This window comes from Streptomyces sp. NPDC050211, from assembly GCF_040656035.1.
In the GTDB taxonomy this organism is placed as follows: Bacteria; Actinomycetota; Actinomycetes; order Streptomycetales; family Streptomycetaceae; genus Streptomyces.
In genome coordinates this window covers 1-111,638 of the sequence record NZ_JBFALC010000028.1, presented here as the reverse complement: position 1 = coordinate 111,638, position 111,638 = coordinate 1, and the positions used below count along the sequence as shown (strand labels likewise).

The 111,638-nt window shown below is 70.6% G+C and carries 103 protein-coding genes, 1 tRNA gene and 2 pseudogenes (1 of these 106 running past the window's edge); 55 read left to right on the top strand and 51 right to left on the bottom strand.

Annotated elements, in window-relative coordinates; translation table 11 throughout:
- The 4 genes from AB0I98_RS26225 to AB0I98_RS26210 form a co-directional block, all read right to left on the bottom strand.
- Positions 1-779, bottom strand: partial view of an FtsW/RodA/SpoVE family cell cycle protein gene (locus AB0I98_RS26225; protein ID WP_362945757.1) — the 5' portion only. 661 nt of this gene lie to the left of the window's left edge; 779 of the gene's 1,440 nt are visible here — the first part of the coding sequence; the start codon lies at positions 777-779; its stop codon lies beyond the left edge, outside the window.
- 27 nt (positions 780-806) lie between these two features.
- Positions 807-2,345 (bottom strand): Stp1/IreP family PP2C-type Ser/Thr phosphatase, encoded by a 1,539-nt coding sequence (locus AB0I98_RS26220; protein WP_362945754.1) that lies wholly within the window; start codon positions 2,343-2,345, stop codon positions 807-809.
- A gap of 120 nt (positions 2,346-2,465) precedes the next feature.
- A complete protein-coding gene (locus AB0I98_RS26215) occupies positions 2,466-2,984 on the bottom strand; it encodes an FHA domain-containing protein (RefSeq protein WP_362945753.1) in 519 nt (172 codons plus the stop codon).
- A 10-nt stretch (positions 2,985-2,994) separates the two neighbouring features.
- A complete protein-coding gene (locus AB0I98_RS26210; RefSeq protein ID WP_362945751.1) occupies positions 2,995-3,774 on the bottom strand; it encodes a DUF3662 and FHA domain-containing protein in 780 nt (259 codons plus the stop codon).
- Positions 3,775-4,247: 473 nt separating this feature from the next.
- Between AB0I98_RS26210 and AB0I98_RS26205 the strand changes: the two genes are divergently transcribed.
- Positions 4,248-4,331 (top strand) — tRNA-Leu (locus AB0I98_RS26205).
- 127 nt (positions 4,332-4,458) lie between these two features.
- Here the strand turns inward: AB0I98_RS26205 and AB0I98_RS26200 are convergent.
- Positions 4,459-5,112, bottom strand: coding sequence for an NAD(P)H-dependent oxidoreductase (locus tag AB0I98_RS26200; RefSeq protein WP_362945749.1), 654 nt, complete (start codon positions 5,110-5,112; stop codon positions 4,459-4,461).
- Positions 5,113-5,234: 122 nt separating this feature from the next.
- On the opposite strand from AB0I98_RS26200, the gene AB0I98_RS26195 reads away from it, so the two are divergent.
- From AB0I98_RS26195 to AB0I98_RS26180, 4 genes are all read left to right on the top strand, one after another.
- Positions 5,235-5,597 carry a helix-turn-helix domain-containing protein gene (locus tag AB0I98_RS26195; RefSeq protein WP_362945746.1) on the top strand — a complete coding sequence of 121 codons (363 nt, stop codon included), beginning with the start codon at positions 5,235-5,237 and terminating at the stop codon, positions 5,595-5,597.
- Positions 5,598-5,743: 146 nt separating this feature from the next.
- The gene (locus AB0I98_RS26190; protein ID WP_362945743.1) at positions 5,744-7,177 is read left to right on the top strand and encodes a DUF2252 domain-containing protein; all 1,434 of its coding nucleotides are present in this window, start codon (positions 5,744-5,746) and stop codon (positions 7,175-7,177) included.
- A gap of 365 nt (positions 7,178-7,542) precedes the next feature.
- Complete coding sequence (locus AB0I98_RS26185) at positions 7,543-8,298, top strand: hypothetical protein (RefSeq protein ID WP_362945773.1); 756 nt, start codon at positions 7,543-7,545, stop codon at positions 8,296-8,298.
- 58 nt (positions 8,299-8,356) lie between these two features.
- The gene (locus tag AB0I98_RS26180; protein ID WP_362945771.1) at positions 8,357-8,686 is read left to right on the top strand and encodes a rhodanese-like domain-containing protein; all 330 of its coding nucleotides are present in this window, start codon (positions 8,357-8,359) and stop codon (positions 8,684-8,686) included.
- A 207-nt stretch (positions 8,687-8,893) separates the two neighbouring features.
- Here AB0I98_RS26180 and AB0I98_RS26175 read toward each other — a convergent pair whose 3' ends face one another.
- The 6 genes from AB0I98_RS26175 to paaA form a co-directional block, all read right to left on the bottom strand.
- Positions 8,894-10,027, bottom strand: a complete 1,134-nt coding sequence (locus AB0I98_RS26175) for an acyl-CoA dehydrogenase family protein (RefSeq protein WP_362945740.1) — start codon at positions 10,025-10,027, stop codon at positions 8,894-8,896.
- Between the two features lie 152 nt (positions 10,028-10,179).
- Entirely contained in the window at positions 10,180-11,238 is a 1,059-nt protein-coding gene (locus AB0I98_RS26170) for a 2Fe-2S iron-sulfur cluster-binding protein (RefSeq protein WP_362945737.1), read from the bottom strand.
- Positions 11,238-11,753 (bottom strand): 1,2-phenylacetyl-CoA epoxidase subunit PaaD, encoded by a 516-nt coding sequence (gene paaD, locus AB0I98_RS26165; protein ID WP_362945734.1) that lies wholly within the window; start codon positions 11,751-11,753, stop codon positions 11,238-11,240. Before paaD ends, AB0I98_RS26170 begins: the two co-directional genes overlap by 1 nt.
- Positions 11,747-12,466, bottom strand: coding sequence for a 1,2-phenylacetyl-CoA epoxidase subunit PaaC (gene paaC, locus AB0I98_RS26160; RefSeq protein WP_362945732.1), 720 nt, complete (start codon positions 12,464-12,466; stop codon positions 11,747-11,749). Before paaC ends, paaD begins: the two co-directional genes overlap by 7 nt.
- On the bottom strand, positions 12,463-12,750 hold the full coding sequence (gene paaB / locus AB0I98_RS26155; protein WP_073944895.1) for a 1,2-phenylacetyl-CoA epoxidase subunit PaaB: 288 nt from the start codon (positions 12,748-12,750) through the stop codon (positions 12,463-12,465). The genes paaC and paaB overlap by 4 nt, the downstream gene beginning before the upstream one ends.
- Positions 12,747-13,775 carry a 1,2-phenylacetyl-CoA epoxidase subunit PaaA gene (paaA, locus tag AB0I98_RS26150; RefSeq protein ID WP_362945730.1) on the bottom strand — a complete coding sequence of 343 codons (1,029 nt, stop codon included), beginning with the start codon at positions 13,773-13,775 and terminating at the stop codon, positions 12,747-12,749. The genes paaB and paaA overlap by 4 nt, the downstream gene beginning before the upstream one ends.
- A 239-nt stretch (positions 13,776-14,014) precedes the next feature.
- On the opposite strand from paaA, the gene AB0I98_RS26145 reads away from it, so the two are divergent.
- From AB0I98_RS26145 to AB0I98_RS26135, 3 genes are read left to right on the top strand one after another with little or no spacing between them, the layout of a single operon-like run.
- The gene (locus AB0I98_RS26145; protein WP_362945728.1) at positions 14,015-14,764 is read left to right on the top strand and encodes a DUF5819 family protein; all 750 of its coding nucleotides are present in this window, start codon (positions 14,015-14,017) and stop codon (positions 14,762-14,764) included.
- On the top strand, positions 14,761-15,996 hold the full coding sequence (locus AB0I98_RS26140) for an HTTM domain-containing protein (RefSeq protein WP_362945726.1): 1,236 nt from the start codon (positions 14,761-14,763) through the stop codon (positions 15,994-15,996). Before AB0I98_RS26145 ends, AB0I98_RS26140 begins: the two co-directional genes overlap by 4 nt.
- Positions 15,993-16,748 carry a TrmH family RNA methyltransferase gene (locus tag AB0I98_RS26135; RefSeq protein ID WP_362945724.1) on the top strand — a complete coding sequence of 252 codons (756 nt, stop codon included), beginning with the start codon at positions 15,993-15,995 and terminating at the stop codon, positions 16,746-16,748. The genes AB0I98_RS26140 and AB0I98_RS26135 overlap by 4 nt, the downstream gene beginning before the upstream one ends.
- Here AB0I98_RS26135 and paaN read toward each other — a convergent pair.
- The gene (gene paaN, locus AB0I98_RS26130) at positions 16,745-18,436 is read right to left on the bottom strand and encodes a phenylacetic acid degradation protein PaaN (RefSeq protein ID WP_362945722.1); all 1,692 of its coding nucleotides are present in this window, start codon (positions 18,434-18,436) and stop codon (positions 16,745-16,747) included. The genes AB0I98_RS26135 and paaN overlap by 4 nt on opposite strands.
- 148 nt (positions 18,437-18,584) lie before the next feature.
- On the opposite strand from paaN, the gene AB0I98_RS26125 reads away from it, so the two are divergent.
- Both AB0I98_RS26125 and AB0I98_RS26120 read left to right on the top strand, forming a co-directional pair.
- Positions 18,585-20,102, top strand: a complete 1,518-nt coding sequence (locus tag AB0I98_RS26125) for a 3-hydroxyacyl-CoA dehydrogenase (RefSeq protein ID WP_362945719.1) — start codon at positions 18,585-18,587, stop codon at positions 20,100-20,102.
- The gene (locus tag AB0I98_RS26120) at positions 20,099-20,689 is read left to right on the top strand and encodes a TetR/AcrR family transcriptional regulator (protein WP_210573340.1); all 591 of its coding nucleotides are present in this window, start codon (positions 20,099-20,101) and stop codon (positions 20,687-20,689) included. Before AB0I98_RS26125 ends, AB0I98_RS26120 begins: the two co-directional genes overlap by 4 nt.
- Positions 20,690-20,702: 13 nt before the next feature.
- Here the strand turns inward: AB0I98_RS26120 and AB0I98_RS26115 are convergent, their stop codons facing one another.
- Positions 20,703-21,185 (bottom strand): Lrp/AsnC family transcriptional regulator, encoded by a 483-nt coding sequence (locus AB0I98_RS26115; RefSeq protein ID WP_301987480.1) that lies wholly within the window; start codon positions 21,183-21,185, stop codon positions 20,703-20,705.
- Positions 21,186-21,375: 190 nt separating this feature from the next.
- On the opposite strand from AB0I98_RS26115, the gene pdhA (AB0I98_RS26110) reads away from it, so the two are divergent.
- The 6 genes from pdhA (AB0I98_RS26110) (at position 21,376) to AB0I98_RS26085 (ending at position 28,709) form a co-directional block, all read left to right on the top strand.
- Positions 21,376-22,512, top strand: coding sequence for a pyruvate dehydrogenase (acetyl-transferring) E1 component subunit alpha (gene pdhA / locus AB0I98_RS26110; protein ID WP_362945716.1), 1,137 nt, complete (start codon positions 21,376-21,378; stop codon positions 22,510-22,512).
- Positions 22,509-23,513, top strand: coding sequence for an alpha-ketoacid dehydrogenase subunit beta (locus AB0I98_RS26105; RefSeq protein WP_362945713.1), 1,005 nt, complete (start codon positions 22,509-22,511; stop codon positions 23,511-23,513). The genes pdhA (AB0I98_RS26110) and AB0I98_RS26105 overlap by 4 nt, the downstream gene beginning before the upstream one ends.
- A complete protein-coding gene (locus AB0I98_RS26100) occupies positions 23,513-25,240 on the top strand; it encodes a dihydrolipoamide acetyltransferase family protein (protein WP_362945710.1) in 1,728 nt (575 codons plus the stop codon). The genes AB0I98_RS26105 and AB0I98_RS26100 overlap by 1 nt, the downstream gene beginning before the upstream one ends.
- Positions 25,241-25,306: 66 nt before the next feature.
- Positions 25,307-26,269 (top strand): NTP transferase domain-containing protein, encoded by a 963-nt coding sequence (locus tag AB0I98_RS26095; RefSeq protein ID WP_362945708.1) that lies wholly within the window; start codon positions 25,307-25,309, stop codon positions 26,267-26,269.
- Complete coding sequence (locus AB0I98_RS26090) at positions 26,266-27,615, top strand: molybdopterin molybdotransferase MoeA (RefSeq protein ID WP_362945705.1); 1,350 nt, start codon at positions 26,266-26,268, stop codon at positions 27,613-27,615. Before AB0I98_RS26095 ends, AB0I98_RS26090 begins: the two co-directional genes overlap by 4 nt.
- Complete coding sequence (locus AB0I98_RS26085) at positions 27,612-28,709, top strand: potassium channel family protein (protein ID WP_362945703.1); 1,098 nt, start codon at positions 27,612-27,614, stop codon at positions 28,707-28,709. Before AB0I98_RS26090 ends, AB0I98_RS26085 begins: the two co-directional genes overlap by 4 nt.
- Before the next feature lie 18 nt (positions 28,710-28,727).
- Here the strand turns inward: AB0I98_RS26085 and AB0I98_RS26080 are convergent, their stop codons facing one another.
- Both AB0I98_RS26080 and AB0I98_RS26075 read right to left on the bottom strand, forming a co-directional pair.
- Positions 28,728-29,576 carry an ABC transporter permease gene (locus AB0I98_RS26080; RefSeq protein ID WP_362945700.1) on the bottom strand — a complete coding sequence of 283 codons (849 nt, stop codon included), beginning with the start codon at positions 29,574-29,576 and terminating at the stop codon, positions 28,728-28,730.
- The gene (locus AB0I98_RS26075) at positions 29,573-30,574 is read right to left on the bottom strand and encodes an ATP-binding cassette domain-containing protein (protein WP_362945697.1); all 1,002 of its coding nucleotides are present in this window, start codon (positions 30,572-30,574) and stop codon (positions 29,573-29,575) included. Before AB0I98_RS26075 ends, AB0I98_RS26080 begins: the two co-directional genes overlap by 4 nt.
- Before the next feature lie 198 nt (positions 30,575-30,772).
- Here AB0I98_RS26075 and AB0I98_RS26070 point away from each other — a divergent pair, with 198 nt between their 5' ends.
- Positions 30,773-31,753, top strand: a complete 981-nt coding sequence (locus AB0I98_RS26070; protein ID WP_362945694.1) for an NAD(P)H-quinone oxidoreductase — start codon at positions 30,773-30,775, stop codon at positions 31,751-31,753.
- 93 nt (positions 31,754-31,846) lie between these two features.
- On the opposite strand, the gene AB0I98_RS26065 is transcribed toward AB0I98_RS26070, so the two are convergent.
- A complete protein-coding gene (locus tag AB0I98_RS26065; protein WP_362945692.1) occupies positions 31,847-32,284 on the bottom strand; it encodes a hypothetical protein in 438 nt (145 codons plus the stop codon).
- A gap of 178 nt (positions 32,285-32,462) precedes the next feature.
- Here AB0I98_RS26065 and AB0I98_RS26060 point away from each other — a divergent pair, with 178 nt between their 5' ends.
- Positions 32,463-33,008 carry a bacterial proteasome activator family protein gene (locus AB0I98_RS26060; protein ID WP_362945689.1) on the top strand — a complete coding sequence of 182 codons (546 nt, stop codon included), beginning with the start codon at positions 32,463-32,465 and terminating at the stop codon, positions 33,006-33,008.
- Positions 33,009-33,084: 76 nt separating this feature from the next.
- Here the strand turns inward: AB0I98_RS26060 and AB0I98_RS26055 are convergent, their stop codons facing one another.
- Positions 33,085-33,525, bottom strand: a complete 441-nt coding sequence (locus AB0I98_RS26055; RefSeq protein ID WP_362945686.1) for a hypothetical protein — start codon at positions 33,523-33,525, stop codon at positions 33,085-33,087.
- A 110-nt stretch (positions 33,526-33,635) separates the two neighbouring features.
- Positions 33,636-35,276 (bottom strand): protein kinase, encoded by a 1,641-nt coding sequence (locus tag AB0I98_RS26050; RefSeq protein ID WP_362945684.1) that lies wholly within the window; start codon positions 35,274-35,276, stop codon positions 33,636-33,638.
- Positions 35,277-35,607: 331 nt separating this feature from the next.
- Between AB0I98_RS26050 and AB0I98_RS26045 the strand changes: the two genes are divergently transcribed.
- The gene (locus tag AB0I98_RS26045; protein WP_362945681.1) at positions 35,608-37,182 is read left to right on the top strand and encodes a protein kinase; all 1,575 of its coding nucleotides are present in this window, start codon (positions 35,608-35,610) and stop codon (positions 37,180-37,182) included.
- Positions 37,183-37,272: 90 nt separating this feature from the next.
- On the opposite strand, the gene AB0I98_RS26040 is transcribed toward AB0I98_RS26045, so the two are convergent.
- Complete coding sequence (locus AB0I98_RS26040) at positions 37,273-38,277, bottom strand: phosphotransferase (protein ID WP_362945679.1); 1,005 nt, start codon at positions 38,275-38,277, stop codon at positions 37,273-37,275.
- A 475-nt stretch (positions 38,278-38,752) separates the two neighbouring features.
- On the opposite strand from AB0I98_RS26040, the gene pdhA (AB0I98_RS26035) reads away from it, so the two are divergent.
- The 3 genes from pdhA (AB0I98_RS26035) to AB0I98_RS26025 are packed head-to-tail and all read left to right on the top strand — an operon-like array spanning position 38,753 to position 42,316.
- On the top strand, positions 38,753-39,901 hold the full coding sequence (gene pdhA / locus AB0I98_RS26035; protein ID WP_362945676.1) for a pyruvate dehydrogenase (acetyl-transferring) E1 component subunit alpha: 1,149 nt from the start codon (positions 38,753-38,755) through the stop codon (positions 39,899-39,901).
- 2 nt (positions 39,902-39,903) lie between these two features.
- The gene (locus tag AB0I98_RS26030) at positions 39,904-40,884 is read left to right on the top strand and encodes an alpha-ketoacid dehydrogenase subunit beta (protein WP_362945673.1); all 981 of its coding nucleotides are present in this window, start codon (positions 39,904-39,906) and stop codon (positions 40,882-40,884) included.
- Between the two features lie 10 nt (positions 40,885-40,894).
- The gene (locus AB0I98_RS26025; RefSeq protein WP_362945671.1) at positions 40,895-42,316 is read left to right on the top strand and encodes a dihydrolipoamide acetyltransferase family protein; all 1,422 of its coding nucleotides are present in this window, start codon (positions 40,895-40,897) and stop codon (positions 42,314-42,316) included.
- Between the two features lie 67 nt (positions 42,317-42,383).
- On the opposite strand, the gene AB0I98_RS26020 is transcribed toward AB0I98_RS26025, so the two are convergent.
- Positions 42,384-43,322: a serine hydrolase gene (locus AB0I98_RS26020; protein WP_362945668.1), complete on the bottom strand. Its 939-nt coding sequence runs from the start codon at positions 43,320-43,322 to the stop codon at positions 42,384-42,386.
- 189 nt (positions 43,323-43,511) lie between these two features.
- Positions 43,512-44,411, bottom strand: a complete 900-nt coding sequence (locus AB0I98_RS26015; RefSeq protein ID WP_362945665.1) for a D-alanyl-D-alanine carboxypeptidase — start codon at positions 44,409-44,411, stop codon at positions 43,512-43,514.
- A 187-nt stretch (positions 44,412-44,598) separates the two neighbouring features.
- On the opposite strand from AB0I98_RS26015, the gene AB0I98_RS26010 reads away from it, so the two are divergent.
- The 3 genes from AB0I98_RS26010 (at position 44,599) to AB0I98_RS26000 (ending at position 47,473) form a co-directional block, all read left to right on the top strand.
- Positions 44,599-45,261 carry a GntR family transcriptional regulator gene (locus tag AB0I98_RS26010; RefSeq protein WP_362945662.1) on the top strand — a complete coding sequence of 221 codons (663 nt, stop codon included), beginning with the start codon at positions 44,599-44,601 and terminating at the stop codon, positions 45,259-45,261.
- On the top strand, positions 45,258-46,553 hold the full coding sequence (locus AB0I98_RS26005; protein ID WP_362945659.1) for an MFS transporter: 1,296 nt from the start codon (positions 45,258-45,260) through the stop codon (positions 46,551-46,553). The genes AB0I98_RS26010 and AB0I98_RS26005 overlap by 4 nt, the downstream gene beginning before the upstream one ends.
- A gap of 152 nt (positions 46,554-46,705) precedes the next feature.
- Positions 46,706-47,473 (top strand): hypothetical protein, encoded by a 768-nt coding sequence (locus tag AB0I98_RS26000; protein WP_362945656.1) that lies wholly within the window; start codon positions 46,706-46,708, stop codon positions 47,471-47,473.
- Between the two features lie 17 nt (positions 47,474-47,490).
- On the opposite strand, the gene AB0I98_RS25995 is transcribed toward AB0I98_RS26000, so the two are convergent.
- Entirely contained in the window at positions 47,491-48,315 is an 825-nt protein-coding gene (locus tag AB0I98_RS25995; protein ID WP_362945654.1) for a maleylpyruvate isomerase family mycothiol-dependent enzyme, read from the bottom strand.
- A gap of 180 nt (positions 48,316-48,495) precedes the next feature.
- On the opposite strand from AB0I98_RS25995, the gene AB0I98_RS25990 reads away from it, so the two are divergent.
- Positions 48,496-49,293: a carbon-nitrogen family hydrolase gene (locus AB0I98_RS25990; RefSeq protein WP_362945651.1), complete on the top strand. Its 798-nt coding sequence runs from the start codon at positions 48,496-48,498 to the stop codon at positions 49,291-49,293.
- A 16-nt stretch (positions 49,294-49,309) separates the two neighbouring features.
- Here the strand turns inward: AB0I98_RS25990 and AB0I98_RS25985 are convergent, their stop codons facing one another.
- From AB0I98_RS25985 to AB0I98_RS25975, 3 genes are all read right to left on the bottom strand, one after another.
- Entirely contained in the window at positions 49,310-51,985 is a 2,676-nt protein-coding gene (locus AB0I98_RS25985; RefSeq protein ID WP_362945646.1) for a SpoIIE family protein phosphatase, read from the bottom strand.
- Between the two features lie 166 nt (positions 51,986-52,151).
- Positions 52,152-52,646 (bottom strand): LURP-one-related family protein, encoded by a 495-nt coding sequence (locus AB0I98_RS25980; RefSeq protein WP_362945644.1) that lies wholly within the window; start codon positions 52,644-52,646, stop codon positions 52,152-52,154.
- Positions 52,643-53,653 carry a helix-turn-helix domain-containing protein gene (locus tag AB0I98_RS25975; RefSeq protein WP_362945641.1) on the bottom strand — a complete coding sequence of 337 codons (1,011 nt, stop codon included), beginning with the start codon at positions 53,651-53,653 and terminating at the stop codon, positions 52,643-52,645. Before AB0I98_RS25975 ends, AB0I98_RS25980 begins: the two co-directional genes overlap by 4 nt.
- 51 nt (positions 53,654-53,704) lie before the next feature.
- On the opposite strand from AB0I98_RS25975, the gene AB0I98_RS25970 reads away from it, so the two are divergent.
- Entirely contained in the window at positions 53,705-54,091 is a 387-nt protein-coding gene (locus AB0I98_RS25970) for a cupin domain-containing protein (protein WP_362945638.1), read from the top strand.
- A gap of 2 nt (positions 54,092-54,093) precedes the next feature.
- On the opposite strand, the gene AB0I98_RS25965 is transcribed toward AB0I98_RS25970, so the two are convergent.
- The 4 genes from AB0I98_RS25965 to AB0I98_RS25950 form a co-directional block, all read right to left on the bottom strand.
- Positions 54,094-54,330, bottom strand: a complete 237-nt coding sequence (locus AB0I98_RS25965) for a DUF6458 family protein (protein ID WP_362945635.1) — start codon at positions 54,328-54,330, stop codon at positions 54,094-54,096.
- Positions 54,331-54,427: 97 nt separating this feature from the next.
- On the bottom strand, positions 54,428-55,726 hold the full coding sequence (locus tag AB0I98_RS25960) for a M18 family aminopeptidase (protein ID WP_362945632.1): 1,299 nt from the start codon (positions 55,724-55,726) through the stop codon (positions 54,428-54,430).
- Between the two features lie 98 nt (positions 55,727-55,824).
- On the bottom strand, positions 55,825-57,651 hold the full coding sequence (locus tag AB0I98_RS25955; RefSeq protein WP_362945630.1) for an acyl-CoA dehydrogenase: 1,827 nt from the start codon (positions 57,649-57,651) through the stop codon (positions 55,825-55,827).
- A 129-nt stretch (positions 57,652-57,780) separates the two neighbouring features.
- Positions 57,781-58,644 (bottom strand): intradiol ring-cleavage dioxygenase, encoded by an 864-nt coding sequence (locus AB0I98_RS25950; RefSeq protein ID WP_362945628.1) that lies wholly within the window; start codon positions 58,642-58,644, stop codon positions 57,781-57,783.
- Between the two features lie 169 nt (positions 58,645-58,813).
- Here AB0I98_RS25950 and AB0I98_RS25945 point away from each other — a divergent pair, with 169 nt between their 5' ends.
- From AB0I98_RS25945 to AB0I98_RS25930, 4 genes are all read left to right on the top strand, one after another.
- Complete coding sequence (locus AB0I98_RS25945) at positions 58,814-59,278, top strand: SseB family protein (protein ID WP_362945626.1); 465 nt, start codon at positions 58,814-58,816, stop codon at positions 59,276-59,278.
- Positions 59,279-59,479: 201 nt separating this feature from the next.
- Positions 59,480-61,417 carry an Ig-like domain repeat protein gene (locus AB0I98_RS25940; RefSeq protein WP_362945624.1) on the top strand — a complete coding sequence of 646 codons (1,938 nt, stop codon included), beginning with the start codon at positions 59,480-59,482 and terminating at the stop codon, positions 61,415-61,417.
- Positions 61,418-61,532: 115 nt separating this feature from the next.
- Positions 61,533-62,510 carry a pirin family protein gene (locus AB0I98_RS25935; RefSeq protein WP_362945622.1) on the top strand — a complete coding sequence of 326 codons (978 nt, stop codon included), beginning with the start codon at positions 61,533-61,535 and terminating at the stop codon, positions 62,508-62,510.
- A gap of 87 nt (positions 62,511-62,597) precedes the next feature.
- On the top strand, positions 62,598-63,644 hold the full coding sequence (locus AB0I98_RS25930; protein ID WP_362945621.1) for an AI-2E family transporter: 1,047 nt from the start codon (positions 62,598-62,600) through the stop codon (positions 63,642-63,644).
- Between the two features lie 9 nt (positions 63,645-63,653).
- Here the strand turns inward: AB0I98_RS25930 and AB0I98_RS25925 are convergent, their stop codons facing one another.
- Positions 63,654-65,768: a SpoIIE family protein phosphatase gene (locus tag AB0I98_RS25925; protein WP_362945619.1), complete on the bottom strand. Its 2,115-nt coding sequence runs from the start codon at positions 65,766-65,768 to the stop codon at positions 63,654-63,656.
- Positions 65,769-65,932: 164 nt separating this feature from the next.
- On the opposite strand from AB0I98_RS25925, the gene aspS reads away from it, so the two are divergent.
- Together aspS and AB0I98_RS25915 are read left to right on the top strand one after the other, a co-directional pair.
- Positions 65,933-67,696, top strand: a complete 1,764-nt coding sequence (aspS, locus tag AB0I98_RS25920; RefSeq protein ID WP_362945617.1) for an aspartate--tRNA ligase — start codon at positions 65,933-65,935, stop codon at positions 67,694-67,696.
- Positions 67,697-67,812: 116 nt separating this feature from the next.
- The gene (locus AB0I98_RS25915; protein WP_362945615.1) at positions 67,813-68,748 is read left to right on the top strand and encodes an intradiol ring-cleavage dioxygenase; all 936 of its coding nucleotides are present in this window, start codon (positions 67,813-67,815) and stop codon (positions 68,746-68,748) included.
- Between the two features lie 68 nt (positions 68,749-68,816).
- Here the strand turns inward: AB0I98_RS25915 and AB0I98_RS25910 are convergent, their stop codons facing one another.
- The 5 genes from AB0I98_RS25910 to AB0I98_RS25890 all read right to left on the bottom strand — a co-directional run bounded on the left by AB0I98_RS25910 (position 68,817) and on the right by AB0I98_RS25890 (position 72,690).
- A complete protein-coding gene (locus AB0I98_RS25910) occupies positions 68,817-70,247 on the bottom strand; it encodes an FG-GAP repeat protein (RefSeq protein WP_362945613.1) in 1,431 nt (476 codons plus the stop codon).
- Positions 70,248-70,366: 119 nt separating this feature from the next.
- Positions 70,367-70,732, bottom strand: coding sequence for a PH domain-containing protein (locus tag AB0I98_RS25905; protein WP_362945611.1), 366 nt, complete (start codon positions 70,730-70,732; stop codon positions 70,367-70,369).
- Positions 70,733-70,832: 100 nt separating this feature from the next.
- Positions 70,833-71,246, bottom strand: a complete 414-nt coding sequence (locus tag AB0I98_RS25900) for a hypothetical protein (RefSeq protein WP_362945609.1) — start codon at positions 71,244-71,246, stop codon at positions 70,833-70,835.
- 3 nt (positions 71,247-71,249) lie between these two features.
- Positions 71,250-72,185 carry a hypothetical protein gene (locus tag AB0I98_RS25895; protein WP_362945607.1) on the bottom strand — a complete coding sequence of 312 codons (936 nt, stop codon included), beginning with the start codon at positions 72,183-72,185 and terminating at the stop codon, positions 71,250-71,252.
- Between the two features lie 79 nt (positions 72,186-72,264).
- A complete protein-coding gene (locus AB0I98_RS25890) occupies positions 72,265-72,690 on the bottom strand; it encodes an ATP-binding protein (RefSeq protein WP_362945605.1) in 426 nt (141 codons plus the stop codon).
- A 237-nt stretch (positions 72,691-72,927) separates the two neighbouring features.
- Between AB0I98_RS25890 and AB0I98_RS25885 the strand changes: the two genes are divergently transcribed.
- Entirely contained in the window at positions 72,928-73,779 is an 852-nt protein-coding gene (locus AB0I98_RS25885) for a helix-turn-helix transcriptional regulator (protein WP_362945603.1), read from the top strand.
- 2 nt (positions 73,780-73,781) lie between these two features.
- Positions 73,782-74,000: a DUF397 domain-containing protein gene (locus tag AB0I98_RS25880; RefSeq protein WP_362945601.1), complete on the top strand. Its 219-nt coding sequence runs from the start codon at positions 73,782-73,784 to the stop codon at positions 73,998-74,000.
- Here AB0I98_RS25880 and AB0I98_RS25875 read toward each other — a convergent pair.
- The 3 genes from AB0I98_RS25875 to AB0I98_RS25865 all read right to left on the bottom strand — a co-directional run bounded on the left by AB0I98_RS25875 (position 73,946) and on the right by AB0I98_RS25865 (position 77,821).
- Entirely contained in the window at positions 73,946-74,410 is a 465-nt protein-coding gene (locus tag AB0I98_RS25875; protein WP_362945599.1) for a hypothetical protein, read from the bottom strand. The two genes, AB0I98_RS25880 and AB0I98_RS25875, sit on opposite strands and share 55 nt — an antisense overlap.
- Before the next feature lie 113 nt (positions 74,411-74,523).
- Positions 74,524-76,233 carry a methionine--tRNA ligase gene (gene metG, locus AB0I98_RS25870; protein WP_362945597.1) on the bottom strand — a complete coding sequence of 570 codons (1,710 nt, stop codon included), beginning with the start codon at positions 76,231-76,233 and terminating at the stop codon, positions 74,524-74,526.
- Positions 76,234-76,387: 154 nt separating this feature from the next.
- Complete coding sequence (locus AB0I98_RS25865; protein ID WP_362945595.1) at positions 76,388-77,821, bottom strand: VWA domain-containing protein; 1,434 nt, start codon at positions 77,819-77,821, stop codon at positions 76,388-76,390.
- 271 nt (positions 77,822-78,092) lie between these two features.
- Between AB0I98_RS25865 and AB0I98_RS25860 the strand changes: the two genes are divergently transcribed.
- Positions 78,093-80,159 (top strand): PhoX family protein, encoded by a 2,067-nt coding sequence (locus tag AB0I98_RS25860; RefSeq protein WP_362945593.1) that lies wholly within the window; start codon positions 78,093-78,095, stop codon positions 80,157-80,159.
- A gap of 73 nt (positions 80,160-80,232) precedes the next feature.
- Here the strand turns inward: AB0I98_RS25860 and AB0I98_RS25855 are convergent, their stop codons facing one another.
- Together AB0I98_RS25855 and AB0I98_RS25850 are read right to left on the bottom strand one after the other, a co-directional pair.
- Positions 80,233-80,451, bottom strand: coding sequence for a hypothetical protein (locus tag AB0I98_RS25855; protein ID WP_362945592.1), 219 nt, complete (start codon positions 80,449-80,451; stop codon positions 80,233-80,235).
- Positions 80,452-80,585: 134 nt separating this feature from the next.
- Complete coding sequence (locus AB0I98_RS25850) at positions 80,586-81,530, bottom strand: LysR family transcriptional regulator (RefSeq protein ID WP_362945590.1); 945 nt, start codon at positions 81,528-81,530, stop codon at positions 80,586-80,588.
- Between the two features lie 173 nt (positions 81,531-81,703).
- On the opposite strand from AB0I98_RS25850, the gene snpA reads away from it, so the two are divergent.
- A complete protein-coding gene (gene snpA / locus AB0I98_RS25845) occupies positions 81,704-82,384 on the top strand; it encodes a snapalysin (protein WP_362945588.1) in 681 nt (226 codons plus the stop codon).
- A 77-nt stretch (positions 82,385-82,461) separates the two neighbouring features.
- On the opposite strand, the gene AB0I98_RS25840 is transcribed toward snpA, so the two are convergent.
- Together AB0I98_RS25840 and AB0I98_RS25835 are read right to left on the bottom strand one after the other, a co-directional pair.
- A complete protein-coding gene (locus AB0I98_RS25840) occupies positions 82,462-84,399 on the bottom strand; it encodes an FUSC family protein (RefSeq protein WP_362945586.1) in 1,938 nt (645 codons plus the stop codon).
- A gap of 28 nt (positions 84,400-84,427) precedes the next feature.
- A complete protein-coding gene (locus AB0I98_RS25835) occupies positions 84,428-85,426 on the bottom strand; it encodes an endonuclease/exonuclease/phosphatase family protein (protein WP_362945584.1) in 999 nt (332 codons plus the stop codon).
- 154 nt (positions 85,427-85,580) lie between these two features.
- On the opposite strand from AB0I98_RS25835, the gene AB0I98_RS25830 reads away from it, so the two are divergent.
- Together AB0I98_RS25830 and AB0I98_RS25825 are read left to right on the top strand one after the other, a co-directional pair.
- On the top strand, positions 85,581-85,778 hold the full coding sequence (locus AB0I98_RS25830; RefSeq protein ID WP_362945582.1) for a hypothetical protein: 198 nt from the start codon (positions 85,581-85,583) through the stop codon (positions 85,776-85,778).
- 31 nt (positions 85,779-85,809) lie between these two features.
- The gene (locus tag AB0I98_RS25825; RefSeq protein WP_362945580.1) at positions 85,810-86,196 is read left to right on the top strand and encodes a hypothetical protein; all 387 of its coding nucleotides are present in this window, start codon (positions 85,810-85,812) and stop codon (positions 86,194-86,196) included.
- A 7-nt stretch (positions 86,197-86,203) separates the two neighbouring features.
- Here the strand turns inward: AB0I98_RS25825 and AB0I98_RS25820 are convergent, their stop codons facing one another.
- Positions 86,204-86,983 (bottom strand): alpha/beta hydrolase, encoded by a 780-nt coding sequence (locus AB0I98_RS25820; protein WP_362945578.1) that lies wholly within the window; start codon positions 86,981-86,983, stop codon positions 86,204-86,206.
- Positions 86,984-87,062: 79 nt separating this feature from the next.
- Between AB0I98_RS25820 and AB0I98_RS25815 the strand changes: the two genes are divergently transcribed.
- Positions 87,063-88,397, top strand: a complete 1,335-nt coding sequence (locus tag AB0I98_RS25815) for a PLP-dependent aminotransferase family protein (protein WP_362945576.1) — start codon at positions 87,063-87,065, stop codon at positions 88,395-88,397.
- On the opposite strand, the pseudogene AB0I98_RS25810 reads toward AB0I98_RS25815, so the two are convergent.
- Positions 88,300-88,683, bottom strand: a pseudogene (locus AB0I98_RS25810) (hypothetical protein); the annotation flags it as partial. The gene AB0I98_RS25815 and the pseudogene AB0I98_RS25810 sit on opposite strands and share 98 nt — an antisense overlap.
- A gap of 189 nt (positions 88,684-88,872) precedes the next feature.
- Here AB0I98_RS25810 and AB0I98_RS25805 point away from each other — a divergent pair.
- Positions 88,873-89,199 (top strand): SH3 domain-containing protein, encoded by a 327-nt coding sequence (locus tag AB0I98_RS25805; RefSeq protein ID WP_362945574.1) that lies wholly within the window; start codon positions 88,873-88,875, stop codon positions 89,197-89,199.
- A 212-nt stretch (positions 89,200-89,411) separates the two neighbouring features.
- On the opposite strand, the gene AB0I98_RS25800 is transcribed toward AB0I98_RS25805, so the two are convergent.
- The gene (locus AB0I98_RS25800; RefSeq protein ID WP_362945572.1) at positions 89,412-89,858 is read right to left on the bottom strand and encodes a hypothetical protein; all 447 of its coding nucleotides are present in this window, start codon (positions 89,856-89,858) and stop codon (positions 89,412-89,414) included.
- A 156-nt stretch (positions 89,859-90,014) separates the two neighbouring features.
- Between AB0I98_RS25800 and AB0I98_RS25795 the strand changes: the two genes are divergently transcribed.
- From AB0I98_RS25795 to AB0I98_RS25770, 6 genes are all read left to right on the top strand, one after another.
- On the top strand, positions 90,015-91,025 hold the full coding sequence (locus AB0I98_RS25795; RefSeq protein ID WP_362945570.1) for a SpoIIE family protein phosphatase: 1,011 nt from the start codon (positions 90,015-90,017) through the stop codon (positions 91,023-91,025).
- Entirely contained in the window at positions 91,022-91,333 is a 312-nt protein-coding gene (locus AB0I98_RS25790) for a SpoIIE family protein phosphatase (RefSeq protein ID WP_362945768.1), read from the top strand. Before AB0I98_RS25795 ends, AB0I98_RS25790 begins: the two co-directional genes overlap by 4 nt.
- 68 nt (positions 91,334-91,401) lie before the next feature.
- Positions 91,402-92,523 (top strand): hypothetical protein, encoded by a 1,122-nt coding sequence (locus AB0I98_RS25785; protein ID WP_362945568.1) that lies wholly within the window; start codon positions 91,402-91,404, stop codon positions 92,521-92,523.
- Between the two features lie 84 nt (positions 92,524-92,607).
- Positions 92,608-92,976, top strand: coding sequence for a hypothetical protein (locus tag AB0I98_RS25780; RefSeq protein ID WP_362945566.1), 369 nt, complete (start codon positions 92,608-92,610; stop codon positions 92,974-92,976).
- Positions 92,977-92,980: 4 nt separating this feature from the next.
- Entirely contained in the window at positions 92,981-95,476 is a 2,496-nt protein-coding gene (locus tag AB0I98_RS25775) for a substrate-binding domain-containing protein (protein ID WP_362945564.1), read from the top strand.
- Positions 95,473-96,828, top strand: coding sequence for an extracellular solute-binding protein (locus tag AB0I98_RS25770; RefSeq protein ID WP_362945562.1), 1,356 nt, complete (start codon positions 95,473-95,475; stop codon positions 96,826-96,828). Before AB0I98_RS25775 ends, AB0I98_RS25770 begins: the two co-directional genes overlap by 4 nt.
- On the opposite strand, the gene AB0I98_RS25765 is transcribed toward AB0I98_RS25770, so the two are convergent.
- The 3 genes from AB0I98_RS25765 to AB0I98_RS25755 form a co-directional block, all read right to left on the bottom strand.
- A complete protein-coding gene (locus tag AB0I98_RS25765) occupies positions 96,829-98,067 on the bottom strand; it encodes an amidohydrolase (protein ID WP_362945560.1) in 1,239 nt (412 codons plus the stop codon).
- A 109-nt stretch (positions 98,068-98,176) separates the two neighbouring features.
- Entirely contained in the window at positions 98,177-98,968 is a 792-nt protein-coding gene (locus tag AB0I98_RS25760; RefSeq protein ID WP_362945558.1) for an NPP1 family protein, read from the bottom strand.
- A 101-nt stretch (positions 98,969-99,069) separates the two neighbouring features.
- Positions 99,070-99,552: an ATP-binding protein gene (locus AB0I98_RS25755; protein WP_362945556.1), complete on the bottom strand. Its 483-nt coding sequence runs from the start codon at positions 99,550-99,552 to the stop codon at positions 99,070-99,072.
- Between the two features lie 85 nt (positions 99,553-99,637).
- Here AB0I98_RS25755 and AB0I98_RS25750 point away from each other — a divergent pair, with 85 nt between their 5' ends.
- Positions 99,638-100,486 (top strand): helix-turn-helix transcriptional regulator, encoded by an 849-nt coding sequence (locus AB0I98_RS25750; protein ID WP_362945554.1) that lies wholly within the window; start codon positions 99,638-99,640, stop codon positions 100,484-100,486.
- The gene (locus AB0I98_RS25745; protein WP_362945552.1) at positions 100,446-100,649 is read left to right on the top strand and encodes a DUF397 domain-containing protein; all 204 of its coding nucleotides are present in this window, start codon (positions 100,446-100,448) and stop codon (positions 100,647-100,649) included. Before AB0I98_RS25750 ends, AB0I98_RS25745 begins: the two co-directional genes overlap by 41 nt.
- A gap of 8 nt (positions 100,650-100,657) precedes the next feature.
- Here the strand turns inward: AB0I98_RS25745 and AB0I98_RS25740 are convergent.
- Positions 100,658-101,271, bottom strand: a pseudogene (locus AB0I98_RS25740) (ribosome-inactivating family protein).
- A gap of 319 nt (positions 101,272-101,590) precedes the next feature.
- On the opposite strand from AB0I98_RS25740, the gene AB0I98_RS25735 reads away from it, so the two are divergent.
- Positions 101,591-105,430 (top strand): hypothetical protein, encoded by a 3,840-nt coding sequence (locus AB0I98_RS25735; RefSeq protein ID WP_362945550.1) that lies wholly within the window; start codon positions 101,591-101,593, stop codon positions 105,428-105,430.
- A 269-nt stretch (positions 105,431-105,699) separates the two neighbouring features.
- Positions 105,700-106,356: a Uma2 family endonuclease gene (locus AB0I98_RS25730; RefSeq protein ID WP_362945548.1), complete on the top strand. Its 657-nt coding sequence runs from the start codon at positions 105,700-105,702 to the stop codon at positions 106,354-106,356.
- Here AB0I98_RS25730 and AB0I98_RS25725 read toward each other — a convergent pair.
- Positions 106,353-106,505 carry a hypothetical protein gene (locus tag AB0I98_RS25725; RefSeq protein WP_362945546.1) on the bottom strand — a complete coding sequence of 51 codons (153 nt, stop codon included), beginning with the start codon at positions 106,503-106,505 and terminating at the stop codon, positions 106,353-106,355. The two genes, AB0I98_RS25730 and AB0I98_RS25725, sit on opposite strands and share 4 nt — an antisense overlap.
- A gap of 127 nt (positions 106,506-106,632) precedes the next feature.
- Here AB0I98_RS25725 and AB0I98_RS25720 point away from each other — a divergent pair, with 127 nt between their 5' ends.
- The 4 genes from AB0I98_RS25720 to AB0I98_RS25705 all read left to right on the top strand — a co-directional run bounded on the left by AB0I98_RS25720 (position 106,633) and on the right by AB0I98_RS25705 (position 110,693).
- A complete protein-coding gene (locus tag AB0I98_RS25720) occupies positions 106,633-107,976 on the top strand; it encodes a helix-turn-helix transcriptional regulator (protein WP_362945544.1) in 1,344 nt (447 codons plus the stop codon).
- A 71-nt stretch (positions 107,977-108,047) separates the two neighbouring features.
- A complete protein-coding gene (locus AB0I98_RS25715; RefSeq protein WP_362945542.1) occupies positions 108,048-109,055 on the top strand; it encodes a permease in 1,008 nt (335 codons plus the stop codon).
- Positions 109,052-109,795, top strand: coding sequence for a TIGR03943 family protein (locus AB0I98_RS25710; protein WP_362945765.1), 744 nt, complete (start codon positions 109,052-109,054; stop codon positions 109,793-109,795). The genes AB0I98_RS25715 and AB0I98_RS25710 overlap by 4 nt, the downstream gene beginning before the upstream one ends.
- A 118-nt stretch (positions 109,796-109,913) precedes the next feature.
- Positions 109,914-110,693 (top strand): GAF and ANTAR domain-containing protein, encoded by a 780-nt coding sequence (locus tag AB0I98_RS25705; protein WP_362945540.1) that lies wholly within the window; start codon positions 109,914-109,916, stop codon positions 110,691-110,693.
- Positions 110,694-110,734: 41 nt separating this feature from the next.
- Here the strand turns inward: AB0I98_RS25705 and AB0I98_RS25700 are convergent, their stop codons facing one another.
- On the bottom strand, positions 110,735-111,514 hold the full coding sequence (locus AB0I98_RS25700; protein ID WP_362945538.1) for a hypothetical protein: 780 nt from the start codon (positions 111,512-111,514) through the stop codon (positions 110,735-110,737).
- Positions 111,515-111,638: the final 124 nt, after the last annotated feature.

Genomic DNA, 111,638 nt, shown 5'->3' with positions numbered 1-111,638 from the left:
CCGAAGAACAGCAGCGATGTACCGAGGTCGGTCTCGAAGACCAGGATGAGGATCGACATCGCCCAGACGACGATGATCGGGCCGAGGTCGCGGCCGCGCGGCAGGTACAGGCCCATGAAGCGGCGGCTGGCGAGGGCGAGCGCGTCGCGCTTGACCATCAGGTAGCCGGCGAAGAAGACCGCCAGCACGATCTTGGCGAACTCACCGGGCTGGATGGTGAAGCTGCCGACCTGGATCCAGATCTTGGCGCCGTAGGTGAGTTCGGCGCCGAGGCCCGGGACGAGCGGCAGGAGCAGCAGGACCAGTGCGCCGACCATGGAGATGTAGGTGTAGCGCTGCAAGACCCGGTGGTCCTTGAGGAAGATCATCACGACGGCGAACAGCGCGATGCCCATGGCCGTGTACAGCAGCTGGTTGGTCGCCTTGCCGCCGGCGATGCCGAGGCCCTTCAGCAGCTCGGACTGGTCCAGCCGCCAGATCGCGACGAGCCCGAGGCCGTTGAGCAGCGTGGCCAGGGGCAGCATCAGCGGGTCCGCGTACGGTGCGAACTTGCGTACGACGAGATGGGCGACGCCGGCCAGGAGGCCGAGGCCCAGGCCGTAGCTCAGCAGGCCGGCCGGGACCTGGTCGTTGATGGCGAGGCCGACGTTGGCGTAGGCGAAGACCGGGATGAGGACGGCGAACACCAGCAGGGCGAGCTCGGTGTTGCGCCGGCTCGGGGTGCCGATCGAGCCGATCGTGGACGTGTGGTGCGTCGACGTGTTGGGAGAACTGCTCATCGTGTGACGGGGCCTCTCACGGCTTGCCTACTGCGTACCGCACTGCGAGACGACCTTCTGCTCTTCCTCCGAGAGAGTCGGGCCGGGCGTGGGGGTCGGTGCGGTCGGGGACGTGGATGGATTCGGAGCGGTCGTCCCCGGCGGATTGGTGGGTGTCGGTGTCGCCTTGGACGTGAAGGAGGAACGGGTGGTTCCCGTGGTGCCTCCGGCCTCGCCCTGGCCGGTCTTGGAGTTGTTCTCGCTCTGGGTCGCCTGCTGCTCGGACCGCTTCTTGCACGCGGACGCCTGCACGGCCAGTTCGTCGATCTTCTTCTGGGCCTGCTTCAGGTCGCCCTCGGCGATCGTGCCCTCGACGAGCTTCTGCTGGTACGGCGGCAGGTACTTGAGTTCGATCTCGGGGTGGTCCTTCTCCACGTCCGACAGCGAGACCCAGGCCAGGTCCTGGCTGATGCCGCGGTACAGGGCGACATGCTCGTCGTTGACGCCGACGTAGTACTGCGTCTGCGTCCAGCGCCAGCCGCCGTAGAGCCCGCCGCCGATGACGGCGAGCGCGAGGACGCCGTAGAGGGATCTTTTCAGCCACCTGCCGCGCCGCCGCGGTTTGATGAAGTCGTCGTCGGTGTAGTCCCCGAAGCTGCCTTCGGGGATGTAGCCGGTGGTGTCGCCGGAGCCGGGCGGGCCGAACTCGCCGCCGCCCTGGCCGGGGACCTGACGGCCGAGCCCTGAGGCGCGTCCGGCCGGGGTCTGCATGATGCCGTTGTCATGCAGCTGGTGCTGGTTCTCGGCGACCGCTCCGACCACGACCGGGGTGTCGGAGAGCTGCCCGGCGAGAGTGTCGCCGGTGTCCAGGTCGAGGACGTCGGCGACGATGACGGTGATGTTGTCGGGGCCGCCGCCGCGCAGCGCGAGCTGGATCAGCTCCTGCACGGTCTCCTGGGGGCCTTGGTAGCTGGCAAGGGTGTCCTCGAGCGTCTGGTGGGAGACGACGCCGGACAGGCCGTCGGAGCAGATCAAGTAGCGGTCGCCGGCGCGGACTTCACGGATGGAGAGGTCGGGCTCCACGTGGTCGCCGCTGCCCAACGCCCGCATCAGCAGGGAGCGTTGGGGGTGAGTGGTGGCTTCCTCTTCGGTGATGCGGCCCTCGTCGACGAGCCGCTGCACCCAGGTGTGGTCCTGCGTGATCTGGGTGAGGACGCCGTCGCGGAGCAGATACGCGCGCGAGTCGCCGACGTGGACGAGACCGAGCCGCTGCCCGGTCCACAGCAGGGCGGTGAGGGTGGTCCCCATGCCCTCCAGCTGCGGGTCTTCTTCGACCATCGCGCGCAGCTGGTCGTTGGCGCGCTGCACGGCCGTACCGAGCGAGGTGAGGATGTCGGAGCCGGGGACGTCGTCGTCGAGGGCGACGATCGTGGAGATCGCCTCGGAGGAGGCGACCTCGCCGGCCGCGGCGCCGCCCATGCCGTCGGCGATGGCGAGCAGGCGGGGCCCGGCGTATCCGGAGTCCTCGTTGCCTTCCCGGATCATGCCTTTGTGCGATCCGGCGGCGAAGCGCAAAGACAGACTCATGCGCACCTCGCCCGTCGGCTCCGGGTACATCCGCACGGTGCCCACCCTCCGGTCGGGAGCGCGCCGGGGTCCGGGGTGTGGACCGCCGCTGCGTGCTCGCTCCGCTCGCTCATTGTCGTACTACTTCCGCAGCTCGATGACGGTCTTGCCGATGCGGATCGGCGCGCCCAGCGGGATCGGTGTGGGGGTCGTCAGCCGGGACCGGTCCAGGTACGTGCCGTTGGTGGAGCCCAGGTCCTCGACGATCCACTGGCCGTCGCGGTCCGGGTAGATCCTGGCATGGCGGCTGGAGGCGTAGTCGTCGTCCAGCACGATCGTGCTGTCGTGCGCCCGGCCCAGGGTGATGGTCTGGCCCTGCAGCGCGACGGTCGTGCCGGTGAGGGTGCCCTCGGACACGACGAGCTTCGTCGGGGCGTTACGGCCCCTGCGACCGCCGGCGGCGGGTTGCTGGCGCTGCTGCGGAGGCGCCGCCTGACGGGCGGCGGCCTGCTGCTGCCGGCCCGCTTCCCGCCGTGAGCCGCGCTGTGTGACGCGCGTTCCGAACAGGTCGCTGCGGATGACCTGCACGGCCACGATCACGAACAGCCACAGTACGGCCAGGAAACCCAGCCGCATGACCGTGAGGGTCAGCTCTGACATTGCCCCCGCTTCACCCTTCGGCTTGCCGGTAAATGATGGTGGTGCTGCCCACGACGATCCGCGAGCCGTCGCGGAGCGTAGCGCGGGTGGTGTGCTGCCCGTCCACCACGATGCCGTTGGTGGACCCGAGATCCTGGATCGTCGAGGGCGTTCCGGTCCGGATCTCGCAGTGCCGGCGGGAGACGCCGGGGTCGTCGATCCGCACGTCGGCCTCGGTGCTGCGGCCCAGCACCAGCGTCGCGCGGGAGATCTGATGGCGGGTGCCGTTGATCTCGATCCAGTAGCGGGTGCGGCCGCCGGCCGCGGGGGCGGCGGGACGCTGGCCGCCCGCGGGCTGCGGGTAGCCGTAACCGCCGCCGGGGCGTCCGGCGGCCGGCGGGGCCGCGGGGGCGCCTGCCGGGGCCTGCTGGTCGGTGGAGGACGCGAGCGTACGGCTGCGCACCCGGTACAGGCCGGTGTCGAGGTCGTCCGCCTTCTCCAGGTTGACCTTGATGGGGCCCATGAAGGTGTAGCGCTGCTGCTTGGCGTAGTCGCGCACCATGCCGGCGAGCTCGTCGCCGAGCTGGCCGGAGTAGGGGCTGAGCCGCTCGAAGTCCGGCGTGCTCAGCTCCACGATGAAGTCATTGGGTACGACGGTGCGGTCGCGGTTCCAGATGGTGGCGTTGTTGTCGCACTCACGCTGGAGCGCGCCCGCGATCTCCACGGGCTGCACCTCGGACTTGAAGACCTTGGCAAAGGTGCCGTTGACCAGACCTTCGAGACGCTGCTCGAACTTCTTCAGGACTCCCATGGGGCACCTCCTCCTAGGCTGTCGTCCTGTGTACTGCTTCTTACCTGGTACTGCTTACTGATCGTATCCACGCGCCGGTGAATCGGCTGGTTCCCCCTGTCGGCCCAGTCGGCGGTTGTCGACGCCTGACGAAGTTCCCTCCTCAGGTCCCCTTCGAACTCCCTCGGGGACACAGTCCTGCCAAGGATCGTAGAGGCGGCCGCAGACAAGTGTCCCGCACCTGACTGTGGACCCCGACCGGCTCCTGGGGAGACGGCCGGTACCGGTACGAGGTTGATACGTGAACCGGTACACGTTGATACGTAGCCCGGGGTTCGGAGGTTTGCCGCCCGGTCCGGCCGACGGAACAGACGTCGCTGGTCGGCGGCTTCCCAGGGATAAGGGATGTGAACCCACCCTGGCCGGCGTGCTAATGTTCTGCGTGTCGGAGGGCGCCAAACCCCATGGGGGAAGGGCCCGAGGACACACCCAATGCGCGGGTGGCGGAATAGGCAGACGCGCTGGATTCAGGTTCCAGTGCCCGCAAGGGCGTGGGGGTTCAACTCCCCCCTCGCGCACCGGACAAAAGCCCCGCAGGTCTCGGACCTGCGGGGCTTTTGCGTTCCCCGGACGGGCGGCACGAGGGGCCGCGGGTGAGAGGACAATCACACCGCGGACTCACCCTGTGGGCGCCCTCGAAGACCGTTACGCGGCGAAGCGCTGCGCCAGCTTCTTGGCCTTGGCGGCGGCGTCGTCGAGGGCGCGTTCGCGGGAGGCCTCGAAGAGGGGGACCAGCTCGGCCATCGCCGGGTTGTGCGGGGCCATGGTGAGCTCCGGGACGATGAAGTCGAGCTCCATGGCGAGGGTCTCGGCGAAGATCGCCGACAGGTAGTTCTGTACATATTCGGAGCCCGCGCGCGGGGTGCCCGGGGCGTAGGAGCCGCCGCGGCTGGCGACCACGGTGACCGGGGTGCCCTTGATCTTCGAGTCCTCGGCGGCCGCGGTGCGGCCCATCAGGATCACGTGGTCCAGCCAGGCCTTCAGGGTGGACGGGATCGCGTAGTTGTACATCGGGGCGCCGATCAGTACGGCGTCCGCCTGCTCCAGCTCCTCGATCAGCTGCTGGCGCTCGGCGAAGGCGGCCGCCTGCTCGGGGCTGTGCGTGGCCGGGTCGGCGAAGGCGGCGGTGTGGGCGTCGGCGGTGATGTGCGGCACGGGGCTCACGGAGAGATCGCGGTAGATCACCGTGCCCTCGGGGTGCTGTTCCTCCCAGGTCGTGCGGAAGGTGTCCGTGACGGCGCGGGACGCGGAGGCGCCGCTGGGGAACACGGACGAGTCGATGTGGAGCAGCGTGGCCATGGGGTCTCCAAGGAGAGCGGTGCCCGCACGGGATCGGCGGGCTAAGTTTTCGTACTCGACTATGGATAACACAGGTACTTACTTTTTTTCATCCCCATACGTCGGGGCAGTACCCTGAACCCATGGCGGGTGAGCGGATTCACGACGAATCGACGTGCAAGCGGGTGGACGGCGGGATCACCCGTGTCTTCACGCTGCTCGGCAAGCGCTGGACCGGTCCGATCGTGTCCGTGCTGGTGGAACAGCCCGCGCACTTCGCCGATCTGCGGCGGGCCGTCCCCGGGATCAGCGAGCGCATGCTCTCCGACCGCCTCACCGAACTCGGCGCCGCAGGACTGCTGGTGCGCGAGGTCGAGGAGGGGCCGCCGCTGCGGGTGTCGTACCGGCTGACGGAGGCGGGAGCGGCGCTGGGGCCCGCCCTCCGGGAGCTCGGGGAGTGGGCGGAGAAGCATCTGCCGGAGGGTGAGCGGGACGGCGGCTGTTAGCCCCGGGCACGGATGACGGGTTTTCCACAGCTGTGGAGTTGTCCACAGGGTCTGACGCGTTCTGGCTGCCGGTTGTACGGTCGGCACGAGTTGATGTTCGTGCGCGTGCGGGGGAGGCGGTCGTTGTGACCCAAGTGGATGCGGGTTTGGCTGAGGCGGTCCAGGGGGCTGCCGTGGAGGCCGGGGCGGTGCGCCGGCTGCCGGGCGTGCGGGGTTTCGCCGAGTGGTCCGCCGCGGGGGCTCAGTCGCCGAAGGAAGAGGGCAAGGCACTGCGCAGGCTGGTTCCGCGGAGCACACACGCCGCGCTCGACCTGGACGGCTCCCGCCCCGACGCGGTGAGCGCGGTCGAGGAGTCCAGCCGCGGCCGGCTGCCCGAACTCACACCGCTGCGGATCGGCCGCATGGCGGCGACCCCCTTCGCCTTCCTGCGCGGCTCCGCGGCCCTGATGGCCTACGACCTGGCCCGCACCCCCATGACCCGGATCCGCGCCCAGATCTGCGGCGACGCCCACGCGGCCAACTTCGGGCTCTACGGCGACGCGAGCGGCCGCCTGGTCATCGATCTGAACGACTTCGACGAAACGGTCCACGGCCCCTGGGAGTGGGACCTCAAGCGGCTCGCCGCCTCGCTGGTCCTGGCGGCCCGGGAGGCGGGCGCCGACGAGGACACCTGCCGCAAGGCGGCGCACGACACGGTGGGCTCCTACCGCCGCACCATGCGGCTGCTGGCCAAGCTCCCGGTCCTGGACGCGTGGAACGCCATCGCGGACGAGGAGCTCGTCTCCCACACCGACGCCCATGACCTGCTCGGCACGCTGGAGCGGGTCGCCGAGAAGGCCCGCGCCAACACCAGCGGGCGCTTCGCGGAGCGGTCGACCGTGCCGACCGAGGACGGCGGGCGGCGCTTCGTCGACGCCCCTCCGGTGCTGCGGCAGGTGCCGGACGCGGAGGCGGCGGCCGTGGCGGTGTCCCTGGAGGAGTATGTGACGACGCTCTCCGAGGACCGCCTTCCCCTGCTGGCCCGGCACACGGTGCACGACGTGGCCTTCCGGGTGGTCGGCACGGGCAGCGTGGGCACGCGGTCGTACGTCGTGCTGCTGCTGGACCACCGAGGCGAGCCGCTGGTGCTGCAGGTGAAGGAGGCCAGGCCCTCGGTGCTGGTTCCGCACCTGGTGACGGCGGGGTTCGAGGCGCCCGAGGTGGACCACGAGGGCCGCCGTGTGGTGCTGGGCCAGAAGCGGATGCAGGTCGTCAGCGACATCCTGCTGGGCTGGACGACGGTCGACGGCCGCCCCTTCCAGGTACGCCAGTTCCGCAACCGCAAGGGCAGCGTCGACCCCGCCGCCCTCTCCACCGACCAGATAGACGACTACGCCCGCATGACCGGCGCCCTCCTGGCCCGCGCCCACTCCCACAGCGCCGACCCCCGCCTCATCTCCGGCTACTGCGGCAAGAACGAGGAACTGGACGAGGCGATGGCGACGTTCGCGGTGGCCTACGCCGACCGCACGGAGGCGGACCACGCGGAGCTGGTGGCGGCGGTGCGGGCGGGGCGGGTTGAAGCGGAGACGGGGGTGTGACCGCGCCCCGCAAGGGGCGCGGGGCTGTGTCAATATGCGGCTCCGCCGCGATGGGGGTCCCCCCGCTCGAGCGAAGCCGAGAGTGGGAGAGCGACCAGCCCCCACCGGCCCGCGGCGAACGAACCGCATATCCAGCGGAGCGCTCAGGCGGTGAGGCCGTCGGGGTCGGTCGAGGCGTGGCCTACGCTGGTCGCGTGACGAGGTCGGAAGCTGAGCAGGGTGGCGTCGCCGGAGAGGCGGGCGTGACGCCGGACGACGGCCTGCCCGGGGCCGAGGACAGTGCGGCCGGGCTCGAAGACGCCGGTGCCGCGTCCGAAGACACTGGTGCCGCGTCCGAAGACGCCGCTCCTCGCCCCGAGGAGCGGCTGGAGCGGGCCGTGCGGGCTGCTGAGCAGGCGCTCATCGAGTATGAGATCGCGGTGGAGACCTTCCGGGTGGAGGTGGAGAACTTCTCGCGGCTGCACCATCAGAGGCTCGGCCCGATGTACGCCCGGCTCGACGAACTGGACGCACAGATCGCCGAGGCCGTGGCCGCCCGCACCGGCGACCCCGAGGATGTGCGCAAGGCGGACGAGGCGCGGGCGCGCGTCATGCCGATGCCGGGCGTCGAGGAGCTGTTCCACGGCTGGATGGACGGGGACGGGCTGTCCCCGGAGGCCTCTGCGATGCTCACCGAGCAGCCGGTACGGCCTCCGCAGCGGGTGCGCCCCAGCGACGAGGCCCGCAAGCTCTACCGCGAGCTGGCCCGCAAGGCCCACCCCGACCTGGCGCAGGAGGAGGGCGAGCGCAAGCGGCGTGAGGAGTTCATCACGCGGGTCAACGCCGCCTACGGCCGTGGCGACGAGGCGCTGCTGCGGGAGCTGGCCGCGGAGTGGGCCGCCGGACCGGTCCCCGAGGAGCGGCACCCGAGCCCGGCCGAGGAGCTTTACGCCCGCCTCGAATGGCTCGCCCAGCGCAAGGAACTGATCGCCGTTGTCGCCCGCGAGCTGGAGGAGAGCGCGATCGGCGCCATGCTTCGGATCGCCCCGGACGACCCCGACCGCCTTCTGGACGAGGTCGCCGAGCAGTTGCTGGCCCAGGTCGCCGAGCGTGAGGCGAAGCTGGCGGAGCTGCTGCGGTAGCCGCGTCGGGCCGTGCGGACGGTCCGGTAGCGTCGGGGGCATGAGTTTCGGAGCTGGTGTGCCCACGGTCGAGGTCTCGGACCTCAAGGACGGCGACTTCCTGCTGGACGTCCGCGAGGACGACGAGTGGCAGGCGGGTCACGCCGAAGGGGCACTGCACGTCCCCATCAGCGAGTTCGTGGCCCGGTACGGCGAGGTGACCGAGGCGGCGCCGCAGGACGGCCGGGTCCATGTGATCTGCCGTTCCGGCGGACGTTCGGCCCAGGTCACGATGTACCTCGTCCAGCAGGGCATCGACGCCGTGAACGTCGACGGCGGCATGGAGATGTGTGCCCACGCGGGCCGACCGGTCGTGACGGACCAGGGACAGCCCGGGTACGTCCTCTAGGGCCGGCCCGCAGGAACGGGCGCTGGGGCTGCGGGTCCTCGGGTTCCTGGCCTTGGGCTCCGGCCCCTCGGGTTCCTGGCCTTGGGCTCCGGGCCCTCGAGTTCTGGGCCCTCGGGCTCCGTGACGTGGGCGCGGCGGTCGTCCTGGTATCGCTGCTCGGTCGGCGGTGGCCAGGGCTTTGCGGCTCGATCGGCGGGTGCTGGCGTGTCAGCCCAGTGGATGCGCCGCCAGCAGATCGCCCAGCGCCTCCTCGTGTGCCGCCGCCGGGCCGAGCGAGAGCTCCAGGTGCTTGGCCCAGGCGTGGTACCGGTGCAGCGGATAGTCGGTGTCGGCACCGAAGCCGCCGTGCAGATGCTGCGCGGTCTGCACGATCCGCCGTACGCCTTCCCCCGCCCAGATCTTCGCGACGGCCACGTCCCCGGCGGCAGGCAGCGCCCCCGGTGCCCTCGACGCGATCCGCCATGCGGCCTGCCACAGCGTGGCCTCCATCGCGCGCAGGTCGATGTAGCGGTCGGCGGCCTGCACGGCGACCGCCTGGAACGTGGCCACCGGGAACCCGAACTGCTCCCGTTTGCCCGTGTATTCGCTGGTCATCCGCAGTACCTGGGAACCGAGTCCGAGGGCCAGCGCGCAGGTCCCGGTGGCCAGCAGATCGCGCAGCCACTCCCAGGCGCCGTCGGCGTCGATGACATCGCGGGCCGCGATCCGCGCGGAGTCCAGGCGCAGTTCGGCCAGCCGCTCCCCGTTCGTGGAGAACTGCTCGGCGAGCACCACCCCCTCGTGCACCCGGGGCACCACCGCGAGGATGGTCCGGTCGGCGTCCGTCCGGGCCGGTACGAGGACGAAGTCCGCGTTGTACGCCCAGGGCACCGCCGTCTGCAGCCCGTCCAGTGTCCAGTGGTCGCCCTCCTGGCGTGCGGTGACGGCGAGTTCGGCCGGGTCGTGCCCGGTACGGCCGGCGGCGGCGACGGTCAGGACCACCTCACCCCGCCCCGCCCGCGCCGGCAGCTCGGACCTCAACTCCTCGCCGCCATAAGCCTGTATGGTCGCGGCGGCCGCGCAGCTCTCCAGCAGCGGCACCCGCGCCAGCACCTTCGCCGACTCCCGCAGGACGAGGCACAGCGCGACGGCGTCGAGGCCCGCCCCGCCGTACTCCGGGGCGAGGAGCAGGCTCAGCAGGTCCGCGTCGGCGAGCCTGGCCCACAGCTCCCGGTCGAAGTCGTCGGCAACGGCGCCCAGGGTGAGCGCCGGGCTGGGCATGGCATCCGGCGCGACCCCGCCGAACACTCCCCGCGCCGCCTCGGCCGCCGCCGCCTGCTCCTCGGTGAAGGTGAAGTCCACAGTCCCTGTCCCTCCGGCGGATCCGCTGATCTGACGGAGCGTCAAGATAGAACAGGTTCTAGGAGAAGGGAACGGGCGGGCGGCCCCGGGTGATGGGTGACGGCCCTGACGAAGGAACGGCCGGGCAGCGCCCGACACAGCCGGCGGAGCGCTCAGCGGTCGAAGTCCAGCTCCACCTTCTCCGTCACCGGATGCGACTGGCACGCCAGCACATACCCCGCCTCCGTCTCCTCCGGCTCCAGCGCGAAGTTGCGGTCCATCCGCACCTCGCCGGAGACCAGGAAGGCCCGGCATGTCCCGCACACCCCTCCCTTGCAGGCGTAGGGCGCGTCGGGCCGGTTGCGCAGGACCGTCTCCAGCAGGGACTCGCCGTCCTGGACGGGCCACGTTCCGCCGCGGCCGTCGAGCCGTGCCGTCACGGCGCTGTGGGCGGGGGCCGGGACCGCAGTCGCGAGGGTGGTCAAGGGGTCCACGTGGAAGATCTCCTCGTGGATACGGGTCCGCGCCACTCCGAGTCCGCGCAGGGCCCGCTCGGCCCCCTGCACCAGCCCGAACGGCCCGCACAGGAACCAGCCCGCCACGTCTTCCACCGGCAGCAGCGCAGGCAGCAGCCCGGTGAGCCGGTCCTGGTCGAGCCGCCCGGACGGCAGACCCGCCTGCTGTTCCTCCCGGGAGAGCACCGTCACCAGCTGCAGCCGCTCGGGGTAGCGGTCCTTCAGGTCGGCGACCTCCTCCAGGAACATCGTCGAGGCGGACGTACGGTCGCTGCGGATCAGGCAGAACCGGGCCGCGGGCTCACGCGCCAGCAGCGTCGAGACGATCGACAGCACCGGGGTGATGCCACTGCCGCCGACGATCGCGGCATACAGACCGGGCGCGGGCTCCAGCGTGAAACGGCCGGCCGGGGTCATCACCTCCAGCTCGTCACCGACGTCGATCTCCTTGAGCGCGTACGTCGAGAAGGCCCCGCCCTCCACCAGCCGCACCCCCACCCGCAGGGTCCGTGGGCCCTCGGGGCCGGGCGTCGGGGAGCAGATCGAGTAGGTGCGCCGTATCTCCGTACCGTCGACCTTGCGGCGCAGCGCGAGATGCTGGCCCGGGGCGTAGCGGTACTCCTCCCGCAGCTCCGGGGGCACGGTGAGGGTGAGGGCCACGGAGTCGTCGGTGAGCCGGTCGACGGCGGCCACCGGGAGCGTGTGGAAGCGGGCCATCACAACTCCTTGAAGTGGTCGAACGGTTCACGGCAGGACAGACACCGCCGCAGCGCCTTGCACGCGGTGGAGGAGAACCGGCTGAGCAGCTCGGTGTCCGCCGATCCGCAGTGCGGGCAGAGAACGGGATCGGTGGTGCGGGTCGGGCCCAGCTCGATCAGCACCGGCTCGGACGCCTCCCGCACCCGCGGTGGTGCGATGCCGAACTCCCGCAGCTTGCGGCGCCCTTCGGCCGAGATGTCGTCCGTCGACCAGGCGGGCGAGAGCACCGTACGGACCGACACCTGCCCTATGCCGTGCTCGTGCAGCGCCCGCTCTATGTCCAGGGACATCGCCTCGATCGCCGGGCAGCCGGTGTACGTCGGGGTCAGCTCGACCTCGACCGAGTCCGTGCCGCGGACGTGCACCGCGCGCAGGACGCCCAGCTCCTGGAGAGTGAGCACGGGCAGCTCGGGATCGGGCACCGCACCGGCGATCTCGAGGAGTTCCGCCTCCAGGGCGGTGAGGGTCACCATGACGCCCCCGGGTGGCTGCGGTGCAGATGCTGCATCTCGGCGAGCATCCGCCCGAAAGGCTCGGTGTGCAGGCCCTGACGGCCCGCCCCGGCGGTCCACGCACCGGACCGCGGCCCTTCCGGGACGGTCAGGGTGGCGCGGTCGAGGATGTTTGACACGGACTTCAGCCAGGCGGCCTGCAACTCGTCCGCGTCCACATCCAGGCCCTCGACCGGCCGGAACATCTCGCCGGTGAACCGCCACAGCGCCTCGCACGCGTGCTGCGTCCGCTCATGGCTGACCTCGGTGCCGTCGCCGAGCCGCAGGGTCCACTGCTCGGCGTGGTCGCGGTGGTAGGCGACCTCCTTGACGGCCTTCGCGGCGAGCGGCGCGAAGGGGCCGCCCGCGGTGGCGAGGCGGGCGTAGAGCAGGTGCTGGTAGGTGGAGAAGTACAGCTGGCGGACGATGGTGTGGGCGAAGTCGCCGTTCGGCTGCTCGACCAGTTGGAGGTTGCGGAAGGCGCGCTCTTCGCGCAGATAGGCCAGCTCGTCCTCGTCGCCGACCATCGACAGCAGCACCCGGGCCTGGCCCAGCAGGTCCAGGGCGATATTGGCGAGGGCGACCTCTTCCTCGAGCACGGGCGCGTGGCCCGCCCACTCGCCCAGGCGGTGGGAGAGCACCAGCGCGTCGTCGCCGAGGGCGAGCGCGGCCGTGGTGGGAACGGCGACGGTCACAGGTGCTTCACCCCTTCCGGGATCTCGTAGAACGTCGGGTGCCGGTACGGCTTGTCGGCGGCCGGCTCGAAGAACGGGTCCTTCTCGTCCGGTGAGGACGCCGTGATCGCGGACGACGGCACGACCCAGATCGAGACGCCCTCGCCGCGCCGGGTGTACAGATCGCGCGCGTTGCGCAGGGCGAGCTCCGCGTCCGGCGCGTGCAGGCTGCCGGCGTGGGTGTGCGAGAGGCCGCGGCGGGAGCGTACGAAGACCTCCCACAGGGGCCAGTCGGTGTTCGTCATGCGTGTGCCGCTCCCGTCTCATGGGTGCGCGGGGCAGGGGCCGTGTGCTTGGCCGCGTACGCCGCGGCAGCCTCCCGGACCCATGCGCCTTCGTCGTGCGCCTGCCTGCGCTGGGTGATGCGCTGTTCGTTGCACGGGCCGTTGCCCTTGAGGACGGCCCAGAACTCCGACCAGTCGATCGGGCCGAAGTCGTGGTGCCCCCGCTCCTCGTTCCACCTCAGGTCCGGGTCGGGGAGCGTCAGGCCCAGGGACTCGGCCTGGGGGACGCAGATGTCGACGAAGCGCTGGCGCAGCTCGTCGTTCGAATGGCGCTTGATCTTCCACGCCATCGACTGCGCAGAGTGCGCGGACTCGTCGTCGGGCGGGCCGAACATCATCAGGGACGGCCACCACCAGCGGTCCACCGCGTCCTGCGCCATCGCGTGCTGCTCCGGCGTGCCGCGGCTGAGGGCGAGGAGCAGCTCGTACCCCTGGCGCTGGTGGAAGGACTCCTCCTTGCAGATGCGGACCATCGCGCGGGCGTACGGGCCGTACGAGCAGCGGCACAGGGGGACCTGGTTGATGATCGCGGCGCCGTCCACCAGCCAGCCGATCGCGCCGACGTCCGCCCAGGTCAGGGTCGGGTAGTTGAAGATCGAGGAGTACTTCTGACGGCCGGTGTGGAGCTTGTCCAGCAGCTCGTCGCGGCCGGTGCCGAGGGTCTCGGCCGCGCTGTAGAGATACAGGCCGTGCCCCGCCTCGTCCTGGACCTTGGCCATCAGGATGGCCTTGCGGCGCAGGGACGGCGCGCGCGTGATCCAGTTCGCCTCGGGCTGCATGCCGATGATCTCGGAGTGCGCATGCTGGGCGATCTGCCGCACCAGCGTCGCGCGATAGGCGTCCGGCATCCAGTCGCGCGGCTCGATGCGCTCGTCGGCGGCCACCGCGGCATCGAAGGCGCGCTCGTACGCCGCCGTGTCGACGGTGTCGTCTCCTGCGCCGTACGCCTGTGTGCCGGCCGTCTGCTGCGCGGCTGCTGTCGCCATGGGGCCCCCTCGACCTTGGGCTCTGCCTGGACCTTGCTCCCGACCGATCGTTCGGTTCGTGCGATTCCATGGTGTGACGGCCGCCGTAAGGTGTCAACCGCTGTGGATAACCTGCCGGGATCGCCTGTGGACAACCGGCGGACGGGCCGATAGGGGTGTGCCGGGCGCGTGGGGCTGAGTACCGTTCCCGTCCAAGCGGCCGGAAGACTGAGCGGAATCGGAATCGGGAACGGGGCGGAATGGACGACGCGTACGACGGTGGCTCGAACGTCCCGGAAGGGGCGGGCGGGGTGGTCGAGCCGGACGGGCGCGAGGCGTCCGATGAACCGGCCGCCGGCCCCCGCACCGCTGTCGCCGCGCTCTCCCTTCGCTACCAGATCGGCGTCGCGCTCGCGCTCGCCTGTGTCGCGGTCGGCGTCTGTGTCCACATCGGCATGGTCTTCCTGCACGTCGCCCCGTCGAACACGGTCACCAAACAGCACGGCCGCGCAATAGATGACTGGATCTATCCCGAGTTCGAGCAGAACTGGAAGCTCTTCGCGCCCAACCCGCTGCAGCAGAACATCGCCGTCCAGGTCCGCGCCCAGATCGGCAGGCCGGACGGCGGCAGGGAAACCACCGGCTGGTACGACCTGTCCGCGCAGGACGGCCGGGCCATCGACGGCAATCTGCTGCCGAGCCACACCCAGCAGAACGAACTGCGTCGTGCGTGGGACTTCTTCCTCGCCACCCACGACGCCGACAACCGCCCGTCGGGCCTGCGCGGCGCCCTCTCGGAGACCTATCTGCGCCGGATCGTGCTGCTGCGCCTCGACCGCGACGACGCGGCCGGGCGGGGCGAGACGATCGAGCGGGTGCAGCTGCGCTCCCGCACCACCAACGTCCGCCCGCCCGAGTGGAGCACGGAGCAGGTCTCCGACCAGCCGGTGTTCCGGGTGCTGCCCTGGTGGTCGGTCTCGGCCGGCGACCTCGCGGGAGGCGCCCGGTGAACCGCTACGCGCAGGCCGTCTCGGGGGGCATCGCCCGTGTCACCGGGGCCGCCCTCGGCCCGTACCAGACCGCCGTGATCCGTATCGGGTTCAGTGCGACCTGGCTGCTCTTCCTGCTGCGGGAGCTGCCCCACCGCCAGGAGCTGTACGGCCCCGACGGCCCCTGGGAATTCGTCCTCGCCGAGCAGCTGATCTCGACGAACGGCGCCTTCACGGCCCTGATGTGGTCGGACGGCCAGCTCTGGTTCGAGGCCGTGTACGCGCTCGCCGTCCTCACGAGCGTCCTGCTCCTGCTGGGCTGGCGCACCCGCACCATGTCCGTGCTCTTCATGGTCGGCGTGCTCTCGCTGCAGAACCGCAGCATCTTCATGGGCGACGGCGGCGACAACGTCCTGCACCTGATGTGCCTGTACCTCGTCTTCACGCGCTGCGGCCAAGTGTGGTCGCTGGACGAGCGCCGGGAACGGCGCGTGCGTGCGGCACGCGCGCGTGGAGAGCGCGTGGTGGACCGGGTGGGGCCCGCCCTGTGGGGGGTGCTCGGGCTGGTGCTGGTCGCGGTGACCGCGGCGGGCAAGCTCGACGGCGACCTGACCGTGCCGGTGATCATCTGGGGGGTGTGGGTGGCCCTGGGGGTGTGGTGGGTCGTCGGGCGCCTGACCAGGAGCGATGAGCCGCGGATCCTGCTCGATGTGGTCGGCAACATCGTCCACAACGGCGCCCTGCTCGTGATCATGGCCGAGGCCTGTCTGATCTACGCGACGGCCGGCTGGTACAAGATCCAGGGCTCCCGCTGGCAGGACGGCACCGCCGTCTACTACCCCCTGCACCTCGACTACTTCTCACCCTGGCCCGTCCTCGCCGATCTGCTGTCGGCCAGCGGCACGGCGGTGATGCTCGTGACCTACGGAACTGTGGCCGTCCAGGTCGCCTTCCCGTTCACGCTGTTCCATCGACGCGTCAAGAACGTCCTGCTCGCCGCGATGATCACCGAGCACGCCGTGATCGCCGTCGTCCTCGGGCTGCCCTTCTTCTCCCTGGCGATGATCGCGGCGGACGCGGTCTTCCTGCCGACCTCGTTCCTGCGCCGGCTGGGCGACTGGGCCGCACGCGCGCGTGCACGCGTGTTCCCGGGCAAGGACGGCCCCAAGGTGCCGGGCCAGCGGACCGGGGACGCGTCAGCCCCGGACAACCCGGAGAACCCCGAGCACACGCACGTAGGCTTCACGGCATGACCGCCGCCGATCCCGTGACGTCCTGGCACCGGCTCGCCGACGCCTCCGTCCTGCTCGACGGCTTCCACGCCCTCAAGCACGCGGTGCGTTTCAAAGCCGCTGTCCCGGTCGCGGTGGCCGTCGACCGGGCAGCCACGCTCGCCCTCGCCGACGAGTTGGCTCCGGACGTACGAGACACCCTGGACGCGCTGCTCACGCAGGTCCCGGAGCCGACGTACAGGTCCCTCGTGCCGCGCCCGCATCCGACCGCGGTGGCGGCCCTGGCCGTACGACCGCCCCGTGCCGCCAACCTCGAGAAGCTGGCGCACTCTCCCCGCATCGCACCCGTCGTCGTCCTCGACAACCCGCGCAACCTCGGCAACGTGGGCGCCGTCATCCGTCTGGCCGCCGGTTTCGGCGCGACCGGAGTGGTCACCACCGGCACCCTCGACCCGTGGCACCCCACGGTCGTACGCGGCGGAGCGGGCCTGCACTTCGCGACCGCCGTGGAGCGGCTGACCGTCGACGAACTCCCGTCCGGGCCGCTGTTCGCCCTGGACCCCGAGGGCGACGACATCCGGGGCGTGAAGCTCCCCGACGACGCCGTCCTCGCCTTCGGCTCGGAGCGCAGCGGCCTGTCGGCCGACCTACGCGCGCGGACCGACCATTTGCTGTCCCTGCCGATGCGCCCGCAGGTATCCAGCTACAACCTGGCGACGAGCGTGGGAATGACGCTGTACCACTGGAGCACGGCCACGGAAGCGCCCCTTTAGGCCTCCCGCCGCACCTCAACAACCCTGAACCGGTTCGCCACGAACGCCCCGTCACACAGTGCAGCGTTCGCCGCCGGGTTGCCCCCCGACCCATGGAAGTCGGAGAACGCGGCCGTCTGGTTCACATACACGCCACCCGTGAGGTTCAGCGACAACTGCGCCGACTCCTCCAGGCAGACCTCGACGATCGCCTGCTCGACCTCCTCGTCGGTGGTGTACGCACCGACGGTCATCGCGCCCTTCTCGCGGATCGTCCGCCGCAGCAACTCCGCCCCGTCCGCGGCCGAGTCGACGGCGACAGCGAAGGAGACGGGCCCGAAGCACTCGCTCATGTACGCGGCCTCGGCGTCCGGCTTGGCTCCGTCCAGCTTCACGATCACCGGCGTCCGGACGACCGCGTCCGGGAACTCCGGGTTGCTGATCTCCCGTGAGGCGAGGGCGACTTCGCCGAGGCCCGCCGCCGCGTCCACGCGAGCCTTCACATCCGGATTGACGATCGCGCCGAGCAGCGCGTTGGCGCGGGCGTCGTCGCCGAGCAGGCCGTCGACCGCGCGGGCGAGGTCGGCGACGACCTCGTCGAAGGTCCGGGGGCCCTCCTCGGTGCGGATGCCGTCGCGCGGGATGAGCAGGTTCTGCGGGGTGGTGCACATCTGGCCGCTGTACAGGGACAGCGAGAAGGCCAGGTTGGACAGCATCCCCTTGTAGTCGCCGGTCGACTCCACGAGCACCGTGTTGACGCCCGCCTTCTCCGTGTAGACCTGCGCCTGGCGGGCGTTGGCCTCCAGCCAGTCACCGAAGGCCGTCGAACCGGTGTAGTCGATGATCCGGATCTCCGGGCGCACTGCCAGGGTCTTGGCGATGCCCTCGTCCGGGCGCTCGGCGGCCAGCGCCACCAGGTTCGGGTCGAAGCCCGCCTCGGCCAGCACCTGGCGGGCGACCTGCACGGTGAGCGCGAGCGGCAGCACCGCGCGCGGGTGGGGCTTGACCAGGACCGCGTTTCCGGTGGCCAGGGAGGCGAACAGGCCCGGATAGCCGTTCCACGTCGGGAAGGTGTTGCAGCCGATCACCAGGGCGATCCCGCGCGGGACCGGCGTGAACTGCTTGGTGAGCGCGAGCGGGTCGCGCTTGCCCTGGGGCTTGGTCCACTCCGCGGTGTCGGGGGTGCGGACCTGCTCCACATACGCGTACGCCACCGCCTCCAGGCCACGGTCCTGCGCATGCGGGCCGCCCGCCTGGAACGCCATCATGAAGGCCTGGCCGGAGGTGTGCATGACCGCGTGTGCGAACTCGTGCGTCCGGTCGCTGATGCGCTTGAGGATCTCCAGGCAGACCACGGCCCGGATCTCCGCGCCGGCGTCCCGCCAGGCGCGCTGACCGGCCTTCATCGCGGGCAGCAGGACGTCGATGTCCGCGTGCGGGTAGGTCACGCCCAGCTCGATGCCGTACGGCGAGACCTCGCCGCCCGTGAAGTCGTCCGTGCCGGGCTGGCCGAGGTCCAGGCGGGTGCCCAGAAGGGCGTCGAAGGCGGCCTTGCCGGCTGCCGCGTCCAGACTGCCCTGCTCGCCGTAGGCCTTGGGGTGCTCGGGGTGCGGAGACCAGTACGCGCGCGTGCGGATCGCTTCCAGCGCCTGGTCGAGGGTGGGCCGGTGAGCGGCGATCAGCTGGTGCGCGGTGAGTTCGGCGGCCATATGGGACCAACTCCTCGTCTCAAGAACTCTTCTTTGAGCTCATGACCTGGGCGGAAACAGCCGGACAGAGTTAGAGTAACCGAACGATCGGTCGGGACAAGGGGGTCCGCCGCATCTGTGGAAAACCCCGTGCGGGAGGATCGCGCACATGACAGCACTCGACCTCAGTAGCCCCGTGGCCGTCGTCGGCACCGGCACCATGGGCCAGGGCATCGCCCAGGTCGCGCTGGTCGCCGGCCATCCCGTGCGGCTGTACGACACCGTCCCCGGACGGGCCCAGGAGGCGTCCGCCGCGATCGGCGCCCGCCTCGACCGGCTCGTCGAGAAGGACCGGCTCACCGCCGCCGACCGCGACGCGGCACGCGCGCGTCTGCTGCCCGCCGAGAGCCTCACCGACCTCGCGGACTGCGCCCTGGTCGTCGAGGCCGTCCTGGAGCGGCTCGACGTCAAGCAGGACCTTTTCCGCGAGCTGGAGGGCATCGTCGGCGAGGACTGTCTGCTCGCCACCAACACCTCGTCCCTGTCGGTGACGGCCATCGGCGGAGCGCTCGGCAACCCCGGCCGTCTCGTCGGCCTGCACTTCTTCAACCCCGCACCACTGCTGCCGCTGGTCGAGGTCGTCTCCGGACACGCCACCGACGTCACGATGGCCACGCGCGCGTACGAGACGGCGCGCGCCTGGGGCAAGACCCCGGTCGCCTGCGCCGACACCCCCGGCTTCATCGTCAACCGCATCGCACGGCCCTTCTACGCCGAGGCCTTCGCGGTCTACGAGGCCCAGGGCGCCGACCCCGCCACCATCGACGCGATCCTGCGCGAGTCCGGCGGCTTCAAGATGGGCGCCTTCGAGCTGACCGACCTCATCGGCCAGGACGTCAACGAGTCGGTCACGCACTCCGTGTGGCAGTCCTTCTTCCAGGACGTGCGCTTCACGCCCTCGCTCGCCCAGCGGCGCCTGGTCGAGTCGGGTCGGCTCGGCCGCAAGACCGGACAGGGCTGGTACGACTACCAGGAGGGCGCCGAGCCCGCCGAGCCGCACACCGCGGAACGCGCCCAGCCACCCGCGTACGTCGTCGCCGAGGGCGACCTGGGCCCCGCCGCCGAACTGCTCGCGCTGATACGCGAGGCGGGCATCGCCGTCCGCGAGGAGGACGAGGACCACGGCACCCGCCTGGTGCTGCCGGGCGGCGGACAGCTGGCGCTCGCCGACGGCCAGACCTCCGTGGAGTTCCGGGACGTCGTCTACTTCGACCTCGCGCTCGACTACCGCAGGGCCACCCGTATCGCCCTGTCCGCCTCCCAGGACACCACCTCGCAGACCCTCACCGAGGCGATCGGCCTCTTCCAGGCGCTCGGCAAGGACGTCAGCGTCATCGGCGACGTACCCGGCATGATCGTCGCCCGCACGGTCGCGCGGATCGTCGACCTGGCGCACGACGCCGTCGCCAAGGGGGTGGCCACCGAGGAGGACATCGACACCGCGATGCGCCTAGGCGTGAACTACCCCCTGGGCCCCTTCGAATGGAGCCGCAGACTCGGCCGCAACTGGGCGTACGCCCTCCTCGACGACCTGCATATGCGCGACCCCTCGGGACGTTACGCGCCCTCGCTCGCGCTCTATCGCCATGCGTACGCCTCCGACAAGCGGGAGGGCAGCACGTCATGACCACCGCGAAGCGGGACACGTACACGCCGGAGTCGCTGCTCACCGTCGCCGTACGGGTCTTCAACGAGCGCGGCTACGACGGCACCTCCATGGAGCACCTCTCCAAGGCGGCCGGCATCTCCAAGTCGTCGATCTACCACCATGTCGCCGGCAAGGAGGAGCTGCTGCGCCGCGCGGTGAGCCGGGCGCTGGACGGGCTCTTCGGGATCCTCGACGAGGAGCACGCGCGCGTGGGGCGTGCCGCCGAGCGCCTGGAGTACGTCGTGCGGCGCATGGTCGAGGTGCTGATCGCCGAACTGCCGTATGTGACGCTGCTGCTGCGCGTGCGTGGCAACACGGACACCGAGCGGTGGGCCCTGGAGCAGCGCCGCGACTTCGACCACCGGGTCGCCGAGCTGTTGAAGGCGGCGGCCGCCGACGGGGATGTGCGCGGTGATGTGGAGGTGCGTCTGGCGACCCGGCTGGTCTTCGGGATGATCAACTCGATCGTCGAGTGGTACCGGCCGGACGGGCGCGGCATGAACGAGCGCGAAGTGGCCGACGCGGTCGCGCAGTTGGTGTTCGGCGGACTGCGCAAGTCCTCCTAGGCGGCGCCCGGGGTCAGGCCTGCGGCTCCAGGTCCTCCTCCTCGAACACCAGCAGTGTGCGGGTGCTGAGCACCTCGGGGATCGCCTGGATGCGGGTCAGTACCAGCTCCCGAAGGGCCCGGTTGTCGGACGTGTGCACCAGCAGCAGCACGTCGAAGTCGCCGCCCACCAGGGCGATATGGGCTGCCCCGGGGAGCTGTTTGAGCTGCTCGCGTACCGTGCGCCAGGTGTTCTGGACGATCTTCAGGGTGATGTACGCCGATGTCCCCTGGCCCGCGCGTTCATGGTCCACGCGGGCCCCGAAGCCGCGGATGACGCCGTCCTCGATGAGGCGGTTGATGCGCGCGTAGGCGTTGGCGCGTGAGACGTGGACACGTTCGGCGACCGACCGTATCGACGCGCGGCCGTCCGCCTGGAGCATCTGCAGGATGTCCTGATCAATGGCGTCCAGCGGCCGCGCGGGCGGCAGTGTGCTGCCCTCGGGGCCTTCGGCCATTTGTTCAGGTGCCATGTCCCCCCGCCTCTCTACCATGGACGTACTGCGTCCATCTCAGGCTGTGGAGAACCGTTTGTCCACAGCCTGAAGGTGCCTGTAGCCAAAATGTGCCGACGACCGAACAATCGGTAGGTGAGGCGCATCACATCCGACGCGCCTCTCCAAGCCACTCCCACGAGGAGGTGCCGTGATGACGGTCATGGAGCAGCGGGGCGCATACCGGCCGACGCCGCCGCCCGCCTGGCAGCCCCGGATGGACCCCGCGCCGCTGCTGCCCGACGCGGAGCCGTACCGCGTGCTCGGCACGGACGCCGCCGCGAAGGCCGACCCGGCCCTGCTGCGCCGGCTCTACGCCCATCTCGTGCGCGGACGCCGGTACAACGCGCAGGCCACCGCCCTCACCAAGCAGGGCCGCCTCGCCGTGTACCCCTCCAGCACCGGCCAGGAGGCCTGCGAGGTGGCCGCCGCGCTCGCCCTCGAGGAGCGCGACTGGCTCTTCCCGAGCTACCGCGACACGCTGGCCGCCGTCGCCCGTGGCGTGGACCCGGTCCAGGCTCTGACGCTTCTGCGCGGTGACTGGCACACCGGCTACGACCCGCACGAGCACCGCGTCGCCCCCCTGTGCACCCCGCTCGCCACCCAGCTCCCGCACGCCGTGGGCCTCGCGCATGCCGCCCGCCTCAAGGGCGACGACGTGGTCGCGCTCGCGCTGGTCGGCGACGGCGGCACCAGCGAGGGCGACTTCCACGAGGCGCTCAACTTCGCCGCCGTATGGCAGGCCCCGGTCGTCTTCCTGGTCCAGAACAACGGCTTCGCGATCTCCGTCCCGCTCGCCAAGCAGACCGCGGCCCCGTCGCTGGCCCACAAGGCCGTCGGCTACGGCATGCCCGGCCGCCTGGTCGACGGCAATGACGCGGCCGCCGTGCACGAGGTCCTCAGCGACGCCGTACGGCACGCGCGCGCGGGCGGCGGGCCGACGCTGGTCGAGGCGGTGACGTACCGCATCGAGGCCCACACGAACGCCGACGACGACAAGCGCTACCGGGCCGACACCGAGGTCGAGACCTGGCGCGCACACGACCCGATCGCCCTCCTGGAGCGGGAGTTGACCGAGCGGGGCCTGATCGACGAGGACGGCATCCGGCACGCGCGCGAGGACGCCGAGCGGCTCGCCGCCGACCTGCGTGAGCACATGAACCAGGACCCAGCGCTCGACCCGATGGACCTGTTCGCCCACGTGTACGCCGAGCCCACACCCCAACTGCGCGAGCAGCGGGAGCAGTTGGCGGCGGAGCTGGAGGCCGAACGGGAAGGGACGCACCGATGACCACCGTCGCCCTCAAACCCGCCACCATGGCGCAGGCCCTCACGCGCGCGCTGCGCGACGCCATGGCCGCCGACCCGGCCGTGCATGTCATGGGCGAGGACGTCGGCACCCTCGGCGGGGTCTTCCGGGTCACCGACGGGCTCGCCAAGGAGTTCGGCGAGGACCGCTGCACGGACACGCCCCTGGCCGAGGCGGGCATCCTCGGCACGGCGGTCGGCATGGCGATGTACGGCCTCAGGCCGGTCGTGGAGATGCAGTTCGACGCCTTCGCCTACCCCGCCTTCGAGCAGCTGATCAGCCATGTGTCCCGGATGCGCAACCGCACGCGCGGTGCGATGCCGCTGCCGATCACCATCCGGGTCCCCTACGGCGGAGGCATCGGCGGCGTCGAGCACCACAGCGACTCCTCCGAGGCGTACTACATGGCGACTCCGGGGCTCCATGTCGTCACGCCCGCCACCGTCGCCGACGCCTACGGCCTGCTGCGCGCCGCCATCGCCTCCGACGACCCGGTCGTCGTCCTCGAACCCAAGCGTCTGTACTGGTCCAAGGATTCCTGGAACCCCGAGGAGCCGACGGCCGTTGAACCGATAGGCCGCGCGGTGGTACGGCGCTCGGGCCGGAGCGCCACGCTCATCACGTACGGGCCGTCCGTACCCGTCTGCCTCGAAGCCGCCGAGGCCGCGCGGGCCGAGGGCTGGGACCTCGAAGTCGTCGACCTGCGCTCCCTGGTGCCGTTCGACGACGAGACGGTCTCCGCTTCGGTGCGGCGGACCGGGCGCGCGGTGGTCGTGCACGAGTCGGGCGGGTTCGGCGGCCCGGGCGGGGAGATCGCGGCCCGTGTCACGGAGCGTTGCTTCCACTACCTGGAAGCGCCGGTGCTGCGTGTGGCCGGGTTCGACATCCCCTACCCGCCGCCGATGCTGGAGCGTCACCACCTGCCCGGCGTGGACCGGATCCTGGACGCCGTGGGGCGTCTGCAATGGGAGGCCGAAAGCTGATGGCACAGGTGCTGGAGTTCAAGCTCCCCGACCTTGGCGAGGGGCTCACCGAGGCGGAGATCGTGCGCTGGCTGGTCCAGGTCGGCGACGTCGTCACCGTCGACCAGCCGGTCGTCGAGGTCGAGACGGCCAAGGCGATGGTCGAGGTGCCCTGTCCGTACGGCGGCGTCGTCACAGCCCGCTTCGGCGAGGAGGGCACGGAACTTCCCGTGGGGGCGCCGCTGTTGACGGTGGCCGTGGGAGCGGCGGCCTCCGGCGATCCGGCCACGGTATCGGACGAGGGCTCGCGTGAGGACGCGCGCGTGGGTTCCGGCGACGGAACGCGCGGCGGCACGAGTCAGGGCGCGGGGCTGGGCTCGGGCGAGCGGGCGCCTGTGGGCTCCGAGGGCTCACGCGGCGGCTCGGCTGCACGCCCCCACGAGGGCTCAGGCAACGTGCTCGTGGGCTACGGCACCGGTGCCGCTCCGGCCCGCCGCCGGAGGGTACGGCCGACGGCTCGGACGACTTCGACGGATCCGTCCGGTCGTACGACTTCGACGGACCCGACCACGCGTACGGGTCCGACGGCTCCGACCGCTGGTACGGGTCCGATGGATCCGACCGCTCGTACGGCTGCGGGCGCGGCTTCGCCGATGCCCGACGCCCCCGACATCGCCCATGCCGCCCCCGACATCGCGCCTGATTCCGGCAACGGCCACCGGGCCGACGGCCCCGTCCCCGTGATCTCGCCCCTGGTGCGGCGGCTCGCCCGGGAGAACGGGCTGGATCTGCGGGAGTTGACGGGCTCGGGACCGGACGGGCTGATCCTGCGGGCCGACGTGGAGTACGCGCTGCGGGCGGCCGCCGCGTCGTCCGCACGGCCGTCGCCGCGTGCCTCCATGCCGTCCGCGACCGCACTGTCCTCGGCCGCCCCGACAGCCGCCGCCCCGTCCGCCCCCACCGACTCCCCGCTCGCCCCCCTCGCTCCCACGCCCGCCGAATCCCTCGTCGCCCGTGTGACGCACGCGCCCGCCGGGGGCCCGGTCACCTCCGCGCCCGGCGGTACTCGCATCCCCCTCAAGGGCATCCGGGGCGCAGTCGCCGACAAGCTGTCGCGCAGTCGGCGGGAGATACCGGACGCGACCTGCTGGGTGGACGCCGACGCGACGGAGCTGATGCGGGCGCGCGAAGCGATGAACGGCGCCGGAAGGACGAAGATCTCCCTCCTCGCCCTGCTGGCACGCATCTGCACGGCCGCCCTCGCCCGGTTCCCCGAGCTCAACTCCACGGTCGACGTCGAGGCCAGGGAGGTCGTCCGGCTCGACCAGGTCCACCTCGGCTTCGCCGCGCAGACCGAGCGTGGGCTCGTCGTGCCCGTCGTACGGGACGCACACGCGCGGGACGCCGAGTCGCTGACCGCGGAGTTCGCCCGGCTGACCGAGGCGGCCCGGACGGGGACGCTGACGCCCGCGGAACTCACGGGCGGGACCTTCACGTTGAACAACTACGGGGTGTTCGGGGTCGACGGCTCCACGCCGATCATCAACCACCCCGAGGCGGCCATGCTCGGCGTCGGCCGTATCGTCCCCAAGCCCTGGGTGCACCAGGGCGAGCTGGCGGTGCGGCAGGTCGTCCAGCTCTCGCTGACCTTCGACCACCGGGTGTGCGACGGCGGCACGGCCGGCGGCTTCCTGCGCCATGTGGCGGACTGCGTGGAACAGCCGGCGGTGCTGCTGCGCACCATGTGAGAAGGGCACGTGGTGAAAGGGCACGTGGCCGTTCCCTCCGATCATGACGGCACGCATACTCGGGGAGTGACCGCGTACGAGCCCTCCAGCGATCCCGGCGCCGCGTACGACGCCGTCGTCCTCGCCGGCGGCGCCGCACGCCGGCTCGGCGGCGTGGACAAACCCGGGGTGCGGGTCGGCGGGCGGGCACTGCTCGACCGGGTGCTGACGGCCTGCGCCGGGGCTCGCAGCACCGTCGTCGTCGCCGATCCCCGGCCCACCGCGCGGCCCGTGACCTGGGCCCGCGAGGACCCGCCCGGCGGCGGACCGCTCGCCGCGCTCGACGCCGGGCTGCGGCACACCACGGCCCCGTACGTCGTCGTACTCTCCGCCGACCTGCCGTTCCTCGACGAGCGGACCGTCGGGCGGCTGCTCGCGACGCTGTGGGACGGTCCCGCCGACGGCGCGGTCCTGACCGACCCCGACGGCCGCGACCAGCCGCTGGTGGCGGCCTACCGGGCGCGGGCGCTGCGTCGCGGGCTGGCCGCCCTCACCCAGGAGCACGGCGGCCTCACCGGTCTGCCCCTGCGCCGGCTGACCGGCGGGCTCGACCTCACCCGCGTCCCCGACCCCGTCGCGTCCTTCGACTGCGACACCTGGGACGACATCGCCACTGCCAGGGCACGCATCAGGGAGCATGGGCACGTGTTGGATGAATGGATTTCCGCAGTCAAGGACGAGCTGGGCCTCGACCTCGACGTCGACACCGGCGTCCTGCTCGACCTCGCGCGCGACGCCGCACACGGAGTGGCCAGGCCCGCGGCGCCGCTGACCACCTTCCTCGTCGGCTACGCGGCCGCGCAGGCCGGGGGAGGCCCCGAAGCCGTCGCGGAGGCCGCCCGCAAGGCCGTCGCGCTGGCGATGAGCTGGGCCGAAGAGGCCGAGCCAGATGCCGCGAAGGACACTGAGAAGGACGCCAAGAAAGACGCCGCCAAGCCCGGCAGCACCCCGAACGCCGCCCAGCCCGACCGCACCCCGGACGCCGGATGACCGCCCGCTCCGTCCGGACCGGCGACGACGCCGAGGACTTCGACGTCGAGGAGGTGCTGGCCCTCGTGAAGGAAGACAGCGACCGGGAGGACCACGCCGTGCCCGCCCCGCAGAGTGCCCCGGCATCCTCGGCAGCCCCTCGCCACCAGGCCACGCCATGGGCTGAGGCACGAGTGATCGCCGAGCGCGCGGGCCGCTCGGGGGCCCGCCGCGCCCCCGTCTCCGTCACCCTCGACGCCGCCCTCGGCCTCACCCTGGCCGCTCCCCTCACCGCCCTCACCGACCTGCCCTCGTTCGACACCTCCGCGATGGACGGCTGGGCGGTCGCCGGACCGGGACCCTGGGACGTACGCGACGAGGGCGTGCTGGCCGGACACGCCGAGCCCGAACCGCTCACCGACGGCGAGGCCGTCCGGATCGCCACCGGTGCCCGCATCCCCCTGGACACCACCGCCGTCATCCGCAGCGAGCACGGCCGCATGGACACCCAGGGCCGCCTCCACGCGACCCGCGAGGTGGGCCACGGCCAGGACATCCGCCCACGCGGCCAGGAATGCCGTACCGGCGACCAACTCCTCCCCGTCGGCACCTTGGTGACCCCGGCCGTGCTCGGCCTCGCCGCGGCGGCCGGATACGACACCGTCACCGCGGTCCCCCGCCCCCGCGCCGAAGTCCTGATCCTCGGCGACGAGTTGCTCACCGAAGGCCTGCCGCACGACGGGCTGATCCGGGACGCGCTCGGCCCGATGCTGCCGCCCTGGCTGCGGGCGCTCGGCGCCGAGGTCATCGCGGTGCGCCGGCTCGGCGACGACGCCAAGGCCCTGCGCAAGGCCATCACCTCCTCCAAAGCCGACCTCATCGTCACCACCGGCGGCACCGCCTCCGGCCCCGTCGACCACGTCCACCCCACCCTGAGCCGTATCGGCGCGGAGCTGCTGGTCAACGGCGTCGAGGTGCGCCCCGGCCACCCCATGCTGCTGGCCCGCATCAAGGACAACCAGCACCTCGTCGGTCTGCCCGGCAACCCCCTCGCCGCCGTCTCCGGCCTGCTCACGCTCGCCGAACCGCTGCTGCGCACCCTCGCCGCCCGTCCGGCCCCCGAACCGCTGGCGTTGCCGCTCCAGGACGCGGCCCACGGGCATCCGTACGACACCCGGCTCATCCCCGTGGCGCTGCGCGTCGACAGTGCCGTTCCGCTGCACTACAACGGCCCGGCGATGCTGCGGGGCATCGCGGCGGCCGACGCGCTGGCCGTCGTACCACCGGGCGGTGCCCGGCCGGGACAGGAGGTCGAACTGCTCGATCTGCCCTGGGCCTTCGCCGGTATCGAGGTGTGTTTCACGTGAAACAACCGGGCCATGACGTGATCGCCCGCGAGGCGGGTGAACATCTGACAACCCATCGGGTGAAACTCCCGCGGAAGGTGGTGACGCACCCCTTCCGGCAGGTCGCCAAGCGGGTGGCGTTGGCCCTGCTGGTCCTCGTGGTGACCGCGCTGCTCGTCTATGCCGACCGCGAGGGCTACAACGACAACTCCGACGGCTCGGTCGACTTCCTCGACGCCTGGTACTACGCGACCGTCACCCTCTCCACCACCGGATACGGCGACATCACCCCGGTCAGCGATGCCGCCCGGCTCACCAATATCTTCGTCGTCACGCCGCTGCGCGTGATGTTCCTGATCATCCTGGTCGGCACCACGCTCGAGGTCCTCACCGAACGGACCCGGGACGAATGGCGCCTGACCCGCTGGAGGTCCGCCTTGCGTGATCACACTGTTGTCGTCGGATTCGGGACGAAGGGGCGCTCGGCGATCCAGACCGTGTGTGCGTCGGGGGTCAAGGCGGAGCAGGTCGTCGTGGTCGACCCCAGTTCCAAGGCGATCGACGCCGCGACGGCCGAGGGGTATGCGGGGATCGTGGGCGATGCGACGCGCAGCGATGTGCTGAAGCGGGCCGAGGTGCACAAGGCGCGGAAGGTCATCATCGCGACGCAGCGCGATGACACGGCCGTCCTTGTCACTTTGACGGCCCGGCAGCTCAACCGTGCTGCCAAGATCGTGGCCGCGGTGCGGGAGGAGGAGAACGCACCGCTGCTGAAGCAGTCCGGCGCCGACGCGGTGATCACCAGCGCCAGCGCGGCCGGCCGGCTGCTCGGCCTGTCCGTGCTCAGCCCCGCCGCCGGCATGGTGATGGAGGACCTCATCCAGCAGGGCAGCGGGCTCGACATCGTCGAACGGCCCGTCATAAAGGCCGAAGTGGGCAGGAGCCCACGGCAGACGGAGGACCTGGTGGTGAGTGTCGTACGCGGGCATCGGGTGCTCGGATACGACGATCCGGCCGTCGGGAAGCTGGAGTTGACGGACCGGCTGATCACCATCGTGCGGGCGACGCCGGGTACGCATGTCGCACCCGACGTCCGCCCGCTGCCGCAGGACTGAAGCGCCCTTCGAAACGGCTCACTTGCGGTTGTACAGCCGCATCGTGATCGGTCCGAAGACCAGCAGGAACAGGCCCGCCCAGCCGAGCGACCAGGCGACCTCGTCGGTCGGCCAGTCGCCCGCCATCAGGCCGCGCACCGCCGACGAAAGGTGGGTGATGGGGCTGTTGTTGACGAAGGCCTGGAGCCAGCCCGGCATGGTGCTCGGGTCGACGAAGACATTGGACAGGAAGGTCAGCGGGAAGATCACCATCATGCTGACGCCCATCACCGACTTCTCGGAACGCAGCATCAGCCCGAACATCGTCCAGATCCACGAGAACGCGAACGAGAAGGCGACCAGCAGGGCGATCCCGGCGATCACACCGCCGACCCCGCCGTCCGGCCGGTAGCCGAGGATGATGCCGACGGTGAGCATCACGATGGACGCGATGGTGTAGCGCAGGGCGTCGCCGAGCAGATAGCCGACCATCGTCGACGGCCGCCAGATGGGCAGTGAGCGGAAGCGGTCGAAGACGCCCTTCTCGATGTCCGTGTTGACCGAGACGCCCGTGTACATCGTGATCATCACGACCGACATCACCAGGATGCCGGGCAGCAGGAACTGGATGTACTCCTTCGGGGACCCGGCCAGGGCGCCCCCGAACAGGTACGTGTACATCAGCACCATCATGATCGGGAACGCGGTGACGTCGAAGAGCTGCTCGGGAACGTGCTTGATCTTGAGGATCGCCCGCCAGCCGAAGGTGAGGGAGGCCGACAGGGCGCTGGGCCTCGGCGGCCGTTCGCCGGCGACGAGCAGCGCGGCCAGCGACTCGGCGCTGACGGGGGCGAGTTCCTTGGTCTCGGGGGTGGTCGCGGTGCTCATGCTGACACCTTGTCCTTCGGCTCGTGGGTGTCGTGTCCGGTGAGGGCGAGGAAGACCTCGTCCAGGCTGGGCTGCCCCAGCGAGAAGTTGTCGACGATGACGCCGCCGCGGGCCAGCTCGGCGAGTGCCCGGGCCGCCTGCTCGGCGGCGCCCTGTCCGTTGGCCGCACCGCCGCCCACGCGCGCGGTCAGCGCCACCGGATCGGGCTCCAGCTGTACGTCCGCGTCCAGAGCCAGCCGCAGCACCTGCTCGGCCTGCGGGCGCTGTGCCGCGTCCCGCAGGCGCAGATGGACGGATCCGGCGCCGACGGACGCCTTCAGCTCGCCCTTGGTGCCCTCCGCGATCACCTTGCCCCTGTCGATCACGGCGATCCGGGACGCCAGCTGGTCGGCCTCGTCCAGATACTGCGTGGTCAGCAGCACGGTCGTGCCCTGGGCGACCACCGCGCGGATGATGTCCCAGACCTGGTTGCGGCTGCGCGGGTCGAGCCCGGTCGTCGGCTCGTCGAGGAACAGCAGCTCGGGCGTGTTCAGGATGGACGCGGCGATGTCGATACGGCGCCGCATGCCGCCCGAGTAGTTCTTGACCTGCTTTCCGGCCGCGTCCGTCAGCCCGAAGGCCTCCAGAAGCTGTGCGGCCCGGTCCCGGGCGGCCTTCTTGTGGTGCCCGAGGAGACGGCCGAGCAGAACCAGGTTCTCGGTGCCGGTGAGGTCCTCGTCCACGGACGCGTACTGACCGGTGAGGCTGACCCGGCCGCGCACCTCGTCGGCCTCGTGCACGACATCGTGCCCGAAGACATGGGCCTGGCCGCCGTCGGGCCGCAGGAGGGTGGCGAGCATCTTCACAGTGGTGGTTTTTCCGGCGCCGTTCGGACCGAGGACGCCGTAGACCGTGCCGGCGGGGACGGCGAGATCGACGCCGTCCACGGCCCTGGTCTCGCCGAACGTCTTCACCAGGCCCGCGGTCTCGATGGCCAGGCCTGAGGTCTGCTGGCTCATGGTGGTTTCCTTCCGCGTTCGTGGGCTACGCAGGGTGAGACCTTTACCGTCGCTCAAACTCATCGGTGCCGCACAGGGATTTCCCGGCGGACCAGTCGAAGGACCGAAGCGGACCCGCCCAGAGACGTAGGCGGACCGGTCCAGGGACGTAGCGGCAGGGGACCGGAGCCCGAGGAAGAGGGGAGTAGCGTCCTGCCCATGTATGCGATCACGATTCCCGAACCTGGTGGGCCCGAGGCGCTGGTGTGGAACGAGGTCCCCGATCCGGTGCCCGGCGAGGGCGAGGTGCTGGTCGACGTGGCGGCCGGCGCGGTCAACCGGGCCGACATCCTGCAACGCCAGGGCTTCTACAACCCGCCGCCCGGCGCCTCCCCCTACCCCGGCCTCGAATGCTCCGGGCGGATCACCGCGGTCGGCCCCGGCGTCTCCGGCTGGGCGGTCGGCGACGAGGTGTGCGCGCTGCTCGCGGGCGGCGGCTACGCCGAGAAGGTCGCCGTCCCGGCCGGCCAGCTGCTGCCCGTGCCGCAGGGCCTCGACCTGGTGCGGGCCGCCGCACTGCCCGAGGTGACGTGCACGGTCTGGTCGAACGTCTTCATGATCGCCCACCTGCGTCCCGGCGAGACCCTCCTCGTGCACGGCGGCTCCAGCGGCATCGGCACCATGGCGATCCAGCTCGCCAAGGCCGTCGGCGCCAAGGTCGCCGTCACCGCGGGCACCGAGGAGAAGCTGCGGCGCTGTGCCGAGCTGGGCGCGGACATCCTGGTCAACTACCGCGAGCAGGACTTCGTCGAGGAGGTCAAGAAGGCCACCGACGGGGCGGGCGCGGACGTCATCCTCGACAACATGGGCGCCAAGTATCTCGACCGCAACGTCCAGGCTCTCGCCGTCAACGGCCGGCTCGCGATCATCGGCATGCAGGGCGGGATCAAGGGCGAGCTGAACATCGGCGCACTGCTGGGCAAGCGCGCCGCGATCAGCGCGACCTCCCTGCGCGCCCGCCCGCTCAGCGAGAAGGCGGCGATCGTCGCGGCCGTACGCGAACACGTCTGGCCCCTGCTCGACGCCGGCCACATCCGCCCGGTCGTCGACCGCGAGCTCCCGATGAGCGACGCTGCCGCCGCCCACCGGGTGGTCGAGGAGAGCGGCCACGTCGGAAAGGTGCTGCTCGTCGTGCGGTAGCCCGGGTGCGCCGGGCAGGCTCAGCCTCGCCGAGCCGGCCACGTCGGAAAGGTGCTGCTCGTGGTGCCGTAGCACCGGTACGCCGTACCGGCTCTACCCCCGCCGCAGCCGCAGCCCGAGGAACGCGAGCCCCAGCCCGAGCCCGATCAGGACCAGCCCGCTGCCCAGCGGCATGATCCGCAGCACGGGTTCGGCGGGGCTCTCGGCCTCGGCGGCCTGCTCCATCGACTGCGGCCGTGCGGAGGGCGGCGCGGTGGACTCCGGGGGTCGCCGAGGCTGCAGGGACGCCCGAGGCGCCTCCTCCACCGGCTCGGCCACACCCTGCCGCCCCGGCCGCTCCCGCCCCTCACCGGCCCGGCTTCCGGCCCGGGACGGCTCATGGGAAGGGGAGGGCGAGGCGGAGGCGCTGACCTGGATGTCGTACGACGAGACAGCCCCGTACGCCAGGACGGCCGCGGACGAGACACCCCCGAACGGCAGCAGAACCAGACCCGCCACCAGCCCCGGAAGCACCCGCCACCACGGAATCACGGAACAAGCCTCACATCGCCGCACTGTTCCGGCACTCCGGGTTCCGCCGACGGGTCGAAAGCGGGCATATCGACAGCCGGTGCACCGGAAGCCGAAGCCGGTGCACCGGAAAACGGTGGATCAGCTGTCACCGGGGGCACCCCAGTGATGAGGTGTACGGGTGCGAGAGAATGGCGGCATGGAGATGCCGAGGAACGAACGGTCGCCGGAGAACCCGCAGATTCTGGTCGTGGGCCAGGACGGTATGGCGCTCGGTGGCGGCAACGGGGACGAGGACTCCCGCGAGATCCCGGTGACCGAGATGGTCGAGCAACCGGCGAAGGTCATGCGGATCGGCAGCATGATCAAGCAGCTGCTGGAGGAGGTGCGCGCCGCGCCTCTCGACGAGGCCAGCCGGGTCCGGCTCAAGGAGATCCACGCGAGCTCGGTGAAGGAGCTGGAGGACGGACTGGCGCCCGAGCTGGTCGAGGAGCTGGAGCGGCTCTCCCTGCCGTTCACGGACGAGGCGACCCCCTCCGACGCGGAACTGCGCATCGCGCAGGCCCAGTTGGTCGGCTGGCTGGAAGGCCTCTTCCACGGGATCCAGACCACGCTCTTCGCCCAGCAGATGGCCGCGCGCGCTCAGCTCGAGCAGATGCGCCGCGCCCTCCCGCCGGGCGTCGGCGGCCATGAGCCGGGCGAGGACGGCCATACGGGCGGCCGTTCGGGGGGTCCGTACCTGTAACCCACCCGCCCACGATCAGCGAAGGGCCCGGCAGCCTGTGCTGCCGGGCCCTCAGCGTGGCGTTTCCGCGCAGGCGTCAGAAGAGGGGGTTGAACTTCCCGCCGGAGTAGCAGTTGGTGGTGAGCCCGGCCTTGTTCACCTCGGTGCTGCCGTCGTAGAGCTGAACCTCGACGCCGGCGTGCTTGATGCCGCGGCTGTCCTCCGCGGAGGTGTGCCACGTCTCGGAGGCGCCGTTCCCGCCGTAGACGTGGTGCCAGGACCAGTGCTTGACGGTGCTGCCCGTGTACGTCACCAGGCGGACGGCGGGGTGGTACCCGTCGGCCTTGGTGTCCTTCACGGTGATCGTGAGCGGGTTGATCTTGGTTCTGCTGACCCAGGTCCAGCTGGCGGACCCGGTTCCCCCGGTGACCGAGCAGGAGGCACTTGCGCCTGCGGCCGCGGCCGGACTTGCCGCGAGCGGGACGAGAACTGCCGCCAGTGCACCTGCGGTGAGGAGCGCTGCCTTACGTGTGCCCATGAATCTCTCCAAGATCGTCTTTATTGGCATGGGCACACTAAGCGTCAAGATCCGCGAGGCGCAAGCAAGTTCGATTCGACGATCGTCCTATGGCGCGGACGTCGCGTGCGTCACTCCGGGTTGCCCGTCGAGACCTCGAACGTGAACGTCGGCGGGTTCTCCGGATCGAAGTCCGTACGGGCCTCGGGCGTCTGCCGCATGATCATGCCCTGGCCGTACGTGTTCTCGTTGATGTCGACCTTCTTGTACTTCCACTCGGCCGCGTCGAGGCACGCGACGACCGACGGCCAGTACTTGAACGTCAGGTCCGGCATCTGCACCTGATCGGGGTCTCGGTACGACTCCCGCGGCTCGGTGCACTCGGTCGTCTCGACGGTCTTGGAGCTGTCGCCCTCCCGGTACCCGGCGGCCTTCGTCACCGACTCCGAGGCCGTCGCGCCGCCGCTGCCGCCCGCGTTGTCGTCGTCGGTGCCGCCGCCGTTCAGCGTCAGGGCCACGATCAGGCCGACCACCGCGGCGACGGACACGACCACCGAGCCGATGATCACCGGCCGGTTGTTCTTGCCGCCACCCGACGTGGTCTGCGGCTGGGGCGACATGGTGTACGGCGGCGGGGTCGAGTGGCCCGGCTGCGGGGAGTACGCCGCCTGCTGCGGTGTCGGGTAGCCGGGCTGCTGCGGATAGCCGTACGCCGGCGAAGGCATCGACGGCGGCGGGGTGCTGTACGGGTTCGAGGTCTGGGGCTGCTGGTACGGCGTCTGGACGGGGGCCGACGGCGGGGGCGCCTGGCCGACCGGCGGGAACACCGAGGCGCCGACGCCCTGGCCGCTCTGCGTCTGCGCGCCCGGCACGATGCTCGGCGGGGCCGGCTGGAAGGACGCGGCCACCCGCAGGCACTCGTCGCGCATGGACTCGGCGCTGGGGAAGCGCTCGTTCGGGTTCTTCTTCAGCGCGCGGGCGACCAGCGCGTCCACGGCCGGAGGCAGCGCGCGGTTGATCGAGGACGGAGCCACCGGCTCCTCCTGCACATGCGCGTACGCGATGGCCAGCGGCGAGTCCGCGTCGAACGGGAGCCGCCCGGTGACCAGTTGGAACAGCATGATGCCGACCGAGTACAGATCGGAGCGGGCGTCCACGGACCGGCCCAGCGCCTGTTCCGGCGAGAGGTACTGCGGGGTGCCGACGACCATGCCGGTCTGTGTCATCGACGTCACGCCGGACTGCATGGCGCGCGCGATGCCGAAGTCCATGACCTTGACGACACCGCGCTTGTTCATCATCACGTTGCCCGGCTTGATGTCGCGGTGGACCAGCCCCATCTCATGGCTGATCTCCAGCGCCGCCAGCACATCCGCGGTGATCTTCAGCGCCTTGTCGGCGGGTACCGCGCCGAACTGCCGCACGTCCTCGTCGAACACCGAGCTGAGCGGGCGGCCCTCGATGTACTCCATGACGATGTACGGCGTCGTCATGCCGTCGACATCGTCCTCGCCGGTGTCGAAGACCGAGACGATATTGGTGTGCGTGAGCTTCGCCACGGCCTGGGCCTCGCGGCGGAAGCGCTCCCGGAACGCCTGCTCGCGGCCCAGCTCTGTGTGGAGCGTCTTGACCGCGACCTGCCGGTCGAGCACGGAGTCGTACGCGAGGTGCACCGACGCCATGCCGCCCGTGCCGAGCAAGTCGCGCAGCTGATAGCGGCCACCGGCCAGCGCCCGCCCCGCGTACCGGCCCTGTGCGCCGTCCTGGCTCATGTTCTGCGTCCCCCATCGGCGCCGACGGCCGGAAGTCGGTGATCCAGTGTCCTGTTCCCGGCCCAAGTCTGCCCCGCGGCACTGACAGGTCAAGCGCGGTGCCCGTTCCGTGACCGTACGCGAAAGAAGCGTCGCGGAAGCGTTACAGCGGCCGTACTGCCGGTACACGGAATTTGCACGACACCGTGGAGTACGGGTTTGATGGCCGGTCCGTCTCGTTCCGGTCCGGGCGCCCGTACCGGACCGGAGGCTTGCGCGGAGGCTGTAGCGTGGCCGACGGAGACCGTAACAACACCGCGCGCACCGCGGGCAGAAACGACGGCGAGGACTGATGGCACAGCAGCAGCGCGCTCAGGGCCCGTCCGACCCCGAGGCGACTGGCGGCGGTATGTCAGATGCGCCGGAGATGTGGGGTAATGGCGGGCTGGTCGGCGATGGCCGGTATCGGCTCACCCACAGACTCGGCCGGGGCGGTATGGCCGAGGTGTTCGCGGCCGAGGACGTGCGCCTGGGCCGCACGGTGGCGGTGAAGCTGCTCCGCTCCGATCTCGCCGAGGACCCGGTCTCCAAGGCCCGCTTCACACGCGAGGCCCAGTCGGTGGCCGGGCTCAACCACCACGCGATCGTCGCCGTGTACGACTCCGGCGAGGACTTCGTGGGCGGCCAGTCGGTGCCGTACATCGTGATGGAGATCGTCGAGGGCCGCACCATCCGCGACCTCCTGATCAACGCCGAGGCGCCCGGGCCCGAGCAGGCACTGATCATCGTCTCCGGCGTCCTGGAGGCGCTCGCCTACTCGCACCAGCACGGCATCGTCCACCGCGACATCAAGCCCGCGAACGTCATCATCACGCACAGCGGCGCCGTGAAGGTGATGGACTTCGGCATCGCCCGCGCGCTGCACGGCGCGTCCACGACGATGACGCAGACCGGCATGGTCATGGGCACACCGCAGTACCTCTCCCCGGAGCAGGCGCTCGGCAAGGCCGTCGACCACCGCTCCGACCTGTACGCGGTGGGCTGCCTGCTCTACGAACTCCTCGCGCTGCGGCCCCCGTTCACCGGCGAGACGCCGCTGTCAGTCGTCTACCAGCACGTCCAGGACATCCCGACGCCGCCGTCCGAGGCCTCCGACGCCTGCCCGCCGGAGCTCGACGGCCTTGTCATGCGCTCGCTGGCCAAGGAGCCGGACGACCGGTTCCAGACGGCCGAGGAGATGCGCGGGCTCGTCCAGTACGGCCTGCAGATGCTGTACGACCAGGGCGGCCACACCGGCACCTGGAACACCGGCCCGGTCACCGCGCACGACGGCCGGCAGACCCCGGCCGCCGGCTTCGCCGGCACCACCGTGATGCAGCACCACAGTGACGGCTCCAGCACCTCGCAGATCCCGCAGCAGATCCTGCCGTCCGGATACGGCGGCGGGGACGACGGCGGCTTCGAGGGGAACGGCAACAAGGGCAGCGGTCGCGGCAAGCTGTGGATCCTCGCCGTCCTCGCGGTGATCGCCATCGCCGCGGGCGTCGCGCTGGCGCTCAACGGCGGTGACGGGAACGGTGGCGGCGGTGGTGGTGGCAAAGTGTCGCCGACCACCTCGCAGACCACCGAGGACCAGAAGGCCAGCGAGACGCCCAGCGACGAGGCGAGCAACGAGCCGACCGACACGGAGACGGACAGCGACTCGGACACGAGCGGCGGTTCGAACTACACGCCGTCGTACGAGCCTTCCTACACGCCGTCGCAGACGACCTCTTCGGAGCCGTCCTTCACGCCGTCCGACGAGCCGACCTCGTCGGAGGAGCCGACGCCGTCCTTCACGCCGTCCGACGAGCCGACGGACCCGGAGACGCAGCCGACGGACACCGGTGACGGCGGCGTCAGCGCGGGCGGCGGGACCGAGAACTGACCGGCACGCCGGAAGACAGCGTTCACGCGCGCGTACGGCCCGGAAACGGGCTGCACGCGCGCGTGCTGCTTTGCGGCGGAGGCCAGGACGTCAGCCGCCGAATGCCTCGCACACCGCGTCGTACTCCCGTGTCCACCACACGGCGAGGGCCGAGGCGGCCGGGAACTGGGGATCCGCGCGCGTATCGCCCCGCTCGTAGTGCCAGCGCAGCATCCAGAAGTCGTTGAGACGCTCCCACCACACGCGGTGCACAGCCGCCGCGAGCTGGGAGGGCGTGGCGCCGGCCGTGCGCCGGTAGGCGCGCGCGTACGCCCGCACCTTGGGCAGGTCGAGGGTGCCGACGGGACGGACGAAGAAGATCGCGGCGGCTCGTACGGCCTCTTCCGCGCGGGGCTGTACGCCGAGCCTGTCCCAGTCGACGATCGCGGCGGGCGCGTCCCCCTGGTAGAGCAGGTTGAACGGGTGGAAATCGCCGTGCACCCAGCCGACGGAACCTCCGCGCCGCGGGCGCCGGTCCGCATGCCGCTCCAGGAGCACGCGCCGCTCCCGCAGTCGGTGCCGGGCCAGCTCGTCGAAGGAGTCGGCGGGGCGGTGGCGGCGTACGCGGGCGAGCAGGTCGTCGATGAGGGCGAAGGTGTCGGTGGGGTCGGCGCTGCGAAGAGGCTCCGCACGTCCCCGCCGCTGCGCCGGCATCACACGCTCCAAGCTGGCGTGCACCACCCCTAACAGCGCCCCCAGCCGTCCGCACTGCTCCGCGCTGAGCTGGCCGCCGTGCCGGTGCCGTCCCTCGATCCACGGGTGCAGGGCGTACGCGTGGCCGCCGACCACCGCCACCGTCCGCCCGTCGCGCGCGGCGACGGGCGGTGCCACCGGGACGCCGAGGTCGGCGAGGCGCTGGGTGGCGCGGTGCCGGCGTTCGATCGCGGTCGGGTCGGCGGTCTCGGGGTCGAAATGGTGCTTGAGGAAGTACCGGCCGCGGGTCGTGCGCAGCCGGTAACCGCGGTTGAGGAGCCCCTCGTCGACGGGTTCACAGGCGACGGCGGAACCGGCGGCGTACTGGCGGAGCAGGCCGCCCAGCGGGGGCGCGTGGGGCACGAGAGGTGGTACACAGGGGCGCGGCACGCGCCAGATGCTAGGGCACCCGCCGAGCCTGCGAGCTGGGCGTTGTCACAGCACGTCGTCAGCGGTCGCTTTTGGTCACAGGACGTCCTCGAAGCGGCGTTCCGGGCTCCGCCTGCGTCCGCGCCACATACACGGCGGAACACAAACCCTTCCAGTGACCTGGGTCGGCGGGATAACGTGCCGTTGCTCCGGCCTCCTGCAAGGCTGTGACCAGTACCCCTTCGGGCTCTTCCCGATTTACTTGGAAATCCAAGCAAAATCGCAGGTCAAAGGGGGTTTCACAGAAATGTGGAGCACTGGGTAACGTGATGGTTGCAGGGCGCTCGCCGGGGCACCTGTCACGCCTGTTCCGGCCGAGTGGCACCCACCCCGTGCACGGGTGTCGGACCAGGTGAGCCGCACTGGTCAACCCGGCAACCCCGGGGGCCGGACCGACGGAGGAGCACACGTGACCGTGGAGAGCACTGCCGCGCGCAAGCCGCGACGCAGCGCCGGGACCAAGAAGTCCCCGAGCAGCAAGCCCGAGCAGGTTCAACTGCTGACGCCCGAGGGCAAGCGCGTCAAGAACGCCGAATACGACCCGTACGTCGCCGATGTCACCCCCGAAGAGCTGCGCGGCCTGTACCGCGACATGGTGCTCACCCGCCGCTTCGACGCCGAGGCCACTTCCCTGCAGCGCCAGGGCGAGCTGGGCCTGTGGGCCTCGCTCCTCGGCCAGGAGGCCGCCCAGATCGGCTCCGGCCGGGCCACCCGCGAGGACGACTACGTCTTCCCGACCTACCGCGAGCACGGCGTCGCCTGGTGCCGCGGCGTCGACCCGGCCAACCTCCTCGGCATGTTCCGCGGCGTGAACAACGGCGGCTGGGACCCCAACAGCAACAACTTCCAGCTCTACACGATCGTCATCGGCTCGCAGACGCTGCACGCGACCGGCTACGCGATGGGCGTGGCCAAGGACGGCGCGGACAGCGCGGTCATCGCCTACTTCGGCGACGGCGCCAGCAGCCAGGGCGACGTGGCCGAGTCCTTCACCTTCTCCGCGGTCTACAACGCGCCGGTGGTCTTCTTCTGCCAGAACAACCAGTGGGCGATCTCCGAGCCGACCGAGAAGCAGACCCGCGTGCCGCTCTACCAGCGCGCACAGGGCTACGGCTTCCCGGGCGTCCGCGTCGACGGCAACGACGTACTGGCCTGTCTGGCCGTGACGAAATGGGCGCTGGAGCGGGCCCGCAGCGGCGAGGGCCCGACGCTCATCGAGGCGTACACGTACCGCATGGGCGCCCACACCACCTCCGACGACCCGACCCGCTACCGGGGCGACGAGGAGCGGCTGTCCTGGGAGGCGAAGGACCCGATCGCCCGACTCCGCGCCTATCTCGAGGCCTCAAACCACGCGGACGAGGGATTCTTCGCGGAACTTGAAGCGGAGAGCGAAGCGTTGGGCAGGCGAGTGCGTGAGGCGGTCCGTGCCATGCCGGACCCGGACCACTTCGCCATCTTCGAGAACGTGTACGCGGACGGGCATGCGCTCGTCGACGAGGAGCGAGCCCAGTTCGCCGCCTACCAGGCGTCGTTCACGGACGGAGAGGGGGCCTGATCATGGCAGCGGAAAAGTTGGCTCTGGCCAAGGCGATCAACGAGTCGCTGCGGCGCGCTCTGGAGTCCGACCCCAAGGTCCTGATCATGGGCGAGGACGTCGGCAAGCTCGGCGGAGTCTTCCGGGTGACGGACGGCCTGCAGAAGGACTTCGGCGAGAGCCGGGTCATCGACACCCCGCTCGCCGAGTCCGGCATCGTCGGCACGGCGATCGGCTTGGCCCTGCGCGGCTACCGTCCGGTCGTGGAGATCCAGTTCGACGGCTTCGTCTTCCCGGCGTACGACCAGATCGTCACCCAGCTCGCCAAGATGCACGCGCGCGCGTTGGGCAAGGTCAAGCTCCCGGTCGTCGTCCGCATCCCGTACGGCGGCGGGATCGGCGCGGTGGAACACCACTCGGAGTCCCCCGAGGCCCTGTTCGCCCATGTGGCGGGCCTGAAGATCGTCAGCCCGTCGAACGCCTCGGACGCGTTCTGGATGATGCAGCAGGCCATCCAGAGCGACGACCCGGTGATCTTCTTCGAGCCCAAGCGGCGGTACTGGGACAAGAGCGAGGTCAACACCGAAGCGATCCCCGGCCCGCTGCACAAGGCGCGCGTGGTGCGCGAGGGCACGGATCTGACGCTTGCCGCGTACGGCCCGATGGTGAAGCTCTGCCAGGAGGTCGCCGATGCGGCGGCCGAGGAGGGCAAGAATCTCGAGATCCTCGACCTGCGCTCGGTGTCTCCGCTGGACTTCGACTCCATCCAGACGTCGGTCGAGAAGACCCGCCGCCTGGTCGTCGTCCACGAGGCGCCGGTGTTCTTCGGCTCGGGCGCCGAGATCGCCGCCCGGATCACGGAGCGCTGCTTCTACCACCTGGAAGCCCCGGTGCTCAGGGTCGGCGGCTACCACGCCCCGTATCCGCCGGCCCGCCTGGAGGAGGAGTACCTGCCGGGCCTGGACCGGGTGCTCGACGCCGTCGACCGCGCCCTGGCGTACTGAGGAGAGGGTCGTGACGACGATGACTGAAGCGTCCGTACGCGAGTTCAAAATGCCCGACGTGGGCGAGGGGCTCACCGAGGCCGAGATCCTCAAGTGGTACGTGCGGCCCGGCGACACGGTGACGGACGGCCAGGTGGTCTGCGAGGTCGAGACGGCCAAGGCCGCGGTCGAGCTCCCCATCCCGTACGACGGCGTGGTCCGCGAACTCCACTTCCCCGAGGGCACCACGGTGGACGTGGGCACGTCGATCATCGCGGTGGACGTGGCGGGCGGGGCAGCACCGTCGGAGGCGGCGCCGGTCGCGCCACCCCCCGCGGAGGAACCCAAGCCGCAGGGCTCGGGCCGCACGCCGGTGCTGGTGGGCTACGGAGTCGCCACGTCCTCGACCAAGCGCCGCCCCCGCAAGGGCCCGGAGGTCCCGGTCCAGGCGGCGTCGGCGGCGATCCAGACAGAGCTGAACGGACACGGGACACCCGCCCCGCCGCCTGCGGCTCCGGCCCCTACGGCTCCTTCATCCGCAACTCCTCAGGACCGTCCACTGGCGAAGCCGCCGGTGCGCAAGCTGGCGAAGGACCTGGGCGTGGACCTGGCCACGGTCACCCCCTCCGGCCCGGACGGCATCATCACGCGCGAGGACGTCCACGCGGCGGTGGCCCAGCCGAAGGCTCCGGAGGAGGCGCCCTCGCCCGCTCCGGTGATCACCCCTCCCCTCACGCCGACATACGACACGTCCCGCGAGACCCGTATCCCCGTCAAGGGCGTCCGCAAGGCGACGGCGGCGGCGATGGTCGCCTCGGCGTTCACGGCGCCGCATGTCACGGAGTTCGTCACGGTCGACGTGACCCGCACGATCAAGCTCGTCGAGGAGCTCAAGCAGGACAAGGAGATGGAGGGCCTGCGGGTCAACCCGCTCCTCCTGATCGCCAAGGCCCTGCTGGTCGCGATCAAGCGTCACCCGGAAGTGAACGCGTCCTGGGACGAGGCGGCCCAGGAGATCGTCCAGAAGCACTACGTCAACCTGGGCATCGCCGCGGCCACCCCCCGCGGCCTGATCGTCCCGAACATCAAGGACGCACAGGACAAGACGCTTCCCCAACTGGCCGAGGCACTGGGCGAGTTGGTATCGACGGCGAGGGAAGGCAAGACCTCCCCCGCCGCGATGCAGGGCGGCACAGTGACCATCACCAACGTCGGCGTCTTCGGCGTCGACACCGGCACGCCGATCCTCAACCCCGGCGAGTCCGCGATCCTCGCCGTCGGCGCGATCAAACTCCAGCCGTGGGTCCACAAGGGCAAGGTCAAGCCACGCCAGGTGACGACGCTTGCGCTCAGCTTCGATCACCGGTTGGTGGACGGTGAGTTGGGCTCGAAGGTGCTGGCCGATGTGGCGGCGATCCTTGAGCAGCCCAAGAGGCTGATTACTTGGGCGTGACAGGGTGACAGGGTGACAGCAAAGGCCCACCGCTCATTCGCGGTGGGCCTCTGTTGTGCCGGGCGGGTCAGTCCTGCTGTGCGCCCGAGGGAAGCGTGCGCAGCTGCATCGTGCTCGCCGTGCTGGTGCCGAAGGCGTAGTCCATCAGCTTGGCTGCGTCCGTGAAGCGGTAGGCGTCGTTGAGAAGTACGCCGACGACCGTCTTGCCGTCGCGGGTGCCGGCGAAGACCAGGCAGGGGCCGGCCGGGGTGTTGGTGCCGGTCTTCACGCCGGTCGCGCCGCTGTAGGAGCCCAGCAGCTTGTTGGTGTTGTACCAGGTGTACGTGCGGGTGCCGCCGGTGCTCGTCGTGGCGTACTGCACGGTCTTCGTCTTCTTCACGATGCCGGAGAACGTCGAGAAGGTCATCGCGCTGCGCGTGAGCCTGGCCAGGTCACGCGGCGACGTGTAGTTCGTGTTCTGCGTGGAGTTGCCGTCGAACGTGTCGAAGTGCGTGTTGGTGAGGTTGAGGGCCTCGGCCTTCTTGTTCATCTTGGCGATGAAGTTCTTGGTGCGGGCCGAGACCGTGGTGCCGGTGCCGAAGGTGTCCGCGAGGGCCATCGCGGCGTCGCAGCCGGACGGCAGCATCATCGCGTGCAGCAACTGGCGGATGGTGACCTTGTCGCCGGTCTTCAGGTCCGCGGTGCTCGCGCCCTTGGCGGTGACGTAGTCGCGGTAGGACTGCTTGATGGTGATCTTGCGGTCGAGGTTGAGGTCGGCGGTGCTCAGCACGACCCGGGCCGTCATGATCTTCGTCGTGCTCGCCATGGGCCGCTTGGTGTCGGCGTACTTGCTGTAGAGCGTGGAGCCCGTCGCGCTGTTGAGCATGAACGCGCCCTTGGCGCTGACCGTGGGCGCGGTCGCCGCCTGTGCGGGCGCAGTCAGGGCGCCGCCCGCCAGCAACGCGCCGGTGGTGACGACGACGGCTGCGGCTCTGCGGACTCGTGCACCCTTGATGCCGGTTATCACTATGAACGCTCCGAATGTGCGAAATGCCGGGTGGGCATCTGCCAAGTCGTGGGGGAGGCGCTCAGGAGACTCGCAAGGTGCGTCAAGGGATGCACGAGGGGCGCGAGTTGTGGGATAAGTCACTGGGCGGACACAGAAAGGGGGCGGCCGCTGTCGAGCGGCCGCCCCCTTCTCCGAAGGTGCCCGGCGTCAGCTGATGCGTGCGTAGCCGTAGTTGATGAGCTTCTTCACGTCCGTCGTGCGGTTGGCCTCCGAGGAGGCGGTGAGGACGGCGCCGACGACCGTCTCGCCGTTCTTCGTCGCGGAGAAGACGAGGCAGTACTTGGCCTCGGTGCCGGAGCCGGTCTTGATACCGAGCGTGCCGTTCCAGCCGAGCAGGGTGTTCGTGTTCTTCCAGGCTGCCATCGTGCGGGTGGAGCCGGTCTTGGTGATGGTTTTCGCCGTGTACGACTTGGACTTCACGACGCCCCGGAACATGGACGTCTTCATCGCGCTGCGGGCGAGCTTCGTCAGGTCCTTCGGCGTCGAGTAGTTCGAGCCGCGGCTTATGCCGTCGAACGAGTCGAAGTGCGTGTTCGCCATGCCCAGGGTCCTGGCCATGGTGTTCATCTTGCCGATGAAGTTCTTGGTGCGGGCCGAGACCGTCGAGCCCGAACCGAACTTGTCGGCGAGAGCCATCGCGGCGTCGCAGCCGGACGGCAGCATCATCCCGAACAGCAGCTGACGGACCGTGACCTTGTCACCGACGATCAGCCGGGCCGACGAGGCGCCGTTGGAGACGATGTAGTCGCTGTACGCCTTCTTGATCGTGACCTTGGCGTTCAGGTCCAGATTCGACTGCGAGAGCACGACCTTCGCGGTCATGATCTTCGTGGTCGAGGCGGTGAGCCGCTTGGTGTCGGGCGACTTGGAGAAGAGCGTCGCGCCGGTGGCGCCGTTCATCAGGAATCCGCCCTTGGCGGTGATGGTGGGCGTCGTCGCGGCCTGCGCCGGTGCCGCGGTGAAGGCTCCGGTGGCGAGCATCGCGCCCGCCGTGACGGCGACGGCAGCGGCTCTGCGGACACGGATGCCCTTGGTGGCAGTTATCAACTGATATACCCCGAATACGTCGAATGCCCCTGAGGAGCGGCCGAGTTGAATGGCGAAGCACGCAGGCCGCGTACGTGTGACATGTAACTAGCACAGAAGGTTGTGCGGTGTGCGGGGCGGGATCTCGGCGCGTCCGCATGCTGGAATGAGCGGCCGCATGCGTACGTGTTGTATCTAAGCTGTGGGCATGCCCTCAGCCCCGCCCGCACCCGTCAAGCAGCCACCTGCCGCCGAGCGCGTCTACGCCCACGTCAAGCAGGGCGTCCTGGAACGGCGTTACGAGGGCGGCATCCTCCTCACCGAGGGTGAACTCGCCGAGGCTGTAGGGGTTTCCCGCACTCCGGTGCGCGAGGCGCTGCTCCGCCTGGAGGTCGAGGGGCTGATCAAGCTCTACCCGAAGAAGGGTGCGCTGGTCCTGCCCGTCTCCGCGCAGGAGATCGCGGACGTGGTGGAGACCCGGTTGCTGGTCGAGGAGCACGCCGCGCGGAAGGCCGTACCGGCGAGTCCGCGGTTGATCACCCGGCTGGAGGAACTGCTCGCCGAGCAGAAGGCGCACGCCGCCGCCGGCGACCTCGCCGCGGCGGCCGTCACCGACCGCTGCTTCCACGCCGAGATCGTCCGCAGCGGCGGCAACGCGATCCTCTCCCGGCTCTACGACCAACTCCGCGACCGGCAACTGCGCATGGGCGTCGCCGTGATGCACTCCCACCCCGACCGGATCGCCAAGACCCTCGCCGAGCATGAGGAGATCCTTGAGGCGCTGCGCGCCGGGGACGCGCAGGCGGCCGTCGATGTCGTCCACCGGCACGTCGGCTGGTTCTCGCACCTCGCGCGGGGTGAGGTCCGATGAGCGCCGTCGCCCTCCCCGGCGACCCGCCCGGCGGCCGCAAGGCCATCGCCGTCTGGGGCATCGGCGTCTCCGTCTACTTCGTCGCCGTCATCTTCCGTACGTCGCTGGGGGTCGCCGGCCTCGACGCGGTCGAGCGGTTCGACGTGGGCGCCTCCGCGCTGTCCACCTTCTCGATCCTCCAGCTCCTGGTGTACGCGGGCATGCAGATACCCGTGGGCCTGCTGGTCGACCGGCTCGGCACGAAGAAGGTGCTGACCATCGGCGTGGTCCTCTTCACGGTCGGCCAACTCGGCTTCGCGTTCTCACCGTCGTACGGCATGGCCCTCGCCTCCCGGGCGCTGCTCGGCTGCGGTGACGCGATGACGTTCATCAGCGTGCTGCGGCTCGGGAGCCGCTGGTTCCCGGCGCGGCGCGGGCCGATGGTGGCACAGCTCGCCGGGCTGGCCGGCATGGCGGGCAACCTCGTCTCGACGCTGGTGCTCGCGCGGCTGCTGCACGGCGTGGGCTGGACCACGGCCTTCGCGGGAACCGCGCTAGCAGGCGTGGTCGTGCTGGTGCTGCTCCTGCTGTTCCTGAAGGACCACCCCGAGGGGCACGAGCCCGAGCCCTTCCCGCATCAGGGAGCCGCGTACGTACGACGGCAGATCGCCGCCTCGTGGCGCGAGCCGGGGACACGGCTGGGGCTGTGGGTGCACTTCACCACCCAGTTCCCGGCGATGGTGTTCCTGCTGCTGTGGGGGCTGCCGTTCCTGGTCGAGGCGCAGGGGCTGTCGCGGGCGACCGCCGGGGAACTGCTGACGCTCGTCGTGCTGTCGAACATGCTCGTGGGTCTGGTGTACGGCCAGGTCGTCGCCCGGCATCACGCGGCGCGGCTGCCGCTCGCGCTGGGGACCGTCGGTGCGACCGCGCTGATGTGGGCGGCCGTGCTGGCGTATCCCGGGGAGCACGCGCCGATGTGGCTGCTGCTGACGCTGTGCGCGGTGCTCGGAGCGTGCGGCCCCGCCTCGATGCTCGGGTTCGACTTCGCCCGGCCGGCGAATCCGCCGGAGCGGCAGGGCACGGCGTCCGGGATCACCAACATGGGCGGCTTCGTCGCCTCGATGACCACGCTGTTCGCGGTCGGGGTGCTGCTCGATGCGACCGGGGACGACTACACGGTGGCGTTCTCGTCGGTGTTCGTGCTCCAGGCGCTGGGCGTGAGCCAGATTCTGCGGTTGCGGAAGCGGGCGGCCCGGCGGGAGAGGGAGCGGCTGGTGGCGAGCCGAGTGGAGACGGTGCATGTGCCGGCGTGACGGTTCACCACAGCTGACCTTTGCGGCTGAGGTGTTGCTCTGTCATAGGGGTGTGACAACGGTGTCGTGAGGCGGGGACGGGCGTGACCTGAGGGGCTGTCGGGCCCTCATAGTCATCGAACGAACTCCGCGCCTCCGAAGGGAATTCCGTGATGAACCGCCACCTGCGCCACGCCGTCGTCGTCACCGCCGCGCTCGCCGCCGGGCTCACGATGACCGCTTGTCAGAACGGCTCCGGTAGCGACGGTTCCTCGAGCACCGGCAGCTCCCAGCACAAGTCGTCGTCCAAGAAATCCGGGACGTCCAAGGACTCGACGTCGGCCGGCGCGTCCGCGCAGAACGCGGCGGGCTCCTCCCAGCGCGGCGTGAGCGGCACGTTCAGCGGCGGCACCGTCAGCTACCTCGCCCCGGGCAAGTACACCGTCCACGTGGCCGGGAAGACCGACCAGGCGTTCTTCGTCGCCGACGACACCGCGGTCCACGGCGCGGGCGCGATCTGCGGGAGCCCGCGGTCCGAGGCCCGCCCCAGCTGCACGCTCGACCAGCTGGAGACGGCCACCAAGAAGGCGGCCGTCACCGCGGACGTGACACTCAAGAACGGCGTCGCCACCGTCGTACGCGAGCGCCACGACGTCGAGAACGGCACCGGCAAGACGGGCGTCAACGGCACCTGGTTCGGCAACGTCGGCTACCTCGCGCCGGGCAAGTTCACCGTCTCCGACATGAAGGGCGTCGAGCAGGCGTTCTTCGTCTCCGACAGCACGCGGGTGTACGGCGCCGGCACCATCTGTGGCACCCCGGGCTCCGAGGAGACGCCGCAGTGCACCCTGACCCAGCTGGAGAGCGCCGCCAAGAAGGGCGTCTCCGCCAAGGTCGAGATCAAGGACGGCATCGCCACGACGGTCACGGAGGACAGCTGAGCCGACGACCGCCCCGGCTACCGCGTGACCGTGAAGTTCCGCAGAATCGCCGCCGTCAGGTCCACATCGCCCTCGGCCTTGATCCGGTCGGCGACCGACTCCAGCGTCACGCGCCCGAAGGCCAGCCGGATGTAGGTCTCCCAGTCGAGGGTGAGGGTGGCGGCGGGGCCGAGGGCAGGGGCTGTTTCGAGGGTGCCGCGGCCCTGGATGTCGACGCGGATGGTGCGCAGGAACTCGATGGGACCGTGGACGTCGAAGACGACCGCCGAACTGCGGGGCGCGTTCGCCTTGTTCGCGACGATGTCGGGGAGAGCCTCGAGCAGGACGTCACGGGCCACGTGCGCGCCGGGCGAGTCGAGGTTGCCGGGGCGGCCGAGGGCGACGCGGAGATCCTGTTCGTGGGCCCAGACGTCGAACGCGTGATTGCGCATGGACTCTTCGAGCGTGATCTCGGTACTGAGCGCGCCGCGCACCTTCGTGCCCGGATCGCGGGACTCGTTCCGCAGCTGGCGGTTGCGGCGGATCGTGACGAGCTCCAGCTCGGAGGTCATCTCGGGCCCCGTGTGGTGGCGGCGTACGTCGACCTGCATCTCCATGTAGCGCTGGTGGTCGTTCGTGACATGAAACAGGTCGCGCGGGAGCGTGTGGATGGGGCGCGGGTCGCCGAGCATCTCGCAGTCCAGGCCGATGACATGGGAGACGACGTCACGGACCGACCAGCCGGGGCACGGTGTCCGCCGGTTCCACTCGCCCTCCACAAGGGGCTGCACCAGCTCGGATATCGCTTCGATGGAGTGGGTCCAGGCGTCGGCGTAGGGCTGGAGAGTGGGATGCAGACTCACGGAACGGGACCCCTCGGCGGTCGGTACAGGCTTGGTTGTGGCGGCGTTGCCAGTGGGAGGTGGCTGCTGTCGGCGGGTGTCTTGGAACGCTAAGTTACGCTGCTGTGAGGCACCCCGGCAGTGCTTTCGTGTGACGATCGTAGGCCGTGTGTACGGCTCGAATGCCAGGACGGTGGTAGCGTGCGCGCCTCATTGCTCCAGATCGCAGTAAACGAGGGCGAATCGATCGAATCTCGCCGACGGCGCATCGCTTCGCTGGTACGGGAGCAGGCGGGCGCCGCGGATCTCGTCGTACTGCCGGAGCTGTGGACGACGGGGGCCTTCGCGTACGAGGAGTTCGGCACCGAGGCCGAGCCGCTCGAAGGGCCGACGTACGAGGTGATGGCGAAGGCCGCGAGCGACGCCGGCGTGTGGCTGCACGCGGGCTCGATTCCGGAGCGGGACCCTGACGGGCCGCTCTACAACACGTCTCTTGTCTTCTCTCCCTCCGGTGACCTGGCCGCCTCCTACCGCAAGATCCACCGCTTCGGGTTCGACAAGGGCGAGGCGGTGCTGATGGGCGCGGGCGAGGAACTGGTGACGGTTCGCCTGCCGGAGACGACCATCGGCGTGGGCACCTGCTACGACCTCCGTTTCCCCGAACTCTTCCGCGGTCTCGTCGACGCCGGTGCCGAGACCTTCGTCGTCCCGGCGGGCTGGCCGGAGCGGCGCCGGGCGCACTGGACGCTGCTGGCTCAGGCGCGGGCGGTGGAGAACCAGGCGTTCGTGCTCGCCTGTGGAACGGCCGGGACCCACGCCGGGGTTCCGCAGGCCGGTCACTCGATCGTGGTCGATCCGTGGGGGGAGGTCCTCGCGGAGGCGGGTGCCGGGGAGCAGGTCCTCACGGTGGAGTTCGATCCCGGGAAGGTCTCGGTGACGCGGGACCAGTTCCCGGCGCTCAAGGATCGCGTACTGGGGCTGGCGCCGCCGCGCAGGTGAAGCCGTAGACCTGCCGTCACTGCTCCAGCAGCTGTTCCGTCCAGATCACCTTCCCGCCCCCCGAATACCGCGTCCCCCACCGCTCCGCGAACTGCGCCACCAGGAACAGCCCCCTTCCGCCCTCGTCCGTGGTGGCCGCGCGGCGCAGATGTGGGGCGGTGCTGCTGGCGTCGGAGACCTCGCAGATCAGGGTGCGGTCGCGAATGAGGCGGACGTGGATGGGGGCGGTGGCGTGACGGAGGGCGTTGGTGACGAGTTCGCTGAGGATCAGTTCGGTGGTGAAGGCCTCGTCCGACAGGCCCCAGGCTTCAAGGGTCCGGGTGGCCGCCGCCCGGACCCTGCCCACCGCTGAGGGGTCGGGCGGTACGTCCCAGGACGCCGTGCGGTCGGCGGCGAGTCTGTGGGTGCGGGCGACGACCAGGGCGATGTCGTCGCGCTGCCGGTCGGGCCGCAGGGCGTCGAGGGTGGCGTCGCAGGTCTCCTCCGGGGTGCGGCCGGGGCCGGTGAGGGCGCGGCGGAGCAGTTCCAGGCCCTCGTCGATGTCGCGGCGCTGGTCCTCCACCAGGCCGTCGGTGTAGAGCACGAGGCCGCTGCCCTCGGGCAGCTGCAGCGTCGTCACCTCGAACGGGAGCCCGCCGCCCAGGCCCAGCGGAGGGCCGCCGGGGACGGTGACGAACTCCGCCTCGCCACTCGGGCGGACGAGCGCCGGTTCGAGGTGGCCCGCGCGGGAGATGGTGCAGGCGCCGGACGCGGGGTCGTAGACGGCGTACAGGCAGGTCGCCCCGGTGACCGGTGCGCTCTCGTCCTCGCCGCCGTTGCCGTCCCCTTCCTCGTCCTGGTCGATGCGTGCCACCAACTCGTCCATGTGCCATAGGAGTTCGTCGGGCGGGAGGTCCAGGGTCGAGAAGTTGTGGACGGCGGTCCGCAGCCGGCCCATCGTGGCCGCCGCGTGCAGGCCGTGCCCCACCACGTCGCCCACGACCAGCGCCACCCGCGCGCCCGGCAGCGGGATGACGTCGAACCAGTCGCCGCCGACCCCGCCCTGCGCGGCCTGCGCGGGCAGATAGCGGTAGGCCACGTCCAGGGCGCTCTGGTCGGGCAGGGCCCGCGGCAGCAGGCTGCGCTGCAGGGTGACGGCCATGTCGTGCTCGCGGGTGTAGCGGCGGGCGTTGTCGATGCTGACGGCGGCGCGGGCGACGAGTTCCTCGGCGAGGGAGATGTCGTCCCGCTCGAAGGGTTCCTGCTGGTCGCCGCGCCAGAAGGTGGCCACGCCCATGATGACGCCGCGGGCCCGCAGTGGCACCGCGAGCATGGAGTGGATGCCGAACGCGACGATTGCCCGGGCCCGTTCGGGGTCCTGCACCTGCCAGCCGGAGAACGTGGTCAGGTCCTCCTCGAGCACCGGCTCACCGGCGAGGAACCCGGCGGCCTGCGGGCTGGTCGCCGCGAAGTGGATCAGTTTGCCGGGCACGTAGAGCGGGCTGCCCTCCTTCACGCCCTGGAACGCGACGCGCCGCATGTCGGTGATGCCCGCCTTCGGCTCCCCGCCCCGCAGCACGGGATCGGCGACGTCGACGGTGACGTAGTCGGCGAACCGAGGGACCGCGAAGTCGGCCAGCTCCTGCGAGGTGCGGGTCACGTCGAGGCTGGTGCCGATCTCCAGTCCGGCGTCGTACAGCAGCCGCAGCCGCTGCTGCGCCACCTCCGCCCGGCCGGTGAGGGCCTGCAGCTCGGTGGTGTCGCGCAGGGTGGCGACGCTGCCGGGCGGGCCGCCGTCCCGCGCGGTGGACCGCCGGCTGACCGCCAGCAGCCGGCCCCCCGACAGATGGACCTCGTCGGTGGCGTCCCGGCCGGAGGCCAGCAGCCGGGCCAGGTCGCGGTCGATGCCCAGGTCCTGGATGAGCCGGCCCTCCGCGTCCGGCCCCAGCCCGAGCAGCCGCCGCGCCTCGTCGTTGGCCAGCGCCAGCCGCCCGTCCTCGTCCATGATCAGCACGCCTTCCCGTACGGAGTGCAGGACCGCGTCGTGATGCTCGTACATCCGGGTCATCTCGGTGGGTCCAAGGCCGTGCGTCTGGTGCCGCAGCCGCCTGCTGACCAGGGCGGTCCCGCCGGTGGCGACGGCGAGGGCGACCGCGGCCGAGGCGAACAGCACGGGCAGCTGGTGCTCGACCACCCCGCCCACGCTGGCCAGCGTCACACCGGCGGCGACCAGGCCGACGACCTTGCCGTCGGCGTCCTCCACGGGGACGACGGCACGGACGGAGGGGCCCAGCGTGCCGGTGTAGGTCTCCCGTACGACTCCGCCCGCCGCGGCCGGGGCGATGTGGCCGATGTAGTGCTTGCCGATCTGCTCGGGGTTGGGGTGGGTGTAGCGGATCCCCTCCGGGGTCATCACCACGATGAAGTCCACGTCGGACGCCTTGCGTGCCGCCTCCGCCCGCGGCTGGAGCACCGCGGACGGGTCCGGCGCCTCCAGGGCCGCCACGATCCCGGGCGCGTTCGCGAACGTCTCGGCCACGGCGAGGGAACGGTTGCGGGCCTCGCGCTCGCTGTCGCCGCGCACCTGCAGCACGACGGCGATCACGGCGGCGACCACGAGCAGCACGACGATCGCCGCCTGCAGGACGAAGACCTGCCGGGCGACGGTACGGACGCCCAGCGCCCGGCGCACGCGACCGATAAATTCGGCCATGCCTCTTTTGTCTCACACTGCGCGCCGACAGGGACACCGAAGCGCTCCGCGGGGGTGCCGAGGCTGGCCGTCGAGCGTCTGCGGGTCCGTCGTGGCTGGTCGCGCCCACGCGGCGGAGCCGCAAATCGATACAGCCCCGCGCCCCTTTGGAGCACTGCAGGGCCGTTCAGTCTGCCTCCCGCTCCTTCTCCGCCAGATGGATCACGCACACCGTCACCGCGATCAGCAGCGCCGGATCCGCGTCGCCGCGTACGACGTCGACGCCGTAGGTGTCCCGGATGTGCAGCCACCGCCGGGAGATCACGGCGAGGAGCTCACCGTCGTACTCGACGGCGAACTCACGGTCGAGGATCTTGCCGCTGACGTCGAGCTCGGTGCCGTCGACGAGGGACACCCGGTAGTGGTTGCGCAGCAGGGACATGCGCTTGCGCTTGATGCGGGCCAGGGGGTCGCCGTCGCGCTCGATCACCATCGTGTCCCGCAGGGCGAGCATCTTCTGGTGGATGTCGATGAGGACGCGCCCCTGGGTGTCCTTCAGCTCGAAGGTGTCCCGCAGCCGCATCGCCTTGCCGTCGACGAGGTACACCTTGTTGCCGCTGTCGTCCTCGATCCAGTAGTCGTCACCGAAGCCGAGGAGCCTGTCGCGTACGAGGAATCTCATGACATCAGGACTTCCACGCCACCGGCCCCGAAACGCCGTCGGTAGGCCGACGGGCTGAGCCCGGTCTCGCGCCGCAGCCGCGCCCGCAGATTGGCGGCGGTGCCCAGGCCGCTGCGCGCGGCGACCACGTCGAGCCGTTCCTCCCCGCGCTCGATCATCCGGCAGGCCAGCGCGACCCGCTCCCCGGTCAGCCAGGCCAGCGGGGTCGTCCCCAGCTGGGCTCGGAAGCGGCGGTGCAGGGTGGCCGGGCTGACCGCCGCCCGCGCCGCGAGGTCCGCCACCGTCAGCGGCTCGCCCAGCCGCGCCTGCGCCCATGCCAGCAGGGGCCCCAGCGACTCGTCGGGCACGTCCGGCAGCGGCCGCTCCACGAACTGCTTCTGCCCGCCGTCCCGGTGCGCGGCGAACACCAGCCGCCGGGACACGGCATTGGCGATGTCGGCGCCATGGTCACGCCGTACGACATGCAGGCACAGGTCGAGCGCGGCGGCGCTGCCCGCGGCGGTGAGGATGTCGCCGTCGTCGACGAAGAGCACGTCCGGCTCCAGCAGCACCCGCGGGTGCAGCTCCCGGAAGGTGTCGGCCCAGCGCCAGTGGGTGGTGGCCCGGCGTCCGTCGAGCAGTCCGGCCTCGGCGAGCGCGAAGCTTCCGGTGCACAGGCTCATGATCCTGGCCCCGCGCGCGTGGGTGCGGCGGATGGCGTCGAGGACGGCGGTGCCGCGCGGTACGACGTTGTCGGGGCGGCCGGGGACGACGAGGGTGCCGGCCGTGTCGACGGCCTCGATGCCGGGGACGCCGGTGAGGGTGAAGAAGCCGTGGTTCATCCGGACTTCAGGGGTGGGCGTGCACAATGTGACATGGTACAGAGCCCCAGGAAGGCCCAGCTCGGGCCGTGGCAGCCCGAACAGCTCGGTGGCGACGCCGACTTCGAAGGGGTTGGTGCCCTCGTCGACGATCACGGCGACGCGATGCGGTTGCCGTCTCGGGGGCTGAGAGGATCCTTGCGCCATGTGCGATTCCTAGCACTCGCACGCGCTCCCGGCCACCCGCACGATGGGCGCATGGAACCCATCTCGCTGGAAAAGGCCCTCTCCTCCTTCACGGAAACGTGGAGCCCCCGCATCGTGACGGCCGTCAACGACTACGACGTCCGCGTGGCCAAGGTCGACGGCGACCACGTCTGGCACGTCCACGACCACACCGACGAGTTCTTCCTGGTCCTGGACGGCGAGCTGCACATCTCGCTGCGGGAGGCACCGGGCGAACGCACGGTCGTCCTGCCCAAGGGCTCCGTCTTCACGGTCCCCCGCGGCACGGAACACAAGCCGTACGCCCCCGCCCCCGCCGCCATCCTGGTCTTCGAACCCACCGGCACCCTCACCGTGGGCGACCGCCACGACGAGGTGCCGGACCATGTGGACGCCACGACGGGGCATGCCCTGACCTGACGTCAGCGGCCGTATCCGTCGTGGTAGTGGTGCCGTTCCTCTTCGATGACCGGCGTCGAGGAGCGCACCTCGACCCGCCGGCGCCGCGCGATGCTGCTGAACGTCGTCACTCCGATCAGCCCGACGATCATCAGGATGACGCCGACCAGGTCGAGGTTGACCCCCTCCATGTGCCAGTCGGTCGCGAAGGTGAGGATGGCTCCCGCGGCGATGAGGATGATGCATCCGCCGAGGCCCATGAGCTGTCGCCTCCCTGTCCGGTCCGGTCGTTCCGGTCTTCCGGTCGGAGGCGGGTACCCGCCGGTGCGTCAGTTACCCCTTAAGGAACGACACCAACTACCCCTCGAGGAACGCCACCAACGCGTTCGTCAGCAGATGCGGATCGTCCACCCCGCACAACTCCCGCGCACTGTGCATCGACAGGATCGCCACGCCGATGTCGACGGTCTTGATGCCGTGCCGGGCCGCGGTGATCGGGCCGATGGTCGTGCCGCAGGGCATGGAGTTGTTGGAGACGAAGGCCTGGAAGGGCACGTTCGCCTTCTCGCAGGCGGCAGCCCACACCGCGCGGCCCGAACCGTCCGTCGCATAGCGGTTGTTGACGTTCACCTTCAGGATCGGCCCGCCGTTGATGCGCGGGTGGTGCGTCGGGTCGTGCCGCTCCGCGTAGTTGGGGTGGACGGCGTGGCCCGTGTCGGAGGAGAGACAGATGGTGCCCGCGAAGGCGCGCGCCTTGTCCTCGTACGATCCACCGCGCGCGAACACCGAACGCTCCAGCACGCTGCCGAGCAGCGGCCCGTCCGCGCCCGTGTCGCTCTGCGAGCCGTTCTCCTCGTGGTCGAAGGCGGCCAGCACCGGGATGTACGGCAGCCCCGCACCGCTGGTCGCCACCGCGGCCAGCGCCGCCGTGGCCGCGTGCACGGAGAGCAGGTTGTCCATGCGGGGGCCCGCGACCAGCTCCTTGTCGCGGCCCAGGTAGGCGGGTGGTTCCACGGAGTGGACCATCAGGTCCCAGCCGGTGACCTCGCCCGCGGCCAGGTTGTTCTCCGACTCCAGGAACGCGATCAGGTCGCCGTCCCGCACGGTGTCGCCCAGGCCCCAGACCGGCTGGAGATGGCGCTGCTTGTCGAGCTTGAGCCCCTCGGAGGAGACCGAGCGGTCGAGGTGGATCGCGAGCTGGGGGACGCGCAGGAGCGGGCGGTCGACGTTCACCAGGCGCGTCGAGCCGTCCCTGAGCGTCAGCCGGCCCGCCAGCCCCAGGTCGCGGTCCAGCCAGGAGTTCATCAGCGGGCCGCCGTAGATCTCGACCGCCACCTGCCGCCAGCCGTGCGCCCCGGCGTCCGGCAGCGGCTTGACCCGCAGGTTCGGCGAGTCGGTGTGCGCGCCGACGATCCGGTACGGCGTGTGCGCCACGGCGCTCTCGGGGACGTACCAGGCGATGATCGCGCCACCGCGCAGCACGTACTTGCCGCCGCTCGACCCGTCCCAGGCGTCCGTCTCCGCGACCTGCTTGAAGCCGGCCTTCTCCAGCCGCTCGGCGGTGTTCGCCACGGCGTGGTACGGCGTCGGGCTCGCCGCCAGGAAGGTCATGAGGTCGTCGGTGTGGCCGCGGTCGAAGCGGTGGGGTGCGCTCATGGGGTTCACCTTAACGACGTACGAGGGTTCCTTGACGGCGTACGAGGGCCCGTTCCCCAGCAGGGGGAACGGGCCCTCGCACAAGCGGGTCAGAGCCTTCAGAAAGCGGCCTCGTCCAGCTCCATCAGGTCCAGGTCGACGCCCTCGGCGAGCTTGCGCGCACCGGTGACGCCGGGCAGGACGTTGGCCGCGAAGAACTTCGCCGCCGCGATCTTGCCGGTGTAGAAGGCCTTGTCCTTGGCGGACGCGTTCGGCAGCTTCTCGGCGGCGATCGCGGCGCCCTTGAGGAGCAGGTAGCCGACGACGACGTCACCGGAGGCCATCAGCAGGCGGGTGGTGTTCAGGCCCACCTTGTAGATGTTCTTGACGTCCTTCTCGGTGGCCGCGAGGTCGGTCAGCATGAGGCCGACGATGGCCTCCAGCTCGACGGCGGCCTTGGCCAGGTGCTCGCGGGCGCCCGCCAGCTCCTCGCCGCCGGTGCCGACGGCCAGGAACTTCTTGATGTCCTCGGCGAGGGAGTTCAGCGCGGCGCCCTGGTTGCGGACGATCTTCCGGAAGAAGAAGTCCTGGCCCTGGATCGCGGTCGTGCCCTCGTACAGGGTGTCGATCTTGGCGTCGCGGATGTACTGCTCGATCGGGTACTCCTGCAGGAAGCCGGAGCCGCCGAAGGTCTGCAGCGACTGGGCGAGCTGCTCGTAGCCCTTCTCGGAGCCGTAGCCCTTGACGATCGGCAGGAGCAGGTCGTTCAGCGCGTGCTCGGTCTTCGCGTCCTCGCCGGCGGCCTCCTTGACGGCGATCGCGTCCTGGATCGAGGCCGTGTAGAGGACGAGGGCGCGCATGCCCTCCGCGTACGCCTTCTGCGTCATCAGCGAGCGGCGCACATCGGGGTGGTGGGTGACGGTGACCTTGGGCGCCGTCTTGTCCATGAAGTTCGCCAGGTCCGGGCCCTGGACGCGCTCCTTGGCGTACTCGAGGGCGTTCAGGTAGCCGGTCGACAGCGTGGAGATCGCCTTCGTGCCGACCATCATGCGGGCGAACTCGATGATCCGGAACATCTGGCGGATGCCGTCGTGCTTGTCGCCGATCAGCCAGCCCTTGGCGGGGTGCTGGTCACCGAAGGTCATCTCGCAGGTGTTGGAGGCCTTCAGGCCCATCTTGTGCTCGACGTTGGTGGCGTAGACGCCGTTGCGCTCGCCCAGCTCGCCGGTCTCGAAGTCGAAGAGGTACTTCGGGACGAGGAAGAGGGACAGGCCCTTGGTGCCGGGACCGGCACCCTCGGGACGCGCCAGCACGTAGTGAAGGATGTTCTCCTCCATGTCGTGCTCACCGGAGGTGATGAAGCGCTTCACGCCCTCGATGTGCCAGGAGCCGTCCTCCTGCTGGATCGCCTTGGTACGCCCGGCGCCGACGTCCGAACCCGCGTCGGGCTCGGTCAGCACCATGGTGGAGCCCCAGGTCCGCTCGACCGCGATCTGAGCGATCTTCTTCTGGACGTCGTTGCCCTCGTCGAAGAGGATCCCGGCGAAGGCCGGACCGGAGGAGTACATCCACACGGCCGGGTTGGCGCCCAGGATCAGCTCCGCGTACGACCAGATCAGCGACGGGGGAGCAGTGGTGCCGCCGATCTCCTCGGGCAGGCCGAGCCGCCAGTACTCGGAGTCCATGAACGCCTTGTAGCTCTTCTTGAAGGACGCGGGGACCGGCGCGGTGTGGGTCTCCGGGTCGAAGACCGGGGGGTTGCGGTCGGCGTCCGCGAAGGACTCCGCCAGGTCGTTCTCCGCGAGGCGGGTCATCTCGTCGAGGATGGATTTCGCGGTCTCGGCGTCCATCTCCTCGAACGGGCCCGTGCCGTACAGCTTGTCGCGCCCGAGTACTTCGAAGAGGTTGAACTCGATGTCGCGCAGATTCGACTTGTAGTGCCCCATGGCGACTGGCTCCGTTGAGAGATCGGCGAGGCACTGGATCCTCGCGCCCGTTCACATACCAACAAGTAGCTACGATGATGCTACCCGTCGGTAATAAGACGCAACCCCGATCCGGTCATCTGTGACAGGTCACACCGGAACCGTCAGAGTCGCCGTGTATCCCTCCGCCACGCTGCCCTCGACCGCCGCCATCTGCTGGTCGTAGCCGTCGCTGAAGATGTTGTCCGACTCCAGGGAGATCTGGCTGAGCTCCTGCACACTCTGGCTGTAACCGTCCGTCGCGTACACCGTGTCGCAGACGTCCTTCGGGAACGCGAGCTGCGAGGTGTTCGTGATGGAGGTGGCGGCCGTGGCGTCCTCCAGGCTGCCGTAGACCTCGAAGTGGATGTGCGGCCAGCGGCCCGTGTAGCAGCCCGGGAAGATGCTCTTGAAGGTGACCTGGCCCTTGTCGTCGGTCTCCTGGACGCCGCGCAGATAGTTCTCCTCGGTGACGCCGTCCGAGTACAGGGAGTACCTGCCCTCCCGGTCGCAGTGCCAGAGGTAGACGGCGACGCCCTCCTTCGGCGTCCCGCAGCCGGAGGCCGCGTCCACCACGGTGAGCGTGATGGTCAGGGGCACGCCCTCGGCGGTGCCGCCCGCCGAGTCGCCGAAGCTCTTGGTGATGTCGCTGCGGACGACGCCGCTCTCCTTGAGGACGTTCACGCCGTTGGAGCCGTCGCCGGGGTAGGGGCCGGCGGTCTCGCTCGGGATGGTCGCGCACTCGGACGCCTCGCCGGTGGAGCCGGAAGCGGCGGACGAGGACGAGGACGAAGAGGGGGGCGAGGACGAGGACGAGGAGGCCGCGGAGGTGTCGTCCTCGGTGGAGCACCCCACCAGCGGTATCAGGCTCGCCCCCGCCATCAGCCGGATCATGCGGCGGCGGGCGAGGACGGGAAGGTCGTAGGAGAGCCCTCTGTCGTGCTCGTGGACCTCGTCGTCGTGGTGTCGGTGCATGGCTGTCCCCTCGCTGATGTCGTGCCGTTTTCCAGTGCTCCCCACGGCACGACCGACGCTATGAGCGCAGGCTGTCGGAAACCAATTCGGTGGCTGTCAAGTCGCTGTCGGTTTGCCAGGGCACCCGTACCGGCCCGCCCGCCCCGCCGCTCTCGGTACGCTTGCGCCCATGTACGGCTACGACCAGAACGCCGGTGCCCAGCAGGGCTACGTCCCGCCGCAGCAGCCCATGCCCGGCGGGTACGGCCAGCAGCCGCCGCTGTACCCCGAGCCGTCCCCGCCCTCGCTCGCGGACGCGGTGCGTGCCTTCACCACCGGGCAGATGTCCGCGGAGGACTTCCAGCAGGTCTTCGCGACGTCGAAGGTCTACTGCCCGCGCGGTGACAACCCCGGCTTCCTCGCCCTGCACAACACCCAGCAGCCGGTGATCCCCATGTTCACCTCGCTCAAGGAGCTGCGCCGGTACGCGGGCAAGGAGTCCAAGTACTTCGTGATCACCGGCGCCGAGGTGATCGACCTGCTGCCGACCGGCTACGGCTTCGTCCTGGACATGGAGGGCGAGCACCGGATGGTGTTCGACGCGAAGGCGGTCGAGCAGATGGTGGAGTTCGCGATGCGGCGGATGTACGGCTAGGACAGGCCCTGGACGCCGCCCGTCGGCCGGAAACCCCCGTCGCGAAATCTCCACTCGATTGTCACAGCCATGCCATAGAGTGATCCCCGGCAGCCGCGCCCCGCACGTCACCGCTTCCGGCGGTTCGCGTCCGGGTGCCGCGCGGCGCTCTCAGCTCCCGGCGACCCCGGGATTCCTTGTGGGGGTTTCATCACTGTGCGCATGCGCAGCACCTCGGCCGCGACGGCGTTCGCGGTCCTCTTCAGCTCGGTGGCGCTGAGCGTCGCCGCGGCGGGTTCCGCCTCGGCCGCGTCGGCCGTCCTCACCCAGCCCGTCGGCCTGGTCGCGGACGGCGCGCTGCAGCGCGTCTTCGTCGCGGACCAGGACAACGGACGGATCCTGGCCACCGACTACAGCGGCACCCTGGTCGACGTGAACGTCGGCTTCGGCCGCCCCAGCGATCTCGCGCTCTCGGACGACGGTCTCACCCTGTACGCGGCCCTGCCGACAACGCACGAGATCGTGGCCGTCGACGCGGCCACCCTGGAGGTCAGGACCCGCTACGACCTCGGCGCAGGCGTCGACCCGCGTGAGACCGCCTTCGCGGGCGGGCGGCTGTGGTTCTCGTACCGGACGACGGACGAGAGCGGCTTCCACGGCAACCTGGGCGTCATCGACCCCGCCGCCGACCCGGCCGCCGCGGTGGCCCTCGGACAGCTCCCGGAGGGTGTCGCCCCGTACTACAACGCGGCCGTCCTCGACGCGGACCCGTCCTCGCCCGGTCTGCTCTCCTTCCACGACAGCGGCGACCGCTCGGGCGCGATCAACCTCCTCGACGTCTCCGGCACCACCCCGCAGGTGGTCGCCAAGACGGACAGCGACCGCTGGACCCTGGACATCGACCTCGTGCCCGGCACCTCCCAGGTGCTGTGGAACGGTTCCCGGAAGCTGAACTACGCCGACGGCACCTTCACGGAGGTCGCGGGCCTCACCGAGACCGGCTGGCACGGCGACGTCTCGCCGGGCGGCCTGATCGCCCAGGCCTACGACCGCCATGTGAACGTCTACAAGGCGGGCTCCGCCACGCCGGTGCGCCGCTTCGACGCCGGGACCTCCAGCATGGGCGAGGTGGCCTGGGCGCCCGACTCCTCCCGGGTGTTCGCCCTGGCCGGCAACTCGGACAACACCTACACCCTGAAAGCGTTCACGGGCCCGGCGCTCAGCGTGCCGACCCTCACGGTCAACGCGCCCGCGTCCGCGACCCGCGCCAAGCAGCTCACAGTCACCGGCAAGCTCACGGCGAACGTGCCGTTCACGGTGGGCACGAAGCTCGCGGTCACGCGCACCGACCTGGAGAGCCCCAACGGCAAGGCGCTGCCGACCGTCACGGTGAAGGCGGACGGCACGTACTCCTTCACGAACTCGCCCCCGGTCGGCGGCAAGGTCACGTACAAGGTCTCCTACGCGGGCGACGCCACGCACACCGCGGTCAGCGCCTCCGACACGGTCGACGTCTCCCGCGCCTCGACCGCGCTGAGCCTGAACAACAACGGCAAGACGTACAACTACGGCACCGACGTCAAGTTCACCGCGCACCTCGGTACGACGTACAAGAACCGCTCGGTCGAGATCTGGGCCAACCCGTTCGGCGGCGACCGGCCCGACAAGCGGATCAAGGTCGGGCAGGTCGACTCCCGGGGCAACATCTCCGCCTGGGTGGACATGACCCGGGACACCACCGTCAGGGCGGTCTTCAAGGGCGACGCCCGCTACAAGCCGAAGACGGTGAAGGTCACGGCGTGGGCCCGCGTCAAGGTCTCCACCGCCGTCTCCAAGCACTACAAGACGGCGAAGATCGGCTCGACGTCGTACTCCTGGTTCCACAAGAACACCGACCCGCTGCTCACCACCACGATGAGCTACTACCCGGGCCGTCAGCAGCGCTTCGACCTCCAGGTGTACTACCAGGGCTCGTGGTACTCGGCGGAGTCGCAGTACTTCCCGATCGGTACGAACGGGAAGTCGGCCATCACGCTCGAGGCACCCGGTGAGTCGGGCATCCGGGCGCGGATGCGGTCGGTGTACGTCAACGGCTCGTCCGGCGACACCGTGAACTCGACGACGTACGGGGCCTGGAAGTACCTGTACTTCAGCAACTGACGCGGGCTGCGACCCGCACGGCGAAGCCCGGAGGGAATGTCCTCCGGGCTTTCGGCGTTCCGGGTGGCAGGAAGTTCAATACTCAACTAAACTGGCCGCACAAGGAGGTACCGACATGCCTGCAGTGACCGTCGAGAACCCGCTGACCCTGCCCCGCGTGGCCGCCCCGGCCGACGCCGTGGCACGTCCCGTGCTCACTGTCACGACCGCGCCGAGCGGTTTCGAGGGCGAGGGCTTCCCGGTGCGCCGGGCGTTCGCCGGGATCAACTACCGCCACCTCGACCCGTTCATCATGATGGACCAGATGGGCGAGGTGGATTACGCGCCGGGCGAGCCCAAGGGCACCCCCTGGCACCCCCACCGCGGCTTCGAAACCGTCACCTACATCATCGACGGGATCTTCGACCACCACGACTCCAACGGCGGTGGCGGCACCATCACCAACGGCGACACCCAGTGGATGACCGCGGGCGCGGGCCTGCTGCACATCGAGGCCCCGCCGGAGCACCTGGTGATGTCCGGCGGTCTCTTCCACGGCCTCCAGCTGTGGGTGAACCTCCCGGCCAAGGACAAGATGATGCCCCCGCGCTACCAGGACATCCGCGGCGGCAACGTCCAGCTGCTCACCACCCCCGACGGCGGCGCGCTGCTCCGCGTCATCGCCGGTGAGCTGGACGGCCACGCCGGTCCCGGCATCACGCACACGCCGATCACGATGATCCACGCGACGCTGGCGCCGGGTGCGGAGATCACCCTGCCCTGGCGCGAGGACTTCAATGGGCTGGCGTACGTGCTGGCGGGCAAGGGCGCGGTGGGCGCCGAGCGCCGCCCGGTCCAGCTGGGCCAGACCGCCGTCTTCGGCGCCGGCGGTTCGCTGACCGTCCGCGCGGACGAGAAGCAGGACTCCCACACGCCGGACCTGGAGGTCGTCCTCCTGGGCGGGCAGCCGATCCGTGAGCCCATGGCCCACTACGGCCCCTTCGTGATGAACACCCGCGAAGAACTCCAGCAGGCGTTCGAGGACTTCCAGAAGGGCCGGCTCGGGACCATCCCGGCCGTGCACGGCATGAGCGCAGAGGGCCCTGACGTCTGACCGAACAGGCCCCGGCGCCTGACGCTCCGTCACCCGGGCGGGCTGTCCGCACAGGACAGTCCGCCCGGTGCGTGATCCGCTGGACGCGTGCAGTTGCTCCCCGACCCCGTGCGCCGGCTCGCGGCCTGGTGTGCCGTGGTGCTGCTGGTCGCCGGGGTGGTCTATGTCGGGATCAGGCTGGCCGTGGAGTTCCGCACGGCCGTCGTGCCGGTGCTGCTCGCTCTGCTCGGGACCGCGCTGCTCGGGCCGATGCACCGGCGGCTGGTGAAGGCGCGGGTCAACCGGTCCATCGCCGCCGCGGTGACCTGCGTGGCGGTCGTGGCCGTCGTCGGCGGGGCCGTGTACATCGTGGTCGCCGCGCTCATCGACACCGGGGACCAGATCGTCGCCTCGCTGAAGCAGGCGGCCGAGTCGCTCGCCGAGCACTTCGGGGCGGCCGGGACCTCGCTGGACGACCTCGCGTCCAACGCGCGGGAACTGCTCACCAAGTTCGGCGGGACCGCCGCGTCCGGGGTGATCAGCGGGGTCAGCGTCGTGGGCGAGGCGATCGCCATGGCCGTATTGGCGCTGCTGCTCGTCTTCTTCTTCCTGCGGGACTCCGACAAGGCCGCCGGCACGCTGCGCGCCATCGTGCCCCGCGATGCCGCCGACACCACCGAGGCCATGGCGCGGCGGGCCTTCGAGGCGGTCGAGGGGTTCATGCGCGGGACGACCTTCATCGCGCTGATCGACGCCCTGTGCATCACGGTCGGACTGCTGGTCCTGGACGTGCCGGGGGCGGTAGGGCTGGGCGCGCTCGTCTTCGTCGGCGCCTACATTCCCTACCTCGGCGCCTTCCTCTCCGGTGCCGTCGCTGTGCTGGTCGCGCTGGCCGACCGCGGGTTCGTGATCGCGCTGTGGGCGCTGGGTGTGGTCCTCGCCGTGCAGGTGCTGGAGGGGCATGTCCTCCAGCCGGTGATCCAGAGCCGGACCGTGCAGATGCATCCGGCGCTGGTGATGGTGATGATCACCGCGGGAGCGTCCGTGGCCGGCGTCCTCGGGATGCTGCTGGCGGTGCCGCTGACCGCGGCGGCCTTCGGGGTCGTACAGGAACTGCGGACGCGGTACGGGAGTGCCGAGCCGTCGGATGCGTAGGGGCCGGTGCTACTCCGCCGCGCCCTGCTCCTCGTACAGCTCGAACCAGATGCTCTTGCCCTCGCCGCGCGGGTCCACGCCCCACGCGTTCGCCAGCAGCTCGATGAGCATCAACCCGCGTCCGGAGGAAGCCAGTTCGCCGGGGCGGCGTTTGTGGGGGAGGTCGTCGCTGGTGTCGGTGACCTCGACATGGAGGCGGCGGATGCCGGCCTCGCCGGTGATCTGGGCGAGGAGGAGGGCGTCGGCGTCGGTGTGGACGAGGACGTTGGTGAGCATCTCGGACAGCAGCAGGACGGCCGAGTCGACCTGGTCGGGGGAGGCCCAGTCGTGGAGGAGTTCGCGGAGTTGCTGGCGGGCGGTGGCGACCCGCTCGGGCTCCGCCTGGGCCACCGAGAGCATCGTGCGCCGTACCGCGGGACGTTCGACGACCGCCGAGTCCTCGCAGCCGCAGCCCTCCCCCTGACGGCACAGCAGCAGCACCGCTATGTCGTCCTCGCGGCGGTCGGCCAGCGGGCCCGTGGTGTGGTGGGAGGAAGGGCCGTGCACCGCCTGGACCAGGGAGTCGGCGAGTTCCTCCAGGTCGCCCTTGTGCTCTTCCAGGATGGCGCGGATCCGCAGCCAGCCGGTCTCCAGGTCGTGCCCGCCGGTCTCGATCAGACCGTCCGTGCAGATCATCATGGTCTCGCCGGGTTCCAGGGTGAACCGGGTCGTCGGGTAGTCGGCGTCCGGGTCGATGCCGAGCGGCAGGCCGCCCGCCGTGGGCCGCGCCATGACCGTGCCGTCCGACATCCGGATCGCCGGGTCGGGATGCCCGGCGCGGGCGATGTCCAGGGTCCCGGTCACGGGGTCGGCCTCGGCGTACAGGCAGGTCGCGAAGCGCAGGTCGTCGCCGTCCGAGGTGATGCCGTGCAGAAAGCGGGAGGCGCGGGAGAGCACCGCGTCCGGGCGGTGGCCCTCGGAGGCGTACGCCCTGAGCGCTATCCGGAGCTGCCCCATCAGGCCCGCGGCCCGCACGTCATGGCCCTGGACGTCGCCGATGACGAACGCGAACCGGCCGGAGGGCAGCGGGATCATGTCGTACCAGTCGCCGCCCACCTGGAGGCCGCCGCCGGTCGGCACATAGCGTGCGGCGACGCTCATGCCCGGTATCTCGGGGCCGAGGGTCGGCAGCATCGAGCGCTGGAGGCCGTCCGTCAGCTCACGCTCCGACTCGGCGAGCCCGGCCCGGGACAGGGCTTGCGCGAGCATGCGGGCCACCGTCGTCAGCACGGACCGCTCGTCCGGTGTGAACGCGACGGGGTAGGCGAAGGCCGCCATCCAGGCGCCCATCGTCCGCCCGGCCACGGTCAGCGGCAGGAACGCCCACGACTGACGGCCGAAGTTCTGGGCCAGCGGCCAGGTGACCGGGTAGCGGGACTTGTACTCCTCGGGCGTGGACAGATAGACGGCCCGGCCGGTGCGGACCACCTCCGCCGCCGGATAGTCGGTGTCCAGCGCCATGTGCGAGAAGGGGTTCTCGTCGCCCGGCTGGTGACCGTGGTGGCCGATGATCGTCAGCCGGTCCCCCTCCACGCCGAACACGGCGAGGCCGTCCGGTGAGAACCCCGGCATCGACAGCCCGGCCGCGACCCGCAGCACCTCCGCCGTCGACCGCGCCTCGGCCAGCGCCCGGCCCGCGTCCAGCAGGAACGCCTCCCGGGAGCGCCGCCAGTCCCCGGTCACCGCACGCCCCGCGGTGGTGCCCGGCGAGGGGTCGGTGACCTCCTGGAGGGAGCCGGTCACCTCGTACGAACGCTTCTCGCGGTCGAAGGAGGCGTGGAAGCGGCTGCGGCCGACGCGGATGATCTGGCCCCGCTCGTCCATGATCCGCACCCGCACCTCACCGAGCGTGCCCTCGGAGACGGCGAGCTGGATCACTCCGCTGATCTCGTTCCAGTCCACCGGGTGCAGGCGGGCACGCACCTGGGCCTGGCTGAGGGTGCACCGCTCAGCGGGCAGCCCGAGCAGCCGTGCCGTCTCCGCGTCGACTGTGACCAGCCTTGTGGCGGTGTTCCAGTGCCACAGTCCCGTCGCGAGGGCGGCGAGAACCTCCCCCACGGCCGGCAGGGGCTCACCAGTGCGCATTGCCCCACTGTAGGGAGAGATGATCGGTGACGGCCACCGAAGCTGTTCATCGTTGAATGGATGGGAGGCGATTAATGGGTGGGAGGCGATCTTGGGGTGCCCGGTACGCTTGGTGGAGTTTCACGTGAAACAGCCCCCGATCCGCGAAGACTGGATGAACGACGATGCATCGGTACAGGTCCCACACCTGCGGCGAGCTCCGCGCCTCTGACGTCGGCACCGACGTCCGGCTGAGCGGCTGGCTGCACAATCGGCGCGACCTGGGCGGCATCCTCTTCATCGATCTGCGGGATCACTACGGCATCACCCAGCTGGTCGCCCGGCCGGGCACGTCCGCGTACGAGGCCCTGGACAAGCTCTCCAAGGAGTCCACCGTCCGCGTCGACGGCCAGGTCGTCTCCCGCGGCACCGAGAACATCAACCCCGATCTGCCGACCGGCGAGATCGAGGTCGAGGTCTCCGAGGTCGAGCTGCTCGGCGCGGCCGCCCCGCTGCCCTTCACGATCAACACCGAGGACGGGGTCAACGAGGAGCGGCGCCTTGAGTACCGCTTCCTGGACCTGCGCCGCGAGCGCATGCACCGCAACATCCTGCTGCGTACGGCGGTCATCTCGGCGATCCGGCACAAGATGACGGCGCTGGGCTTCAACGAGATGGCGACGCCGATCCTGTCGGCCACCTCCCCCGAGGGCGCCCGCGACTTCGTCGTGCCGTCCCGTCTGCACCCGGGCAAGTTCTACGCCCTCCCCCAGGCGCCGCAGCAGTTCAAGCAGCTGCTGATGATCTCCGGCTTCGACCGCTACTTCCAGATCGCGCCCTGCTTCCGTGACGAGGACGCGCGTGCGGACCGCTCGCCGGGCGAGTTCTACCAGCTCGACGTCGAGATGTCCTTCGTCGAGCAGGAGGACGTCTTCCAGCCCGTCGAGAAGCTGATGACGGAGCTGTTCGAGGAGTTCGGCAACGGCCGCCACGTCACCTCGCCGTTCCCGCGGATCCCGTTCCGCGAGGCGATGCTGAAGTACGGCTCCGACAAGCCGGACCTGCGCGCCCAGCTGGAGCTCGTCGACATCACCGACATCTTCGAGGGCTCGGAGTTCAAGGCCTTCGCGGGCAAGCACGTACGGGCCCTGCCGGTGCCGGACGTCTCCGCACAGCCCCGCAAGTTCTTCGACCAGCTCGGTGACTTCGCGGTCTCGCAGGGCGCGAAGGGCCTGGCGTGGGTGCGGGTCGCCGAGGACGGTTCGCTGTCCGGCCCGATCGCCAAGTTCCTGACGGAGGAGAACGTCGCGGAGCTGACGAAGCGCCTGTCGCTGTCGGCCGGTCACGCGGTCTTCTTCGGCGCGGGCGAGTTCGACGAGGTCTCGAAGATCATGGGCGCGGTACGGGTGGAAGCCGCTCGTCGCGCCGGGCACTTCGAGGAGGGCGTCTTCCGCTTCTGCTGGATCGTCGACTTCCCGATGTACGAGAAGGACGAGGAGACCGGCGCGATCGACTTCTCGCACAACCCGTTCTCGATGCCGCAGGGCGGTCTGGAGGCCCTGGAGACCCAGGACCCGCTGGACATCCTGGGCTGGCAGTACGACATCGTCTGCAACGGCGTCGAGCTGTCCTCCGGCGCGATCCGGAACCACGAGCCGGAGATCATGCTGAAGGCCTTCGAGATCGCGGGCTACGACCGCGAGACCGTCGAGGAGAAGTTCGCCGGCATGCTGCGCGCCTTCCGCTTCGGCGCCCCGCCGCACGGCGGCATCGCACCGGGCGTCGACCGCATCGTGATGCTGCTGGCCGACGAGCCGAACATCCGCGAGACGATCGCCTTCCCGCTCAACGGCAACGCCCAGGACCTGATGATGGGCGCGCCGACGGAGCTGGAGGAGGCCCGGCTGAAGGAACTGCACCTGTCGGTGCGGAAGCCGCAGCCGAAGTAGGCGTCTGCCCTGAAGGGGCCCGGAACCGTTGACCGGTTCCGGGCCCCTTCAGCATTCACAGGCAGCCACAGCCCGCTCCCATGCCCCTTACAGTCCTCTTACCTAGCGTCCTGGGCATGACGGGAAACGACATCAACAAACCGGCCCACAAACGTGATCTGACCCGGCGCAAGGTCGTCGTCGCAGGTGGAGCGGTCGTGGCCGCGGTGGGCGTCGGCGGCACGCTGGCCGCGACCGCGAACGCCGGCCAGAGCGGAAAGGGCGCCGCGGCGAGCGCCTCCGCGAGCACCACCTCGGCGGAGACCTGCTACAAGCTCACCTCCGAAACCACCGAGGGCCCCTACTACATCGACGCGGACAAGCTCCGTACGGACATCACCGAGGACAAGGAGGGCATTCCGCTGACCCTCCGCATCAAGGTGATCGACGCGGAGACCTGCAAGCCGCTGAAGAACGTGGCCGTCGACATCTGGCACTGCGACGCGCTGGGCATCTACTCCGGCTACGAGAGCCTGTCGACCGGCGGTGGCGGCGGCGCCCCGACCGACGCGCCCTCGGGCACGCCGACCGGCACCCCGACCGGTGAGCCGCCGTCGGGCGCTCCCTCGGGCGGTACCGGCGGTGGTGGTGTGCATGAGGAGCCGACCGACGACGAGCGCTACCTGCGCGGCACCTGGAAGACCGACCGGCAGGGCTTCGTCACCTTCCGGACGATCTTCCCCGGCTGGTACCGGGGCCGCTGCGTCCACATCCACACCAAGGTCCACGTGGACGGCGAGTGGACCGACGCCGGCTACGAGGGCGGCACCACCTGCCACACCGGCCAGTTCTTCGACGAGGAGTCCGTCCTCGCCTCCGCCGAGGTCGAGCCGTACTCCACGTCCACGACCGAGCGCACCACGCTCGCCGAGGACACCATCTACGACCAGTCCGGCACGACCGGCGGTCTCCTCAAGCTGAAGTACGACAAGAACAATATCGCCAAGGGCGTCCAGGGCTCCATCACGGTGGGCGTGGACCCGGAGGCGACGAACGAAGGCACGTCGCTGTAGCTCCGCACATGCGGACACGAGAGCGCCCGGGATGTGAAGTCCGGGGCGCTCCCGTCGCCGCGCTGCTCTCAGATCAGCCAGAGCAGCCCATCGCCGCCCAGCAGCGTGCCGGACTGCTGCTTCAGGCCGACGGCGGGCCCCGTGATGACGCGGCTGCCGGTGCCCGTCGGGTGGGTGGAGCCGCCGGGGAGCATGAAGACCGCGCCGGTGGAGTCGTTCTCGCCCGAGGCACCGACGAACAGCTCCGGCCTGCCGTCCTTGTTCACGTCGCCCGCCGAGACCGTGGTCCCGAAGAAGTCATCGGTCTCGGAGGCGCTGGGCACGCCGGAGGTGTCCTGGGTGAAGGAGTACGAGCCGCTGCCGAGGGCGCCCGAGGCGCGGCCGGGGATCACCGTGACCGCACCGGCCCGCTTCGTGCTGCCGACGTTCTCGTACGGCGCGCCCACGACGATGTCCGCCAGCTTGTCCCGGTTGACGTCGGCCACGGCCAAGGCGCCGCCGAAGGCGTCACCCTTCTCGCTCCCGCCGGGCACGCCCGAGGTGTTCTGCGTGATCTGCGTCGGCTTCGCATCGCTCGCGACACCGCTCGCCGAGCCGTACCACACCAGAACCCGCCCGCCCAGCATGCCATCGGCGCCCGCGACTTCGGGCTCGTCCGGGTCCCCGACCACGAGGTCCGCGTAGCTGTCGCCGTTGAGGTCACCGGTGGCGGAGATGAGCCCGTTGCCGTGCTGGAAGGCATTCCCGTACGCGGGGTTCGTATAGATCTCGCCGCCGCTCAGCCCATGTCCCCGACCGGTGACAAGGACCCGGTCCGGCGTGGTGTCGCCGTTGAGGTCGCCGAGCGCGACGGAGCCCAGGGACGGGGTGTCCTGGTTGAGCGTGGCGGAGCCGTAGGTGCCGGAGCGGCTGAACGATCCCGTGAACAGAACGGACCCGTCGTATCCGCCGACCAGCACTCGCGTCCTGGCCCCCGATCCACCGCTCAGCGCGGCGACATCGAGTCCGAAGTACGTGGGGTCGCTTGACGGAGTAGGAAGGTCGGTGCCGCTGGTCAGCCCGCTCCTGGAGCCCCACACGACCGTCACGGAACCCGAGTTGGCGCCCTGGCCCGTGTCCTCGTACGGCGCGGAGATGACGAGGTCGGCGTACCCGTCCCGGTTCAGGTCCTCCGTGGCGGTGGCGGCGCCGAACCTGTCGTACGCCTCGGCTGTCCCGGGAATCCCGGTCGTGTTCTGCGTGAGGGTCTTGCGCCGGTCGGTCGCCAGACCCGACGACGACCCGTACAGCACGACCACGGCACCAGCCGCCTCCTTGCCCGCCACGTTCGCGCCGGGCGCGGGCAGGACGGCGTCGCGGTAGCCGTCCCCATTGAAGTCACCCGGAACACCGCCGTGCACGGCGGCAGCCGGACCGACGGGGAGCACCAGGCTCCCGACGAGAGCCGCCGCGATCACGGCGGCGGCTCTCCAGCCCCCCTTGGACGCACTGCTTCCCATCCCAGCCCCTCCACCCCCGGGCGCACCGTCCGTGCACCCGCATCCCGCGGGAATTGTAAAGCCGCCCGGGACGGTGAAGTCCCGGGCACCTCACTGCACTTGAGCTCGATTCGTTCCGACTACTTCGCCACGAACTGGGTGAGGATCGCCTGGACCTCATAGATGTCGACGCCCTTGGTGAAGGTCTTCTCGATCGGCGTCGCAGAACCGGAGATCCAGATCTTCAGCTCGGCGTCGAGGTCGAAGGTGCCGGCGGTCTCCACCGCGAAGTGGGTGATGCTGCGGTATGGGACGGAGTGGTACTCCACCTTCCTACCCGTCATGCCCTGCTTGTCGACCAGGATCAGGCGACGGTCGGTGAACAGGATGGTGTCGCGGATCAGCATGTACGCCGCGTGCACCTGCTCGCTCTGGCCCAGCAGACGTGCGTAGTCCTGCTGCGCCTTGCCCGGGTCTACGGTGTGCGCGTTGCCGAACAGTGCCATGGATGGAACCCCCACTCGGTTGGCTGTGTCGCCCGGTGTGTGGACGCACAGGGAGGAGTGGGGGGTTGCGCCGATGGAGGCCGGTACCGCGTCGTGTGACCTAGGCCTCGGCCGCGAACAGGTCCTCGGCGTGGGTGACTGTGACGGAGCGGTCGAGGAAGTGAGTGAGCGCATCCGCGTCGGGGCACGCATACAGGCCGCGCCAGATCTCCTTGCCGACGGGTACGTCGCGTGTCTCCAGGATCCGTAGGGTCGCCGCGCACCAGGCCGACAGGTATCCCGCCACGAAGCCCTCGGTCCACTCCGTGGGGTCTTCCCGAACCTTCCCTTGCGTCTTTGCGCGTGCGACGGCCATCTCGTCGAGCGTGATCTTCCCCTGCTGTCTGAGTTCCTCCAGCCCGTCCCGGAAATCTCCCGCCGCCTTGTCCCACGAGATGCCCAGTTGGAGACACAGCACCGTGAACCGACAGAGCTCGTCCAAGTAGTTCGTCTGTTCGTCGTCCTTGCCGTCCAACGGTCATGCCTGTTCAGGAGCGTTCCGGGGAACCTCCGGGTCTTCGGCGAACAGTTCCTCGGCCGTGGTCGCCGTCAGGGAGCGGTCGAACCAGAGGGTGAGGGTGTCGAGGTCGGTGCAGGACGTGATGCGTTCGCGGGCGTCCTCGGGGACAGGGATGCCGCGCTTGTCCAGCGCACGCAGGATGAGCGCGGCGCCTTCCTGGACTTTGCCCTCGGCCATGCCCTTGGCCCTGCCCTCGGCCCGCATTTCCTCGAAGAGGGTCTGTCGGCCCGGGTTCTCAGCCATGACTGTCATGAGTACCTTTCTCCAGATCTCTTTGGCCTGAGTGTTCTCCAGGCCGGTTTCCATCGTCTCGCACCACAGCACGAGTTTCTTGTTGTCGTACGACTGCCACCCGTGGGCCACCTTTGTCAGTATGGCCGCGCTCTTCTTGCTGTCGCTGTGCACGATCGCCGAAACCACGGCCTGTGCTGGCTGCTGGGCGGCCATCGCCTCGTCGGTGATCTCCGGGACGGTCTCGGGCCCCAGTACGAACGGCCGTGTGACCTGGGTAGTCCATGTACCCAGGCCGCACTCGAAGGGGCCGGCCGCCCACTTCGCGGTGGACCGGTGCTTGCAGACCACCACGAGGAGGACCGGCATGTCGTACTTCGCACGGAGGAACGCCACGTAGTAGGCCCAGCTCGACGCCTTGTTCGGGTCCGGCTTGGTCTGGAACTCGATCGCGAGCACGTAGTGCTCCCCCTCGGGCGGCTCGACCTTCAGCACCGTGTCCGCGCGGCGCTCCAGCGGTCGGATCTCCGTGGTGTCGGGGGTGACTTCCCTGACGTCCTCCTTGGTGGGCGGCGGGACACCGAGTGCCTCGTAGACGGGGGCGAGAGCCTCCGGATGCTCCGCGAAGATCCGGTGTGAGGCCTCGTGGGTTGATGTGACCATGGGCGCAACCTTGTAGATCAAGAAGTGGGTTTGCCGGGGGATCGGGATGCGTTCACTCTTTCGAGCGGCGGGGAAACGTTCACGCCGCTGAGGTCAGCGTGAGTGAGGCCCACACGTACTTGCCCTGGCTACCGTTCCTGGTCAGCGGCTGCCAGCCCCAGAGGTCGGCGCAGGTTCGGACGAGGGCGAGACCGCGGCCCTCTTCGGCGTAGGTGATACAGGTCAAGTCGCCCGGCGGCTCCGGGGGTTCGGGGTCCGCGTCCCACGCGCCGATCTGCAGAACGCCGGCCGACCAGCGCACGCGGAGGATGGCGGGGCCCTTGGTGTGGCGTACGGCGTTGCCGACCAGCTCCGCTGTGAGGAGCTCGGCGGTGTCGGCGAGGGTGATCAGGCCGTGCAGGGTGAGGATCAGGCGGAGGGTGCGGCGGGAGACGGTGACGGCTCGGGGGTCGTTGGGGATGGTGAGGGTGTACTCCCAGGAGCCCTCGGATTCGGTTTCGGGCATGCGTCAACTCCCGGTTGGGTGGAGGGGGTTGCGGATTGGCGGGCGGTGGCAGTGCCGCGGCCGTCATGGCAGGGCGGAGCGGTGCGCTTCCGGGGTCCCGGGGTTCCGCAGGGTGTGCGTCGCGTCACTGACGGTAGAGGAGAAATTTCTCCTCGCGCAAGCCGCTCGAGTAACCTGACACCCGCACGAGGGGTCCAACAGGGCTTGTGAGCAGTGCCGTTGAGGAGATGAGCCGCCATGGCACCGAGGAGTCAACCCACCGCCCGACAGGTGCGACTGGGCGCCGAGCTGCGCAAACTGCGCGACGTGGCAGGAATGTCGGCCCGTGAGGTGGCGGGGCGCCTCTCGTCGACTTCGGCACAGATGAGTCAGGTCGAGGCCGGGCTGTCAGGTGTCAGCGAAGAGCGTGTACGCAAGCTGGCTGCTCTCTACGCATGCAGGGACGAGCCGTTGATCGACGCTCTTGTCGCGATGGCGGCGGACCGGACGCGCGGCTGGTGGGAGGGGTACCGGGGTGTGCTTCCGCCGACGTTCCTGGACTTGGCGGAACTGGAACATCACGCCCGGTTCATTCAGGTGATCGGCACGGCTCATGTGCCGGGGCTGTTGCAGACCGAGGACTATGCGCGGGCGGTGTTCTCGTACTGGGTTCCGGAGTTCGTGGCGGGTGAGGTGGAGCCAAGGGTCGAGCACCGTATGCGGCGCAAGGAGGTCATCACCCGCGAGGGAGCAGTGGCGTACGAGGCGATCGTGCACGAATCCGTGCTGCGCACTCGCGTGGCCGACAGAGAGGTGGCGCGGGCTCAACTGGACGAGATCCTCAAGCAGTCGGAGCGCCCCAACGTCACCGTGCGTGTGGTCCCGTTCGATGCCGACGGCTTCGCCGGTGCGAGCGCGGCGTTGTTCTACCTGGGCGGGCCCGTAACCGCACTGGACACGGTGCAGCGCGACACCCCGTACGGCACCGCCTTCCTCGACGACGCCGCTCAGCTCCTCGCCATGCGAACGCTCTTTCGTAAGGTGGAGTCCGTATCACTCGACCTCATGAAGTCCCGGGACTTCATTCACCGCCTGGTGAAGGAGCTGTAGACATGGCCCAGTGGCAGAAGTCCTCGTTCTCGGGCGGCGCCAATGGCAACGAGTGCGTCGAACTCGCCCACGGCGAAGCCACATTGCTCCTCCGTGAAAGCGACGACCCCGCCCGAATAATCACCGTCACCCCCACCGCCCTCGCCGCCCTCCTCCAGCAGCGCGCTCACGTGTCGTACAGGCCGTCCCACGGTGGGGCGAAGCCCAGGTGGTCCGGGTAGAGCTCGGCCCAGGGTTCGCCCTCGTCCTCTCCCGTCACCAGGCCGAACAGGACGCCTTCCACGGTGAGTTGGAAGGGGCGGATCGCGATGTCCGTGTAGGTGCGGCGGGGCAGCGCCCTGAGCAGGGTCGCCAGGTGGGCCCGGGCCCGGGGCAGGACTGCGGGGGTGCGTTGCTGTTCGGCCCAGGTGCCCGCGCACAGGATCTGCGAGTCGCGGTAGATGCCCTTGGCGTCGAACGTGTGCAGTGCCGCGTAGAGCCGCTTGTGCTCTTCCCAGCCCGCGTCAAGGCGGAAGCCCTTGGGGAAGGCCCAGGTGACCGACCCCAAGAACTGTCCGTCCGCGTAGCGACCGATGGCCTCCGTACGGCCGTGTGGCTCGTAGGCGATCGGGATGACCTCAGGTACTGCCATGGCGGAGACCATACGGTCGTTACGTGTGCGCCGTGCGGGCAGGGCATACAGAGGATCGACCGCTCGGGCAACTTTCTCGTTTCGTCCGCGAGTTGATCACCCCTTTCTCACCCCTACTCGCCGCCGAAGCGCTCCTTGTACGTCTCCAGGTCCTCGTCCGTGAGCTTGGCGAAGAGGACCGGGGGGACCGTGAAGGGGGTGCCGGCGGGGACCGAGTTCAGTGCCTTCGCCTCGTCGGTGCTCACCCAGGTCGCCGTGTCCTCCGTCAGGGAGAACGCCTGGCGCATGGCGGCCGAGGTCGTCGGGATGAAGGGCTCCGAGACCACCGCGTAGAGGTGGATCAGGTTCATCGCCGTGCGGAGGGTGAGGGCGGCGCCCTCCTTGTCGGTCTTGATCTCCAGCCAGGGGGCCTTTTCCTCGAGGTAGGAGTTGCCGGCCGACCACAGGGCGCGGAGGGCGGCCGCCGCCTTGCGGAACTGGATGGCCTCCATCTGCTCCTCGTACTCGGTGAGCAGGCGGGCGATCTCCTCGCCGAGCTTCGCCTCCGCCTCGCCGGGCTCCGTGCCCGCCGGGACCTCGTCGCCGAAGCGCTTCTTCGAGAAGGAGAGGACGCGGTTGACGAAGTTGCCGAGGGTGTCCGCCAGGTCCTTGTTCACCGTGGCCGTGAAGTGCTCCCAGGTGAAGGACGAGTCGTCCGATTCCGGGGCGTTGGCCATCATGAAGTAGCGCCAGTAGTCGGCGGGGAGGATCTCCAGGGCGTCGTGGGTGAAGACGCCTCGTCGCTGCGAGGTGGAGAACTTGCCGCCGTAGTAGTTCAGCCAGTTGAAGGCCTTGATCACGTCGACCTTCTTCCACGGCGCGCGGGTGCCCAGCAGGGTCGCCGGGAACATCACGCTGTGGAAGGGGACGTTGTCCTTGCCCATGAACTGCGTGTACTGGACGTCCGTGTCCGACTTCCACCACCAGGAGCGCCAGTCGCGGTTCTCCGGGTCCTGGTCCGCCCACTCCTTCGTCGAGCCGATGTACTCGATCGGGGCGTCGAACCAGACGTAGAAGACCTTGCCGTCGGCGGCCAGGTCGGGCCAGGTGTCCGCCGGGACCGGGACGCCCCAGTCGAGGTCGCGGGTGATCGCGCGGTCGTGCAGGCCCTCCGTGAGCCACTTGCGGGCGATGGAGGACGCCAGGATCGGCCAGTTGTCGGCGCGCTCGTCGACCCATGCCTCGACCTCGCCGGCCAGGGCCGACTGGAGGAGGAACAGGTGCTTGGTCTCGCGGATCTCCAGGTCGCTGCTGCCGCTGATCGCGGAGCGCGGGTCGATCAGGTCGGTGGGGTCCAGGACGCGGGTGCAGTTCTCGCACTGGTCGCCGCGGGCCTTGTCGTAGCCGCAGTGCGGGCAGGTGCCGATGATGTAGCGGTCCGGGAGGAAACGGCCGTCCGTGATCGAGTACACCTGGCGGATGGCGCGTTCCTCGATGAAGCCGTTCGCCTTGAGCTCGCGGGCGATCTCCTGGGTGATGTCGCGGTTCTGGGGGGAGGAGCTGCGGCCGAAGTAGTCGAAGGCCAGCTGGAAGCCGTCGTAGATCGCCTTCTGCTGGTCGTGCGCCCGGGCGCAGAACTCGTCGACCGGGAGGCCCTCCTCCTTCGCGGCCAGCTCGGCGGGGGTGCCGTGTTCGTCCGTCGCGCAGATGTAGAGGACGTCGTGGCCGCGCTGGCGGAGGTAGCGGGAGTAGACGTCCGCCGGGAGCATGGACCCCACCATGTTGCCCAGGTGCTTGATCCCGTTGATGTACGGAAGGGCGCTGGTGATGAGGTGTCGAGCCATTGCGGGCTGCTCCCAAGTCGCTACATGGAGTGACGGTTTCGGTGTGTTTGGACCGTCTACGAACCTTGAAATCGTAGCTGACGGGTATGGGGCGCCCGCCTCCCGTTTTACGGGGTGACGGGCACCCCATGGGATGCCGGGGGCGGTGGCGCCGTTACGGGCGCCAGTTCGCCAGTACGCCCTCGTAGAACTCGGTGTCCGTGAGTTCCTTCGGGGTGGGGCCCGCGTGGAAGAAGGCCGTGTTCTCGGTCTTCAGTTTGCGGAGGTAGTCGAAGGCCTTGTTGTCGTGCTCGCCGAAGGCGACGAAGGAGAAGAAGAGGGCGGGGTGCGTCTTCGCGGCTTCGGTGAGGGACTGGGTGGCCGGGGTTTTCGCGTCCGGGGCGCCGTCGGTCTGGAAGATGACGAGGGCGGGGAGGGTGGTGCCGGACTTGGTGTAGTGGGTGGTGATTTCTTCCACCGCGGCGTGGTAGCTCGTACGGCCCATGCGGCCGAGCCCTGCGTGCAGGTCGTCGATCTTGTTCTCGTGGTCGGTGAGGGTGAGTTCGCCCGTGCCGTCGAGTTCCGTGGAGAAGAAGACGACGTGGACCTTGGCCTCGGGGTCGAGGTGGGCGGCGAGGGCGAGGGCCTGCTCGCCGAGGGCCTGGGCGGAGCCGTCCTTGTAGTACGGGCGCATGGACGCGGAGCGGTCCAGGACGAGGTAGACCTTGGCGGTCGGGCCGGTGAGGTTGTGGGCGGCGAGGGCTTCGCGGGCGGCGTTGTAGGCCGTCCGTAGGGTTGTGGGCACGGTGGCCTGCGGCTTGGGCTGCGGCGCGGCCTCGGCTTCGCCTTCGGCCGTGTCCTTCCCACCCGCACCACCCGTGCTGCTTTCGTCGTCGGCCGCGGGTGGCCCCTGTGGGGCGTCCTCGCCGTCGGCGGCGAGCGGTTCGTCCACCGCGGCAGCCACCGGCTCGGGCTCCTCTGCAGCCACGGGCTCCGGCGCCTCGGCGACCGGCTCGGCCACGGTGGGCTCGGGGGCCTTCTCCTCGGCGGCCGGCTCTTCGGCCACCGCCTCTTCGACCACCGGCTCATCAGCGACCGCGACCGGTTCCTCAGCCGCGGGCTCCTCGACAACCGGCGGCTGCTCCACCACCGCTTCGTCGGCCGCCGGGGTCTCTGCCACCGGCGTCTCGGTCACCGGCTCCTCGATAACCGGCTTCTCGGCCGCCGACGTCTCGACCGTCGGCGTCTCGGTCACCGGCTCGTCGGCAACCGGCGTTTCGGCCACCGGCTCCTCGGTCACCGGCTCGTCGGCAATCGACGTCTCGGCCCCCGCCGTCTCAGCCCCCGGCTCCTCCACCCCCGTCTCCCCCATAGGCCCCGCCGGTCTCGGCACCGTCACGTTGTCGAACGCGGCCGAGACCAGGTCGTGTTCGTCGTCGTCCGGGGTGGAGGGGCGGGGCTCCGGGATGGAAGCCGTGGGGGTCGGTTCGGGGGAGGGAGAGGGGACCGTGGGTTCCGGTGTCTGCGAAGGTGTCGCACCCTCTGCTTCGGCTGTGCGGGCCTTTCGGCTGCGGCCGAACGCGTTCCGCAGGAGAGTGAGAATGCCCATGTACGCAACCCTTCGCGTGAGTTGATGCCCGCTAATCCCTGGCCAGGACGGACACGTAAGGTTAGCCGCCCCGGATGGTGATCTTAGGGAGGGGCAGGGTCGGCGGGATGTCCTGAGTCAAGGGCCGGACCGGTCAAACATCCGCAGCGACCGTAACGAACGTACAGGCACCTCCAGTTCACCTTTAGTTCACCGTGTCGCCCCGCTCCCGCACAAACATGCGCCTACCGTCCGTCACGCTGGTTTCAAGGGGAAGCAAGGGGAAAACAAAGTGCGCATTCCGCTGCCGCTCGTCAGAACGCCGTCCGATTCGCATCCCGGTGGCCGGTCGGCCATGACCTGTTTGTACCGGTGTGGGAACGCCTGCTTCCACGAGGTGCCCAACACCACCACCAACGAATACGTCGGCGACGTCATCCAGGGCGCCCTCAGTCGCCGTTCGGTGATGCAGGCCGCCGCCGTCGTCACGGTGGCCGCCGCCGCGGGCACCGCCGTCACCGGCGCCGTCGCTCCGGAGGCCGCCGCCACCCAGGCGACGCGGCACGGCTCCTTCTCCAAGGGCGCGCGCGGGCTTCGTTTCACCGCTGTCGCCCCCAACACCAACGACGTGGTGACCGTTCCCGACGGCTACGCCCAGAACGTCGTCATCCGCTGGGGCGAGCCCATCCTGCGCGGTGCCCCCGCCTTCGACCCGGACAACCAGACCGCCGCGGCGCAGGCGGGCCAGTTCGGGTACAACAACGACTTCCTCGCGCTGCTGCCCCTCCCGGGCGAGTGGAACCGGCAGATCCTCGTCGCCAACCATGAGTACACCGACGAGGTGCTCATGTTCCGTGGCTACGACGCCGCCAACCCGACCAGGGAGCAGGTCGAGATCGCCTGGGCCGCGCACGGGCTCTCCGTCGTCGTCGTCGAGGGCGACCGGAAGACCGGCAAGCTCAAGCCCGTGCCCCGGCACCCGCTGAACCGTCGCGTCACCGCCACCACCGAGTTCAAGATCACCGGGCCGGCCGCCGGTTCGGACCTGCTGAAGACCTCCGCCGACCCGACCGGCACCAAGGCGCTCGGCACCCTCAACAACTGCGCCGGCGGCACCACCCCGTGGGGCACCACGCTGCACGGCGAGGAGAACTTCAACCAGTACTTCGCCAACTCCAGCCGCGCCACCGACAAGCGGTACGGCATCGGCACCACCGCCTCCGAGCGCAAGTGGGAGCTCTTCGACAAGCGCTTCGACGTCGCGCAGGAGCCCAACGAGGTGCACCGCTTCGGCTACGTCGTCGAGCTCGACCCGTACGACCCCACCTCCAAGCCGCGCAAGCACACCGCGCTGGGCCGCTTCAAGCACGAGGGCGCGACCGTGCGGCTGACCGAGGACGGCCGCCCCGTCGTCTACTCCGGTGACGACGAGCGCTTCGACTACTTCTACAAGTTCGTCGGCAGCAAGCGGATGAAGAAGGGGTCGAGCAGGGCGGTGCGCGAGCACAACCTCTCGCTGCTCGACGAGGGCACGCTGTACGTCGCCAAGCTCAGCGGCGACTCGCCCGCCATCGAGATCGACGGCACCGGCAAGCTCCCCAGCGACGGCGAGTTCGACGGCAGCGGTACGTGGATCCCGCTGGCCACCGCCACGGCGAAGGGTGCCGAGAGCCACGTCGAGGGCATGACCGCCGACGAAGTCTTCGTCTTCACGCGGCTCGCCGGTGACAAGGTCGGCGCCACCAAGATGGACCGCCCCGAGGACATCGAGCCCAACCCGCACACCGGCAAGGTGTACGTGGCGCTCACCAACAACTCCAACCGCGGTACCGGCACGAACGCCAAGGCGGACGAGGCCAACCCGCGCAACGCCAACAAGCACGGCCACGTCCTGGAGCTGACCGAGCGCTGGAACCGCGCCGACAGCACCAAGTTCGCCTGGTCGCTGTTCCTGGTCGCGGGCGACCCGAACGACCCGGCCACCTACTTCGCCGGGTTCCCGAAGAACAAGGTCAGCCCGATCTCCTGCCCGGACAACGTGGCCTTCGACCGGTACGGCAACCTGTGGATCTCCACCGACGGCGCCCAGCTCGGCTACCACGACGGTCTCTTCGGCGTAGCTACGCGCGGTGACCGGCGCGGTGAGCTGAAGCAGTTCGCGACGATGCCGATCGGCGCGGAGACCTGCGGCCCGGTCATCCAGGACCGGCGCGTTCTGGTCGCCGTACAGCACCCGGGCGAGAAGGACGGCGCCTCCGTGGAGAAGCCGGCCAGCACCTGGCCCGACGGACCCGGCAAGCTCGTCCGCCCGGCGGTCGTGGCGGTGTGGCGCAAGGACGGCTGCGACATCGGCGTCTGATCGCACCCCGTACGCAAACGGATGCGGGCCGCTCTCTTCAGGAGAGCGGCCCGCATCCGTCTGTCCGTGCGGCTCAGGGAGCCGTCACGCAGTTCACGGCCGGAAGCTCGGCCGGGGCCGCGAGGCCGGTGGGGTCGAGCAGGGCGGCCGGGTCGACGAGTCCGGTGACGGCACCCGGGGCCTCGGCGAGGCAGGTGACGGCGGCCGACGGGTCCGGCACGGCGGTGGCGGCCGGGGCCGCGGCTCCGGCGAGGGCCAGGGTGCCGAGGAGGACGGAGGCGGTGCGACGCATGGAAAATCCCCTTATCGGGAGGGCGGTTGAACAGGATTGATCATTACCTGTACGCGCCCCTGAACTCGCCCTGCGTCACTCGCACGAGAACGACGTAACGATTCACCGCCTGCGCGGAGTTGACCCGGCCGCAGTCACGGCAGCGCCGGGACCGGTGGCCGTCCCGCGCCGTCACGTTCCAGCCACTCCCGGTACGTCGGTGCCTCCCGCGCCGCCTCCCGGTACGCCTGCTCCAGCGCGGGATACACGCCGTCGAGGTCCGTCTCGGTGCGGGCCGCGAGCATCAGCCGTACGCCGAGCGGGTCGCCGTACAGCCGTCGTACCGCCATCCCGGGGCGGGGCAGACAGGTCGGCTGGCAGACCGTGACGACCTCGCCGGTCGCGACCAGGGCGGCGGCCGTGTGGTAATCGCCGTGCAGGACACGTGGGTTGACCCCGGCCGCGCGGAACATGCGCCGGACGGCGTCCCATTCGCCGTCGACGGTGGGGTCGATCATCCAGCGGTCCCCGGACAGGTCGGTCAGCCGGACGACCGGGTGCGCGGTCGCCGGGTGGCCGGCGGGCAGGGACACGAACTGCGGCTCGCGGGGGATCAGGACGCGCAGGCGCAGTTGCTCGGGGATGCGCAGCGGGCAGCCCTCGACCTCGTGGACGAAGGCGACGTCCAGCTGGCCGTCGGCGACCATGCGCAGCAGGGCGTTCGGGGAGACGTCCATGTGGAGGGTCGGTTCCTGGCCATGGGCCCGCAGCCGGCGCAGCCAGCCCGCCAGGGCCGCGCTGGCGGTGGAGCCCACGCGCAGCTGCGGTCCGCCGGTGGCGGCGGCGCGCGCCTCCGCGACCAGGGAGCGCATATCGGCCACGACCGGGCGGGCGCGGCTGAGCACCAGCCGGCCCAGCGGGGTGGGCCGGCAGCCGCTGCGTTCCCGGGTGAACAGCGTGCCGCCCAGCTCCTGCTCGATGCGGCGCAGCTGGGTGCTGAGCGACGGCTGGGCGACGCCGAGTTGGCGGGCGGCCCGGTGCAGACTGCCGGTGTCGGCGATGGCGCACAGCGCGCGTAGATGTCTCACCTCGAGCTCCATGCCCTGGGAGACTAAGGCGGGAACACGGGTTCCACCAGACGCACAAATGGCCGCGGAAATGCGCGAATTGGGCGGGCGATAGGACGGGGCTATCGCCGGTTGCCATCATCACAGCCGCGCCACCGGAGCCGAGACTCACCGATGACGACTCACCCCCCACCAAGGAGTCATCGATGCGTATCCGTACGTCTGTCATGGCCGCGGCAGCTTTCGGCCTCAGTGTCGCAACGGTCGGTCTCGGCACGGCGGTTGCGGCCGCCGCGGCCCCGGCCACCACCACGGCCCCCGCCCACGCCGGCTACAGCGCGGCGTCCGCCGACGCCGACGCGAGCCGGGCCTTCTTCGAGGCTGTGCTCAAGTCGGTCGCCGAGAAGCGCGCCGCGCAGCCGAACGCCGCCGCGGCCGTCACCGTCACCTACGACGCCTCCGCCGCGCCGACGTTCAGCTCCCAGATAGCCCGTAGCACGGAGATCTGGAACGGCGCGGTGTCCAACGTTCAGCTGCAGGAGGGCTCGAACGCGGACTTCACCTACCGGGAGGGCAACGATCCGAGGGGCTCGTACGCCTCGACCGACGGGCACGGCGGCGGCTTCATCTTCCTCGACTACGCGCAGAACGAGGAGTACGACTCGACTCGCGTCACCGCCCACGAGACAGGGCATGTCCTTGGCCTGCCCGACCACTACGAGGGTCCGTGCAGTGAGCTGATGTCGGGCGGCGGTCCCGGGCCGTCCTGCACGAATGCCAACCCGGACGCCAATGAGCGTGCCCGCGTGGAGCAGTTGTGGGCGAACGGGCTTGCTGCGGCGCTGGAGACGGCGATGAGTGACAAGTCCTTGAGCAAGTCGCGATAGGACCCGACCAAGTTCCCACCCCCCACATGGGTGCGGGGCCGTCCTCCTGCACAGGGCGGTCCCGCACCCACCCTGGGTCAGTGCGGTGAGGCGATCGCCCTGGCTGCTGCCACCTCCTGGCGGAGTGGCTCCAGGACGCTTCCCGAGGGGCCGGTCAGGTCGGTGCGGACCTCGTACAGGACGTCGGCCTCCCGTAGTCCTTCCGCCAACTCGCGGAGCTGCAGGGTCACTTGATCGACCTCCGCGGCCGACGGAGGAGCCGCTCCGTGTTTCACCCGCACCCGTGCCGCCGTCGTCACGTCGACGATGCGTTCCACGGCGACGACCAGGGGCCACCAGGCGGCAGCGCGGCGGCCGGTGGGTGGGGGTTCGGTCAGGGCGCGCTGGAACTCCGTGCGGATGACGGAGAGGTCGCGGTAGAGGCGGCGGCGCATACGGGCGCGGGCGGCGGGGTCCTCGCCCTTCCCGAAGGCCGCCTCCACATAGGTCGCCGTGTCCGCCACCGCATCCGCGAGACGGTCGCCCACACGTACGTGCCAGCTCTCCGGCCAGAGCAGATAGCCCGCGACCAGCGCGATCGCGCAGCCCATGAGGGAGTCGACGAGGCGGGGCAGCAGCAGGCCCGTTCCCTGGCGGTTGAGGACGTCGGAGAGGAGGAGGATCACCGGGGTGATGGCGGCGGTCTGGTAGCCGTAGCCCCGTGGGGTGAGGGCGGGGATCAGCGGGGCGAGCAGCAGCATCACCGGTACGTCCCACCAGCCCCGCGGCACCTGGGAGAGCACCGCCGCCGCGACGACGAGGCCGGCGACCGTGCCGAGGGCCCGCAGCAGCGCCCGTGAGAAGACCGATCCGAAGTCGGGCTTGAGGACGAAGGTGATGGTGAGCGCGACCCAGTAGGAGCGCGGGACCGTGATGATCGACACCAGGACCTGGGCCAGGCCGATGCACAGGGCCAGGCGCAGGCCGTAGCGCCAGGACGTGGCGGACAGGATCACGTTCCGTCCGGCCTGGGCGGCGCGGATGCGGAGGGCGGCCGGGCGGCCGAGGCGGTCGTCGATGCCGTGCGGGTCGATGTCCGGGGCGGTGACGACGGAGGCCGCGTGGCGCACGGCGTGGTTCATGGCGCGGTTCGTCTCGCTGACGGCCACCGGCAGGTCGAGTCCTATCGGGCCGGTGTAGCCGGTGTCGATGGCCTCCGCGACATGACGGACCGCCGACGGGACCTCCGGCGGAAGCGGCTTTCCGGCCAGATGGGCGGCGGGGGCGGCCTCCACGACGGGCGTGATCGCGTTCAACTGGGCGAGCAACCGGGTGAGTTCGGGGCTGCGGCCGTGGTGGCGGGTGCGCCGGGCGAGGACGAGGTCGTACGACTGGTTCAGCGACTGGGTGACGGCGTGGCGGGCGTCGTCGTACGCGTCGGGATCACCGGTCGCCGCCAGCAGCTCGGCCACCGTCCGGTACGTGTCCGCGACCGCTGTCCGTTCCGGCACGCCGCCCCGCAGCGGCCAGGCCAGCAGCGCGAGCAGCAGCACGAGGAGTCCGCCGCCGCTCACCAGCGCCGGCGCGAGCCACCACTCGCCCGGCATCGGCAGGCCCGCGCCCACCACCGAGTTGAGGAGCAGCAGGAGTCCCGATACGGAGGCGACCGCGCCGATCGTCGAGATCATCCCGGAGACGAGCGCGACGCCGGTGACGGCGGCGACCGCGAGCCAGCCGTGCCCGTACACCAGCGAGCCGAGGGTGATGCCGACGGCGCCGAAGAGCTGCGGGACGGCGATGTTGAGGATCCGCATCCGGTAGGCGTCGGCGGTGTCGCCGATGACTCCCGACAGCGCGCCCATGGAGGCGAGGGCGCCGTAGGCGGGCCGGTCGACGGCGAGGCCGATGGCGAGGGGCAGGGCCATGGCGAGGGCGGCGCGGGCGACGGCGGCCCAGTTGACGGGCGCCGGTTCGGACCGGAGGTTCCGGACCAGCCAGTCGGGGGGCGTCAGGCCGATGGGGAACTCTCGGGACATGGCCCCATTATGTTCGCCGCCGGCATCGTCATCCCCGCTGGTGGAGCGTGATGTCGACCAGCAGCGACCGGTGGTCGGTGTCGCCGAGGTCCAGGAAGCGGGCCGTGCGCGCGGAGAAGTCCGGGGACAGCAGCACATGGTCGATCTGTGCGCCGAACGTCGGTGTCGTCCGGGTCGGCCAGCTGGGCGTGCGGTCGTCGCCGGTGAGCCGGGCCGCGTCGCGCAGGCCGGCGTCCAGGATGCGGCGGAAGGCGGCGTGGTCCTGGGAGGCGTTGAAGTCACCGGCCAGGATGGTGGGGGTCTGCTCGTCGGCGCTCACATAGTCGCGCAGGGCGCCCAGCTCCCGGCGCCATACGTCCGTCTGCCCGGGCAGCGGCGGCATCGGGTGCGCGAGCTGGAGCCGTACGTCGTGCCCGCGCACGTCAGCGACGGCGCCGGGCATCGCCAACGTGCCGGGGATGCCGTCCGTGCCCTGGAGCGGGAAGCGGCTGAGGATGACCGACCCCTCGGAGCCGCCGGCGATCGCGGCCTCGCGGTGCGGATAGTCGGTGCCGAGATCGCGCTTGAGCACCGCGTCGCAGGCGAAGTCGCACTCCTCCACGAACACGATGTCCGGCTTGTCGCGTCGTACGGTCTCGACGAGGGCGCCGGTGGCCTGCCCGAACTCGACGTTCGAGGTGAGCACACGGAACGAGGCGAGGACGGGCCCGGTCGGCTGGGCGCTCTTGCCGTACGGCTCGATGAACCACGCCAGCAGACCCAGCAGGACGACGCCCCAGACGGCGCCGACCCACCACCGCGCGAGCACGGTGAGAAGCAGCCCGAGGCCGGTGGGCACGAGCAGCCAGGGCAGGAAGGCGAGGACCTGCGGGACGGGCGTGATGCCGTCGGTGTCGGCGAGCCGGCAGCCCACGACGACGCTGACTCCGGCGAAGAGCAGCACGGCGAACGGGACGCCGGGACGCCGCGAAGTCCGTCGCTCGCGTCCGTCACCGGCAGCGGTCCACTCCGCAACCTCAGTGTCCAATGCCCGGCCTTCCGCTCGCGGGTGGGGTGGCCGAATCCTCCCTCAAAGACGGGAGCTGTGCGCGGAAGGTTGCGCCGAGCGGGAGGGGTCCCGGGGGTGCGCGCGCATGATGTGGCGCCGGTCATGGAGTGGAAGTGGGAGAGGGAGATCCGAGATGACACCCGTACAGGTCGACTGGTTGACCCTGCTGCTTGCGCCTTTCGCCCTCGTCGGGCTGTTGGTCGCCTTCCCGGCCATACGTTCGGCGATCAAGAACGGTGAGCCGGCGCCCGGCTGGGCGAAGGCCGTCCAGGGGGTGGCGATCACCTGCGCGCTGCTCATCGCGCTCCTGAACGTCACGAGGAGTTCGTGACGCCCGGGAGGAGTCCGGAGGTCGCGCAGTCATGATCACTCGAAGTGGGCTCGTCCGTTTCTGGATCGGCGCGGTGTTGATCCCGATCTGCACGACGGCGTCGCTGTGGGTGGCCCAGACGCAGCTCGGCCGCTACCCGACCTGGCAGGTGGCCGTCGGCTTCGGCGTCGGCTCGTTCGTCCTGTGCCTGATCCTGCTGGCGAACAGGTACCGAGGCCAACGACAACTCATGGCGGGTGTCTGGCACTCGATATCCCTCATCGACGTCACCGTCTTGCTCGCCCTACTCGCCAACTGGTTTTTCGTCGTGTTCCAACTGACCGAGGACCACGACCGGGCCTGGCACGCTGTACCGATCGGCCTGTACTTCCTTGGCATCACGTTCATCTACATGCTGGGCGACTATCCGCCCGCCTGAGCATCCATCAGCCGTCCACCGACACCAGGAACTGCCGCAGAACCTCGTTGAATTCTGCCGGGCGTTCCAGGTTCGGCATGTGGGCCGCCCTCTCGATGACCCTGAGCGTCGAGTCGGGCAGTGCCGCGTGCATGGCCTCCGCGTCTGCGACCGGTGTGTATGTGTCGTCGGCGCCGACGACGACCAGTGCGGGGACGGTGACGCGGGTCAGCAGGGTGCGGTAGTCGGGGCGTTCGGCGCGGCCGCGTAGGGCTGCTGCGGCGCCCTGAGGGGGCGTGGCCGTCATCATGTGGTGGACGTGGGTCTTGACCTGCGGTGAGGCGTACGGGGCGACCATTTTCTCCAGTACTTCGTCGGCGTATCCGCGCATGCCCTCGGCCAGCAGCCGGTCGGCCATCTCGTTGCGGACGGCCTTGCCCGCGGCCGTCTCCGCCGCCGGGAAGGTGTCCGCGAGGACGAGACCCCGGATGCGCTCGCCGAAGAGGCGGTAGCACTCCATCGCGATCTGGCCGCCCATCGAGAGGCCGGCCAGGACGAACTCCCGCACCTTCAGCTCGTCCAGCAGCGCCTCGATGTCGCGGGCGAAGTCGGAGAGCGGGGTGAGGCCGGGGACGACCGGGGAGGCGCCGTAGCCGCGCAGGTCGGGGGCGATGACGCGGCGGGAGGCGGAGAACGCCTCGATCTGCGGGGTCCACATCGTGCGGTCGAAGGGGTGGCCGTGGATGAGGACGAGAGGGAGCAGGGAGGTATCCGCTCCTTTGTCCTCGTATGCGAGGAGGGGTGCCATGTGGATGACCCTAGATCCGGTCAACTCCTCGGTGCAATAAGATCTTTGCCCTCGGTGCAATCCTGGGAGGGGGAGGCTGATGGACGACTACCGGCTTCTCGCCGACCGCATCGCCGACGACATCGCCGCCGGCCGGCTCCGTCCCGGCGAACGGCTCCCTCCGCAGCGTGTGTTCGCGCGCCGCCGCGGGATCGCCGGGTCCACGGCCGGGCGGGTGTACGGCGAGCTTGTGCGCCGGGGGCTGGTCGTCGGGGAGGTCGGGCGGGGTACGTTCGTCCGGGCGACGCCCGTCATGTCGTACGGCCGTCAGCTCGTGGAAGCGGCGACTGCCGCGCCCGTGAATCTGGAGCTCAACTACCCTTCCGCGCCCGGCCAGTCGGAGCTGCTCGCCCCCGCACTCGCCCCGCTCCTGCGCCCCGATGTTCTGACGGAGGCACTGCGTCCGGCGGCGGCCACCGGTACGGCTCCGGGGCGGGAGGCGGCGGTCGGCCTGCTCGCCACCCCGGGTTGGCGGCCTGCCCCTGCTCAGTTGCTCTTTACGGGCAACGCCCGCCAAGCCATCGCCGCCGCTCTTGCCTCGCTGGTCCGGCCCGGGGGTCGGGTCGGTGTCGAGCCGTTGACGTATCCGCTGGTCAAGGAGATCGCGGCGCGGCTCGGCGTCACGCTGGTGCCGCTCGCCGCCGACGAACGCGGTCCGCTCCCCCAGTCGATCGCCGCCGCCCATCGCACGGCCCGCCTGTCCGCGCTCTATCTGCAGCCGACGCTGCACAATCCGACGTCGGTGACGATGGATGAGGCGCGCAGGCGCGAACTCGGCGGTGTGGTTGCCGACTTGGGGATTCCTGTTGTGGAGGACCGCATCTGGTCCTTCCTCGCCGATTCCGAGCCCTTCGCCGTGCATGCCCCCGAGTTGACTTACGTCGTCGACGGGCTGTCCAAACGGGTCGCGCCCGGGCTCACCGTGGGTTTTCTCGTCGTACCGCAGGATCGGGTGGAGGCCGTGGCCGCCGCGATCCGGTCCGGGGGGTGGAGTGCGGGGCGGTTCGCGCTGGAGGCGGCCGTGCGGTGGTGTGGGGACGGGACGGTGGCGCGGCTGGTCGAGGGGAAGCGGGAGGACGCCGCGCGTCGGCAGCGGCTTGTCGCCCGGCACCTCGACGGGTTCGGCATACGGTCCGATCCTCGCGCCTATTACGCCTGGTGGGAGTTGCCCGCGCCCTGGCGTGCGGATACGTTCACGGCCGCCGCGGCCGAGCACGGGATCGCGGTCACTCCTGGGCCCGCGTTCGCCGTGGACCCGGCGCGGACGCCGGACGCGGTCAGGCTCGGGCTCGCGTCCGTTCCTGAGCCGGATCTGGAGCGGGCGTTGCGGACGCTCGCCGACGTCGTACGAGGTGGCATGCGAGGGCCACGGTGAGGCCTAGGGCGACCAGGAGCCAGGAGACGGTGCGCAGGGTGGTGGTGAGGGCGTCGTAGACGGTGCTCGTGGCTGGGTGGTGGGCGTCCTCGGGGAGGTCGGCGAGGGTGAGGCGGCGGCCGATCTCGACGGCGAGGGCGAGGAACGCGCCGCCGAGTGCCGTGCCGAGGGCGGTCGCGGTGAGTGCGCGGCGGCGGCAGGCGGCGACTGCGATGCCGGTGATGGCGGACACGGTGGCCGCCAGGGGGAGCCAGAAGGCTGCGACTTGGAGCACGTGGAACACCTCGTCTGCGGGTTCGTCGTGGCTGGTCGCGCAGTTCCCCGCGCCCCTTTGGGGCGCTGGTGTGGGCGTACGTCTTCAGGCAACGGCCTGCTGGTCCCTTGCGCCACCGGGGTGACTGCATACGAGGGGGCTCTCCGGTGGAGGGTTCACCCGATCGGGTGTCTCATGGTTCTGGGGAGAAGGAGGCCGATCATGCGCACCACCCCGGCCCTGCGGACCCTGGCCGTAGCCCTGCTGACCGGTGGAAGCCTCGCCGTCTCGACGGTGGGCGGCACGGCTCACGCCGGCAGCGGAGGATCCTCCGGTCCGTTCTGGGGCACTGTCGTCTCCGCGACGAAGCTTGACGTGAGGCAGTCGCCGACCGTCCACTCGCACGTCGTCGCCCGGCTGGCACCGGGCAGTCAGGTCCGTATCGACTGCCGGGTCGTCGGACAGAGCGTCAACGGAAACCCGTACTGGTACCGGCTCGTCGGCGTCCAGGCGTGGGCGAGCGCCGCCTTCATCGACACCAACCGGTGACCGGGGGAAGGGAAACAGGGGAGCGCGTGGGCTCCGGCCGGCGGTGCCGGGGCCCACGCGTGCGCAGGTCGCGTCTAAGCGGATCCGTTGAAGTCCGGCTCAGCGCCCGAAGGGGCGCGGGGCTGTATCAATATGCGGCTCCGCCGCGTGGGCGCGACCAGCCACGACGGACCCGCGGCCGACACACCGTCACCGGACTTCCAGCGGAGCGCTTAGCGGGGGAGGCGGTTTCCCTCGGCGTCCTCGTGTGTGTAGTAGCGGTAGAAGAAGACCGTGAAGATGGCGGCCGTGATCAGCAGGCTCATCACCGTGGAGCGCAGCACGCTCGCCCCCGACTGGCTGTAGAGGAACCCGAATGCCGCACCGGCGAAGGCGGACTTCGTCAGTGAGTGCAGTTCCCGCTTCAGCCGCGGGGCCAGGGTCGCCACGGCGATGCAGAGCACGATGAACGCGAGCGCGGTGGTGAAGCCGAACAGGATGTTCCAGCCGGTGATCTCGCCGCCGGAGCGCCGGTTGGCTGCGGCCCAGTAGCCGTAGACGAGCCCGAGGACCACGGGAATCGCATACCTCGCGATCTTGTGGGTGCGCTCGCTGAAGACGTCGGGTGTGGGGAGCCGCGTGGCCGGTCGTCCCCTGGGCGTGGGTGCCGCATGAGCCATGGGAGGACTCCTCTCTTGTCGCCCGCCCCTGTCATCCAGAGCACACCTGGGCGGGTGCTCTGGCAAGTCGGTGGGAAACCCCGGTCGGCTCGGTGAGATACCCGCTTGGCCCCGGTCCGGATGCGGCCCGCTCCCGGCCGTGCTTCGCTGGGCGTCATGAGCGGGCGCGGACTGAGGCCGGTGGGCGGTCGGCGCCCGCTCGTACGACTGCCGGACGCCGTGCCCCGGGATGTGCTGCAACACCACCAGATGCTGCGGGTCCGGGACCGGAGCGTCGCCTGGGTGCCGCCGCTGCTGGTGCTCGTCGGCATCCTGGTCATCGACTGGAACACCACCCGGGACTTCCGGATCATCACCTGGATCGTGCTGGTGCCGGGTATCGCCGCCGCGATCTGCGGGGTGTGGGGCACGGCCGCGTACGCGGTGCTCGCGACCGTCGTCTATCCCATCGCGGACAGTGCCTGGCCGAACGAGTACCAGGCCGGACCGGCCGACTTCTACCTCGTCGCCGTCGGCAGTGTGCTGGCCGTGCTGGCCTGCGCGGTGAGAGTGCGCGGCGAGCGCCGCATGCTGCACATGCGGGACGTCACCGAGACCATCCGCCGTACCGTGCTGCGTCCGCTGCCGCCCGGCTGGGGCGGCCTGGAGCACGCGGCGGTGTATCTGACCGCCGATGTCGAGGCCCGCATCGGAGGCGACTTCTACGACATCCAGCCCGGCCCGCACGGCACGCGCGTCCTCATCGGCGATGTGCAGGGCAAGGGCCTGGGCGCGGTCGAGGCGGCGGCCGCGCTGCTGGGCACGTTCCGCGAGGCCGGCTACCACGAACCGGAACTGGCGACGGTCGCCGACCGCCTGGAGGTGCGGATGCAGCGGCACGGCGGGCATGTCACGGCGCTCGGCCGCGACGACGGGGACCGCTTCGCCACGGCGGTGCTGGTGGGGTTCCCCGAGTGGAGCGCTGGGCGGTTCGGCCGCGGGTCCGTTGTGGCTGGTCGCGCCCACGCGGCGGAGCCGCATATGTCACAGCCCCGCGCCCCTGTGGGGCGCGTTTCGGAGCCCGGCGTCGTCGAGGTCGTTGTTTTCGCCCACGAGCCCCCGCTCCTCGTCGGCCCCGACGGCGTACGCTCCCCGCCGACCGGCGGCGACACCCTCCCCTCGGCCTGAGCACCCTCGCCCCCGCCCAGGACCCGCCGCCCGTCCAGCAGGTCACCCTCGCGCCCGGCGAGACGCTGCTGCTGACCACGGACGGGGTCACCGAGGCCCGCGACACCGACGGCGTCTTCTACCCGCTCGCCACGGAGGTCGCCCGCGCCGTCGCCGCCGACCCGCGCACCGTCGAACCCCGCCGCCTCGTCGCCTTCGTACGGGAGGGTGTGCTGCGGCACTGCGAGGGACGGCTGGCCGACGACACGACGGTGTTCGCCGTACGGCGGCTTATGCCCGCTGATGCGCAGCCCGGTTTGCGGTCCTGATACCCACCTTTGCAGCCGCAGCGGTTACGGTGCTGCGGTAAGTGATCCACGGGGGATTGGGAGGGACGATGCCCGGAACCGTGCTGCTGCTGGCGGCCTCGCCGCTCGGCAAGGGGCGAATGGTGGACGCCGCGTCCGTGCTTCCCGTCCTCGCGGCCGTCCCGCCCGCCGTCCTGTCCGGCACGGACACCGCCAACGTCGTCGAACTCGCCGACCCCCTCGAGCCGCAGGCCGTCCTCACCCGGCTGCGCGCCGCCGCGGGCACCCCCGGCCCGCTCACCGTCTTCGTCACCGGCCAGCTGCAGATCGACCGCCGGCAGTTCCTGCCGCACCTGGCGCTGGCCCGGACGACGCCGTCGACGGTGCGGTACACGGCGTTCCCGTGGCACTGGGTGCGGGAGGAACTGCGGCTGCGGGCGGCGGGGACCACGACCCTCGTCCTCGATCTGCACGCCGACGCGGAGACCTGGGACCATCTGCGGACCCGGCCCTTCGACTCGGGCGGCAACAACGCCGTCTACGGCCGTATCGCGCCGCCGCCTCCCCGGCGGACCGTGGCGGTGCCGTCGTACATGAAGGCCGTGGCGACGATTCTGCGCAGTGGGCACCGGCCGCCGCTGGAGCAGTTGCATCAGCAGGCGTTGAGCCGGATCGCCAACGAGGGTTCGTACGGCGACCTGGTGCTGACGCCGTCGGCGGTGCCGATGCCCGTACCGGTCCCGCGCCCGCAGCATCCGCCGGAGGTCGCCGATCCGCACTCCGCGATCAGCGCCGCCGTACAGGCCGAGCGGCACGACGACGCCGACGCGCTCGCCGCGCATCAGGAGCAGGGCGCGCTCAGGGCGTACGGTCCCGGTTCCGAACAGGCCCTGCACTGGGCCGAAGTCCGCGCGGATCTGGCCATGTTCGCCGGGGACCCCGTCCGCAGCTGCCGTACCTGGCTGGGCGTCGCCTCCGCGCGGCTGGCGGCCGGGCAGGCGCCGTCCGACCCGGCCGTCGAGGCCGCTGTCGACCGGGCGCACCACCAGTGGGGCCGGATCGCCGAACCGGCGCGGGCCCGCGAACTCGGGCCCACGCTCGCCGAGTTGAGGGCTCGGGTGCCGGGGCGTCGGGAGGGCGCGCTGGATCACATCCAGCGGCATCTGAACCAGCTCCGGACACAGAGTCAGTCCGCGCAAACAGCGCACTGAGTTCCGTTTGTGACGCATCCGTACTTCAGTGCCCCGGTGACGAACCCTGGAGTGCCCGCAACCTCCCTGCCATGATGGTGAGTCATGGCTGAGGGGGATGGAGTGGCCGACCGGGACGAGCGAGCGATCCGCGTCCGGCTGGACGAGACCGCGAGCGAGGGCGACCTCGACGCGCTGCGCAAGTGGCTCGAGCGGGAACAGCCGCTCGACGAGATGGTGCGCGAAGGCAGACTGCGGATCCACGAACGGGCCCGCACGGACGAGACCGGTGCCCCGATGGGCGTCGGCATGGAGATCGTCATCCAGCTGATCGGAGCCGCCGGGGGCGCCGTCTTCCTTCAGCTGCTCAACCAGGTCGGACGGTCCGTCGATGCCTGGCGTGCCAACCGCCGTCAGGTGGAGGACGGCGAGCCGCCCGCGGGAACCGTCGACCCGTTGGATGGCGACGGGTAGGCCGGTGAGCCCCAGCAAGAACCGGGCGCTGCTGGTCGGAGTGTCCACGTACGAGGACAAGAACCCGCCGCGTGGGGTGCCCGGAGACCTTCCAGCCGTCGATCACAATCTGACGATGCTCAGACGGGCGCTGCTGCGGGGCGGTGTGTTCGACGAGGACTCGATCACTGTCTGCCGATCGCCCTCGCAGGACGAGTTCAACGAGGCGCTGCACTCCGCCGCCGCGGAGACCGACGGGCTGCTCCTGCTGTACTTCGCCGGGCACGGCGCGACGCCCAGCTCCGGCGACCCGCTGTTCCTGCAGATGCGCAATGCGCGCGTGATCAGGGGCGGACACAGCGTCTTCCACGGTGCGGCGAAGTACGACGACGTGCAGACCGTGCTGCTCAGCAGCCGGGCCGAGCGGATCGTGGTCGTCCTCGACTGCTGCTTCGCCGGCAACGCGGGCGTCGCCTGGGAGCGGGAGCACGAGGTCCACAACAAGCGGCGGGTGCTGCTGCTGATGAGCGTGCAGGCCAACCACCGCATCGACGCGGGCGACGCCGCCACACCGACGCCGTTCACCGCCCAGCTCGTACAACTCCTGGAGAAGCCCGGCGAGTTGTCGTTCCGCTGGCTCTCCGGCCAGTTGCGTGAGGAGATGGCCGGGCAGAAGACCACGCGTGGTGAGTCATGGGTGCCGCAGAGCCGGGCCGAGCCCGGCGAGGACGTGCTGCTGTCCCGGAGGCCTCAGACCGGTGTCGTGCGGCCGCCGCGGAGCGGGCCACCTGCCGTGTCGCCCAGACCATCGCCCCTCCTGAAGCACCTGCGCCACCGCGCCGCCGCCCTCGGCACGCTCGTCCTCACCGTCACCGCCTTCGCCTTCGGCTCCTACGGCCTGTACGCCCTCGTCGGCTCCTCCCCCGCCTGCGCGCCGCCCCTCGAACTGCGCGTCCTGGCCGACCCCGACCTGGAACCGACGGTCACGGCGGCGGCGGACGAGTATCTGACGTCGGAGGAGAACACGGACGGGGATGGGTGCCGGGTCAGTGGGATCACTGTGTACAGCGCCCGTTCCGCCGATGTGGTGACCGCGCTGCGCGAGGAGTCCGAGCCCTGGCAGGAACCCCGTGCGGAGGAGACCAACCCGCAGCGGGACATCGGGCCGCAGGCCGACATCTGGATCCCGGGCTCGCCCGCCGCCGCCCAACGGGCCGAACACGAGCGGGACACCAATCCCAAGGCCTGGCTGGAGGTGGAGCAGCAGCCCCTCGCGTACTCCCCGATCGTCCTCGCCGTACCGTCCGCCGTCCCCGCCGCCGACCAGCGCACCGGCCGCAAGCTCAGCGAGCTGATCGCCGACCTGCGGGGCCGCGCGGACCAGGCCGAAGTGCGCCGTACCGACCCGGAGTTCGCCGACTCGGCGCTGTTCGCCACGATCGGCCTGTACGACGGCGCCGACCGTGCGCTCGACGTGGAGAAACGGCTCGACCAGCCGGGGCCGCCGTCCGACACGGCCGCGCAGCTGCTGTGCGAACTGCCCCGGAACGACGCGGTGGACGACCGCACGGCCGTCCTCGTCCCCGAATTCCTGCTGAAGTCCGGGGTCGGCTGCGACAGCCAGCGGCGCAGCCCCCGGATCGCCGAGTACCCGAGGAACGTGCCCGGCCTGGAGCCCACGTTCGTGCGGGTGCGCTGGCAGGACGGCGACCTGGACCGGGCCGCGCGGGATGCCGCCGTGGCGGACTTCCGCTCCTGGCTCACCGACGGGCAGGGGCGGGACGCGTTCGCGCGCGCCGGTTTCCGCGAGCCCACCGGCCGCCGTCTGCTGCTGGACGGGAGCGGGCCCGCACCCGGGGTGCTGCCCGATCCCAGTCCGTTGAAGGAGGCCGCCGGACGGGACGAGACGGAGACGGCGTTACAGGCCTACCGCGCCGCCCACGGTCCCGGCCGGGTCCTCTTCCTGCTCGACAGCTCCGGCTCGATGGCCTCCCTGTGGGACGGGCCCAGCGGCGGCCCCGGTCTGCTGAAGCAGTCCCTCGGCGGCCTCGGCGGCCAGGACGAGTACGGCGTGCGGAGGGTCGCGGACACCCCCGAAGGCGACCGGTACGAGACCCTGCTCCCCCTCACCACCCACGACCGCGAGGACGCCGTACGCAGGATCGACCAGGCCGAGGTCCGGTCCGGCGCCGACTCCGATCCGCACGCCGCGCTGCTCGGCGCGCTCGACGACATGGCGGGCCTCGGCGCCGACGACCGCCCCCAGCTGATCGTCTACATCACCGACAGCGGGGACCACGACCGGATGACCGGCGGGAAACTCGACGAGGTGCTGACCCGGGCGGATTCGGCGGGCGTACCGGTGGCGATGGTGTCGCTGCGCGGCGGAGCCTGCGGAGCGGGCAAGCCGGACGCCCGGATCGCCGCGGCGAGCGGCGGCCGCTGCCTGGACGCCGACGACGACATCGGCAAGGGCCTGTCCGCCGAGGTCGAACGGACGGGACTCGGGGAGGACCAGTGATCCGACGGACGGCGGCGCTGCTCGCCCTGCTGCTGGTGGCCGCCTGCACCGGCGGCGGGGACGGCACGTCCGCCGAGCCCTCCGACGACGTGGTCGGCGACATCGTGATCGCCAGCGGCCTGGACGTCACCGGCAAGAGCGGCATCCGCCAGCAGCTCATCGACGCCTGGAACGACCGGCAGGCCAAGGCGGGCACCGGATTCAAGGCCACCCTGGTCGAACTCACCGGCAGCGCCGACGAACAGCGCAGTCAGCTCCTCGGCGCCCTCCAGTCGGGCAGCGCCACCTACGACGTGGTCAACCTGGACGTCACCTGGATACCGGAGTTCGCCGAGTCCGGTCTCGTACGACAACTGCCCGACGACCTGCTCGACGACGACGTCATCGACTCCGTGGCCGACACCGCCCGCTGGGACGGCAAGGTGTACGCGGCGCCGTTCAACAGCGACGTCGGGCTGCTCTACTACCGGCGCGACCACTTGAAGGCCGCGGGCCTGGAGCAGACCGAGCTGACGGGCGACCTCACCTGGAAGAGGCTGCTCGGCGTGATCGACTCCCTCGGCGGCGACGTGCCCGGGGCCTACGAGAAGGGCTGGACCACGCAGCTCGGCCCCTACGAGGGCCGCACCGTGGGCGCCGTCGAGGCGTTCGCGTCGGCGGTGCCGGACCTGGAGCTGACCGACGAGCGGGGCGAATACACCGGCGACGCCGAGACGCTGGAGAGGGGAATCCGGGAGCTGCGCGAGCGCACCCGGACGCCGTACATCCTCCGGGACGCCTTCGACTCGAACGAGGCCACGTCGATGGCGGACTTCGCCGCGGGCCGCACGACGTTCCTGCGGCACTGGCCGTATGCCTACGGCACCCTGCACCAGACCCTCGACGAGAGCCGGCTCGGCGTGGTCCCGCTGCCCGGCAAGGCGGTGCTCGGCGGGCAGAACCTGGCGGTGACGCGGGCCTCGCCGCGGGCGGGGAAGGCCATGGAGCTGATCAAGTTCCTCACCGGCGAGGAGAGCGAACGCTGTCTGCTGGACGCGGGGTTCGCGGCGACCCGGGAGTCGGCGTACACCGACGACACGGTCGACTGCACGGCGGCGGCCACGCCCGCGCCGTCCGCGACGGGCGAGCGCGCCGACGACATGCCCCGCGAGGCAGGCCGCCCGGCCTACGCCCGCGCCACGCTCCTCCCCGCACTGCAGCAAGCCGTCCAACGCCCGCGCACCGCGCTGTACGGCGCCTTCACCCAGACCGTCATCGCCCAGCTGGGCCTCCTGTTCACCGATGACCCGCCGCCGGAGGAGGAGCTGGCCGAGAAACTGCATGCCGCCCTGAAGAAAGCCCTGCCCGGCTGATCACCCCACCAGATACGCCAGCGCCCCCGCCACCAGCGTCCGCACCCCCGGCGCGACCACCGTCAGGTCGGGCGCGAAGAGCGGGCTGTGGTTGCTGGGGACCGCGTCGATTCTCGCCATGAGGTCCTCGCCCTCCGCCGTGTCCCAGACCGCATCCGGGGTGCTCGTCACGAACCAGAAGGAGTACGGCAGCCCGCCCTCGGCGAGCTGCGCGAAGTCCTCGCTGCCCATCGCCGAACCGGGGTCGAAGACGGCGGCGGAACCGAAGACCTCGCGGTGCACCGCGGCGATACGGTCATGGGTCGCGGGGTCGTTCACCGTCGCCGGGAAGTCGCTGCCCAGCGTCACCTCGGGCTCGCGCGGGCAGCCGGCGGCCAGGCACTCGCCCTGGGCGATACGCCGGATCGCCTCGACCATGCGGTCCCGTACCGCCGCCGACTGTGTGCGCAGGTTGAGGGAGATCCGGGCGGTGGCGGGGATGATGTTCGCCGCCGTGCCCGCCTCGATACGGCCGACGGTCAGGACGGCCGACTCGCGCGGGGCGACCTCGCGGCTGACGACGGTCTGCAGCCGGGTCACCAGATAGGCGGCGGTCACCACCGGGTCGACGGTCGTCTCGGGACGCGAGCCGTGTCCGCCGCGCCCGTGCACCACGATGTCGACGTCCGTGGTGGCGGAGAGGATCAGCCCGGGGTGGTGGCCGAACAGGCCCACGGGACCCGGCGCCACATGCTGGCCGAGCAGGACGTCAGGGCGCGGTACACGGTCGTAGAGCCCGTCCGTGACCATCGCCGAGGCGCCCTGGCCGGACTCCTCGGCGGGCTGGCCGACCACGATCAGCGTCCCGGACCAGGCTTCCCGTCCGGCGGCCAGCGCCTGCGCCGCGCCCGTCAGCCAGGTCACGTGCATGTCATGCCCGCACGCGTGCATCACCCCGGGGGCCTGCGAGGCGTACGGCAGCCCGGTCTGCTCCTCGACCGGCAGCGCGTCCATGTCGGCGCGCAGCAGCACGGTCGGGCCGTCGCCGTTGCGCAGCAGGCCGGTGACGCCGGTGCCGCCGATGCCCTCGGCCGTGTCGAATCCGGCCGCGGTGAGGCTCTTGGCGAGCCCGGCCGCCGTGCGGTGCTCGCGGAAGGCCAGTTCCGGGTGGCGGTGCAGATCGCGGTAGAGGTCCTCGAGGGCGGGGAGGGGGAGGTCGGCGGTGAGGTCCAGCGCGGTGCGTGCGGCAGCAGACGTCATGGCGTCAGGGTAGGGCGATCACCTGTCGGGTCCGCGTATGCGGAAGGCCGCCGGCGGGACGAGGGGGAGTGTGTCCCGCCGGCGGCGGTTCATGGGGTCGGTCCGTGCGTCAGAACGCGGGGACCGCGGAGGGGCGGGCCTTGTTGATGTTGCCGACGAGGTTGTTGGTCAGCGGGAAGTTGGCGCTGCCCCACTTTTCGTGGTCCTTGATGTTGGAGCTCCACAGCGCGTCGCGCGGCGTCTTGGCCATGTACTCCATGGTGACCAGGGCCGGCGTGTCCCAGCCGCCGTCGCTGTGGGCCTCCGGAACCTCGCTCCACTTGGCGAAGCGGAAGGCGTGCGTGCCGGCGCCGTCCTTGTGGTAGACGATCTTGACGTGGTTGCCGTCCATGGGCACCTCGTTGATCGGGTGGGTGCTGTAGCCCTTGTGGCGTGAGGCGGCCAGGTAGCGGGGCCGCTCCTCGCCCTGCTTCTGGAAGACCACGACGGTCTCCCAGTCGTGACGGTGGCCGAAGGCGTCGGCGCCGTTCAGCGTCTGGTCCTTCTCGAAGTAGAGCGTGTAGACGTACGCGCACCAGCCGTTCTTGCACATCGACTGGGAGTACGTGTTGGCCTTGCCGAGGTGGCCGTTGCGGCAGCCGCCGGTGATCGTCCCGGTGTTGTCGAGGCCGCCGTTGAGCCGTCCGCTCGAGTCCACCGCCGCCGCGGGGAAGCAGCTGTTCCCGTCGTAGTCGAAGCGCGGCATGTACTTGTTCTGGAAGGTGGTCGCGTTCCAACCCTGGGGTTGCATGATCGAGGCGTTGGCGCTCCCCGCCAGGCCCGCGGTCAGCGCGGTGGCGGCGACGGCCACCAGCGCGGCCTTCCCGAAGCGGGACGTTCTCTTGCTGATGCTCTTGGTCATGCGGGTGCTCCAGTGGTGGTTCGTTCGGCCGGGATTCCGGCGGGACGAGACCGAGACTGGAGCGCGGGGAGTTGATCGGCGGCATGCTCTGATCAGGGCGATCAATCGTCCTCGGCGTTTCGGGGGGATGTTCCTCGTGGCGTCACCTCCTGTTCCCCCGCGGCCTTGGCGTCGCACTCGAACCGGACGGTCTTGCCGGGCCGGTCGGTCGCGGGAACCCACCCCCACCGATCCGTGACGGCCTCGACGATCACCACTCCGCGCCCGCCCTCGGCGAGTTCGTCCACAGCTGTGGACAACGGCGGGCACGGGCTCGTGTCGGTGACCTCGACGCGCACTCCCCGCTCCCGCGGCAGCCGCAGGATCAGCACCGTGGCACGCCGGCCGGGACAGTGGCGTACGACGTTGGCGATCAGCTCGGTGAGCGCGAGGGACGCCGAGTCGTACAGGTCGTCCATCTCCCAGGCCGTGAGGTACAGGCGGAGGATGCGGCGCAGGTGCCGGGCGGAGTGCTCACCGAGGGTGAAGGCGGTGCCGTACCGGGCGCCAAGTCCTTCCTCGTGGGAGGCAGTTACGCGATTCATGTCATCAACGTGGAGTCATGTGATTACGCTCGGCTACAGACCGAAACGAACGCCGCGCCGCGTTCCGATCTGGGGGTGACCGCCCATGCCCAACGTCCGCAAACTCGACCCCACCGCCTCGCCGCTGGACTACTTCGGCTCCGAGCTCCGCCGGTTCCGGGAGTCCGCGGGGATGTCCCAGCAGGAGCTGGGTGACTGCATCTTCTGCACCGGCTCCCTGGTGGGCCAGATCGAGACCGCCCACAAGGTGCCGACCAGGGAGTTCGCGGAGCGGGCGGATGCGGCGCTGCTGACGGACGGGTGTTTCTCGCGGTTGGTCGGACTGGTGCTGCGGAGCCAACTGCCGACGTGGTTTCAGCCGTTCGCCGACATGGAAGCGAAGGCGACGTACATCTCCACGTATCAGTGCCAGCTGGTGTACGGGCTGCTGCAGACGGAGGAGTACGCGCGGGCCGTGCTGGCAACGGGGCGGCCGGACAGGCTCGACGATCTGGTCGCGGCCCGCATGGAACGCCAGCGGATCCTCAGGCGGGAGCATCCGCCCCTGACGTTGGTGGTGCTCGACGAGGCGGTGCTGCACCGGCCGATCGGTGGCCCGGAGGTCATGCGGAAGCAACTCCAGCACCTGTTGAGTCTCCAGGACGAGCGCTGGGTCCAGCTCCAGGTGCTGCCCTTCGGGGTGGGCGAACACGCAAGCCTGGATGGCACGTTCACTCTGCTTCGCTTCGACGGCGACCCGGACGTCATCTACACCGAGGACCTGATCTCGGGCCACATGACGGCCAACCCGGACACCATCCGCGACGCTGCCCTTCGTTACGCTGGCTTGCAGGGAGCCGCCCTCTCCGTGGAGGATTCGGCGGAACTGATCAAGGGCGTACTGGAGGAGCGTTATGGGCAGCACAACGGATCTGGCCAACGTCCCCTGGCGTAAGTCCAGTTACAGCGGAAGCACGGGCGGCGAATGCGTCGAGGTCGCCGACCTCACTCCGCACATCGCCGTCCGCGACTCCAAGAACCCCGAGGCCGGCACCCTCACGCTCTCCCCGGAGGCGTACGTCGCCTTCGTGGGTCACGTCGGGTGCGTCGGCGCGTAGCCTGCGCCTCAGCCCCTGTACTTGCCGAGGGCGATCAGCAGGCAGTACGCGGCGAACGTCTTCGGGTCGTTCAGGTAGATCTTGACCCACTCGCCCTTCGACTTGACGAACGACCAGATCCACAGGGCGGTCGAGCTCGGCTCGCTCTGCTGGTCGCGCATCATCCGGTTGAAGCGCTCGCTCAACGTGCCCCAGTTGTTCTCCATGTCCACGTACTGCGACGGCAGGCGGGACTCCTGCACGTTCGGGGCGGAGGCGAGGTGGAAGAAGTCGGCGATCGGGCGGAAGCGTGACCCCTCCGCGAGGGCCTGGGCCAACATCAGGAACGCTCGGTCCCGGCTTTCTGCTCCAGGTCCATGTAGTTCTCCTTGAAGCCCGCCCACACGCTGTTACTGGTCGAGGACTGGCCTTGGTCGGCGTAGTGATACCGGCCGTCGTTCGCCCACCAGCCCATCAGGTACAGGTCCGAGGCGCGCATCCGCACGCGTACGTAGGTGTCGCTGTACGCGTCCTCGACGTCGATGTCGACGTACGTCTGACTCGCGGCCGTGTCCGTGTGCATGACCTGGTAGCCGGCGCCCGGCACCGCGGCCTGGTTGCCGCTGTCGACCGCGTTGCGAATCGCCCTGACGACCTGGACGTAGCTCGTCGGGCTGTTCGGGTCGCTGTCCCCGATCTTCCACGTGATGTGGCCGTCGGCGGCGCGGGATCCGGCCTTGCCCCACTGACGCTCGCAACCGGAACGTTGATTGCCACGTCCCTTTTGTCAGGTCAATCAATCCCGTGGGCGGAAGGGGATTGATGGACATCACATGCCGCATCGCCTGGATGTCACCCGTGGGCCACCTGGCCGTCACCGGGCGGCTTGTACGTTCGTCGCGCTCGATGTCGCTTTCGCCAGCTATTTCGCCACGTATCGGGCCACGTACAGGGAGGTGCGCATGGGGCGCCCGGAAAGACCGCTGGACCCGACGGCCGGTCCCGTGCCGCGCCTCGCGCACGAGCTGAGGAAGCTGCGCGGCAACGCGGGGAGTCCCTCGTACCGGGCGATGGCCGAAACCGCGGGCTTCTCCGCGACAACGCTGTCGCAGGCAGCGGCGGGCGAACGGCTGCCGTCCCTCGCCGTCGTCCAGGGCTATGTACGGGCCTGCGGCGGCGACCCGGACGAGTGGGAGTCGCGGTGGAAGGACGCCGAGGCGGAGGTGGCGGGGGAGGTCCGGGAGGACGAGGAGGACGCGGCGCCGCCGCCGTATCGGGGTCTCGCCCGGTTCGAGCCTTCCGATCAGGGGTTGTTCTTCGGCCGGGACCGGCTGACGGAGGACCTGCTCCAGCTGGTGTGCGGGCACCGGTTCGCCGCCGTGTTCGGGGCGTCCGGCAGCGGGAAGTCCTCGCTGCTGCGGGCCGGACTGATACCCCGGCTGCAGAAGGAGATCGCGGAGCGGGGGCGTCCGGCGGTGCTGCGGGTGCTGACGCCCGGCGCCCGGCCCGCCGCCACGTACGCCCATCTGCTGGCCCCGGCGGCGGACGAGCCGGAGAGCTGGGTGGTGGTGGACCAGTTCGAGGAGGTCTTCACCCTGTGCCGGGACCGGGCGGAGCGGGCCCGGTTCATCGACCTGCTGCTCGCCGCCCGGGACCCCGGCAGCCGGCTGCGGGTGCTCATCGCCGTACGGGCCGACTTCTACCCCCGCTGCGGCGAGCACCGCGGCCTGGCGGACACGCTGTGCGGCGCCGGACTGCTGGTCGGCCCGATGACCGCGGACGAGTTGCGCGAGGCGGTCGTCAAGCCGGCGCAGGAGGCCGGGCTCCTGGTAGAGCGGGAGCTGACCGCGCGGATCGTGGAGGAGGTCCTCGACGAGCCCGGCGGGCTGCCGATGCTCTCGCACGCCCTGCTGGAGACCTGGCGTCGGCGCAAGGGCCGGGTGCTCACCCTGGCCGCGTACCAGGCGGCCGGCGGGGTGCGCGGTGCCATCGCGGCGAGCGCCGAGGAGGCGTACGGGCAGCTGACCGCACTCCAGGCCGACGCCGCCCGGCGGCTGCTGCTGCGGATGGTCGAGCCCGGTCAGGGCACACCCGACACCCGGCGGCCGCTCACCCGGGCCGAGCGGGAGGAGTGGGCGTGTCCCGACGTGCCGGTGGTGGTGGAGCGGCTGGCCCGCGCCCGCCTGCTGACCGTCGACGAGGATGCCGTCCAGCTCGCCCACGAGGCGTTGATCACCAGCTGGCCGCGGCTGCGCGGCTGGATCGAGGAGGACCGCGAGCGGCTGCGCCACCACCGTCGGCTGACCGAGGCCGCCCGGGTCTGGCTTGAGCACGACCGCGACTCCGGTGCCCTGTACCGGGGCACGCGTCTTGACCGGGTGGCGGAGCTGTTCCCCGACCACGAGGACGACCGCTCCCTGACCGTGCCGGAACGCGAGTTCCTCACCGCCGCGCTGGCCGCCCGCGAGGCGGAGCGCCGGGCCGCCGCCCGCTCCACGCGTCGGACTCGGGCCGGGGTGGGCGTACTGGCGGCGGTCCTCGCGGTGGCGCTGGTCGCTTCTCTCGCCGCCTGGACGCAGAGCCGGGACAACGAGCGCCGCCGGGTCGACGACGCGGCCCGCCGCGTCGCCGCCCTCGCCGACTCCCTGCGCACGACCGATCCCCGCACCGCGCAGCTGCTGGGTGTCGCCGCCTGGCGCGTGGCCGAGCTGCCGGAGTCCCGGCGGGCGCTGCTGGGCTCGCTCGGCCAGCAGGAACTGGACACCTTCAGTGACCGGGCACCCGGGGACGGCCCCTTCCGCCGGCTGACGGACTCCGGTCGCACGCTGCTCAGCGTCGAGGGGCGTACCTGGCGGACCTGGGACGTGGCACGGCACCGGCGGATCGCCGAAGGGCGGCTGCCGGAGGACGGCACCGCGGTCGGGGTGAGCCCGGACGGGCGGCTGCTGGCGATCCAGGGGGGTGACGGGGACGACGGCACCGCGGTCGCGGTGAGCCCGGACGGGCGGCCGATGGCAGTCCAGGGGGATCGCCGGGACGACGGGGTACGGCTGTGGGACACGACCGCCGGACGATGGTTCGGTGACCGGCTGCCGGCCTCGACCTTCGTGGAGTTCGCCGAGCGCACGTACGTCGTGCACGGCGTGGACGACGCCAGGGCGTGGGTGCACTCGGCCGCGGACGGAAAGCCGCTGTTCGAGACCGAGTCGATGAGCATGGCCACGGCGGCCCCGAGCGCCGACGGACGGCTCCTCGCGGTCTGCCCCGCCGGGGACGGCCCACTCCAGGTGCGGGATCTGACGGACCGGAGGACGGTGCACGGGCGCTGGGAACGCGCGGCCGACATCTGCGGCCAGGAGTACGCGCATCTGGTGCTCGGCGGTGGACACAGGCTCGCCGCGGTGATCCCGAGCGGCGTGCGGGTCTGGGACGTCCGGTCGGGGGAGCAGCTGGCCGACCTGCCCGAGACGGGAGTGAGGTACGCCGCCTTCAGCAAGGACGGGACCTTCCTGGCGACCGCCGACGGGGAGGAGATCAGGGTGTGGCGGATGGGCGTCGACGCCCCGGTGTTCCGGCACCCCCTCAACAACCAGCATCTGCACGGCGGTCTCGCCTGGGACCCCGAGCGCCCGGTGCTGCGCTACCTGGAGGGCGGCACCGCCCACTCCCTGGACGTCGCGAACGCCGTGACCTCCGTCTGGCAGGACGAGCCGCTGGGCAAGGTGCTGATCAGCCCGGACGGCCGCACCCTGGCCACCGCCCGCCGCATCGGCGAAACCGGCGACAGCTACCGCTTCGAGCTGCGCGACACCCGCGACAACCGGCTCCTGAGGACACTGCCGGCCATGCCGCTCCCCGTCTCCCGCGACCCCTCCATGCCGGTGCACGCGGAGGCCACCCTCCCGCTCCTGGCCTTCTCCCCCGACGGCAAGGCACTCGCGTACGCCGTCTCGGCGCCCGGGTACACGGCGTCCCCGCAGCGCCTCACGGTCTGGGACGTCGCCCAGGGCCGGACCCGCACCACGCTCGACCTCGCCACGAGGACATCGGCCGGGGCGGTGATCACGATCGCCCTCGGCCCGGACGCCCGCACGCTCCAACTCACCCGCACCCCGGGCGTCGGCGAGCTGAGCAATGAGACCTGGGACCTCGCCGGCCACCGCCGGACGGCGCTCCTCACCGGCCTGTCCAGCAGCCACCTGGCCGTTCGCCCCGACGGCGGGCTCCTGGCCGGCGACAACCGCACGGCGGCCCTGCCCGGCGGCAGCTCCACCCCACGCGACCTGGCCAAGGGCGACGAGATCAGTGCCCTCGCCTTCGCCCCGGACGGTTCGCGGCTCATGGCGGGGGACCAGACGGGCCGGGTCGCGCTGTGGGACGGAGAAGTCCGGCAGCGGGAGGGGACCCTGCCCAACGCCTTCCCCGCGCTTCCGGAGGGCGTGGCCGACGCGATCATCGACGACACCTCCGAGGCCGTCAGCGCCCTCGCCGTCAGCCCCGACGGCCGCACGCTCGCGGTGGGCGGCGAGGCGGGAAGTCTGCAGCTGTGGGACATCGCCAGCCACCAGCCGCTCGGCGGACCGCTGACCACACCTGGCGACGGGATCGACACGGTGGCGTTCGGCGCGGACAGCGGCACGCTGTACGCGGGAAGCGCGCACGTGCCTCTCCAGCGCTACACGATCGACCCGTCGAAGGCGGTCGCGTCGGTGTGCGCCCGGACGGGAGGGGACGGGCTGACGCGGACGGAGTGGCGGACGTACGTGACCGACGTGCCGTATCGCAAGGTGTGCGGGGACTGACCCGTCCGGCATTGGTTCGCCTGGTCAGAGGCGATTGATTGACGTGATCGAGAGGCTGGCCGATCAACTCCCGGGTCGTGACGATCGAGCTGTCGCTGCCCCGGTCCGAATCCCCCCTCGGCCGGGGCAGTGGCCCGACCGACCAACGGGCAAGGGTGCTGATTTAGGGGAAACGTAACAGCACACTCGTTCGAGTGAACGGCTCCGCATTCGCTGTGCAGGCTCCGCGTCTACCCTGGGAGGGTCGCGTCGAGCGAAGGAGGTCTGTCATGGCGACGGCGGAGCCGATCATCATGCCGGGGTATCAGGGCGAGGCCATTCACGGGCCGTACGACGACCCTGACGGCGACAGCGACGCGGACGGCGGCGTGTCCGACAACTCGGACTCGAGCGTAGCGACAGCCTTCGAGCGCATCAGCGCGGCGGCCCCCAGGGGCTGGCGCGTGGAGCTGATCGAAGGGGAGATCTACGTGACGCCACCGGCCAACGGGGAGCACGAGGAGTTTGTGTCGGAGCTCGTTGACCAGGTCACTGACCGACGTCCCGATCGATCGCTGCGCAACTACACGGGCATCGGCCTCAACGTCCCCGGCGCCTCCGATACCGGTCACGTCGTCCCGGACCTGGCCGTCGCCCCCAAGGGCAGCTTCGACAGTGCGGAGGAGTGGCACGACCCCTCCGCCGTCCTCCTCGTCGCCGAGGTCACCTCCGACAGCACCGCCGTCCGGGACCGCGAGAAGAAGATCCACGGCTATGCCCGCGCGGGCATCCCCGTCTACCTGCTGATCGACCGGGAGGAGGCGGAGGTGACGGTCTACTCCGAGCCCTCGGGCGACGACTATGCCCAGGGCGCGAAGCACAAGCTCGGCCTCGCCGTGCCGCTCCCCGAGCCGCTCGGGTTCGAGTTGGACACCGGGGAGTTCTAGGACTGCTGCTGGACCTGCTGCTGTGGTGGTTCCGGCTCCGCCGCCCTCGCCGGGCCCGCGTTCGCGGCCAGCAGGAGGGTCGCTACGGCGATGACGGCGGCGGCGATGCCTCGGGCGTAGCGCTGGGTGGGGCTGGTGCGATCGAGCACGGCGACCTCACAGCGGCGGTGTGTTGAGGAGTGTGATTAAGCGGGTCTCCTACGCGCGTTTAATCCGCCGTTTAACCTAGAGGCTGTGCTTGCCGAACGGCAAGAGGGGCCAGGGGAGTTGGGCGGAATGCCGGAGCGGGACGACCCGGAGATCATCGGGCGCCGGGTGCAGCGACTGCGGGTCGAGCGCGGGCTGACGCAGCGGCAGTTGGCCGAGCCTGCTTACACGCCTGCCTATGTCTCCACCCTGGAGGCGGGGCGCGTCCGGCCCTCCGACGACGCGCTGCGGCATCTCGCCGAGCGGCTCGGCGTCGGCTTCGACGAGCTGGCCAAGGGGCGGCCCGCCCGGCTCGTCACCGAGCTTCGGCTCAAGCTCACCGGCGCTCAGCGCACCCTCGCCACCGGCGAGACCGAGGCCGCCGCCCATGCGTTCAGGGCCGTGCTGGACGAGGCCGAGCCGCACGGGCTGGCGGAGGAACAGGCCGCCGCGCTGCTGGGGCTGGGCGAATGCGGGACGCAGACCGGCGAGCTGGTCGAGGCGCGCAAGTGTTTCGAGCGGGCCGAGGAGACCCTGGCCGACGCACCGCTGCCCGCCCGTGTCCCGGCGATCCGCGGCCGGGCCGTCGCGCACTACCTCGCCGGTGAACTGCGCTACGCCGTCTACCTGTTGGAGTCCACCCTCGACGAGCTGAACCGGAGCGGCCTGCACGACCCGGACGCCCTGCTGCTGCTCTACGCCTCCGCCATCGGGCCGTACATGGACATGGGCGCCCACGCCCGTGCCGCCCAGGCCGCCGAGTTCGCCCTCGCGCTCGCCCCGCGCGCGGGCGACCCGGCGCTGGTGGCCCGTATGCACCGGTCGGTCGCCCGCACCCTGCTCGCCGAAGGGCGGCTCGCCGAGGCCGACGCCTCGCTGGCCAAGGCGGCCGAGCTGTACCGGCAGCTGCAGATCCGCACCGAACTCGCCAACTGCCACTGGATGCGCGGGTACGTGTGCGCGCAGAACGGCGAACTGGAGCGCGCTGAGGACGAGTTGAGGGCCGCCCTCGACATGCTCTCCGCCAAGCGCGCCGCCCTCTACAGCAGCCAGGTCGCCGTCGAGCTGGCCGACGTACTCCACCGGAGGGGCAAGTCCGAGGAGGCGGCGGCCCTCCTGAACGGAGTCCTCGGTGACCTGTCCTCCGAGCGCGGCGCCGTCCACGCCGCCGCCGCGCACCGACTGCTCGGGATCATCGCCGAGGACACCGGGGACACGGACGACGCCGAGGAGCACTACGTCCGCGCGCTCAGCCTGCTGGAGCGCGCCGGTGCCGCCGGTGATCTCGCCGACCTGTGCCGGCTGCTCGGCGATCTGCTGCGCCGGACCGGGCGCGTGGAGGCGGCCCTGGACGCGTACCGGACGGGGCTGGGACACCGTACGGCCCCCGGCACCACCACCCTCGGACCCGCACCCGCACAGCCCCCTCTGTGAGAAGGACGGGCCTTCCCACAGGGGTTGCGGTTAGCCTGCGCGGGGAACGAGGGACGATCAGGGCGAGGCGCGTGGAGAACCAACGGACTGTGGCCGACGGCCTGCGGCTCGCCGTACGCACTCTCGTGTACGCCGTGCTCGGCGGCGCCGCGCTCATCGCCATCGCCACCGTCGTCTCCGTGCTCGGGCCGATGGTGGCCCTCGACCTCTACACACCGCCCGTCGCCGCCTGGTGGACCGTCTTCACCGCCGTCGCCGTCCAGGGCGTGCCCTTCCTGCTCCTCGGGACGGTGGTCTCGGCGGCGATCGGGGCCTTCGTACCGGAGAAGGTCTTCAGCCGCCTGCTGCCGAAGAACCAGGCCCTCGCCGTGCCGGTGGCCGGTGCGGCAGGCGTTGTGCTGCCGGGGTGCGAGTGCGCGTCCGTGCCGGTGGCGGGCAGCCTGATGAGGCGAGGGGTCGCCCCGGCCGCCGCGCTCGCCTTCCTGCTCTCCGCGCCCGCGATCAACCCCGTCGTCCTCGTCGCGACCTCCATCGCCTTCCCGGGGCAGCCGATGATGGTCCTCGGGCGGCTCGTCGCCTCCCTCGCGACCGCCGTCGTCATGGGCTGGCTGTGGGTGCGCTTCGGCAAGGAGGAGTGGCTGCGGCTGCCGAAGGGCCGTACGACGCCGAACGCCACGACCGGGCTGCGCGGCTTCGCCTCCGGGCTCCAGCACGACTTCCTGCACGCGGGCGGCTTCCTCGTCCTCGGCGCGGCTGCCGCGGCGACCTTCAACATCGCCGTCCCGCGCTCCGTCCTGGACGTCTTCACCGGTTCCGCCTGGCTGTCGGTGCTGCTGCTGGCCGTCCTCGCGGTCGTGCTGTGCGTGTGCAGCGAGGCAGACGCCTTCGTCGCGGCCTCGCTGACCGGGTTCTCGCCGACCGCGCGGCTGGCGTTCATGGTGGTGGGCCCGATGGTCGACCTGAAGCTGATGGCATTGCAGGCGGGGACCTTCGGGCGGGGCTTCGCGCTGCGGTTCTCGTCCGTGACCTGGGTGGTGGCCGTGGCGAGCAGCGTGCTGGTGGGGTGGTGGCTGCTGTGAGGCGCTACGGCTCGGCGATCCTGCTCCTTCTGACCGGCGCCGCGATCCTGCGGATCTCGCTGTTCAGCGAGCTGTACCTGCGGTATGTGCAGTCGGGGCTACGGCCGTATCTGGTCGTGTCCGGGGCGGTGCTGGTGCTGCTGGGGACGGCGGCAGGGGTCGTACGGTGGCGGGGGCGGCACACGGATGAAGCGGATGAAGGGGAAGAGCACGAGGAAGGTCATGGGCATGCGCATCCCGGGCCCCGGCTGGCCTGGCTGCTCGCCCTTCCCGCCCTCGCCCTGCTCCTCTTCCCTCCCCCGGCGCTCGGGTCCTACAGCGCCGGGCGTGAGGCGGCGCAGCGGGCGGCTCAAGGGGTCGGGACCTTCCCCGCGCTGCCCGCCGGGGACCCGGTGCGCCTGACGCTCGCCGAGTTCAGCTCCCGGGCGATCTACGACAGCGGACGCTCACTGAAGGGCCGTACCGTCCGCATGACCGGCTTCGTCACCCAGGACGACGACGGCACCTGGTACGTCACCCGCCTCTATGTCACCTGCTGCGCCGCCGACGCCACCGCCAGCAAGGTCGAGATCCGGGGCACTGACTCTTCTGGGCATCCGCCCACCGACGCGTGGGTCACCGTCACCGGCACCTGGCATCCGAAGGGCGAGCTGGGCAGCGACGCGGCCTGGCCGCCGGTGCTGGACGCCGGGTCCGTGGTGCGGGTGAAGCAGCCTTCGGATCCGTACGAGAAGCGGTAGGCGGGCGTTTCGGGCCAGGTCCCTCGGGTAGTCGGGCGGCGTCCGGGACGGACGGTCCCCTGGACCGCCCCGGACGCAGAGACCATGCAGGCCGCACCGTATGGAGGAGATGGTGACCGTGCGGCCCAGGGACGAGCGGCACGGCCGTTCCGCCGGCGGTGAGGGTCCCCGGCAACGAGATCCCACCGCCCGTGTGATCGGCGAGGAGGTACGGGGCGCCCGGCCCGCGGAGATACCGGAGCGGCTGTGCTCGGTCGCGGTCCGGCTGGTGGACGTGACCGGGGCGACCGTTTCGCTGCACGGCGGCGGGATGCCCGTACAACTGTGTGCGAGTGACGAGCTGGCGGAGCGGCTCACGGAGATCCAGGCGACGCTGGGCGAGGGGCCCTGTCTGTCCGCCGCGCAGGACGGGGTGGCGGTATTCGCCGAGGATCTGGCGGGCGAGGAGGGGGCGCGGCGCTGGCCGGTGTTCGCGATGGAGGCCACGGCGGTGGGGATACGGGCCGCGTACGCGGTGCCGCTGGGCGGTGAGGACGGCGGCGCCGGGCCGGACGGGCTGGAGTGTCTGGGCACGCTGGACCTGTATCGCCGGGAGCCCGGCGCGCTCGGCGCGCGTGACCTGCGGACCGCGCGGCTCGTCGCCGGGGTCATGACGGTGGCGTTGATGGCCCTGCCCCGTGAGGAGGAGGGTGTGCTCGACCCGGGCCGGTGGCTCAGCGGGCTCGCGACCGAGCACGACGAGATCTATCAGGCCACCGGGATGATCATGGCTCAGCTGGGGGTCGGGGCGGACGAGGCGATGGCGCGGTTGCGGGGGCGGGCGTTCGCGGAGGAGCGGACCGCGGTGGATGTGGCGCGGGATGTGGTGGCGCAGCGGGCGAGGTTCGACCGGGACTGAAGGGGACTAAAGGTGGCTAAAGGGCTGCCGCCTTTTCGTCCTCACACCTCCGCGCGGCCCCGCTTGCGGACCTCGGCGAGGCGTGCGGCGCCCAGTTCCGCGACGCCCTGGGTGACCTCGGCCGATACCTCGCCGACGCCGCCGTTGGTGAGCGCGAGCGCGTCGGCGCCCACGCGGACGGCGGCGACGTCGAGGGTGAGCGTGAACTCGCCCTCCGCCGATTCTCCGCTGAGCGTGAGCCGGACCGCCTCGCGGGCGTCGCCGACGTCGGGCAGTTCCAGACCGCTGACCTGGCCTTCGCGTACGTCGCCCTGTGCGGTCGTCGCTGCGAACGTGGCGCACGTCCTCGGCAGCGACCTCAGCCAGGCGAGCGTGCTCTCCACCTCCGCCGGGCGCTGGGTGACGACCTGATAGCGCAGCTGCGCTCCGTCCCAGGCGTCGTCCAGGGCTACGACGGCTCGCGTTCCCGTGGCCGTGCCGAAGAGTTCGTCCGTGTAGACGGTGTCCAGCAGCCGCTGACACTCCGCCGGCCGTGCGGCCGCCTTGAGCAGCCCGTCGCGCCAGGTGGCGGCCCCTTCCGTGGGCATCCAGGGGTCGCCGAGGTCGGTTTCGGTGATGAGTGCGGCTTCTGTCTGGGCCTTGGTGAGGGAGGGGGCGGCTGCGGGTGAGGGGGAGAGTGACGGTGACTGTGCGGGGGTGGGGGTATGGGTGTTGGGCCGATCGGCTGCGGAGGGCGTTTCCGGCCAGTCGACCGAGCATGCGGTCGCCGCGGTCAGGAGGGCGGAGGCGAGGACGAGGGGGACGGCCGGAGTGCGGGGCATCGAGGGGGCTCCTGGGGGTGCCGGGGCAGGGGCGTGTCTCCTACGGCACCACCGGGACCGGGGGCTCACCAGCGCGCCGGGCCGTCCGGGTGAGCGGTGCCCGGCGTGGGGGCTGGGCGGGGGT

What these genes read in the sequence shown, in the direction of transcription:
- AB0I98_RS26220 (WP_362945754.1), bottom strand. Translation starts at nt 2,345, where the DNA reads ATGAGTCTGTCTTTGCGCTTCGCCGCCGGATCGCACAAAGGCATGATC.
- AB0I98_RS26215 (WP_362945753.1), bottom strand. Translation starts at nt 2,984, where the DNA reads ATGTCAGAGCTGACCCTCACGGTCATGCGGCTGGGTTTCCTGGCCGTA.
- AB0I98_RS26210 (WP_362945751.1), bottom strand. Translation starts at nt 3,774, where the DNA reads ATGGGAGTCCTGAAGAAGTTCGAGCAGCGTCTCGAAGGTCTGGTCAAC.
- AB0I98_RS26200 (WP_362945749.1), bottom strand. Translation starts at nt 5,112, where the DNA reads ATGGCCACGCTGCTCCACATCGACTCGTCCGTGTTCCCCAGCGGCGCC.
- AB0I98_RS26195 (WP_362945746.1), top strand. Translation starts at nt 5,235, where the DNA reads ATGGCGGGTGAGCGGATTCACGACGAATCGACGTGCAAGCGGGTGGAC.
- AB0I98_RS26170 (WP_362945737.1), bottom strand. Translation starts at nt 11,238, where the DNA reads ATGGCCCGCTTCCACACGCTCCCGGTGGCCGCCGTCGACCGGCTCACC.
- paaD (WP_362945734.1), bottom strand. Translation starts at nt 11,753, where the DNA reads ATGGTGACCCTCACCGCCCTGGAGGCGGAACTCCTCGAGATCGCCGGT.
- paaB (WP_073944895.1), bottom strand. Translation starts at nt 12,750, where the DNA reads ATGACGAACACCGACTGGCCCCTGTGGGAGGTCTTCGTACGCTCCCGC.
- paaA (WP_362945730.1), bottom strand. Translation starts at nt 13,775, where the DNA reads ATGGCGACAGCAGCCGCGCAGCAGACGGCCGGCACACAGGCGTACGGC.
- AB0I98_RS26145 (WP_362945728.1), top strand. Translation starts at nt 14,015, where the DNA reads ATGGACGACGCGTACGACGGTGGCTCGAACGTCCCGGAAGGGGCGGGC.
- AB0I98_RS26135 (WP_362945724.1), top strand. Translation starts at nt 15,993, where the DNA reads ATGACCGCCGCCGATCCCGTGACGTCCTGGCACCGGCTCGCCGACGCC.
- paaN (WP_362945722.1), bottom strand. Translation starts at nt 18,436, where the DNA reads ATGGCCGCCGAACTCACCGCGCACCAGCTGATCGCCGCTCACCGGCCC.
- AB0I98_RS26125 (WP_362945719.1), top strand. Translation starts at nt 18,585, where the DNA reads ATGACAGCACTCGACCTCAGTAGCCCCGTGGCCGTCGTCGGCACCGGC.
- AB0I98_RS26120 (WP_210573340.1), top strand. Translation starts at nt 20,099, where the DNA reads ATGACCACCGCGAAGCGGGACACGTACACGCCGGAGTCGCTGCTCACC.
- AB0I98_RS26115 (WP_301987480.1), bottom strand. Translation starts at nt 21,185, where the DNA reads ATGGCCGAAGGCCCCGAGGGCAGCACACTGCCGCCCGCGCGGCCGCTG.
- pdhA (WP_362945716.1), top strand. Translation starts at nt 21,376, where the DNA reads ATGACGGTCATGGAGCAGCGGGGCGCATACCGGCCGACGCCGCCGCCC.
- AB0I98_RS26105 (WP_362945713.1), top strand. Translation starts at nt 22,509, where the DNA reads ATGACCACCGTCGCCCTCAAACCCGCCACCATGGCGCAGGCCCTCACG.
- AB0I98_RS26100 (WP_362945710.1), top strand. Translation starts at nt 23,513, where the DNA reads ATGGCACAGGTGCTGGAGTTCAAGCTCCCCGACCTTGGCGAGGGGCTC.
- AB0I98_RS26090 (WP_362945705.1), top strand. Translation starts at nt 26,266, where the DNA reads ATGACCGCCCGCTCCGTCCGGACCGGCGACGACGCCGAGGACTTCGAC.
- AB0I98_RS26080 (WP_362945700.1), bottom strand. Translation starts at nt 29,576, where the DNA reads ATGAGCACCGCGACCACCCCCGAGACCAAGGAACTCGCCCCCGTCAGC.
- AB0I98_RS26075 (WP_362945697.1), bottom strand. Translation starts at nt 30,574, where the DNA reads ATGAGCCAGCAGACCTCAGGCCTGGCCATCGAGACCGCGGGCCTGGTG.
- AB0I98_RS26070 (WP_362945694.1), top strand. Translation starts at nt 30,773, where the DNA reads ATGTATGCGATCACGATTCCCGAACCTGGTGGGCCCGAGGCGCTGGTG.
- AB0I98_RS26060 (WP_362945689.1), top strand. Translation starts at nt 32,463, where the DNA reads ATGGAGATGCCGAGGAACGAACGGTCGCCGGAGAACCCGCAGATTCTG.
- AB0I98_RS26055 (WP_362945686.1), bottom strand. Translation starts at nt 33,525, where the DNA reads ATGGGCACACGTAAGGCAGCGCTCCTCACCGCAGGTGCACTGGCGGCA.
- AB0I98_RS26050 (WP_362945684.1), bottom strand. Translation starts at nt 35,276, where the DNA reads ATGAGCCAGGACGGCGCACAGGGCCGGTACGCGGGGCGGGCGCTGGCC.
- AB0I98_RS26045 (WP_362945681.1), top strand. Translation starts at nt 35,608, where the DNA reads ATGGCACAGCAGCAGCGCGCTCAGGGCCCGTCCGACCCCGAGGCGACT.
- AB0I98_RS26030 (WP_362945673.1), top strand. Translation starts at nt 39,904, where the DNA reads ATGGCAGCGGAAAAGTTGGCTCTGGCCAAGGCGATCAACGAGTCGCTG.
- AB0I98_RS26010 (WP_362945662.1), top strand. Translation starts at nt 44,599, where the DNA reads ATGCCCTCAGCCCCGCCCGCACCCGTCAAGCAGCCACCTGCCGCCGAG.
- AB0I98_RS26005 (WP_362945659.1), top strand. Translation starts at nt 45,258, where the DNA reads ATGAGCGCCGTCGCCCTCCCCGGCGACCCGCCCGGCGGCCGCAAGGCC.
- AB0I98_RS26000 (WP_362945656.1), top strand. Translation starts at nt 46,706, where the DNA reads ATGAACCGCCACCTGCGCCACGCCGTCGTCGTCACCGCCGCGCTCGCC.
- AB0I98_RS25985 (WP_362945646.1), bottom strand. Translation starts at nt 51,985, where the DNA reads ATGGCCGAATTTATCGGTCGCGTGCGCCGGGCGCTGGGCGTCCGTACC.
- AB0I98_RS25980 (WP_362945644.1), bottom strand. Translation starts at nt 52,646, where the DNA reads ATGAGATTCCTCGTACGCGACAGGCTCCTCGGCTTCGGTGACGACTAC.
- AB0I98_RS25975 (WP_362945641.1), bottom strand. Translation starts at nt 53,653, where the DNA reads ATGGCGCAAGGATCCTCTCAGCCCCCGAGACGGCAACCGCATCGCGTC.
- AB0I98_RS25970 (WP_362945638.1), top strand. Translation starts at nt 53,705, where the DNA reads ATGGAACCCATCTCGCTGGAAAAGGCCCTCTCCTCCTTCACGGAAACG.
- AB0I98_RS25965 (WP_362945635.1), bottom strand. Translation starts at nt 54,330, where the DNA reads ATGGGCCTCGGCGGATGCATCATCCTCATCGCCGCGGGAGCCATCCTC.
- AB0I98_RS25960 (WP_362945632.1), bottom strand. Translation starts at nt 55,726, where the DNA reads ATGAGCGCACCCCACCGCTTCGACCGCGGCCACACCGACGACCTCATG.
- AB0I98_RS25955 (WP_362945630.1), bottom strand. Translation starts at nt 57,651, where the DNA reads ATGGGGCACTACAAGTCGAATCTGCGCGACATCGAGTTCAACCTCTTC.
- AB0I98_RS25950 (WP_362945628.1), bottom strand. Translation starts at nt 58,644, where the DNA reads ATGCACCGACACCACGACGACGAGGTCCACGAGCACGACAGAGGGCTC.
- AB0I98_RS25945 (WP_362945626.1), top strand. Translation starts at nt 58,814, where the DNA reads ATGTACGGCTACGACCAGAACGCCGGTGCCCAGCAGGGCTACGTCCCG.
- AB0I98_RS25940 (WP_362945624.1), top strand. Translation starts at nt 59,480, where the DNA reads ATGCGCAGCACCTCGGCCGCGACGGCGTTCGCGGTCCTCTTCAGCTCG.
- AB0I98_RS25935 (WP_362945622.1), top strand. Translation starts at nt 61,533, where the DNA reads ATGCCTGCAGTGACCGTCGAGAACCCGCTGACCCTGCCCCGCGTGGCC.
- AB0I98_RS25925 (WP_362945619.1), bottom strand. Translation starts at nt 65,768, where the DNA reads ATGCGCACTGGTGAGCCCCTGCCGGCCGTGGGGGAGGTTCTCGCCGCC.
- aspS (WP_362945617.1), top strand. Translation starts at nt 65,933, where the DNA reads ATGCATCGGTACAGGTCCCACACCTGCGGCGAGCTCCGCGCCTCTGAC.
- AB0I98_RS25915 (WP_362945615.1), top strand. Translation starts at nt 67,813, where the DNA reads ATGACGGGAAACGACATCAACAAACCGGCCCACAAACGTGATCTGACC.
- AB0I98_RS25910 (WP_362945613.1), bottom strand. Translation starts at nt 70,247, where the DNA reads ATGGGAAGCAGTGCGTCCAAGGGGGGCTGGAGAGCCGCCGCCGTGATC.
- AB0I98_RS25905 (WP_362945611.1), bottom strand. Translation starts at nt 70,732, where the DNA reads ATGGCACTGTTCGGCAACGCGCACACCGTAGACCCGGGCAAGGCGCAG.
- AB0I98_RS25895 (WP_362945607.1), bottom strand. Translation starts at nt 72,185, where the DNA reads ATGGTCACATCAACCCACGAGGCCTCACACCGGATCTTCGCGGAGCAT.
- AB0I98_RS25890 (WP_362945605.1), bottom strand. Translation starts at nt 72,690, where the DNA reads ATGCCCGAAACCGAATCCGAGGGCTCCTGGGAGTACACCCTCACCATC.
- AB0I98_RS25885 (WP_362945603.1), top strand. Translation starts at nt 72,928, where the DNA reads ATGGCACCGAGGAGTCAACCCACCGCCCGACAGGTGCGACTGGGCGCC.
- AB0I98_RS25880 (WP_362945601.1), top strand. Translation starts at nt 73,782, where the DNA reads ATGGCCCAGTGGCAGAAGTCCTCGTTCTCGGGCGGCGCCAATGGCAAC.
- AB0I98_RS25875 (WP_362945599.1), bottom strand. Translation starts at nt 74,410, where the DNA reads ATGGCAGTACCTGAGGTCATCCCGATCGCCTACGAGCCACACGGCCGT.
- metG (WP_362945597.1), bottom strand. Translation starts at nt 76,233, where the DNA reads ATGGCTCGACACCTCATCACCAGCGCCCTTCCGTACATCAACGGGATC.
- AB0I98_RS25865 (WP_362945595.1), bottom strand. Translation starts at nt 77,821, where the DNA reads ATGGGCATTCTCACTCTCCTGCGGAACGCGTTCGGCCGCAGCCGAAAG.
- AB0I98_RS25855 (WP_362945592.1), bottom strand. Translation starts at nt 80,451, where the DNA reads ATGCGTCGCACCGCCTCCGTCCTCCTCGGCACCCTGGCCCTCGCCGGA.
- AB0I98_RS25850 (WP_362945590.1), bottom strand. Translation starts at nt 81,530, where the DNA reads ATGGAGCTCGAGGTGAGACATCTACGCGCGCTGTGCGCCATCGCCGAC.
- snpA (WP_362945588.1), top strand. Translation starts at nt 81,704, where the DNA reads ATGCGTATCCGTACGTCTGTCATGGCCGCGGCAGCTTTCGGCCTCAGT.
- AB0I98_RS25840 (WP_362945586.1), bottom strand. Translation starts at nt 84,399, where the DNA reads ATGTCCCGAGAGTTCCCCATCGGCCTGACGCCCCCCGACTGGCTGGTC.
- AB0I98_RS25830 (WP_362945582.1), top strand. Translation starts at nt 85,581, where the DNA reads ATGACACCCGTACAGGTCGACTGGTTGACCCTGCTGCTTGCGCCTTTC.
- AB0I98_RS25825 (WP_362945580.1), top strand. Translation starts at nt 85,810, where the DNA reads ATGATCACTCGAAGTGGGCTCGTCCGTTTCTGGATCGGCGCGGTGTTG.
- AB0I98_RS25820 (WP_362945578.1), bottom strand. Translation starts at nt 86,983, where the DNA reads ATGGCACCCCTCCTCGCATACGAGGACAAAGGAGCGGATACCTCCCTG.
- AB0I98_RS25815 (WP_362945576.1), top strand. Translation starts at nt 87,063, where the DNA reads ATGGACGACTACCGGCTTCTCGCCGACCGCATCGCCGACGACATCGCC.
- AB0I98_RS25805 (WP_362945574.1), top strand. Translation starts at nt 88,873, where the DNA reads ATGCGCACCACCCCGGCCCTGCGGACCCTGGCCGTAGCCCTGCTGACC.
- AB0I98_RS25800 (WP_362945572.1), bottom strand. Translation starts at nt 89,858, where the DNA reads ATGGCTCATGCGGCACCCACGCCCAGGGGACGACCGGCCACGCGGCTC.
- AB0I98_RS25795 (WP_362945570.1), top strand. Translation starts at nt 90,015, where the DNA reads ATGAGCGGGCGCGGACTGAGGCCGGTGGGCGGTCGGCGCCCGCTCGTA.
- AB0I98_RS25785 (WP_362945568.1), top strand. Translation starts at nt 91,402, where the DNA reads ATGCCCGGAACCGTGCTGCTGCTGGCGGCCTCGCCGCTCGGCAAGGGG.
- AB0I98_RS25780 (WP_362945566.1), top strand. Translation starts at nt 92,608, where the DNA reads ATGGCTGAGGGGGATGGAGTGGCCGACCGGGACGAGCGAGCGATCCGC.
- AB0I98_RS25765 (WP_362945560.1), bottom strand. Translation starts at nt 98,067, where the DNA reads ATGACGTCTGCTGCCGCACGCACCGCGCTGGACCTCACCGCCGACCTC.
- AB0I98_RS25760 (WP_362945558.1), bottom strand. Translation starts at nt 98,968, where the DNA reads ATGACCAAGAGCATCAGCAAGAGAACGTCCCGCTTCGGGAAGGCCGCG.
- AB0I98_RS25755 (WP_362945556.1), bottom strand. Translation starts at nt 99,552, where the DNA reads ATGAATCGCGTAACTGCCTCCCACGAGGAAGGACTTGGCGCCCGGTAC.
- AB0I98_RS25750 (WP_362945554.1), top strand. Translation starts at nt 99,638, where the DNA reads ATGCCCAACGTCCGCAAACTCGACCCCACCGCCTCGCCGCTGGACTAC.
- AB0I98_RS25745 (WP_362945552.1), top strand. Translation starts at nt 100,446, where the DNA reads ATGGGCAGCACAACGGATCTGGCCAACGTCCCCTGGCGTAAGTCCAGT.
- AB0I98_RS25735 (WP_362945550.1), top strand. Translation starts at nt 101,591, where the DNA reads ATGGGGCGCCCGGAAAGACCGCTGGACCCGACGGCCGGTCCCGTGCCG.
- AB0I98_RS25730 (WP_362945548.1), top strand. Translation starts at nt 105,700, where the DNA reads ATGGCGACGGCGGAGCCGATCATCATGCCGGGGTATCAGGGCGAGGCC.
- AB0I98_RS25720 (WP_362945544.1), top strand. Translation starts at nt 106,633, where the DNA reads ATGCCGGAGCGGGACGACCCGGAGATCATCGGGCGCCGGGTGCAGCGA.
- AB0I98_RS25700 (WP_362945538.1), bottom strand. Translation starts at nt 111,514, where the DNA reads ATGCCCCGCACTCCGGCCGTCCCCCTCGTCCTCGCCTCCGCCCTCCTG.